At 64.0% G+C, this 95,813-nt stretch carries 84 protein-coding genes and 1 tRNA gene (1 of these 85 running past the window's edge); 45 read left to right on the forward strand and 40 right to left on the reverse strand.

The annotated features are described in order from the left end of the window. The 6 genes from BM193_RS02925 to BM193_RS02950 all read right to left on the reverse strand — a co-directional run. On the reverse strand, positions 1-95 hold the 5' end (the start) of the coding sequence (locus BM193_RS02925) for an FAD assembly factor SdhE (protein ID WP_034752073.1). The gene continues 187 nt to the left of window position 1, outside the view; the window shows 95 of its 282 coding nt (coding positions 1-95); the start codon lies at positions 93-95; its stop codon lies off the left edge, out of view. A 118-nt stretch (positions 96-213) separates the two neighbouring features. After that, complete coding sequence (locus BM193_RS02930; RefSeq protein ID WP_071322675.1) at positions 214-924, reverse strand: succinate dehydrogenase iron-sulfur subunit; 711 nt, start codon at positions 922-924, stop codon at positions 214-216. 10 nt (positions 925-934) lie between these two features. Further along, positions 935-2,716, reverse strand: coding sequence for a succinate dehydrogenase flavoprotein subunit (gene sdhA / locus BM193_RS02935; RefSeq protein ID WP_092832211.1), 1,782 nt, complete (start codon positions 2,714-2,716; stop codon positions 935-937). Positions 2,717-2,718: 2 nt separating this feature from the next. Then, the gene (gene sdhD / locus BM193_RS02940; RefSeq protein WP_046685731.1) at positions 2,719-3,084 is read right to left on the reverse strand and encodes a succinate dehydrogenase, hydrophobic membrane anchor protein; all 366 of its coding nucleotides are present in this window, start codon (positions 3,082-3,084) and stop codon (positions 2,719-2,721) included. After that, positions 3,084-3,506, reverse strand: coding sequence for a succinate dehydrogenase, cytochrome b556 subunit (sdhC, locus tag BM193_RS02945; RefSeq protein ID WP_034789105.1), 423 nt, complete (start codon positions 3,504-3,506; stop codon positions 3,084-3,086). The genes sdhD and sdhC overlap by 1 nt, the downstream gene beginning before the upstream one ends. A gap of 304 nt (positions 3,507-3,810) precedes the next feature. Further along, positions 3,811-4,713, reverse strand: a complete 903-nt coding sequence (locus BM193_RS02950) for a GntR family transcriptional regulator (RefSeq protein WP_092795235.1) — start codon at positions 4,711-4,713, stop codon at positions 3,811-3,813. A gap of 305 nt (positions 4,714-5,018) precedes the next feature. Between BM193_RS02950 and BM193_RS02955 the strand changes: the two genes are divergently transcribed. The 5 genes from BM193_RS02955 to BM193_RS02975 all read left to right on the forward strand — a co-directional run bounded on the left by BM193_RS02955 (position 5,019) and on the right by BM193_RS02975 (position 11,970). Beyond that, the gene (locus tag BM193_RS02955; protein ID WP_034752084.1) at positions 5,019-6,008 is read left to right on the forward strand and encodes a malate dehydrogenase; all 990 of its coding nucleotides are present in this window, start codon (positions 5,019-5,021) and stop codon (positions 6,006-6,008) included. 113 nt (positions 6,009-6,121) lie between these two features. Beyond that, positions 6,122-7,120 (forward strand): HpcH/HpaI aldolase/citrate lyase family protein, encoded by a 999-nt coding sequence (locus BM193_RS02960; protein ID WP_092795237.1) that lies wholly within the window; start codon positions 6,122-6,124, stop codon positions 7,118-7,120. Between the two features lie 13 nt (positions 7,121-7,133). After that, positions 7,134-7,694 carry a hypothetical protein gene (locus tag BM193_RS02965; protein ID WP_092795239.1) on the forward strand — a complete coding sequence of 187 codons (561 nt, stop codon included), beginning with the start codon at positions 7,134-7,136 and terminating at the stop codon, positions 7,692-7,694. Between the two features lie 88 nt (positions 7,695-7,782). Beyond that, positions 7,783-10,503, forward strand: coding sequence for an aconitate hydratase AcnA (acnA, locus tag BM193_RS02970; protein ID WP_092795241.1), 2,721 nt, complete (start codon positions 7,783-7,785; stop codon positions 10,501-10,503). 213 nt (positions 10,504-10,716) lie between these two features. Next, on the forward strand, positions 10,717-11,970 hold the full coding sequence (locus BM193_RS02975) for a DUF2863 family protein (RefSeq protein ID WP_092795243.1): 1,254 nt from the start codon (positions 10,717-10,719) through the stop codon (positions 11,968-11,970). A gap of 180 nt (positions 11,971-12,150) precedes the next feature. Here the strand turns inward: BM193_RS02975 and BM193_RS02980 are convergent, their stop codons facing one another. Then, on the reverse strand, positions 12,151-12,615 hold the full coding sequence (locus BM193_RS02980; RefSeq protein ID WP_092796989.1) for a CYTH domain-containing protein: 465 nt from the start codon (positions 12,613-12,615) through the stop codon (positions 12,151-12,153). 12 nt (positions 12,616-12,627) lie between these two features. Then, positions 12,628-13,749 carry a M14 family metallopeptidase gene (locus BM193_RS02985; protein ID WP_092795245.1) on the reverse strand — a complete coding sequence of 374 codons (1,122 nt, stop codon included), beginning with the start codon at positions 13,747-13,749 and terminating at the stop codon, positions 12,628-12,630. A gap of 313 nt (positions 13,750-14,062) precedes the next feature. Here BM193_RS02985 and BM193_RS02990 point away from each other — a divergent pair, with 313 nt between their 5' ends. Together BM193_RS02990 and BM193_RS02995 are read left to right on the forward strand one after the other, a co-directional pair. Beyond that, on the forward strand, positions 14,063-14,713 hold the full coding sequence (locus BM193_RS02990) for a TetR/AcrR family transcriptional regulator (RefSeq protein ID WP_254785804.1): 651 nt from the start codon (positions 14,063-14,065) through the stop codon (positions 14,711-14,713). Between the two features lie 96 nt (positions 14,714-14,809). After that, positions 14,810-15,181 (forward strand): hypothetical protein, encoded by a 372-nt coding sequence (locus BM193_RS02995; protein WP_092795249.1) that lies wholly within the window; start codon positions 14,810-14,812, stop codon positions 15,179-15,181. Between the two features lie 59 nt (positions 15,182-15,240). Here BM193_RS02995 and BM193_RS03000 read toward each other — a convergent pair whose 3' ends face one another. After that, positions 15,241-16,737: an acetyl-CoA hydrolase/transferase family protein gene (locus BM193_RS03000; protein ID WP_092796991.1), complete on the reverse strand. Its 1,497-nt coding sequence runs from the start codon at positions 16,735-16,737 to the stop codon at positions 15,241-15,243. A gap of 160 nt (positions 16,738-16,897) precedes the next feature. On the opposite strand from BM193_RS03000, the gene BM193_RS03005 reads away from it, so the two are divergent. After that, complete coding sequence (locus BM193_RS03005) at positions 16,898-17,791, forward strand: LysR substrate-binding domain-containing protein (RefSeq protein ID WP_092795251.1); 894 nt, start codon at positions 16,898-16,900, stop codon at positions 17,789-17,791. Between the two features lie 61 nt (positions 17,792-17,852). On the opposite strand, the gene fucP is transcribed toward BM193_RS03005, so the two are convergent. Continuing rightward, positions 17,853-19,154, reverse strand: a complete 1,302-nt coding sequence (gene fucP / locus BM193_RS03010) for an L-fucose:H+ symporter permease (protein WP_092795253.1) — start codon at positions 19,152-19,154, stop codon at positions 17,853-17,855. Between the two features lie 41 nt (positions 19,155-19,195). Here fucP and BM193_RS28170 point away from each other — a divergent pair, with 41 nt between their 5' ends. The 3 genes from BM193_RS28170 (at position 19,196) to BM193_RS03020 (ending at position 20,465) form a co-directional block, all read left to right on the forward strand. Then, positions 19,196-19,414 carry a hypothetical protein gene (locus BM193_RS28170; protein ID WP_139176002.1) on the forward strand — a complete coding sequence of 73 codons (219 nt, stop codon included), beginning with the start codon at positions 19,196-19,198 and terminating at the stop codon, positions 19,412-19,414. A gap of 232 nt (positions 19,415-19,646) precedes the next feature. Next, complete coding sequence (locus BM193_RS03015) at positions 19,647-19,826, forward strand: DUF3563 family protein (protein ID WP_254785880.1); 180 nt, start codon at positions 19,647-19,649, stop codon at positions 19,824-19,826. Between the two features lie 111 nt (positions 19,827-19,937). Next, complete coding sequence (locus BM193_RS03020; protein ID WP_092795257.1) at positions 19,938-20,465, forward strand: NADPH-dependent FMN reductase; 528 nt, start codon at positions 19,938-19,940, stop codon at positions 20,463-20,465. 58 nt (positions 20,466-20,523) lie between these two features. Here the strand turns inward: BM193_RS03020 and BM193_RS03025 are convergent, their stop codons facing one another. The 4 genes from BM193_RS03025 to BM193_RS03040 all read right to left on the reverse strand — a co-directional run bounded on the left by BM193_RS03025 (position 20,524) and on the right by BM193_RS03040 (position 25,324). Next, positions 20,524-22,230, reverse strand: coding sequence for a lactate permease LctP family transporter (locus BM193_RS03025; protein WP_092795258.1), 1,707 nt, complete (start codon positions 22,228-22,230; stop codon positions 20,524-20,526). 93 nt (positions 22,231-22,323) lie between these two features. Continuing rightward, on the reverse strand, positions 22,324-23,769 hold the full coding sequence (locus BM193_RS03030) for a LutB/LldF family L-lactate oxidation iron-sulfur protein (RefSeq protein ID WP_092795259.1): 1,446 nt from the start codon (positions 23,767-23,769) through the stop codon (positions 22,324-22,326). Further along, positions 23,766-24,482, reverse strand: a complete 717-nt coding sequence (locus BM193_RS03035; RefSeq protein WP_092795261.1) for a LutC/YkgG family protein — start codon at positions 24,480-24,482, stop codon at positions 23,766-23,768. Before BM193_RS03035 ends, BM193_RS03030 begins: the two co-directional genes overlap by 4 nt. Then, positions 24,479-25,324: a (Fe-S)-binding protein gene (locus BM193_RS03040; protein WP_092795263.1), complete on the reverse strand. Its 846-nt coding sequence runs from the start codon at positions 25,322-25,324 to the stop codon at positions 24,479-24,481. The genes BM193_RS03035 and BM193_RS03040 overlap by 4 nt, the downstream gene beginning before the upstream one ends. A gap of 151 nt (positions 25,325-25,475) precedes the next feature. Between BM193_RS03040 and BM193_RS03045 the strand changes: the two genes are divergently transcribed. The 9 genes from BM193_RS03045 to BM193_RS03085 all read left to right on the forward strand — a co-directional run bounded on the left by BM193_RS03045 (position 25,476) and on the right by BM193_RS03085 (position 34,101). Beyond that, positions 25,476-26,177: a FadR/GntR family transcriptional regulator gene (locus BM193_RS03045; protein WP_092795265.1), complete on the forward strand. Its 702-nt coding sequence runs from the start codon at positions 25,476-25,478 to the stop codon at positions 26,175-26,177. An 81-nt stretch (positions 26,178-26,258) separates the two neighbouring features. Next, entirely contained in the window at positions 26,259-26,672 is a 414-nt protein-coding gene (locus tag BM193_RS03050; RefSeq protein ID WP_092795267.1) for a hypothetical protein, read from the forward strand. A 274-nt stretch (positions 26,673-26,946) separates the two neighbouring features. After that, positions 26,947-27,741 (forward strand): TorF family putative porin, encoded by a 795-nt coding sequence (locus BM193_RS03055; RefSeq protein ID WP_092795269.1) that lies wholly within the window; start codon positions 26,947-26,949, stop codon positions 27,739-27,741. A gap of 32 nt (positions 27,742-27,773) precedes the next feature. Further along, on the forward strand, positions 27,774-29,858 hold the full coding sequence (locus tag BM193_RS03060; protein ID WP_092795270.1) for a methyl-accepting chemotaxis protein: 2,085 nt from the start codon (positions 27,774-27,776) through the stop codon (positions 29,856-29,858). A gap of 159 nt (positions 29,859-30,017) precedes the next feature. Further along, entirely contained in the window at positions 30,018-30,638 is a 621-nt protein-coding gene (locus BM193_RS03065) for a hypothetical protein (protein ID WP_139176003.1), read from the forward strand. Positions 30,639-30,925: 287 nt separating this feature from the next. Continuing rightward, the gene (locus tag BM193_RS03070; RefSeq protein ID WP_092795275.1) at positions 30,926-31,954 is read left to right on the forward strand and encodes an acyl-CoA dehydrogenase family protein; all 1,029 of its coding nucleotides are present in this window, start codon (positions 30,926-30,928) and stop codon (positions 31,952-31,954) included. Between the two features lies 1 nt (position 31,955). Further along, positions 31,956-32,726, forward strand: a complete 771-nt coding sequence (locus BM193_RS03075) for a PIG-L deacetylase family protein (protein WP_092795277.1) — start codon at positions 31,956-31,958, stop codon at positions 32,724-32,726. Further along, the gene (locus BM193_RS03080; protein WP_092795279.1) at positions 32,723-33,364 is read left to right on the forward strand and encodes a class I SAM-dependent methyltransferase; all 642 of its coding nucleotides are present in this window, start codon (positions 32,723-32,725) and stop codon (positions 33,362-33,364) included. The genes BM193_RS03075 and BM193_RS03080 overlap by 4 nt, the downstream gene beginning before the upstream one ends. Continuing rightward, the gene (locus BM193_RS03085; RefSeq protein WP_092795281.1) at positions 33,361-34,101 is read left to right on the forward strand and encodes a glycosyltransferase family 2 protein; all 741 of its coding nucleotides are present in this window, start codon (positions 33,361-33,363) and stop codon (positions 34,099-34,101) included. Before BM193_RS03080 ends, BM193_RS03085 begins: the two co-directional genes overlap by 4 nt. A gap of 96 nt (positions 34,102-34,197) precedes the next feature. Here BM193_RS03085 and BM193_RS03090 read toward each other — a convergent pair whose 3' ends face one another. The 8 genes from BM193_RS03090 to BM193_RS03125 form a co-directional block, all read right to left on the reverse strand. Next, positions 34,198-36,207: a S9 family peptidase gene (locus BM193_RS03090; RefSeq protein ID WP_092795283.1), complete on the reverse strand. Its 2,010-nt coding sequence runs from the start codon at positions 36,205-36,207 to the stop codon at positions 34,198-34,200. Positions 36,208-36,433: 226 nt separating this feature from the next. Next, positions 36,434-36,814 carry a hypothetical protein gene (locus tag BM193_RS03095; protein WP_092795284.1) on the reverse strand — a complete coding sequence of 127 codons (381 nt, stop codon included), beginning with the start codon at positions 36,812-36,814 and terminating at the stop codon, positions 36,434-36,436. After that, the gene (locus tag BM193_RS03100) at positions 36,811-37,323 is read right to left on the reverse strand and encodes a penicillin-insensitive murein endopeptidase (protein ID WP_175533133.1); all 513 of its coding nucleotides are present in this window, start codon (positions 37,321-37,323) and stop codon (positions 36,811-36,813) included. The genes BM193_RS03095 and BM193_RS03100 overlap by 4 nt, the downstream gene beginning before the upstream one ends. Positions 37,324-37,633: 310 nt before the next feature. Further along, positions 37,634-37,710: transfer RNA gene (locus tag BM193_RS03105), tRNA-Pro, on the reverse strand. A 101-nt stretch (positions 37,711-37,811) separates the two neighbouring features. After that, the gene (locus BM193_RS03110; RefSeq protein WP_092795288.1) at positions 37,812-38,426 is read right to left on the reverse strand and encodes a TetR/AcrR family transcriptional regulator; all 615 of its coding nucleotides are present in this window, start codon (positions 38,424-38,426) and stop codon (positions 37,812-37,814) included. A gap of 63 nt (positions 38,427-38,489) precedes the next feature. Further along, the gene (gene adeC, locus BM193_RS03115) at positions 38,490-39,938 is read right to left on the reverse strand and encodes an AdeC/AdeK/OprM family multidrug efflux complex outer membrane factor (protein ID WP_092795290.1); all 1,449 of its coding nucleotides are present in this window, start codon (positions 39,936-39,938) and stop codon (positions 38,490-38,492) included. A gap of 1 nt (position 39,939) precedes the next feature. Continuing rightward, positions 39,940-43,104, reverse strand: a complete 3,165-nt coding sequence (locus BM193_RS03120; protein WP_092795292.1) for an efflux RND transporter permease subunit — start codon at positions 43,102-43,104, stop codon at positions 39,940-39,942. A gap of 15 nt (positions 43,105-43,119) precedes the next feature. Further along, entirely contained in the window at positions 43,120-44,328 is a 1,209-nt protein-coding gene (locus BM193_RS03125) for an efflux RND transporter periplasmic adaptor subunit (protein ID WP_092795293.1), read from the reverse strand. Between the two features lie 465 nt (positions 44,329-44,793). On the opposite strand from BM193_RS03125, the gene BM193_RS03130 reads away from it, so the two are divergent. Both BM193_RS03130 and BM193_RS03135 read left to right on the forward strand, forming a co-directional pair. Then, a complete protein-coding gene (locus BM193_RS03130; RefSeq protein ID WP_092795294.1) occupies positions 44,794-46,269 on the forward strand; it encodes an ATPase domain-containing protein in 1,476 nt (491 codons plus the stop codon). An 8-nt stretch (positions 46,270-46,277) separates the two neighbouring features. Beyond that, positions 46,278-47,804: a hybrid sensor histidine kinase/response regulator gene (locus tag BM193_RS03135; RefSeq protein WP_092795296.1), complete on the forward strand. Its 1,527-nt coding sequence runs from the start codon at positions 46,278-46,280 to the stop codon at positions 47,802-47,804. 3 nt (positions 47,805-47,807) lie between these two features. Here BM193_RS03135 and BM193_RS03140 read toward each other — a convergent pair whose 3' ends face one another. Then, entirely contained in the window at positions 47,808-49,694 is a 1,887-nt protein-coding gene (locus BM193_RS03140) for an MFS transporter (protein WP_092795297.1), read from the reverse strand. Positions 49,695-49,927: 233 nt separating this feature from the next. Between BM193_RS03140 and BM193_RS03145 the strand changes: the two genes are divergently transcribed. After that, positions 49,928-53,170 carry a DUF2339 domain-containing protein gene (locus BM193_RS03145; protein ID WP_092795299.1) on the forward strand — a complete coding sequence of 1,081 codons (3,243 nt, stop codon included), beginning with the start codon at positions 49,928-49,930 and terminating at the stop codon, positions 53,168-53,170. Continuing rightward, positions 53,167-54,615: a DUF3999 family protein gene (locus tag BM193_RS03150; protein ID WP_092795300.1), complete on the forward strand. Its 1,449-nt coding sequence runs from the start codon at positions 53,167-53,169 to the stop codon at positions 54,613-54,615. Before BM193_RS03145 ends, BM193_RS03150 begins: the two co-directional genes overlap by 4 nt. 24 nt (positions 54,616-54,639) lie before the next feature. Here BM193_RS03150 and BM193_RS03155 read toward each other — a convergent pair whose 3' ends face one another. Further along, positions 54,640-55,383: a helix-turn-helix domain-containing protein gene (locus tag BM193_RS03155; RefSeq protein ID WP_092795302.1), complete on the reverse strand. Its 744-nt coding sequence runs from the start codon at positions 55,381-55,383 to the stop codon at positions 54,640-54,642. A gap of 160 nt (positions 55,384-55,543) precedes the next feature. Between BM193_RS03155 and BM193_RS03160 the strand changes: the two genes are divergently transcribed. From BM193_RS03160 to BM193_RS03170, 3 genes are read left to right on the forward strand one after another with little or no spacing between them, the layout of a single operon-like run. Further along, the gene (locus BM193_RS03160; RefSeq protein WP_092795303.1) at positions 55,544-55,963 is read left to right on the forward strand and encodes a hypothetical protein; all 420 of its coding nucleotides are present in this window, start codon (positions 55,544-55,546) and stop codon (positions 55,961-55,963) included. Between the two features lie 26 nt (positions 55,964-55,989). Continuing rightward, a complete protein-coding gene (locus tag BM193_RS03165) occupies positions 55,990-56,400 on the forward strand; it encodes a hypothetical protein (protein WP_092795304.1) in 411 nt (136 codons plus the stop codon). A gap of 4 nt (positions 56,401-56,404) precedes the next feature. After that, complete coding sequence (locus BM193_RS03170; protein ID WP_092795306.1) at positions 56,405-57,187, forward strand: DUF2145 domain-containing protein; 783 nt, start codon at positions 56,405-56,407, stop codon at positions 57,185-57,187. Between the two features lie 6 nt (positions 57,188-57,193). Here the strand turns inward: BM193_RS03170 and BM193_RS03175 are convergent, their stop codons facing one another. The 6 genes from BM193_RS03175 to BM193_RS03200 all read right to left on the reverse strand — a co-directional run bounded on the left by BM193_RS03175 (position 57,194) and on the right by BM193_RS03200 (position 64,403). Further along, complete coding sequence (locus BM193_RS03175) at positions 57,194-58,240, reverse strand: AbrB family transcriptional regulator (protein ID WP_092795308.1); 1,047 nt, start codon at positions 58,238-58,240, stop codon at positions 57,194-57,196. 2 nt (positions 58,241-58,242) lie between these two features. Further along, positions 58,243-59,316, reverse strand: a complete 1,074-nt coding sequence (locus BM193_RS03180) for an ABC transporter ATP-binding protein (RefSeq protein WP_092795309.1) — start codon at positions 59,314-59,316, stop codon at positions 58,243-58,245. 20 nt (positions 59,317-59,336) lie between these two features. Beyond that, on the reverse strand, positions 59,337-61,127 hold the full coding sequence (locus BM193_RS03185; protein WP_092795311.1) for an ABC transporter permease: 1,791 nt from the start codon (positions 61,125-61,127) through the stop codon (positions 59,337-59,339). Between the two features lie 78 nt (positions 61,128-61,205). Then, positions 61,206-62,303, reverse strand: coding sequence for an ABC transporter substrate-binding protein (locus tag BM193_RS03190; protein ID WP_092795312.1), 1,098 nt, complete (start codon positions 62,301-62,303; stop codon positions 61,206-61,208). Positions 62,304-62,351: 48 nt separating this feature from the next. After that, positions 62,352-63,338, reverse strand: coding sequence for a Bug family tripartite tricarboxylate transporter substrate binding protein (locus BM193_RS03195; protein WP_092795313.1), 987 nt, complete (start codon positions 63,336-63,338; stop codon positions 62,352-62,354). Between the two features lie 3 nt (positions 63,339-63,341). Next, positions 63,342-64,403, reverse strand: coding sequence for a porin (locus BM193_RS03200; RefSeq protein ID WP_092795315.1), 1,062 nt, complete (start codon positions 64,401-64,403; stop codon positions 63,342-63,344). Between the two features lie 202 nt (positions 64,404-64,605). Here BM193_RS03200 and BM193_RS03205 point away from each other — a divergent pair, with 202 nt between their 5' ends. Both BM193_RS03205 and BM193_RS03210 read left to right on the forward strand, forming a co-directional pair. Continuing rightward, a complete protein-coding gene (locus tag BM193_RS03205; RefSeq protein ID WP_092796993.1) occupies positions 64,606-65,328 on the forward strand; it encodes a response regulator in 723 nt (240 codons plus the stop codon). After that, the gene (locus BM193_RS03210; RefSeq protein WP_092795317.1) at positions 65,325-66,824 is read left to right on the forward strand and encodes a sensor histidine kinase; all 1,500 of its coding nucleotides are present in this window, start codon (positions 65,325-65,327) and stop codon (positions 66,822-66,824) included. The genes BM193_RS03205 and BM193_RS03210 overlap by 4 nt, the downstream gene beginning before the upstream one ends. Positions 66,825-66,866: 42 nt before the next feature. Here BM193_RS03210 and BM193_RS03215 read toward each other — a convergent pair whose 3' ends face one another. Beyond that, positions 66,867-67,844 carry an alpha/beta hydrolase gene (locus BM193_RS03215; RefSeq protein ID WP_092795318.1) on the reverse strand — a complete coding sequence of 326 codons (978 nt, stop codon included), beginning with the start codon at positions 67,842-67,844 and terminating at the stop codon, positions 66,867-66,869. 80 nt (positions 67,845-67,924) lie between these two features. On the opposite strand from BM193_RS03215, the gene BM193_RS03220 reads away from it, so the two are divergent. The 3 genes from BM193_RS03220 to BM193_RS03230 all read left to right on the forward strand — a co-directional run bounded on the left by BM193_RS03220 (position 67,925) and on the right by BM193_RS03230 (position 70,094). After that, positions 67,925-68,863 (forward strand): LysR family transcriptional regulator, encoded by a 939-nt coding sequence (locus BM193_RS03220; protein WP_092795320.1) that lies wholly within the window; start codon positions 67,925-67,927, stop codon positions 68,861-68,863. 170 nt (positions 68,864-69,033) lie between these two features. Then, positions 69,034-69,594 carry an outer membrane beta-barrel protein gene (locus BM193_RS03225; RefSeq protein ID WP_092795321.1) on the forward strand — a complete coding sequence of 187 codons (561 nt, stop codon included), beginning with the start codon at positions 69,034-69,036 and terminating at the stop codon, positions 69,592-69,594. A gap of 146 nt (positions 69,595-69,740) precedes the next feature. Beyond that, entirely contained in the window at positions 69,741-70,094 is a 354-nt protein-coding gene (locus tag BM193_RS03230; RefSeq protein WP_092795323.1) for a ribonuclease E inhibitor RraB, read from the forward strand. 92 nt (positions 70,095-70,186) lie between these two features. Here the strand turns inward: BM193_RS03230 and BM193_RS03235 are convergent, their stop codons facing one another. Next, complete coding sequence (locus tag BM193_RS03235) at positions 70,187-71,509, reverse strand: homoserine dehydrogenase (RefSeq protein ID WP_092795325.1); 1,323 nt, start codon at positions 71,507-71,509, stop codon at positions 70,187-70,189. Positions 71,510-71,583: 74 nt separating this feature from the next. Next, on the reverse strand, positions 71,584-72,813 hold the full coding sequence (locus BM193_RS03240) for a pyridoxal phosphate-dependent aminotransferase (RefSeq protein ID WP_092795327.1): 1,230 nt from the start codon (positions 72,811-72,813) through the stop codon (positions 71,584-71,586). A 409-nt stretch (positions 72,814-73,222) separates the two neighbouring features. Here BM193_RS03240 and BM193_RS03245 point away from each other — a divergent pair, with 409 nt between their 5' ends. From BM193_RS03245 to BM193_RS03290, 10 genes are all read left to right on the forward strand, one after another. Next, positions 73,223-73,615, forward strand: a complete 393-nt coding sequence (locus BM193_RS03245) for an Mth938-like domain-containing protein (protein ID WP_092795329.1) — start codon at positions 73,223-73,225, stop codon at positions 73,613-73,615. Continuing rightward, complete coding sequence (locus tag BM193_RS03250) at positions 73,612-75,285, forward strand: glycosyltransferase family 39 protein (protein ID WP_254785806.1); 1,674 nt, start codon at positions 73,612-73,614, stop codon at positions 75,283-75,285. The genes BM193_RS03245 and BM193_RS03250 overlap by 4 nt, the downstream gene beginning before the upstream one ends. 200 nt (positions 75,286-75,485) lie before the next feature. Beyond that, complete coding sequence (locus BM193_RS03255; protein ID WP_092795331.1) at positions 75,486-76,622, forward strand: DegT/DnrJ/EryC1/StrS family aminotransferase; 1,137 nt, start codon at positions 75,486-75,488, stop codon at positions 76,620-76,622. 11 nt (positions 76,623-76,633) lie between these two features. Continuing rightward, positions 76,634-77,629 (forward strand): glycosyltransferase, encoded by a 996-nt coding sequence (locus BM193_RS03260; protein ID WP_254785808.1) that lies wholly within the window; start codon positions 76,634-76,636, stop codon positions 77,627-77,629. After that, positions 77,629-78,546 (forward strand): formyltransferase, encoded by a 918-nt coding sequence (locus tag BM193_RS03265; RefSeq protein ID WP_092795335.1) that lies wholly within the window; start codon positions 77,629-77,631, stop codon positions 78,544-78,546. Before BM193_RS03260 ends, BM193_RS03265 begins: the two co-directional genes overlap by 1 nt. 21 nt (positions 78,547-78,567) lie before the next feature. Next, positions 78,568-79,620, forward strand: coding sequence for a bifunctional UDP-4-keto-pentose/UDP-xylose synthase (locus BM193_RS03270; RefSeq protein ID WP_092795337.1), 1,053 nt, complete (start codon positions 78,568-78,570; stop codon positions 79,618-79,620). Further along, complete coding sequence (locus BM193_RS03275) at positions 79,620-80,579, forward strand: polysaccharide deacetylase family protein (protein WP_092795339.1); 960 nt, start codon at positions 79,620-79,622, stop codon at positions 80,577-80,579. Before BM193_RS03270 ends, BM193_RS03275 begins: the two co-directional genes overlap by 1 nt. Positions 80,580-80,653: 74 nt before the next feature. Beyond that, positions 80,654-81,124 (forward strand): peroxiredoxin, encoded by a 471-nt coding sequence (locus BM193_RS03280; RefSeq protein ID WP_092795342.1) that lies wholly within the window; start codon positions 80,654-80,656, stop codon positions 81,122-81,124. Between the two features lie 289 nt (positions 81,125-81,413). Continuing rightward, positions 81,414-83,156: a PhoH family protein gene (locus tag BM193_RS03285; RefSeq protein ID WP_092795344.1), complete on the forward strand. Its 1,743-nt coding sequence runs from the start codon at positions 81,414-81,416 to the stop codon at positions 83,154-83,156. Between the two features lie 138 nt (positions 83,157-83,294). After that, complete coding sequence (locus BM193_RS03290) at positions 83,295-83,969, forward strand: site-2 protease family protein (protein WP_092795347.1); 675 nt, start codon at positions 83,295-83,297, stop codon at positions 83,967-83,969. Positions 83,970-83,992: 23 nt separating this feature from the next. Here BM193_RS03290 and BM193_RS03295 read toward each other — a convergent pair whose 3' ends face one another. Beyond that, positions 83,993-85,360, reverse strand: coding sequence for an NAD-dependent succinate-semialdehyde dehydrogenase (locus BM193_RS03295; RefSeq protein ID WP_092795349.1), 1,368 nt, complete (start codon positions 85,358-85,360; stop codon positions 83,993-83,995). A 156-nt stretch (positions 85,361-85,516) separates the two neighbouring features. Beyond that, entirely contained in the window at positions 85,517-87,199 is a 1,683-nt protein-coding gene (locus tag BM193_RS03300; RefSeq protein ID WP_092795351.1) for a serine hydrolase, read from the reverse strand. A gap of 32 nt (positions 87,200-87,231) precedes the next feature. Between BM193_RS03300 and yidD the strand changes: the two genes are divergently transcribed. The 3 genes from yidD (at position 87,232) to BM193_RS03315 (ending at position 89,354) form a co-directional block, all read left to right on the forward strand. After that, positions 87,232-87,846, forward strand: coding sequence for a membrane protein insertion efficiency factor YidD (gene yidD, locus BM193_RS03305; RefSeq protein ID WP_254785812.1), 615 nt, complete (start codon positions 87,232-87,234; stop codon positions 87,844-87,846). A gap of 281 nt (positions 87,847-88,127) precedes the next feature. Next, entirely contained in the window at positions 88,128-89,069 is a 942-nt protein-coding gene (locus BM193_RS03310; protein ID WP_092795355.1) for a bestrophin family protein, read from the forward strand. Positions 89,070-89,153: 84 nt separating this feature from the next. Next, positions 89,154-89,354, forward strand: coding sequence for a heavy-metal-associated domain-containing protein (locus tag BM193_RS03315; RefSeq protein WP_092795357.1), 201 nt, complete (start codon positions 89,154-89,156; stop codon positions 89,352-89,354). A gap of 49 nt (positions 89,355-89,403) precedes the next feature. Here the strand turns inward: BM193_RS03315 and BM193_RS03320 are convergent, their stop codons facing one another. The 5 genes from BM193_RS03320 to BM193_RS28665 all read right to left on the reverse strand — a co-directional run. After that, entirely contained in the window at positions 89,404-90,132 is a 729-nt protein-coding gene (locus tag BM193_RS03320; protein ID WP_092795359.1) for a glutathione S-transferase, read from the reverse strand. Positions 90,133-90,152: 20 nt separating this feature from the next. Continuing rightward, the gene (gene cueR, locus BM193_RS03325; protein WP_092795361.1) at positions 90,153-90,572 is read right to left on the reverse strand and encodes a Cu(I)-responsive transcriptional regulator; all 420 of its coding nucleotides are present in this window, start codon (positions 90,570-90,572) and stop codon (positions 90,153-90,155) included. A 1-nt stretch (position 90,573) separates the two neighbouring features. Continuing rightward, positions 90,574-93,006: a heavy metal translocating P-type ATPase gene (locus BM193_RS03330; protein WP_092795363.1), complete on the reverse strand. Its 2,433-nt coding sequence runs from the start codon at positions 93,004-93,006 to the stop codon at positions 90,574-90,576. A 106-nt stretch (positions 93,007-93,112) separates the two neighbouring features. Beyond that, entirely contained in the window at positions 93,113-93,868 is a 756-nt protein-coding gene (locus BM193_RS03335; protein WP_254785814.1) for a FecR family protein, read from the reverse strand. Beyond that, positions 93,837-95,813: YDG domain-containing protein (locus tag BM193_RS28665; RefSeq protein ID WP_254785815.1), on the reverse strand; the 1,977-nt coding region annotated here is incomplete at its 5' end. The genes BM193_RS28665 and BM193_RS03335, both read right to left, overlap by 32 nt.

Raw genomic sequence — 95,813 nt, forward strand, 5'->3', positions numbered from 1 at the left:
ATGTCGTTTTCCAGCAGGCCACGGCGTGAACGCCAGCGCAGGCGGGCGCGGTTGGCCGGGTCGGCCTGATGCGAGGACAAAATTGATTCTGTCATTTGGTTTACCACTTTACGTGTGCCTTGCGGCACGGTGCTGCTTTGCAGGCGCCGCCCGGCAGGAAGGGAGCATACTCCCTTCCCGGAAACGGCGCCCGGCGGACGCGATTCTGACGAATCAGATCGCGCGGCGGACCATCAATTCCTTGATCTTGCCAATCGCCTTGTTCGGGTTCAACCCTTTCGGGCAGACGTCGACACAGTTCATGATCGAGTGGCAGCGGAACAGACGGTACGGATCTTCCAGGTTGTCCAGACGCGCGCCCGTGGCTTCGTCGCGCGAATCGGCGATGAAGCGGTAGGCTTGCAGCAGGCCGGCAGGACCGACGAATTTGTCCGGATTCCACCAGAACGACGGGCACGACGTGGAGCAGCATGCGCACAGGATGCACTCGTACAGGCCATCGAGTTCTTCGCGCTGTTCCGGCGTTTGCAGGCGCTCTTTTTCAGGCGGGATCGAATCGTTGATCAGGAACGGCTTGATCGAATCGTACTGCTTGAAAAATTGCGTCATGTCGACGATCAGGTCGCGGATGACCGGCAAGCCTGGCAACGGGCGCAGCACGATAGGCTCCGTCAGTTCGTTCAGGTTGGTGGTGCAGGCCAGGCCGTTCTTGCCGTTGATGTTCATCGCGTCCGAACCGCACACGCCTTCGCGGCACGAGCGGCGCAGGGCCAGCGAGTCATCGACGTCCGACTTGATGCGCTGCAGTGCGTCGAGCAGCATCTTGTCGGTGTCTTTCAGTTCGACCGTCAGGTCTTGCATGTAAGGCTTGGCATCCTGGTCAGGATCGTAGCGGTAGATTTTGAATTTGAGAGTGCGTGCCATGTTCTGACCTTTAGAAAGTACGTGGTTTTGGCTTGAAGGTATCGACCGTCAGCGGTTTGGTCACGACTGGCTTGTATTCCAGGCGGTTGCCTTCCGAGTACCACAGCGTGTGCTTCATCCAGTTGTCGTCGTCGCGGGTCGGGTGATCATCCTGGGCGTGCGCGCCGCGCGATTCCTTGCGGGCCGCTGCCGAGACGATGGTCGCTTTCGCCGTTTCGATCAGGTTGTCCAGCTCCAGCGCTTCCACGCGGGCCGTGTTGAAGACCATCGACTTGTCCTTGAACGAAACGTGCTTGCGACGCTCGTCGAGCTTCATGATTTCCTCGACGCCCTTGCTCAGCATCTCGTCGGTACGGAACACGCCACAGTACTTCTGCATCGTGGCGCGGATGTCGTTCGCCACGCCCTGCACGGTTTCCGTGCCGGTCGAGTTTTCCAGGCGCTGCAGGCGGCCCATGGCGAAATCAGCGGCGTCGGCTGGCAAAGGCTTGTTTTCCTTGCCTTTCAGGCCGCTGTTGACGATGTGGTTGCCGGCCGCGCGGCCGAAGACCACCAGATCGAGCAGCGAGTTCGTGCCCAGGCGGTTGGCGCCGTGCACCGAAACGCAGGCGCATTCGCCGATCGCGTACAGGCCGTTGACGACTTTCGCCGAATTGTCCGGGCCGGTCGGGGTGACGACCTGGCCGTGGATGTTGGTCGGGATGCCGCCCATCTGGTAGTGAATCGTCGGCACGACAGGAATCGGTTCCTTGGTGGCGTCGACGTTGGCGAACTTGTGGCCGATTTCCAGGATCGACGGCAGGCGCTTGGCGATGGTGTCGGCGCCGATATGGCGCAGGTCCAGCATCACGTGGTCCTTGTTCGGACCGCAGCCGCGGCCTTCCTTGATTTCCTGGTCCATCGAACGCGAGACGAAGTCGCGCGGCGCCAGATCCTTCAGGGTCGGCGCATAGCGCTCCATGAAGCGTTCGCCTTCGCTATTGATCAGGATGCCGCCTTCGCCGCGCACGCCTTCGGTGATCAACACGCCCGCGCCGGCCACGCCGGTCGGGTGGAACTGCCAGAATTCCATGTCCTGCAGCGGCAGGCCGGCGCGTGCCGCCATGCCCATGCCGTCGCCGGTATTGATGAACGCATTCGTCGACGCGGCGAAGATGCGGCCTGCGCCGCCCGTTGCCATGACCGTCGTTTTTGCTTCCAGGATCATGCATTCGCCGGTTTCCATTTCCAGCGCGACAACACCGATCACGTCGCCATCGGCGTCACGGATCAGGTCGAGTGCCATCCATTCGACGAAGAAGTGCGTACGTGCACGCACGTTGCGCTGGTACAGGGTGTGCAACAGGGCGTGACCGGTACGGTCGGCTGCCGCGCAAGCGCGCTGCACCGGCTTTTCGCCGAAGTGGGCCGTGTGGCCGCCGAACGGACGCTGATAAATGGTGCCGTCCGGGTTGCGGTCGAACGGCATGCCGAAGTGTTCCAGCTCGTACACGACCTTCGGTGCTTCGCGGCACATGAATTCGATGGCATCCTGGTCGCCCAGATAGTCGCCACCCTTGACAGTGTCGAACATGTGCCAGAACCAGTTGTCTTCGGCCATGTTGCCGAGCGACGCGCCGATACCGCCCTGCGCCGCCACGGTGTGCGAGCGGGTGGGGAAAACTTTCGAGAGGACGGCGACGTTCAGGCCGGCTTCAGCCAGTTGCAACGACGCGCGCATGCCGGAACCGCCGGCGCCAACGATCACCGCATCAAAGCGGCGGGTAGGGATTGCAGATTTATATGCTGCCACGATTACACACTCCAGAGTATCTGTACCGTCCAGCCGGCACAAGCGATCAACCACAGCATGGTGGCAATTTGCAGGGTCAGGCGGAGGCCAACGCTTTTCACGTAGTCCATCCAGATATTGCGTACGCCGACCCATGCGTGGTAGAACAAGGCGACAAATGTCACCAGGCTGATTAATTTGAACCATTGCTGTGCGAACAAGCCAGCCCAGCCTTCATAGCTGAAGTTGCTGCCGGTCAGGAAGGCGATCAGCAGGATGGCGACATAGGCCACCATGACCAGGGCGGTGACGCGTTGCGCCAGCCAGTCGCGCAAGCCGTAATGGGCGCCGACGACGAGGCGTTTCGGTCCGATGTTATTGTTTGCCATTAAAATACTCCAAACAGTTTCAAAGCGACCAGAGCGGTCAGTACCAGGCTGATCACCAGCACGAACTTGGCCGTATTGCGCGCGGGTTCTTTCTCGGCGGCGACGTGCACGTCCATGAGCAGGTGGCGGATGCCGGCGCAGAAGTGGTGCAGGAAGGCCCAGACCAAGCCCAGCGTGATCAGCTTGACGAACCAGTGCGAGGCGATGCCCTGGAAGTAGGCGTAGGACATTTCGGAACGCAGGCTCAGTTCCAGCATGTACAGGATGCACGGCAGCAGGGCGAAAATGATGATGCCGCTGATACGATGCAGGATCGAGACGATGGCGCCGATCGCCATGCGGTAGTTCGACAATTCGGTAACATGGATGTTACGGAATTGCGGCCGTTCTTTTTTTGGTACTTCTCTTACGGCTTCAGACATAACAAAAACCTCCCCTTTGAATTTCAACTAAATATTGAAGCCGCGATTTTCGCCGATTTTCGCAACCCATACCAATATCTATTGTTACATATAACCAAAATGGTTTTTTACTACAAAATACCGCGCTACTTTCCGTAGTTCACGTAATTTAATTACAGAATCGCCGGCAAAACACGGCCCGCCGGGGCCGGCCATGCTTTACCTGCGCGCTCTGTTGTCTCCATGCCTGCCTCGCGGCGGACATTTTCAAACGATGCACTTCAACCTTGCCGCTTGTGCGGGCACCCGCGAGCACCCCGCCGCTTCAGCTGAGTTCATTCTGATAATGATGGCGACTGGTCAGGTACAAGCCCCGGCGCAGTTCGACCGGCTTGTCGCCGTAGGTAAACGACACGCGCTCGGAACTGAGCAAGGGCGTGCCGAGCTCGATATTGAGCAATTGCGCGGCGCCGGCGTCGGCGCACACGGCGCGGATCTGTTCAGACGCGCGGATCATGCGCGTGCCAAATTCCGTCTCGAACAGGCCGTACATCGGCCCCTTGTATTCCACCAGGCGCTCGGCCGTCAGGCCCTTGAAGATCAGCCCGGGCAGCCACAGCTCCTCGACGATGGTGGGGATGCCATCGAAATACTGCACGCGCTTGATGAAGATGACGGCGTCGCCGGATTTCAGGTCCATCAGGCGCGCGACATCGGCCGGCGCGCGCACGCGCTTGACCTCGATGAATTTGCTTTCGGGATAGTGCGGCACGCCCTCGTCCGGCACCAGGCGCAGGAAGCGGAAGTGCGCGCGCGCCTCATGGTGGGTGGACACGAAGGTGCCCTTGCCCTGGCGACGCATGACGAGATTCTCGGCGGCCAGCTCATCGATCGCCTTGCGCACCGTGCCCTGGCTGACCTTGAAACGGCCCGCCAGTTCGACTTCGCTAGGGATCAGTTCGCCAGGCTTCCATTCGCCCGATTGCAGGCTCTGCGTGATGAGCGCCTTGATCTGCTGGTACAGGGGACTGAAGGTGGGCGAGGCAGCGACAATGGGGGCAGCGACCGGCGCGGCCGGCGTGCCTGCAGCAGTGGTATTGGCGCCGGCCGCTGGCGCGGCGGCAGTGCTGGCCGCGGCTGCGGGCGTGGCCGGTGTGCCCGCGGTCGGACTGACCGCCCCGCTTGCAGCAGTGGCATTGTTGGTCAGATTGGACGAGGCGGAATTCATAGTCCGACATTTCAACACAAATCACTGCCCGCGTCCAGTAAAAGACACGTAGTTATCTGTCTTATATAAGACATAAGATATGATTGACAGATGCAGATCAGAGGCCTAAACTGCCCTCGATAAAACTTGTGAGCCAGCGTTTTATGTTGTCGGCCAGCCACTCTGGTCTCGTGCAGCACAAGCGTCGCGGCGGCGTACACCAGCAATTCGGTGGCGCGGGCCGGTTTTGGTATCATTATAGTTTTTCCGGATAAGCGTAAGCCCAGCTTCAAGCCCGTTTTCTTTCCCATTTTTGGAGATTCATCATGGCTAAAACCCCAATGCGTGTTGCAGTGACCGGCGCCGCCGGCCAGATCGGCTACGCCCTGTTGTTCCGCATCGCCAATGGCGACATGCTCGGCAAAGACCAGCCTGTCATCTTGCAACTGCTTGAAATCCCGGACGAAAAAGCCCAGAAGGCGCTCAAGGGCGTGATGATGGAAATCGACGACTGCGCCTTCCCGCTGCTGACGGAAATGACCGCCCACTCCGACCCGCTGACCGCATTCAAGGATGTCGACGTCGCCGTGCTGGTGGGCGCGCGTCCACGCGGCCCGGGCATGGAACGCAAGGACCTGCTGGAAGCGAATGCGCAGATCTTCACGGTGCAAGGCAAGGCGCTCGACGCCGTCGCTTCGCGCAACGTCAAAGTGCTGGTGGTCGGCAACCCTGCCAACACCAACGCCTACATCGCCATGAAATCGGCACCATCGCTGCCAGCGAAGAACTTCACCGCCATGCTGCGCCTGGACCACAACCGCGCGCTGTCGCAAGTCGCTGCCAAGACCGGCACCGCCGTCAAGGATATCGAGAAGCTGACCGTGTGGGGCAACCACTCGCCAACCATGTACGCCGACTACCGCTTCGCCACCGTCAACGGCAAGGCTGTCAAGGACCTGATCAACGACCAGGAATGGAACGCCAACGTATTCCTGCCGACCGTCGGCAAGCGCGGCGCGGCCATCATCGAAGCGCGCGGCCTGTCGTCGGCAGCGTCGGCAGCGAACGCCGCCATCGACCACATCCATGACTGGATGCTGGGCACCGCCGGCAAGTGGACCACCATGGGCGTGCCTTCCGATGGCTCGTATGGCATTCCTGAAGGCACCGTGTTCGGCTTCCCTGTCACCACCGACAACGGCGAATACACCATCGTTCAAGGCCTGGAAATCGATGCATTCTCGCAAGAGCGCATCAACCTGACCCTGAAAGAACTGACCGAAGAGCGCGAAGGCGTGAAACACCTGCTGGCTTAATACCAGTCCAGTGGCGGCGCGGCCTGAGCGCCGCCCGCCATGCAGGCCGCTCCGCGCACGTCGCGGCGCGGCCGTTTTATCAAGTAGTTTTTACCTGCAGAAATGCCTTAAGCATGCACCCTTCCGAGGTTTTATTCCAAGGCAAACGCCAGCCGCTGTTGCTCGCCGCTTGCGACCACTACGCCGGCTCTGAAAAGCTGATGCGTAAATCGATTGCTTTGCAACAAGAGCTTGGCCCCCTGTTCGACATCACGTTCGACTGCGAAGACGGCGCCAGCGCCGGCAATGAAGAAGCCCACGCCCACATGATCGCCGGCCTGCTGGCCAGCGACGACAACCAGTTCAACCGCATCGGCGTGCGCGTGCACGACGTCGACAGCCCGTTTTTCACGCGCGACGTGGAAATCATCTGCGCCGCCGCCGGCCGCCTGGCCTATATCGCCGTGCCCAAGGTGGGCGGCGTGCAGGATGCCATGCTGGCCATCGACCTGATCAACCTGCACGCGCGCCGCGCCGGCCGCGACAACCTGCCCGTGCACATCCTGATTGAAACGCATGGCGCGCTGCGCGATGCCTACGCCATCGCCGCCCTGCCGCAGGTCGAATGCCTGTCGTTCGGCATCATGGATTTCGTCTCGGCCCATTACGGCGCCATTCCCGCCGCCGCCATGCGCACGCCGGGCCAGTTCACGCACCCGCTGGTGGTGCGCGCCAAGCTGGAAGTGGCCGCCGCCTGCCACGCGCATGGCAAGGTGCCGTCGCATAACGTGACGACCGACGTGCGCGATTCGGCCGTGGTGGCCAACGACGCCCAGCGCGCAACAGCCGAGTTCGGCTACACGCGCATGTGGAGCATCCACCCGGACCAGATCAAGCCCATCATCAAGGCCTTCACGCCGCGCCTGTCCGAGGTCAACGAGGCCAGCAATATCCTGAATGAGGCGCTGCGCGCCAACTGGGGCCCGATCGCCCAAAATGGCCGCTTGCACGACCGCGCCAGCTACCGATATTATTGGACCGTTTTGCAACGCGCCAAACTGGCGGGCCTGGGCCTGCCCGAGGCGGCCGCTGCATTATTGAATCCCCCCTCTTCCAGCACCACTGAAAACTGACAGGAATTACACGATGTCCATCTCCAAATTAGCAATTGCCTGCAGCGTCGCGCTGGGCGCCCTGACCCTGACACTGGCACCGGCCAGCTTCGCCGCCACGGACACCAAGGCGGAGGCGAACGCCAAGGCGGTCAAGGCCAAGGCCAAGCCAAAAGCCAAGACCACCAAGGCCAAGGCCGCCGCCAAGGAAGCGCATCCGCTGGCCATGTCGGTCGTCGACAAGGAAGAAGCGGACGAACCGGATACGGCCGGCTCGGCCTCCACGGATTTCAATTGCGAACTTGGTAATAAAATTACCATCTATACCAATGCGACCGACGACAAACACATCGCCCTGCGCTGGAAGAAGCGCCTGCACCGCCTGAGCCGCGTTGGCACCACCACCGGCGCCAACCGCTTCGAGAACCGCTTGTATGGCCTGGTCTGGATCGGTATCCCGGCCAAAGGCATGCTGCTCGATTCCAAGCAGGGCCGCCAGCTGGCCAATGAATGCAAGGATGCGGAGCAAGCCAAGCCGGCAGCACTGGTGGAAGCGCCGCCATCGCTGGGCGTGCTGCCAGTCACCGGCGGCTGATGTGCGTAGCAAGGGCCTCTTCGGGGGCTCAACCATGTTTTGTAATTTGAATAATCAATAAATAGACGATACCCAACAAGGAGAGGTCATGTCCCGCAACACTCTGAACACGCTCAAGGACTTTAATATTTCGGACAGCAAGAAGGGCAAGCTGTATTCCCTGCCTGCGCTGGAAAAAAGCCTGGGCATCAATGTCTCCCGCCTGCCAGTGTCGATTCGTATCGTGCTCGAATCGGTATTGCGCAACTGCGACGGCAAAAAAGTCACCGAAGAACACGTCAAGCAATTGGCGAGCTGGGGCCCGACCGCCGAGCGCACCGACGAGATCCCGTTCGTAGTGGCGCGCGTCGTGCTGCAAGACTTCACCGGCGTACCATTGCTGGCCGACCTGGCCGCGATGCGCAACGTGGCCGCCAAGATGGGCATCAACGCCAAGAAGATCGAACCTTTGGTGCCGGTCGACCTGGTGGTCGACCACTCGGTGACCATCGATCACTACCGCGAAAAGAAAGCCCTGGACCTGAACATGAAACTGGAATTCTCGCGCAACAACGAGCGCTACCAGTTCATGAAATGGGGCATGCAGGCATTCGACACCTTCGGCGTCGTGCCGCCGGGCTTCGGCATCGTCCACCAGGTCAACCTGGAATACCTGGCGCGCGGCGTGCACCACGCAGGCAAGAAAGCCGGCGACGTGTACTACCCTGACACCCTGGTCGGCACCGACTCGCACACCACCATGATCAACGGCATCGGCGTGGTCGGCTGGGGCGTGGGCGGCATTGAGGCGGAAGCCGGCATGCTGGGCCAGCCGGTCTACTTCCTGACGCCGGACGTCATCGGCGTGAACCTGTCGGGCGCGCTGCGTGAAGGCTGCACCGCCACCGACCTGGTCCTGACCATCACCGAATTGCTGCGCAAAGAGAAAGTCGTCGGCAAGTTCGTCGAATTCTTCGGCGAAGGCACCGAATCGCTGACCCTGACGGACCGCGCGACGATCGCCAACATGGCACCGGAATACGGCGCGACCATGGGCTTCTTCCCCGTCGACGAAGCCACCATCGATTACTTCAAGGGCACCGGCCGCAGCAAGGCTGAAATCGCCGCGTTCGAAGGCTACTTCAAGGCGCAGAACCTGTTCGGCGTGCCGAAAGCGGGCGAGATCGACTACACCCGCGTGGTGGAACTGGACCTGGCATCGGTCGCTCCGTCGCTGGCCGGCCCGAAACGCCCGCAAGACCGTATCGAAATCGGCAACGTCAAGGCCAACTTCGCCGAGCTGTTCGCCAAGCCGACGACCGAAAACGGCTTCAACAAGAACCCGGCCGACCTGGCCGCCGTGTACGAAACGACGAACGGCGTGAAAGTGTCGAACGGCGACGTGCTGATCGCCGCGATCACCTCGTGCACCAACACCTCGAACCCGAGCGTGATGCTGGCCGCCGGCCTGCTGGCCAAGAAAGCCGTGGAAGCGGGACTGAAGGTCGCCCCGCACATCAAGACCTCGCTGGCCCCTGGCTCGCGCGTCGTGACCGAGTACCTGACCGCCGCCGGCCTGCTGCCTTACCTGGAAAAGCTGGGCTTCGGCGTGACCGCCTACGGCTGCACCACCTGTATCGGCAATGCGGGCGACCTGACGCCGGAACTGAACGCCGCCATCGCCACGCACGACATCGTCGCATCGGCCGTACTGTCGGGCAACCGCAACTTCGAAGCGCGCATTCACCCGAACATCCGCTCGAACTTCCTGGCCTCGCCACCGCTGGTCGTCGCTTACGCCATCGCCGGCAACATGACGCGCGACCTGATGACGGAACCAGTCGGCAAGGGCAAGGGCGGCAAGGACATCTACCTGGGCGACATCTGGCCAAGCTCGGCTGAAGTGTCGGCCATGATGAAATTCGCCATGAACGCCAAGGTGTTCAAGGACAACTACGCGGACGTCAAGGGCGCGCCAGGCAAGCTGTGGGAAAAAGTCACCACCGTGTCGGGTCAAGTCTACAACTGGCCGAAATCGACCTACATCGCGGAACCACCGTTCTTCGACAACTTCTCGATGACGCCAGCGGCCGTCGCCACCGGCATCGAAGGCGCGCGCGCACTGGGCGTGTTCGGCGATTCCATCACCACCGACCACATCTCGCCAGCCGGCTCGATCCAGGAAAACGGTCCTGCAGGCAAATGGCTGAAGGAAAACGGCGTCCTGAAAGCGGACTTCAACTCCTACGGCTCGCGTCGCGGCAACCATGAAATCATGATGCGCGGCACCTTTGCCAACGTGCGCATCAAGAACCGCATGATCCCTGCCAAGGCGGACGGTTCGGCGGTCGAAGGCGGCATCACGATCCACCAGCCTTCCGGCGAACAAATGTCGATCTACGACGCAGCGATGAAGTATGTTGCTGAAGGCACGCCAACCATGGTCTTCGGCGGCGAAGAGTACGGCACGGGCTCGTCGCGCGACTGGGCGGCAAAAGGTACGCAACTGCTGGGCGTGAAAGCCGTGATCACCCGTTCGTTCGAGCGCATCCACCGCTCGAACCTGGTGGGCATGGGCGTGTTGCCGCTGCAATTCATCGGCGACGACAGCGTGCAAACCCTGGGCATCACCGGCAATGAAACCTTCGACCTGAAAGGCCTCGAAGGCGACATCAAGCCACAGCAACTGGCGACGCTGGTGATCCACCGCGCCGATGGCAGCAGCCAGGAAGTCAAAGTCCTGCTGCGCATCGATACGCCGATCGAAGTCGACTACTACAAGCATGGCGGTATCCTGCCATTCGTGCTGCGTCAACTGCTGGCCGAGTAATCCGTCAGCTGTAATGGAAAGTCAAAGCGCCGGTTTCGACCGGCGCTTTTTTTTCGTCCCTGCCGCCCGTTGTTACTTGAAATATCGACTATCGGCATGATCTACAGCCAGCTTACGTATTGCGTGCGGCCGAATCCTCTACAATACGGTTATAAGGGTTTATCATTGTTTGACTGATCCATTTTTTCCACTTTCCGAGACTCTTATCCCGCTATGCGTCGTCCTTCCAAAGATTCATCCCATAAACTGACTGCCGACAGCCAGCGCCTGGTCACCTTTGCCCAGGCGATCGTACAGGCAGCCAGCCGTCTCGAAGAGCGGTCCTGGGAACACAGCCTGGATACGCAGCTCCAGAAATTACTCAAAACCGGCCACCAGGACACCATCGACAACACCCTGGGCAGCCTGTTCAAGGAAGACTTGAACGCCTACGACGTGCTGATGGACTGCGTTGAAGCCGTCAGCGAATCGACCGTCATCACGCATGAAGACGTGCGCTACGACGCCCTGCTCGTCGCCGTGCCCATCCTCGCGTGGACGCGCTTTTCCATCGCCTCCGGCCCCATGGCCGGCGACGCGCACGGCGTCTTGTCCGCCCACTTTGCCGCCCACCTGCTGGCCGACGGCACGAAGATGGCCATGGCGCCGACCCTGTATTCGATCGACCAGTTGCCGCGCAGCCACGTCGAGACCTATGCCAAGACGCAGAAGCTGGCGCAAGCCGCGCTGAAGGGCACGGCCGTCAAGCCGTCCGCCAAGGAGGCGGAAACGGCGCCCTTCCTGGCCGACACGCGCTACCTGCTGGTGGCCGTGGTGGCGCCCGCCGGCGCGCCGCTGTTCCGCTGGCAGACGCCGGCCAGCCAGCTCGACTTCATCGCCGAGCGCAGCGCCGCCCTGGAACAATGGCGCACGCAGGCGACACCGACCATCGCCCGCCTGCTGCCCGGCTGCGGCCTGGAACTGCTGCTGCCGGAAGCATATTATGTGGCGTGCCGCGAAGCCGATAAGCTGATCCGCCCCGTCTCCGTGCGCGCCGCCGTGCACTACCTGACGCACACCCTGGCCATCGAGCCATCGGAACTGCGCGCCGTGATCGCCGGCTTCGGCGAGGAAGCGGCCGACGGCCAGGTCGATGAATACCGCATCGCCTTCACCCTGCGCCAGGCGCCGGACGTCATCTACGGCATCGTCTGGCCCCTGTACGGCCAGGAAGACGAAGATGGCACGCCGATCGAAGGCCTGATCCAGGTGGGCATCGCCGCGCTGGACAAGCAAAAGACGCCCGTCGATGAAATCGTCGAGCATTTGAACGCCGCCGGTGTGACGCAGATCAAGCGCCACGCGGAACGTTTTGTCGGTGAATACTGCGACGATTGCGGCGCGCCCCTGTTCGCCGACCCCGTGGGCGAGCTGGCGCATGCGGAAATGCCGGAAGATACGCCGCAAGGCACCGAGCACTTCCATTGATCTGATGACACGCTCTTCAAACCTGCTGCGCAGCCCGCTACGGTTTGAAGAGGTGTCGATGCAATGCTTGAACGGCAGTCGGATTAGCCGGAACGGCGTCATCCGGCAACAGCGTTAGCGCACAAAAAAGGCGGAACCCCGGTTCCGCCTTTTTTTATTTCAACGTCATTTAAACCACTATCACCACTGCGAGAACGGGTGGCGGATCAGATTCGCGTTGTAATAGCGCGCATCGCCCGACACTTCCGCGCCGATCCAGTCCGGCTTCTCGAAGGCCTGGTCTTCCGACGCCAGTTCGATCTCGGCCACCACCAGGCCGGCATTGGCGCCGAGAAATTCGTCGACTTCCCACACCATGCCCGCGTGTTCGATGCGGTGGCGGTATTTTTCGATCAGCGGCTGCTCGCACAGCCCGTCGAGCAGTTCGGTGGCGTCGGCCAGCGGAATCGGATACTCCCACTCGCCGCGCGAGGCGCCCACGTTGGCGCCCTTGATGGTCAGCATCGCCTGCCCGCCTTCGATGCGCACGCGCACCACGCGCTCGCGCGCGGACGAGAGATAACCCTGGCGCAGCAGCACCGGCTGGCCCAGGCCGCGCCAGGCATCGCCAGCCAGCAGGAATTTACGCTCGATCTCGATACCCATGAACAACGCCGATCAGTCCAGCGACAGCAGGATAGGCTGCAGCATGGCCGCGCCCAGGGCCGCGCTGCGCGCGCCATTCCAGCCGACGGCCGGATCCGGCAGATCCGCGTTTTCCTTGAACGGCATTTCCAGCGTCAAGGCCAGGCAGCCGAAGTGGTGGCCGACGTACTTCGACGCCAGGGTCAGCATGTCCGACTTGTACTTGCTGGCCGCGTAGCCGAACTTGTCCTGGAAGTCGGGGCTGGCCTGCTTGTAGCGCTCGATGAAGGCCTTCTGGTGCGCCGCCTGGGCCGGCGTGAAGTTTTCCAGCATTTCGTTGCCAGCCACAAAGTTGTACGGCAGCGCTTCATCGCCGTGGATGTCGAAGAACATGTCGACGCCCGTTTCGTGGATCTTGTTTTTCACGCACAGCACTTCCGGGCTGGACGCCAGCGATGGCGTCATCCATTCGCGGTTCAGGTTGGCGCCGGCCGCGTTCGTGCGCAGGTTGCCGCGGATGGAGCCGTCCGGATTCATGTTCGGCACGATATGGAACACGGCGCGCTGCAGCAGTTTGCGCGCGATCGGGTTGGCATCATCGAGCAGCGAGTCGATGAGGCCTTCGACGAACCATTCGGCCATCGATTCGCCCGGATGCTGGCGCGCGATGACCCAGATTTTCTTTTCCGCCTGCGGATTGCCGATGGTGACCATGTTCATGTCGCGGCCGTCGACGGTGCTGCCCAGGTCGGAGACGCGCGCCAGCGGATGCTCGGCCACTTCGCCCAGCAGGCGCAGATGGCGCTCCCACGAATACGGCTCGAAGTAGGCGTAGTACACGCTGTCGAGTTCCGGCGTATGCGAAATCGTCATGACCTGGCCATCGAACGACGTCGGCACGCGGAACCAGTTTTCGCTGTCGTAGCTGGCCACGGCCTGGTAGTCTTCATAGCCGGCCGGATAGGTGGCCTGGCCCGCGTTCAGGAAACGCATGGTGCATGCCTGGCCGCGCGCGCCCTGCAGGCGGAAGTGGAACCACTGGTGGATGTCGGCGTGGCTATCCTTGCGCAGGTTCAGGTCGATGGCGCCGGCACTGCTGGCGCTCACCACGTCGATGGCGCCAGAGTCGAAGTTCTGGCTGATTTTAATGGTCATGGAATGGTCCGTCCTCATGTAAGTGTTCCGGCGCTGCCTCGTGGGCATGCGCCGTCGCGCGAAAAAACGCAGTGTAAGCTATCCCGCTATTTTCCGCCCTTTGGCCCCGTTCGCAAAGCCCGACAGGCCGATTCCTGCATCAATCCGGGGCATCGATGGCAAAGCGCCGGGCTAAAACGCGAAAAGTCGGCCAACTGTCGCATCTACCGGACAAAAATCTGATTTGTAACAATGCCAGACACATTGGCAACGCACGGCCGCCCTATAATTCTTTCTTTCATAGAGTCGCCAGGAAAGAGTCGTGGACAAGAAGTTGACTAATATTCAGGAAAGAAAGTTACGCGAGGCTCAGGCGCGGCGCGAGCACATCATCGACGTCGTCAAGGATCTCATCAAAAAGGGTGGCGCGCGCGCCGTTTCCATCCGCAAAGTGGCCGAAGCGGCCGGATTTTCCACCACCGTCGTGTACGCGCTGTTCCGCGACAAGGCCACCCTGATCGCCCAGGCCATGGACAAGGACTTGCTGGAACTGGTACGCGCCATGCGCACCGCCTGCGACACCAGCATGGACCCGTGGGAACGCATCGGCCTCGTCGGCCGCGCCTACATCGAGTACGGCTTCCAGCATCCCGACGAGTATTCTCTGATCTTCATGGAGCTGCGTCCGCACGCGGAAGTCGACGCCGTCGAAGTGGAACACGGCAATATCGAGCAAGACCCGTATGCCTACGCGCTGCACCTGTTCGGCGATCTGGCGCAGGCCGGCCTGGTGCGCCAGGACGAGGCTGCCCTGCACGCCATGACGCAGATCTTCTGGCAGTCGCTGCACGGCCTGGTGTCGCTGCGCATCGTCATGGATGCGGGCGACCCATGGACGCCGCACCCGGAAATGAACGCGCATATCGAAGACTTGCTCGCTGTCGTCACGGCAGGCATCCGGCTGCGCTTTGCACCGTCCTCGTGACGTTTGATCCAGCACAAACCGCCCCGACGGAAAAGGCGGACAGTGGGGTGACGCCGCCTGCGCTGGTGCAGCGCGGCTCGCGCGAAGGAGTGCGAGATGAACGAAGCCTATGCCACGGACCGGCTTGACAAACAGCAAAGCGCGAACAATGCTGTACGCATGGAAGCGCGCCTGACAAAACTGGAAACGGACCGGGAACATGACCGGCTATGGTTCAAGACCCTGGAACAGCGTCTTGGCGAAGGCCTGGACAACGTGCGTACGGAATTGCGCGACGAATCGCAGTTGCTGCGGGCCGACCTGACGCAATTTCGCGGCGACCTGCGCGGCGACTGCCACGCCTTGCGCACGGAACTGGGCGACATCCGCAAGCACATGCATACCCACTTCCTGTGGTTCATGGGCATCCAGGCCACCACCACGTTTGCCTTGCTGGGCCTGGGCGCCAAGGCCCTGCATATGTACTGAACAGTGAAAAAGGCAGGTGCGGTGCTGCACCGCCCTGCCTGCCTTGATGCTGGCAAAGCTTACTGTGCTGCCAGCATGCTCTGCGTTTCCTGGTAGCGCGTATGCCACGCCAGCGCCTGTTCCAGGATGTGCGGCGTGTGGCCGCCGCGCTGGCATGCCGCGTCGTAATACGCGCGCAATTGGTCCCGGTAATCGGGATGCGTGCAGCGCTCGATGATCAAGGGCGCCCGTTCACGCGGCGCCAGTCCGCGCAAGTCGGCAAAGCCCCACTCCGTCACCAGCACGTCGACGTCGTGCTCCGTATGGTCCACGTGCGAGACCATCGGCACGACGCTGGAAATGCGTCCGCCCTTGGCCGCCGATTTCGACACGAACATCGACACTTGCCCATTGCGCGCAAAGTCGCCCGACCCGCCGATGCCGTTCATCATGTGCGTGCCGCACACGTGCGTGGAATTGACGTTGCCGTAAATATCGAACTCGAGCGCCGTGTTCAGCGCGATGATGCCCAGGCGGCGCACGATTTCCGGATGGTTGCTGATCTCTTGCGGGCGCAGCACGATCTTCGAGCGGTAATGGTCGATGTTGTCCATCAGCTTCTGGTGCACGGGCGCCGACAGGGTGATCGACGAGGCCGAGGCGAACGCCAGCTGGCCCGAGTCGAGCAGCTCGATGGCACTGTCCTGCAGCACTTCCGAATACATGGTCATGTTGCGGAAAGGAGAACCGATCAGGCCATGCAGCACGGCATTGGCGATGGTGCCGATCCCCGCCTGCAGGGGCAGCAGTTCCGGCCCCATGCGCCCGGCCGCCACTTCGCCTTCCAGGAAGGCGATCACGTGGCCGGCGATCGCCTGCGTTTCCGCGTCGGGCGGCAAGGCGTTCGACGGGCTGTCGGGGCTGTCCGTGATGACGATGGCGGCGATGCGCGCCGGGTCGATGGCAATGGCCGTGCTGCCCAGGCGCTGATCCACGCGCGTGAGCGGGATCGGTTCGCGGCCCGGCAGCGATTGTGGGATATAAATATCGTGCAAGCCTTCCAGCGCCAGCGGCGTGGACAGGTTGATTTCGATGATGACTTGCGTTGCCTGCTGGGCGAACGCGGCGGAGTTGCCTACCGACATGGTCGGGATGATGGCGCCGGCCGCCGTGATGGCCGTCGCTTCGATGACGGCGATGTCGACGGCGGCCAGGTTGCCCGAGCGCAGCTGCTCGGCCGTTTCCGACAGGTGCTGGTCGATGAACATGACGTCGCCGTTGTTGATCTTGCCGCGCAGAACCGGGTCGACCTGGAACGGCATGCGGCGCGCCAGCACGCCCGCCTCGGCCATCAGGCCGTCGCTGCCATTGCCCAGCGAGGCGCCCGTGATCAGGGTCAGGCTCAGGGGGTCTTGCAGGGCGCGCTCGGCCAGGGCGCGCGGCAGGGCCTTGGCGTCGCCGGCACGGGTGAACCCGCTCATGCCGACACGCATGCCGTTGTGGAACAATTTGGCTGCCTCATCGGCGCTCATGATTTTACTCAGCAGGCCTGGGTGGCGGATACGGTCCTCGTACATCGTGATGCTCCTGATCTTCTTCATATTCTCAAACTGGATGGCTGTCATACACCAGCCCCATAAGTGGATTCAGTATAAAATCCCGCTTACATGCATGGCATGAATTAATTTCGCCACATCCAGTCGATATTTTCATGCCCTGACACTCCCGAGCCCCCTCTTGGATATCCGTTCCCTGCGCTATTTCGTGGAAACCGTGCGCCTGTCGAGCTTTACGCAGGCGGCCGAATCGCTGCACCTGACCCAGTCGACCATCAGCAAAATGGTGCGCCAGCTGGAAGACGAGGTGGGCGCTCAGCTGCTGGTGCGCGATGGGCGCAAGCTGACCCTGACGGACACGGGCCGCATCGTCTACCAGCACGGCCAGGAAATGCTGGCCAATATGCGCCAGCTGACCCTGGAAGTGCGCGACACGCAGGCCTTGCAGCGCGGCAGCCTGACGGTCGGCATCCCGCCCATGATCAATGTGCTGTTCACCTCGGTGCTGAAAGCATTCCGCGCGCGCCATCCGCACATCAGCCTGACCCTGCAGGAAGACACGGGCCAGCAGATCGAGCGCAAGGTGGCGGCCGGCGAGCTGGAAATCGGCATGACGGTGCTGCCGGCCGATCCTGAACTCGACCTCGTCGCCGTGCCTGTCGCCAGCTACCCGATCTGGGCCCTGGCCGAGCCGGGCACCTTCCAGAAGAACCGCACGACCCTGCCGTTCAAGGCGCTGGCCGACCTGCCGCTGGTGCTCCTCAAGGATGATTTCGCCCTCACGCGCAGCCTGCGCCAGCATTTCGCGCAGGCGGGTTTCGCGCCGACGATCACCGCGCAGAGCGGACAATGGGACTGGCTGGTGGCGATGGCCTCCGCGGGCCTGGGCGTGGCCCTGCTGCCGCAGCCGTTCATCCACCGCCTGGCGGGTGAACCGCTGGAAACGGTACGCATCGTCGAGCCGGAAGTGGCGTGGCAGGTGGCGCACGTGTGGAGCGGACGCTATCTGTCGCACGCGGCGCGCGCCTGGCTGGAAGTGTGTCAGGACGTGCTGGGCACGACATTCGAACACTGAGGAGTCGACGCAAAAAAGGGTGGCCGAGGCCACCCTTTTGATTTACCGCAGGCTGCTGCGCTTATTTGCCGTCGTCCTGGTACATGCCGGCGTACTTCCAGCCGAAGTACAGAATGAAGGTGTAGCACAGGGCCGGCACGAGGAAGGACAGCTGCAGGTTGATGTGGTCAGCCAGGAAACCCTGGATGAACGGCACGATGGCGCCGCCGACGATGGCCATGCACAGGATGCCGGAACCCTGGCCCGTTTGCGCGCCCAGCTTGTTCAAGGCCATGCTGAAGATGGTCGGGAACATGATGGAGTTGAACAGGCCCACGGCGATCAGCGCCCACATGGCGGTGTGGCCACTGGAGAACACGGCGACGAGGATCAGCGCGATGACGACGGCGGCGTTGAAGGCCAGGGTCTTGCCCGGGCTGACATAGCGCATCACGGCAAAGCCGACGAAGCGGCCCAGCATGGCGCCACCCCAGTAATAGCTGACGAAATAGGCGGCGTCGGCGTGGCTGAGGCCCGCGATATGGCTCTCGCCCAGGAAGTTGATCAGGAAGCTGCCGATGCTCACTTCGCCGCCCACGTACAGGAAGATGGCCAGCGCGCCCAGCACCAGGTGGCGGTGCGACCAGATCGAGACCTTGTTGCCGTCCTGCGCCAGGGCGGCCGCGTCGTCCGCGTGCGAAATCTTCGGCAGCTTGGCCAGCGCGAACAGCACGGCCAGAATCACCAGGGTGGCGGCCAGCACCAGGTACGGGCCCTGCACGGCGGCCGCTTCCTTGGCGCGGTAGGCCAGCTGCTCGGCGGCCGGCAGCAGGTCGAACTGCTGCACCGTCAGCACGGTGCCGGACAAGATCAGCATGCCGCCCAGGGCTGGCGCCACGGTGGTGCCCAGCGCATTGAACGCCTGTGTCAGGGTCAATCGGCTCGATGCCGTCTGCGGGTCGCCCAGCTCCGTCACGTACGGGTTGGCCGCCACTTGCAGCACGGTGATGCCGGCCGCCAGGATGAAGAAGGACAGCAGGAACAGTGCGTAGCTGCCGGTGGAGGCGGGATAGAACATGGCGCAGCCGGCGGCGGCGATCAGCAGGCCCGCGACGACGCCGCGCTGGTAGCCGATGCGCTTGATCAGCATGCCGGCCGGCAGCGAAACGATGGCATAGGCCCCGAAGAAACAGAACTGCACCAGCATCGCCTGCACATAAGTCAAGGTGTAGATCGAGCGCAGATGGGGGATGAGCACATCATTGAGCGAGGTCAGCAAACCCCACATGAAAAACAGCACCGTGACAATGATCAGGGCGCCCGTATTGTTTTGCGTGCCGGCCCGTGCGGACGATGCGTCCAGGCCTTGCTTTACGTATTCCATACCTTCTCCATTTTTCAAATCCAAGTTTTGTCTTGCCAGGCATGGAAGCGATTCCATCAAGGCAACACCAGGACGCGCCAGAAAAGTCGCCAGACATCAGCGCAGGCTATGACTGCCATCAGGAATACGGGGCAAGCATGGCGCAATTCTCGCGCGGCGGGCGCACGGCCGGGCATTTCTCGCCAGAACAGTGTTTTATGTGTGCAGCAGGCCTGCTGGCTGCGTCTGAAAACAACATCCTGGCAAAAACAGTCTTGTAGTAAAACTACGATACTGCGCCCGCATTATGCCCGAAAGCCCCGCAATGCGCAGCTTTCCCGCCTGTTATTTCAAAAATGAATAGCCGACATTTGAAATCAAAAGTAGCCTTATATCTTGGGATTGGTATACTTATGTTGCAGTGCAGCACACCGCGGCACGCCACTCAAGGAGTCTGCCATGTCTACCGCCTTTACCTATCACACCACGCAAAACAACAATATCGTCGCCACCCTGGCGCACGCCGCCAAACGCCTGGGCGCCTGGCTGAGCCAAAGCAGCGACCACCGCGAACGCGCTTACGAAGAAGCGTATCTGGCCGAATCGACGGACCGTTACGATCTGGAATACCGCATGCGCGAACTGGCCCGTGCCAACCCGCAGCCGAGCTGGATGAGCGGCCTGAGTCGTTAAGAGTGCCGCCATACCCAGCCACTCATCGCAGACCATTATTGGCTGTTGCAACATCGATAGCACCATCCTGCTCGCCTTGCGCTTGAGCACAGGATGGGCTATACAGGCGGGATGCAAACGCCCATTACCATCGTCACCATCGCCGGCAGCCTGCGCGCCGCCTCGCTGAACAGCGCTCTGCTGCGCGCCATCGCCCGGCTTGCCCCGCCGCCATTCGACGTCCGCATCTATCCGGGACTCGGTGAACTGCCGCTGTTCAATCCTGACCTCGACGCCGGCAGCCTGCCCGCCGTGACGGGTCTGCGCGACGCCATCCTGGCGGCCGACGTGCTGATGCTGGCCAGCCCCGAGTATGCGCACGGCGTGAGCGGGCCCATGAAGAATGCGCTGGACTGGATGGTGGGAAATGAATCGTTCATCGACAAGCCGCTGGTGCTGCTGAACGCCTCGCCGCGCGCCACGCACGCGCAGGCGGCCCTGCGCGAAACGGTGCGCACCATGTCGGCGCGCCTGATCGACGAGGCCTGCATCAGCCTGCCCCTGCTGGGGTCGGGACTCGATGCGGACGGCATCGCCGCAGACCCGGCATTGCGCCGGGCCATCCTCGATATGTTGCAACGCATCAGGGCATTTTCATGACCGTCTGCACGTTTCACTGTCAAATCATCTAGTTTTACTACGTACTTCTACGCACCGCTCAATGCGGGATCATGCCGGTGAACACGTACGCCTGCAGCATGGTGATGATGCCGATGATGACGGCAAACAGCAGGCTGTGCTTCAGGGTGAAGCGGAACAGGTCCGACTCCTTGCCCACCAGGCCCGTTGCCGCACAGGCGACGGCGATCGACTGGGGCGAGATCATCTTCGCCGTCACGCCACCCGTCGTGTTGGCCGCCACCAGCAAGGTATCGGACACGCCGATCTGGTGCGCCGTCGTGTTTTGCAGGGAGCAGAACAAGGCGTTCGAGGACGTGTCCGACCCTGTCAGGAAGACGCCCAGCCAGCCGAGGAAGGGCGAAAAGAACGGGAAGGCGGCGCCGCTGCCGGCCAGCAGCAGGGCCAGGGTGGATGACATGCCCGAATAATTGGCAACGAAGGCAAACGCCAGCACCAGGCCGATCGACAGCACGGGACGGCGCAATTCCACCATGGTTTCCACGAACGCCTTCCAGCCATCGCTCGGCTTCATGCGCAGCATCAGCATCGACAGCACGGCCGTCAGCAGGATCGCCGTGCCCACGGCCGACAGCAGATCGAGCTTGAACACGGCCTCATACGCCTTCGGCGCGGCCACGATGGGCATCGTTTTGATCACCAGCTGGTCCAGGTAGGGCACGTGGATCTTGATGACCAGGCCGGACAAGGCGCCGCCGGCGGCAAACAGGGCCTTGAAGCCGGGCAGGCTCCACACGGTGACGATGGCCGTCAACAGGCCGAACGGCGCCCAGGCGCGCATGGTCTGCGCCGTCGTGTAGGGCGAGGCGGCGCGGTTGCCGCCGCCGCGCACGGCCGAGGCACCGCCCGTGCCGCCAAAACCGGACAGCGCGGCCGTGCCGCCGCCGACGGCATGGGCCACTTTCGCGTTCTTCGGCTGCCACACTTTCAGGAACAGGGTCAGCGACACCAGGCTGACGAGGGCCGAGGTGATGTCCGGCAGTTCAGGGCCGATATGGTTCGACGTGAAGTACTGGGTCACGGCAAAGCTGAACCCCGTCACCAGCGCGGCCGGCCACACTTCGCGCACGCCGCGCACGCCATCCATCATGAACACCAGCCAGAACGGCACCAGCAGCGACAGCAGCGGTAGCTGGCGGCCCGCCATGGCGCCGATCAGGAAGGGGTCGATGCCCGTCACCTGGCCCGCCACGATGATGGGGATGCCCATGGCGCCGAAGGCCACGGGCGCCGTATTGGCGATCAGGCACAGTCCCGCAGCGTACAGCGGATTGAAGCCCAGGCCCACCAGCAGCGCCGAGGTGATGGCCACGGGCGCGCCGAAACCGGCCGCCCCTTCCAGGAAGGCGCCGAAGGCAAAGCCGATCAGCAGCACCTGCAGGCGCTGGTCGTCCGTGACCGACAGCACCGAGGCGCGGATGATGTCGATCTGCCCCGTCTTCACGACGATCTTGTACAGGAAGACGGCCGTGACGATGATCCAGGCGATGGGCCACAGGCCATACGCAAAACCGTAGCCGGCCGCCGCCAGCGCCTGCGGCACGGGCATGCCGTAGGCGAAGATGGCCACCGCCAGCGCCAGCGCCAGGGTGACGGCGGCCGCCACGTGGCCCTTGATGCGCAGCGCCGCCAGGGCGATGAAGAAGAAAATGATGGGAACGGCTGCCGCCAGCGACGACAGCCACAGGCTGCCGAGCGGTGTGTAAAGTTGGGTCCAGGTGTGCATGTCGGGTCTCCTCCGGTGGATGCGGGTTGAATGAAAAAACGGCTTTTGATGTAATTGTGTGCAGCGTGTTTTTTGCGGTATGGCGCGGTGTCGCTATTCTTCCTGCCCCCGTGCGTTGAGCAGGTCGGCCAGGCTGCGCGGCGCCGGTGTTAAAGGCTTGCGGTGCTGGGTCCAGCCCAGTTGCGCGCGCGGCGTCAGCATCCGCAGGCGTGTGGCGGCCCAGCGGAACAAACGGTAGCTGGCGGGACGCGCGAAGGCGCCGCTCCAGAAGCGCCAGATCAGGCTTTCGCCGCGGCTGAATGTGGCGCCCTGGCCGCGCAGCGGATGGCTGACTTCCTCGTTCGGATTGCGGTTCGCCTCCGTGCGCAGGCGCACCAGCAATTGCGGAATCGGGATGCGCACGGGGCACACTTCGCCGCAGGCGCCGCACAGGCTCGACGCCGTGGCCAGGTCGGCCGTCGCAGCGAGCCCCAGCAGATGGGGCGAAATGATCTTGCCGATCGGTCCCGGATACGTGGTGCCGTAGGCGTGGCCACCGATGCGCGTGTAGACGGGGCAGTGGTTCATGCAGGCGCCGCAGCGGATGCATTGCAGGGTGGCGCGCAGCTGCTCGTCGGCGTAGGCCTGGCTGCGGCCGTTGTCGAGCAGGACCAGGTGCACCTCGCGCGGGCCGTCCTTTTCGCCGGCGCGGCGCGGGCCGGAAATCAGGTTGAAATACGTGGTGGTGGCCTGCCCCGTCGCCGAGCGCGTCAGCAGGCTCGCCAGCGGCACGATATGTTCCAGCTTGGCGACCACTTTTTCCATGCCCATGATGGCGATGTGGACCTCCGGCACGGAGGTCGTCAGCCGGCCATTGCCCTCGTTTTCCACCAGCCACAGGGTGCCCGTGTCGGCCGCCGCGAAATTCACGCCCGACAGGCCGATGTCCGCCTCGACGAAGGCCTGGCGCAGGGCGCGCCGCCCCGTCTGGATCAGGCTGTCGACGTCTTCCGTGTAGGGCGCGTCGGGAATGTGCTCGGCGAACAGGCCGGCGATGTCGGCCTTGGTCTTGTGAATGGCCGGCATGACGATGTGCGACGGCTTTTCGCCCGCCAGCTGGACGATGTATTCGCCCATGTCCGACTCCAGGCACGTCATGCCGCGCGCTTCCAGGTAGTGATTGAGTTCGATTTCCTCGCTGGCCATCGACTTGCCCTTGATGCAGCGCGTCGCCTGATTGCGCTGCGCGATGGCGTGGATGATGGCGTTGGCCTGCGCGCCATCCTCGGCCCAGTGCACCTGCACGCCGGCCGCCGTCAGCCTGTCTTCCAGCTGCACCAGCAGATCGGGCAGGCGCGCCAGCGCGTGCCGGCGCACGGCTTCGCCGATGTCGCGCAGGCGTTCCAGCTCGTCGCCGTCGGGGAACTGAGCGCTGCGCTTGTCCTGTAAAAAATCCATGGCGCCGCGAAAGCTCTGGCGCAGTTTCGGGTCGTCCAGCGCGGCGCGGGCGCGCGCATGGAAATCGGCCGGCGTGACGAATTGCAGGGGCTTGGCGTTCATGGCCGGCCTCCTTCCGGGGCGGTCAAATCATCGATGATCAGCACCCACAGCCAGCGCGGGCCGTGCGCGCCATACGCCAGCGTTTGCTGGATATCCGACGTTTTCGAGGGGCCCGACACCAGCACCAGATTCGATGGCATGCCATCCATCCAGCGCTCGGCGCGCGCCGCCGCGTGCAAGTCCACGTGCAGGGTGCTCGCATACACGAGGCAGACATGCAGGGGCGGCGCCAGGGACACCGTGCGCGGCGTGGCCGCGTCGGGCGCGATGACCAGGGTGCCCGTGGCGGCGATGCCGGAACGCGCGACGGTCAATCCCGCATCGACGGTATCGAACAATTCGCCCTTCCATTGCGCCAGCGGACGCTCGAACGGCAGCGCTTCGAGGCCCTGCGGCAAGGCGGCGCGCAAGGCCCGCCCTTCGGCGCTGCCCGTATCGAGCAGCAACCGGCGCACGCCGTGTTCACCGAGGCGCTGCGCCAGCAGGGCGGGCCAGGCGTCCGCGCTCACGCAGTCGACCTGCGCGTGCGCGGCGCGCAAGGCTGCCTGCATGGCCGCTATCCGGTGGTGCGGCGCCAAGGGCGCGGCGGCGCGGCGCGCCTCGTAATGCTTGTCGATGGCCGTATCGATGATGTCCACCGCCTCGGGCGCGGCGGGAGCGGCGGCGCGCAGGCGTCCCAGCATGCGTTCGCGGGCAGTCAATGCCGTACTCATGGCGCACCTCCCGTGCGGCGCCACAGGAAGCTGGCCAGGTGTTCGACGGGCAGCGGCGCGCCCTGGTGCTGCGCGGCGTGGCCGATATTGAGCAGGCAGCCGCAGTCGGCCGAAACGAGCCGGTCGCAGCCCGTGGCGCAGGCCGAGGCGATCTTGTCGCTGACCATGGCGCCGGAAATATCGGGGTGCTTCAGTGAAAACGTGCCGCCGAAACCGCAGCATTCCGATTCGCGCTGGTGTTCGATGCGCGTCACGCCGGGCAAGGCGTCGACCAGGGCCACCCCGTGGGTGCGCGTGCCCATTTCGCGGCGCGCGCCGCACGAGGTATGCAGCACCACGTTTTCATCGGCCTGCCCGGGGCTGGCCAGGGCCAGACCGGCCAGGTCGAGCTGCAGCACGCAGACGAGAAATTCGCTCAGTTCATACACGCGTCCGGCCAGTTCGACCGCCTTGGGACCGGCCACGGGATCGTCCTGGAACAGCTGCGGCCAGTGGTGGCGCATCATGCCGGCGCAGGAACCGGACGGCACGATCACGGGCCACGGCTGCGCAAACAAGTCGAGCTGGGCGCGGGCCACGGCGCGTGCCTGTTCCGGGTTGCCGCTGCTGTAGGCGGGCTGGCCGCAGCAGCTCTGGCCGCGCGGATAATGCACCAGCAAGCCCTCGCGCTCCAGCAGGCGCACCGCGTCGAGCCCCGCCTGCGGCACAAACAGGTCGACCAGGCAGGTGGCGAACAGGTACACCTGGAGCGGCGCGGGCGGGTAGTGGCGTGGTGCGCGGCTTGCCACGTGACGTGGCTGGCGCGGGTCTGGCTGCGGGTCTGGCTGCGGGTCTGGCTGCATGAGTGTGTCTCCCGGCGCTCCGTGTGTTGCTGCGGCGCCGCTGTGTGTTGTTAAGAATGACCGGTTCACGCATAATTCCAGCTTCCGCAAGCCACTTCAAATTGCTCGGACCACTTTAAAACAACAGCGGAAGACATCGATGGCGACAGGCATGCAAACGCGGGGCAGGGTCGAGACGGTGATGCGCAGGCTGGAAACAGCCCTGCTCGATGGCAGCTTGCCGGCGGGCGCGCAATTGCCGGCCGAACGCCTGCTGGCGCAGCAATATGGGGTCTCGCGCAATACCGTGCGCGAAGCGGTGCAGCGGCTGGCGGCGCGGGGCCTCGTGCGCAGCCGGCGCGGCGCCGGCGTGTTCGTGACGGATCAATTGCGCACCGGCATGGCGTCGCCGTGGAGCCAGCTGGTGGCCGACCACCCCGCCCTGCGCGACGACATCCTGGAATTTCGCCGCGTGCTGGAAGGGGCGACGGCTTATTTCGCGGCGCAGCGGGCCAGCGGCGACGAGCGCGCGCAGATCATGGCGCTGCTGGCCGAGCTGGAGCAGGCGCGCGCCAGCGACGACAAGCACGGCGAGGCGCAGGCCGATGCGCGGCTGCATGAAAGCATCGCGCAAGCGTCGCACAACACCATGTTCCTGCACCTGCACACGAGCATCATCGGCATGCTGCGCGAACACATCACCATCAATGGCACGGGCTTGCGCCAGCAGGATGAGACAACCTCGCTGCACTTGCTGGCGCAGCACCGCACCCTGTGCGAAGCCATCTGCGCCAGCCGGCCCGAGGAAGCGCGCACGGCCATGCAAAGCCACATCGATTTCGTGCGCACGCGCGTCACCGGCGATGACGACTGAGGCCACTGGTCGGACCAGTCGACGGCCACAGCGGCGGCGAAAACTGCTACCATCGCGCGCCGCCACTCCTTTCGTCCTGCCATGACCGTCCTCGTCCATACCCATCCGCTGGTGCGCCAGCTGGAAAACGACTTGCTGCCCCTGTTCCGCGCCGCCCTGCCCGCGCTCGCGGCCGCCGCGCCACGCGCGCTCGCCTCCGTGTTCGCCTTTTCCAGCGGCACGGCCAGCGCTTTCCACGATTACCACTTCGGCATTTCCTGCCTGCTCGAGGAGGTGCCCGACGATGCTCCGGAAGAGGTCGCGCTGCTGGTCAGCGTCACGGGCCTCGACACCGGAGCCCGGCTCAGCGCCCAGGTCGTCTGGGGCCAGCCATCGGGCCAGGTGGAAACGCAGGCCGAACTGGCGGCGAGCGACCTGCCCGCCTTGCATGCGGCCCTGCCCGGCTTGCTGGCCAGCCTGCAAGAGGCAGCCAGCCGAGGCGGACCCAGAATGTAACAAACGCATGTGACAGGCGCATGAAAAAGTGCCACTAAACAACAACTTACGATTTCCGTATCGCAACATTATTGACTTGCACTAGTCATACCCCCTATCCTTTCAGTTACGTTTGGTGAGAATATGTGCATGCCCGCGCGGCCGTCTGCTGGCCGCCTGGCGCGCAGGATGGCATCACCTTTCCTTCTCCGACCTAGTCTTTTCCGCATTTTTTTGCAACCACCAGGACAGCGCGCGCCAACAGCCGCTGCCAGCAAATACGGAGCCGACTGCCATGCGACCGACCCTGCAATCCCTGATTACCGCCCTGCTGGGCAGCACCCTGCTTGCGCTGGCAGCGCCTGCCGCGTGCGCCGATGACAGCGCGCCCGCCGGCGCCAGCGTCAGCGCCAATGCCAGCCTCGTTTCACAATACATTTCGCGCGGCTTCCGCCAGACGTGGGGCAAGCCCGCGCTGCAGGCGGGCGCCGACTACGCGCACCCGAGCGGCTGGTCGCTGGGTACCTGGGCCTCCACCGTCAGCGACCGCTACATCCAGGATGCCACCGTCGAATGGGACCTGTACGGCGGCTACGGCGGCACCGTGGGAGACCTGGGCTACAGCGTGCTGGCCTACTATTACAAATATCCGGGCGCCGTCTACCGCGCCACGGGCGTCAAATACGACTATGGCGAACTGTCGCTGGGCCTCAGCTACAAGATGCTGTATGCCAAGTACAACCGCACCGTCACGCCGGACTTTTTCGGCATCACGCATGCGCGCGGCACGGGCTACCTGGACGTGGGCGCGAATGTCGACCTGGGCCATGCCTGGACCTTGAACCTGCACGCCGGCGATGGCCGCGTGGCCGGCGCCGGCAATGCGATGTGGAACTGGCGCGACGCCAAGATGGGCGTCACCAAAGCCTTCGACGGCGGCTGGAGCGCGAGCGGCGCCATCACGCGCGCCTGGGGCGCCACCGATGCCTATGACCATTACACGCTGGGCGTGCCGGATGCGGCGGGCCAGGTCGACGCCTCGAACCCGGCCGCCACCACGGTCGTGCTGGCCGTCAGCAAAACGTTCTGAACCGATATATCTCCCTACCAAGGAACAGCATCATGCAACTTTCACTCAACAGCAAAATCTGCGTCGCCGCCACCGCGCTGGCCGTCCTCAGCCTGGGCGTCACGGCGGCCGTGATCGGCTACAAGAGCAGCGCCAGCGCCGAGGCGGCGGCCCTGGAACTGGCCCGCACCTCGGCGCGCGAAGTGGCCGGCGCGCTGCAGGCGCGCATCGCCAGCAACCTGTCGAGCGTCTCCAGCCTGGCCGGCGCCATGCGCGGCACCAAGAGCGCGAACTTGCCCATGCAGCGCGAGCAGATCAATGAACTGACCAAGGCTACCCTGACCAGCTCGGAAGACTTGCTGGGCGCGGCCGTGACGTGGGAGCCGAACGCGCTTGACGGCAAGGATGCGGAGTTCGCCAACCAGAAGCCGCACTACGACGCCAGCGGCCGCTTCATGCCCTACTGGACGCGCGGCGCCGGCGGCAAGCTGCAGGTCGAACCCATCGTCTTCGACCCGAAAGCGGGCGCCAACGACTGGTACGACGTGCCCAAGCGCACGGGCAAGACCTACTTCACGGAACCGTACATCTACCCCGTCGATGGCAAGAATGTGCTGATGGCCTCGCTGGTGGCGCCCATCATGATCGACGGCAGCTTCAAGGGCACGGCCAGCGCCGACTTCATGCTCACGCGCCTGGCGAAAATCCTGGCCGACCTGAAAGTCATCGAAGGCGGCAAGCTGGCGCTGATCTCGAACGGCGGCCTGTACGCCAGCCATCCCATGCCTGAGCGCCTGGGCAAGAAAGCGGACGACGTGCCGGCCGCCGGCCTGGAAAAAGTGCGCCAGGGCCAGCCATACGAGTATGAAGACGGCCAGGGCTACATCCATTTGCTGCAGCCGTTGCAGATTCACCCCGACATCGCGCCGTGGAGCGTGGAGCTGAACTTCCCGAAAAGCGTGGCCACCGCCTCGGCGCGCGAGCTGATGACCTACACGTTGATCGTCGCCCTGCTGTGCGCGGCAGCCACGGCCGGCATCCTGATCCTCGTCGTGAATCAGCTGACGCGTCCGCTGCGCACCCTGGGCCGCACCATGACGGACCTGTCCAGCGGCGACGCCGACCTGCGCGTCAAGCTGGAAGTCAAGGGCACCGACGAGCTGGCCGTCATCGGCAAGGGCTTCAACGCCTTCGTGGAAAAAATCCACGCCGTGCTGCTGCAGGTGCAGGCCAGCGCCGACAACGTGGCGCGCGCCAGCGCGGAAATTGCGCAAGGCAATAACGACCTGTCGGCCCGCACGGAACAGCAAGCCAGTTCGCTGGAAGAAACGGCCGCCTCGGTGGAAGAGCTGACCGGCACCGTGAAGGAAAACGCCGACCATGCGCGCCAGGCCAATCAGCTGGCCGCGTCCGCCTCGGATGTGGCGCAAAAGAGCGGCGAAGTGGTGGGCAAGGTCATCGAGACCATGACCTCGATCAATGACTCGTCGAACAAGATCGTCGACATCATTTCCGTCATCGATGGCATCGCCTTCCAGACGAATATCCTGGCCCTGAACGCGGCCGTGGAAGCGGCGCGCGCGGGCGAACAGGGCCGCGGTTTCGCCGTCGTCGCCACGGAAGTGCGCAACCTGGCACAACGCTCGGCCGCCGCCGCCAAGGAAATCAAGCTGCTGATCGACGATTCCGTCGGCAAGGTGGCGGCGGGAAGCAAGCTCGTCGATGAAGCGGGCGCCACCATGGAACAAGTGGTCGACAGCGTGCGCAAGGTCACCGCCATCATGGCCGACATCAGCGTCGCCACCACCGAGCAAAGCGACGGCATCGCGCAAGTCAACCAGGCGCTGGCGCAGATGGATGGCGTGACGCAGCAAAACGCGGCCCTCGTCGAGGAAGCGGCGGCCGCCGCCGAAAGCCTGCAAGACCAGGCCAGCCACCTGGCCGAGGTGGTCAGCGTGTTCAAGCTGGGCGAGCAGGTGCGCGCGGCCGCGCCGGCGCAAGCGGTAAAGAAAGTCACGGCGACAGCAGCGCCAGCCAAGGCGGCGCTGCCTGGCAAGCGCCTGGCCGCCGCCAAGCCGGCGCCTGCCGAACGGGCACCCGCCAAGGCGCCGGCCGGTGATGACTGGGAAGAGTTTTAAGGGCGCAGCGTGCGTCATCGGGAGCATCGCTGCGACGGCAAGAAATATTGATTTAAATCAACTTGCAAAGACAATCGGTGAGAATTGCGCCCCATCCATTCTCCTATACTGTTTGCCGCGCCTACGGCACGCACGCTTGCCGAAATCAAAGGATGGGGCATGAAAAAGACAGTAGCAATCTTCTTGGCATCAAGTAGCGCACTGCTGGCCGGCTGCGGGGGCGGCGGGGGCGATTCGGGCAGTTCCAATGCGGGCGCATCGGGCAACACGCCGGCCCTGGCCGCCTACGTTGGCACCTGGCAAGCCCCATGTGACGACCATGAGCGCGACACCATGGTCGTGACGCTCAAGGGCGATGGCAGCGGCGCGCTCGAATTCACGCCAACGACCGAGACTTATTTCAAGGCGGACTGCAGCGGCGCCTTGCTGGGCACGGAAACCATGAGCGCGAAGATCAGCGCGGCACCGGATGGCACGGCCGATATCCAGATCAAACTGACGATCAATGGCGCCGCCACCAGCGTGCGCATCGACAAGCTCACTCTGTCCATTCCCGCCTACAGCTTCAGCGTCACGGGCCCCGGCGTGCAATACGTCAAGAAAGAAGGCCAGCAGCAATGGTGCATCGACTATGAAGGCGGTTCGACCTGCCTCATCGACGAGGGCATGCGGCCAGCGCAAACCATCGCCGGCGGTGTCTTCTTGCGCGATAACAACCTTTACACCGTCGTCAAGGACGGCGGCGCCTACGTGCCCGACATGCTGTATGTAAAAAAATAGGCCATGTCGCCGTTTCCAGCCGGCTGGCCGCCTGATCTGCTGCCGCCTGGCGAGTATGCGGAGTCGGGCAGCACAGCCAGGGGAGGATTTTCTCCCCCCCCCTATCTACCGATGACAGAGCCAAACAAGAAGCGCCAGGCCGGCTGCGGGGCTCCCGGCCTGGCCGCACCCCGGCCGCCACCCGCTTCCCGCTTTCATGCACTTGTGTCCGTTAGCGCGCGAATGTGCAGGATCGAACATACATTGTAAAAATAGAAAGCTAAGCTCTTGAAAAACAGGAGCTTGCCATGTCACCCACCGCCTTTCCCCTGCCGTCCCCCGCTGCGCTGACCGCCTTGCTGCGGCCACAGGACAGCGATTTCTCCCCCATCGAAGGCTTGCGCCGCCTGCGCGACGCGGGACTGGACCAGCTGCCGCTGCCCGGCCATGGCGCCACCCTGGAGCGCTGGCGCATGCTGGCCGCCGTCGCCGCCATCGACCTTTCCCTGCTCAAGCTGTATGAAGGCCATACCGATGCGCTGGCCATCCTGGCGGAAATCGACGGCCCCGGCGCGCCAGCCGGCAGCAGCTGGGGTGTCTGGTGCGCGGAAATGCCGGGCGCGCGCGTCAGGCTGCAGCAGACGGCGGACGGCCGCTACGTGCTCGACGGGCGCAAGGCCTGGTGTTCCGGCGCGAGCGGATTGAGCCATGCATTGGTCAGCTGCTGGAACGACGATGGCCAGGCCTGCCTCGCTTCCGTCGCGCTGGCGCAAGCGGGCGTGCATGTCACGGACGAAGGCTGGCACGCGGTCGGCATGCAGGCCTGCGCCAGCGTCGACGTGACGTTTTCCGGCGCGCGCGCCTTCCCCGTGGGCGCGCCGGGCGCCTACCTGGAACGTCCGGGCTTCTGGCACGGCGGGGCCGGCATCGCCGCCGCCTGGTATGGCGCCGCCTGCGCCATCGCCAGCCATCTTCACGCGCGCGCGCAGCACGCCGCGCCCGATCCCATCCGCCTGGCGCAATTGGGCCAGATCGACTGCGCCCTGCGCGCGGCCGGCGCCCTGCTGCGCGAAGGCGCGGCGGAGCTGGACCAGCACCCGCAGCGCGACGCCATGGCACTGGCGCTGCGCCTGCGCCTGGCAGTGGAAGACGCCGCTACCCTGGTGCTGCACCTGGCCACGCGCGCGCTGGGCGCCGGCCCCCTGTGCCGCGATGCGCGCTTTGCGCGCCTGGCCGCCGACCTGCCCGTGTTCCTGCGCCAGAGCCACGCGGAGCGCGACCAGGCCGTGCTGGGCGGCATCGTCGCCGGCGCCGAAGACCATCCTTGGGGACTCTGACATGTTCGCCCATCTCGACACGCATGCGCGCCGCATCGAAGGCGGCGGCACGCCGGACCACGTGTGGCAATCCTGGCCCGGACTGAGCGAGCTGCCCGTCATCGACGCGGCCGAGCTGGTGCCGCCGGGCGCGCGCGCCGTCATCGTCGCGCCCCATCCCGACGATGAAATCCTCGCCTGCGGCGGCTTGCTGCAACTGCTGGCGGCGCAAGGCAGCGCGCTGCTGCTGGTGGCCGCCACCGATGGCGACGCCAGCCATCCGGGTTCGCCGCTCTGGCCGCCCGAGCGCCTGCGCCAGGTACGGCCGCAGGAATCCGCGCAGGCGCTGCACGCCCTGGGCCTGGCCCCGCCCGACTGGCTGCGCCTGCACCTGCCCGATGGCGGCGTGGCTGGCATGACGCCGGAGCTGAGCGCCGCCCTGGCCGCGCAGCTGCGGCCCGGCGACCGGGTGTTTACCACCTGGCGCCTGGACGGCCATCCGGACCATGAAGCATGCGGCTGGGCCTGCGCTTCGGCGTGTTCGGCCAGCGGCGCCACCCTGGTGGAAATGCCCGTCTGGGGCTGGCACTGGGCCACGCCCGGCGACACGCGCCTGCCCTGGCACCGCGCGCGCCGCCTGTGCTTGTCGGCAGCCCAATTGCAGCGCAAGCGCGACGCCCTGCGCTGCTTCGCCAGCCAGATGCAGGGCGACCCGTCGACGGGCCAGCCGCCCATCGTCGCCGGCGACGCCTTGCAACGGCTGCTGCATGCCTGGGAGGTGTATTTTCTATGAACTCCGCCAAACCGGATGATCAGCGCGGCGCGTATTTCGAGAATCTGTACCGCCAGGACGCCGACCCGTGGCGGGTGCGCCAGCGCTGGTACGAGGAACGCAAGCGCGCCTTGCTGCTGGCCAGCCTGCCGCAGCGGCGCTACCGCCACGCGTATGAACCGGGTTGCGGCAATGGCGAGCTGACGCTGGAACTGGCGCGCCGCTGCGACCGCGTGCAGGCGGCCGACCTGTCGGCCGAAGCGCTGCGCCTGACGCGACAGCGCCTGCTGGATGCGGGACAAGATGCGCATGTCAGCCTGGCGCGGCACAAGCTGCCGCAGGACTGGCCGCGCATCCTGCCGGGCGCCGATAAATTCGACCTGATCGTCCTCAGCGAGATTGCCTATTACCTGACGCCGGAAGAACTGGCGCGCGTGGTCGAACACAGCGTCGCCAGCCTGGCGCCAGGCGGCAGCCTCGTGCTGTGCCACTGGCGCGCGCCATTCGCACAACGCATCGTCTCGACCGTGCGCGTGCATGCGGCCTTCCACGATGCCCCCGGCCTGTACCGCGTGCTGCGCCATGAAGAAACCGATTTTCTGCTGGGGATCTGGTCGAATGATGCGCGCTCGGTGGCGCAGCGCGAGGGCTTCGCATGATCGGCATCGTGGTCCCCGTGCATGACGAAGAAGCCTGCCTCGGCGCCTGCCTGGAGGCGCTGTGCGCCGCCGCCACCTGCCCCCGGCTGCACGGTGAAACGGTCAGCATCGTCATCGTGCTCGACGCCTGCAGCGACGATTCGCGGCGCATCGTGCTGGCGCACGCCATGCATGCCGACCCGCGCTGGCACCTCGATTGCATCGCCGTCGAGGCCCGCAACGTGGGCTTTGCCCGCGCGGCCGGGGCGGAAGTGCTGCTGCGGCGCGGCGCGCGCTGGCTGGCCTTTACCGATGCCGACACGCGCGTCTCGCCGGCCTGGCTGAGCACCCAGCTGGCGCTGGACGCCGATGCCGTCTGCGGCACGGTGGCCGTCGACGACTGGTCGCCGCACGGTCTCAATGCCGATGCGCTGCGCCAGCACTTCGCCGACACCTACACGGACGCCGACGGCCACCGCCACATCCACGGCGCCAACTTCGGCGTGCGCGCCAGCGCCTACCTGCGCGCCGGCGGCTTCGCCCCGCTGGCCTGCAGCGAAGACGTGGCGCTGGTGGCTGCCCTGCAGGCCAGCGGCGCGCACATCGCCTGGAGCGCCGCGCCGCGCGTGGCCACCAGCGCGCGCCGCCAGGCGAAGGCCCGGGGCGGTTTCGGCGATACTTTGCTGCAGGTGGTCGAGGCCATGGCAGGGCAAGTGGCAACGTGCAATTTCGCCCTGTCGCCAGAGCATCCAGGGTAGGCGATCATGCGCTTGCCTGCTCCGCGCGCCGGGCCTCTTGCTCCAGCGCTTGCCGCCGCGCCTCCTGCGCCGCCTTTGCCGCTGGACCAGCGCGCGTTACAGCGCTTCCTTCAGCCCCGGCGCGAACTCGGCGCCGTGCTTGACCTGCGCGGTGGACGCCTTCAGCGTGGCGCCGATCGGCTCGGCGCGGCCGTCGAGGCATTTGCCGAGGAAGTTTTCCGTCACCGCGTTGAAGGCGATGTTGTTGACGGGGCGCGCAAAACCGTGCCCTTCGTCAGGGAACAGCACATAGGTGACGGGGATATTCTTCGCCGCCATGGCCGCGACGATCTGGTCCGACTCGGCCACGTTGACGCGCGGGTCATTCGCGCCCTGGCCGATCAGCAGCGGGCGCTGGATATTCTGCGCGAAATTCAGCGGCGAGCGCTCCTTGAGCAGCGCGCGGCCCTCTTCCGTGGTCGGATCGCCCATGCGCTTGTAGAACTGCTGCTTGCCCGCCTCCCAGTACGGCGGAATGGTTTGCAGCAGGGTAAACAGGTTCGACGGGCCGACGATATCGACGCCGCAGGCGAACGTGGTGGGCGTGAAGGCCATGCCGGCCAGGGTGGCGTAGCCGCCGTACGAGCCGCCCATGATGGCCACCTTGTCGGCCGTCGTCACGCCGCTCTTCACGGCCCATTGCACCGCGTCGAGCAGGTCGTCATGCATCTTGCGGCCCCATTGCAGGTCGCCGGCGGAGATGAACTGCTTGCCGAAACCCGTCGAGCCACGGTAATTCACCGACAGCACGGCGTAGCCGCGGTTGGCCAGCCATTGATGGTAGCCGTTGTAGCCGTAGGTATCGCGCGCCCACGGGCCGCCGTGCACCAGCAGCACCATCGGCACCGCCTGCGTGGCCTTGCCGCCGGCGCCAGCCTTCGATGCCTGCGGCAAGGTCAGGTAGGACACGAGGGTCAGGCCGTCGCGGGCCTTGATTTCCTGCGGATACATGGGCACCAGCGGCGCGCCTTCCAGTTCCGGACGCGTGACGTACAGCTGCGTCAGCTTCTTGCTCTTGCGGTCATACAACCAGCTCGATGCGGGCGCCGTCACGGCATCGACGCCCACCAGCCACTTGTCGTCGGCTTCCGTGCGCGACGTCACGTTGAACTGTCCTTTGGTATGCTTTTTCAGGAAGGCCAGGTCGGCCTTCAGGTCATCCGTCAGCGGCAGGTATTCCTGCTGCAGGTAATCGACGGAATAGGCCTGCACCCGGCCCGTGCGCGTATCGTACAGCGCGTCCGAAATGTCGGCGCGCGGGTCTTGCGCCACCACCGTCGTCTTGCCGCTGGCCACGTCCTGCGCCAGCAGCGCCGACGTATTGCGGCCGCGCGAATCGGTCCAGTACAAGGTCTTGCCATCGACCGTAAACGCCAGCGGCGCCGTGGTCTGCGAGTCTTCCAGGCCCACTTCGGCCAGCGGCGCGTTCTCGACCTTGCCGTCCGTCATGCGGAAGTACTGCATGCCGCCATCGGCGCGCGCCTTGCTGGCGATGCGCAGCTTGAGCTGCTCGTCGGCCAGGTAGCCGCCATAGCCGTCGTTCTGCTGCACCAGGGTCAGCTTGCCGCTGGCCAGGTCCAGGCTGTACACGTCATGCCAGCGCGCATCGCGGTTGTTGATGCCCACCAGGATGCGGTCCTTGATCTTGCTGCTGATCTGGACGATGCGCACGCGCGTCTTCTCGAACGGCGTGTAATTGATTTGCTTGCCGGTGGCCACGTTCACGCCGTACAGCAGGAAATTCTCGTCGCCACCCTTGTCCTGGATGAACAGCAGGGTCGTCGAATCGGGCGACCAGAAGCTGCTGCGAATGGGGCGTACTTTCTCTTCCGTCAGCGGGCGCGCCTGCGCCAGGTCGCTGGCCGGCGCCACCCACACATTGAGCACGCCATCGCGCGGCGCGATCCAGGACAGCCACTTGCCATCGGGGCTGATGCGCCCGCCGGACTTGCTGGGATTGCCGAAAATCTTCGCCCGCTCGATCAGCGGCGTGTCATTGGCGGGGGCTTGGGCATGGGCCGGCAGTGCGGCAGCGAACAACAGGACAGGCAGGGCATAGCGAATCATGGACACCTCATGGTTGATGAATGAAGGAAAAACATCACACGTGCATGTGCCAGCAAATCATAGGCCAAAATAGTATTGCCAGGTTGACTACGCGACAGGGGACGGAAATCGGGGGATGGAATGGCGAAAATGGGGGCTAGCTTGCGGAGCAGCCATGCTGCCGCAGCTTGCAGCGATGTCCGGCCTGCGGCTGGCAAGCCAGTCAAGTCGCTCAATGCGAGCACGACTAGCAAATGCCGCCAGCCTCGCTCCTGCCTGTACGCAGGTCAAGCCCAAGCAGGCACGTGTAGCCGCTTTCCTTGCTGTAGACACACAGAAGATGCCCTCTGCGCCGCTCGCGGTCGTCGGGGTCGCCGCTGCAGGCATGTTCGCGCCGCATGTCAGGCCCGATACCATTGAACAAATCCCGGGCAGCCTGCCCCTTGAACCGGAATGCAACATGGCGGTCGTCCGGTGTCGGTGGCAGCATCTCGGCAAGGCTGCCGCCATACATCTGATAACGGCCACTGAGGGCCTTGGCTTCAGCCGTTTCCACGCGTCTCTCGGCAGACTGTGCCAACGACATCAAGGCGCATGCGCCAAGAATGCCGATTCTGCGCAAGCTCACGCATACCTCCTGATCGCGACGTGAAAGTGATCGTCATGCCGCATCGCCGACCGAACTCTTCCGCCCCCGATCACCTTCTGCACGTCCGTGTCATTAAAGTAAATGACGCGAACCATCATGTGCCGCGCGAATAGCCGGATCAAGCGGGTTGTTGCTTCACGATCATAAGCAGGATCAAAACGCGTCAACCGCGCCTCCTGCCCTGTCAGCTTGTCCTTCCGAACCGGCCGAATATCCATTTCAAGCCCCTTCTGGTGCGTGGCATGGCCATCATATTCTGCGCCGCCAGCGACACTGATATTACCGATGCCAAACTTGCGTTCGTCAATAGCTTGCCACTCGCGTTCAATGCACAAAATAAGCGTCATCAGGTTGGGATGGGCATACTGGGCCAGGTGGCCGGTATTGAGCCTGCCGCCCACATTTCCATAAACGTAATAGCCCGCCCCCTCAGGCGCCTGGGGCAACATAAAGTAACCGCGCGTATCTTTCGCTTGAAGCTCCAGCATGATGCTCTCCATCAAACGACGATACGCATTGACACGCCGAGGATATTTTGAATAACGACGCTGACCTAGGACATGCACACAACAAGCTGTGACCAGACATGTGATTGTTGCCGGCTTGCCAGTCCAATGACTTGGCATACATCAATTTTGCATCGATGACAGCGCGCAGAGGCAGTCCTGCAGGGCGTCTGCGGCGCGATAAGATAAACATTGCACTTATTCCAGTGCCGGAATATCGCCGGCCTGCAGGAAATGGCCCGCAGAAAAGAAAAAGGCCACTCCGAAGAGTGGCCTAAGTCCTTGAATCTAATGGTCGGGGCGAGAAGATTCGAACTTCCGACCCCATGCACCCCATGCATGTACGCTACCAGGCTGCGCTACGCCCCGACGAGGTGGGAATTATAGCAGACGCTTTTAGGTTTTTGCCATGCTTTCCGCGTGATTCTGTCGAACTGCGCAAAGTTTTTTTTCTCCCGGATACCAGCGGCTTAGTCGTTCAGCAACAGCGCCGTCAGGACGGTGCGAAAACCGGCGATCAAGGGTTCGACCTTCATGTCGGGATTGTGCACCAGGCGCACGGGCAAGCCCTGGTACATGGCGATCAGGGCATTCAGCCGCCCTTCCAGCATGGCCTCGTCGGCCGGCAGGCCGCGCTTGATGCGCGCTTCCTTGATAATCGACAGGAACAGGGAACGCGAACGCACGTCCGCGCAGTGCAGCATTTCGGCGATGGCCGGATTGCGCGACGCTTCGGCGAAGATCTCCAGCGGCATCACCCAGGTTTTCGGGTCCAGGCTTTCCAGCACGTGCTCGCCAGCATTGTCGATCACGGCCTGCAGCGGGTCTTCGCGTTGCGCCAGATCCTGCATCAGGTTGGTGACCCGCTCCATGTTCTGCATGACGAAGGCGGCGATGATCGCATCCTTGCTGTCAAAATAATTATAGATGTGGCCCGCGCTCATGCCGGCCGCCTTCGAGATCTCGGCCATGCTGGCGCCGTGGAAGCCGCGGCGGCTGAAGCAGCTTTCGGCCGCATCGAGGACCTGCTTGCGCCGCGTGTTGGCGCGTTCGGGATCCGGATGCTTCTTTTCAACTTGGTTCATGACTTTTCCAGTAGCGCGCCGGCCCCGCCCTCGCGGGCAAGGCCGGCGTCGGCGTCCCCGTGATTATTGGACGCCGCCAGCCGCCGCGACGGCTGTCTGCTCAGGCTGCCAACCGCCGCCCAGCACCTTGTACAAGGTGACCAGGTTGGTCGATTTGGCCAGGCGCGCCGTGATCAGGCTTTGCTGCGCCGTGTACAGCGCGCGCTGGGCCACCAGGGCGTTCAGGTAAGACTCGGCGCCCTGCTTGTAGCGCGCGTCGTGGATGGTGTAGCTCTTCGTCGACGCCTCGACCAGCGATTCCTGCGACTGCAGGCGCTCGTCGATGGTGCCGCGCTGGGCCAGCGCATCGGACACTTCACGGAAGGCGACCTGGATCGCCTTTTCGTATTGCGCCACGGAGATTTCACGCTGCACCTTGGCGATATCGAGGTTGGCGCGGTTCACGCCGCCATCGAAGATCGGCAAGCTGATCTGCGGAATGAAGCTCCACGTGCCGCTGCCCGCCTTGAACAGGCCCGACAGGTTGTCGCTCAGCGAACCGGCCGTGGCCGTCAGCGAGATGCGCGGGAAGAAAGCCGCGCGCGCCGCGCCGATATTCGCATTCGCCGCGCGCAGGGTGCGCTCGGCCGCCAGCACGTCGGGACGGCGTTGCAGCACGTCCGACGGCACGCCGGCCGGAATGTCCGCCAGCGCCGTCACGCTACCGAACTCGGCTTGCGGCAGCAGCTCGGCCGGCACGGGGCCGCCCACCAGCAGCACCAGCGCGTTCTGGTCCAGCGCCACCTGGCTGGTGTAGACGGCCACGTCGGAACGGGCCGACTCGACGCTGGTCTGCGCATCGTACTTGTCCAGGCCCGACGTGGCGCCGGCACTGAAGCGGCGCACGGCCAGGTCATACGACGACTGCTGGCTCTTCAGGGTGTCCTGCGCCACGCGCAGGCGCTGCTGGTCGGCCACCAGGTTCAGATAGGTGCTGGCCACTTCGGCCACCAGGCTGATCTGCTGTGCGCGGCGTGCTTCTTCCGTGCCCAGGTATTGCTCCAGCGCGCTGTCGGACAGGCTGCGCACGCGGCCGAAAAAGTCCAGCTCGTACGCCGACACGCCCAGGTTCGCCGTGTACTGGCGGTTGATGGACGCTTCGCCGGTGGCGCTGGCGTTCTTCGGAATGCGCGTGGCCGTCTGGCCGCCCGAGGCCGACAGGGTCGGGATCAGGGCGGCGCGTTCGATGCCGTACGTGGCGCGCGCCTTCTCGATGTTGAGGATCGAGACGCGCAAGTCGCGGTTGTTGGCCAGCGCCAGTTCCAGTACCTGGCGCAGGCGCGCATCGGCAAAGAACTCGCGCCAGGCGATGTCCGACACCGGCTTGGCGTCGGCGGCGGCCGTGTCGGCCTTGTAGGACGGGCCCGTCGGCCACGCCGTGGGCGCCGGCGCTGCCGGACGCTCGTACGTGGGAGCCAGGCTGCAACCGGCCAACAAGGCCAGTGCCGCCATGGAGAGTAGCGATTTTTTCATATTAATGTGCATCCTTGGAAAGCGTGACGGCTGGCGAGCCAGGCGTCGCCGGCGTGGCGGGCGCGTCCGGCTTCGAGAAGAAGCCGCGCACCAGCACGAAGAACACCGGCACGAAGAAGATACCGAGGAACGTGGCCGTCAGCATGCCGCCCAGCACGCCGATACCGATGGCGTTCTGACTGCCCGAACCGGCGCCGCTGGAAATAGCCAGTGGCAACACGCCCAGGCCGAAGGCGATCGAGGTCATCAGGATCGGACGCAGACGCAGACGCACGGCGTGCAAGGTCGCGTCCAGCAGCGACATGCCCGATTCCTGCATTTCCTTGGCAAATTCGACGATCAGAATCGCGTTCTTCGCCGACAGGCCCACCACCGTGAGCAAGCCCACCTGGAAGTACACGTCGTTCGACAGACCGAACAGCCACGTGCCCAGCACGGCACCGATCACGCCCAGCGGCACGACCAGCAGCACGGAGAACGGGATCGACCAGCTTTCATACAGCGCGGCCAGGCACAGGAACACGATCAGCAGCGACAGCGCGTACAGCTGCGGCGTCTGCGAACCGGATTCGCGCTCTTCCAGCGACACGCCGGTCCAGCTCATGCCGATGCCGGCTGGCAGCTTGGCGACCATTTCTTCCATCGCGTTCATGGCGGCGCCCGTGCTTTGGCCCGGCGCCGGCGTACCCAGGATCTCTACCGACGGCAAGCCGTTGTAGCGTTCCAGGCGTGGCGACGCGTAGATCCACTTGCCGGTGGCAAAGGCCGAGAACGGCACCATTTCGCCGGCGGTGTTGCGCACGAACCACTTGTTCAAGTCTTCCGGCAGCATGCGCGAACTGGCATCGCCCTGGATGAACACTTTCTTCACGCGGCCGCGGTCGAGGAAGTCGTTGACATAGGAACTACCCCAGCCGACGCTCAGCACGCGGTTGATTTCCGCAATCTGCAAGCCCAGCGCGGTGGCTTTCTGCTGATCGATGTCGATCTTGTACTGCGGCGTATCTTCCTGGCCGTTCGGGCGCACGCCCACCATCACCGGGTTTTGCGACGCCATGCCCAGCAACTGGTTACGCGCCGCCATCAGGGCGTCGTGGCCGACACCGCCGATATCCTGCAGCTGCATGTCGAAACCGGTGGCGTTACCCAGTTCCAGCACGGCAGGCGGGGCAAACGTAAACACCATCGCGTCCTTGATCTGCAGCAGCTTGCCCATGGCGCGGCCGGCCACGGCCGGCGCTTTCTGCGCCACGTCCTTGCGCAGCGCCCAGTCTTTCAGGCGCACGAAGGCGATACCCGTGTTCTGGCCGTTACCGCCGAAGCTGAAACCGGCGACGGCGAACACGGACGCGACGTTGTCTTTCTCGCTGTTCATGAAGTGGTCTTCGACCTGTTCGATCACTTTCAGGGTGCGCTCTTGCGTGGCGCCCGTCGGCAATTGAATCTGCGTAAACAAGATGCCCTGGTCTTCTTCCGGCAGGAACGAAGTTGGCAGGCGCATGAAGATGAACACCAGGCCGGCCAGCAGCAGCACGTACAGCAGCATCGAGCGGAAACGGTGCGTGATCATGGCGCCGACCCAGCCCTGGTACTTGTTGCTGCTGCTGTCGAAGCTGCGGTTGAACCAGCCGAAGAAACCCTTGTTGGTGGCGTGATGGCCCTTCTCGACCGGTTTGAGCAGCGTGGCGCACAGCGCCGGCGTAAACACCAGCGCGACGACGACGGACAGCACCATCGACGACACGATCGTGATCGAGAACTGGCGGTAAATCACGCCCGTCGAACCGCCGAAGAAGGCCATCGGCACGAACACGGCCGACAGCACCATGGCGATACCCACCAGCGCGCCCGTGATCTGCGTCATGGACTTGCGCGTCGCTTCCAGCGGCGACAAGCCCTCTTCGCTCATCACGCGCTCGACGTTTTCCACCACCACGATGGCATCATCGACCAGCAGGCCAATGGCCAGCACCATGGCGAACATGGTGAGCGTATTGATCGAATAGCCGAACGCATTCAGGATACCGAAGGTACCCAGCAGCACGACCGGCACGGCCATGGTCGGGATCAGGGTGGCGCGGAAGTTCTGCAGGAACAGATACATCACCAGGAACACCAGGATGACCGCTTCAACGAGGGTTTTGACCACTTCTTCGATGGACAGTTTCACGAACGGGGTCGTGTCGAACGCCACCTGGTAGCTCATGCCTTCAGGGAATTGCTTGCTCAGGTTGCTGAGCATGGCTTTCGCGGCGTTGGCCGTATCGAGCGCGTTGGCGCCCGTTGCCAGCTTGATCGCCACACCCGTTGCCGCATGGCCATTGTAGCGGGCCACGGTGTTGTAGTTCTCGCGGCCCAGTTCCATGCTGGCCACGTCCTTCAGGTGCACCATGGCGCCGTCGGTGGTGGTTTTCAGCAAGATGGCGCCGAACTGCTCCACCGTTTGCAATCGGCTTTGCGCCGACACGGTCGCGTTCAGCTGCTGGCCCTTGACGGACGGCGTGCCGCCCAGTTCACCGGCCGACACTTCCGCGTTCTGCGCCTGCACGGCCGTGATCACGTCGGCCGGGGTCAGGTTAAAACTTTGCAGCTTGGCCGGGTCGAGCCAGATACGCATGGCGTACTGCGAACCGAACAGGGTCACATCGCCCACGCCGGCCACGCGGCTGAGCGGATCGACGACGTTGGCGGCCACATAGTCGCTCAAGTCGGTCTGGTCCATCTTGCCGTTTTCGGAAATGAAGCCGAACACCATCAGGAAGTTCTTGGTGGCTTTCGACACGACCAGGCCCTGCTGCGTGACAGCCGTCGGCAGCAGTGGCGTGGCCAGCTGCAGCTTGTTCTGTACCTGCACCTGGGCGATGTCAGGATTGGTGCCGCTGGTAAACGTCAAGGTGATGCTGATGCCGCCAGTCGCATCGCTCGACGAGGCCATGTAGCGCAAGCCGTCGATACCCTTCATCTTTTGTTCGATGACCTGGGTCACCGCATCTTCCACGGTCTTGGCGGAGGCGCCAGGGTAGGAGCCGCTGATCGAAATCGACGGCGGAGCAATGCTCGGGTACTGCGCGATCGGCAGGCTGAGGATCGAAATCACGCCGGCAAGCATGATGACGATCGCGACCACCCAGGCAAAAATCGGGCGGTCAATGAAAAAACGGGCCATTAATATTCTCCTGGATTAGTGGGCGCTGGCAGCCGATGCTGCGGCAGAGGCTGCAGCGGCAGGCGCGTCAGCCGCCTTGGCCGGCACGGCAACGGCAGGGGCGCCTGGCTTGACTTTTTGCAAGCCTTCCACGATCACGCGGTCGCCTGCGGCCAGGCCGGAGGTCACCAGCCAGTCGGTGCCGATGGTGCCGCTGGTGGTCAGGATGCGTTGCTCGACCTTGTTTTCCTTGTTCAGGATCAAGGCCGTGGCCTGGCCTTTCTGGTTACGCGTCACGCCCACTTGCGGCACGGTGATGGCTTTTTCGTCCACGCCCGTTTCCAGCTGCGCACGCACGTACATACCCGGCAGCAATTCGCCTTTCGGGTTCGGGAACAGCGCGCGCAAGACCACGTTGCCGGTGGTCGGATCGACCGACACGCCGGCGAACTGCAACTTGCCCGATACGCCGTACTTGCTGCCGTCCGGCAAGATCAGGTCAACCTTGGCCTGGCCTTCGCCGACTTTCTTCAGGGAACCGTCCGCCATCTGGCGCTTCAGGCGCAGCAGGTCGGTGCTCGACTGGGTCACGTCGACATACATCGGATCGAGCTGCTGCACGGTCGTCAGGGCATCGGCCTGGCCTGCCGTGACCAGTGCGCCGGCCGTCACGGTCGAGCGGCTGGTGCGGCCGCTGATCGGCGCCGTCACGGTGCTGTATTTCAAGTTGATGTTCGCCGATTCCAGCGCCGCAGTGGCGGACTCGACGTCTGCCTTGGCTTGCTCGAACGCGGCGACGGCGTCATCGTATTCCTGGCGGCTCACGCCTTCGATGGCAACCAGTTCCTTGTAACGGGCCGCTTTCGGGCCGGCCGTCAGCAGGTTCGCCTTGGCTTTCGACAGGGCGGCCTTGGCCGAATTGTAGGCAGCCTGGTAGGTCGCCGGATCGATCTGATACAGGGCCGTGCCCGCTTTCACATCGCTACCCTCGACGAACAGGCGTTTCTGGATCAAACCGCCCACTTGCGGGCGCACATCGGCCACCTGGTAGGCATTCGTACGGCCGGGCAATTCGGCGCTCATCGGCAACGCGGCCGGATTAACAGTAAACACGACCACCTGCGGCGCTTGCTGCGCGTGCGGTGCTTCCTGTTTTTTACTGCAGCCGGCCATGATTACAGTGGCGCACAGAACGGCAATAGCGCCGCTCGTACGCGGCGACGTCAAGGAAAAAGTTGGTTGCATCTTGGACTTTCTGAAAAAGAAGCTGGCTAGTGTCGTTAGAAATGAATAAATTTATTAACGCAGATCAAAGAATGAACGATCATTCTAAAATCGTCAAGCATCGTTACAATTGAAACATAGTAACTTTTAAGCGTATTTTGTTATTTATGATGCAATAAATTGACGGCAACAACGGAAGGGCGCATCGGCAGGCACAGTGAAAAACCTGACAGATGGTAATAAAAAGGCAATGCGGGAAAGTTGGATTGAGTGAATACTTTAGCAGGGTCAAGATTTCTTTGCTGAAGCTGTCAACACGTGCGCAACACTGTGCCGCCGGCGCGCGGACCAGGCATAATTATTTACCAATGGTATCGAAAAGACATGGCATCACAGGTGCGCTAATATGCATATCCACAGCGAGCCAGAACAGGGGGCGCAGCGATGATGGCACCGGCGCAGGACATAACGCAGACAGGGACCGGCATGGTCGCATCGTCGCTGGCATCGTCGCTGCTGTCGACGGGCGTGCCCGGCCTCGACACGGTGCTCGCTGGCGGCTTGCTGGCCGAGCGCCTGTACCTGATCGAAGGCGAACCGGGCACGGGCAAGACCACCCTGGCGCTGCAGTTTCTCGCCGAAGGGGCGCGCATGGGCGAGCGCGTGCTGTATCTCGCGCTGGCCGAATCGGAAATCGAATTGCGTGGCGCGGCCCTGTCGCACGACTGGAACCTGGACGGCATCGCCATCGAGGAAGTCACGCCCAGCGATGACATCCTCGACCCCGAGCGCCAGTACACCATCTTCCACCCGTCGGAAATCGAGCTGGCCTCGACCAACCAGCGCATCGTGGCCGCCATCGAAAAGCACCGCCCTGCCCGCCTGGTGCTCGATTCGCTGTCCGAACTGCAACTGCTGGCGGAAAATCCGCTGCGCTACCGGCGCCAGGTCGTGGCATTGAAGCAGTATCTTGCCAACCGGCACTGCACCACCCTGCTGATCGATGACCGTTCCGCGCTCGACGATGGCTTGCAAGTGCGTAGCGTGGCCCATTGCGTCATCTCGCTGGAGCTGCAAAACCAGGCTTACGGCAACGACCGGCGCCGCGTGCGCGTGGTGAAGTACCGGGGCGTGGCGTTTCGCGGCGGCACGCACGACTACAAGATCGCCCACAGCGGCCTGGTGGTCTACCCGCGCCTGGTGGCGGCCGACACGCGGCGCGATGGCGATCACCGCCGCCTGTCCAGCGGCTTGAGCGAGCTCGACACCATGATAGGCGGCGGCCTGGAAGAAGGCATGAGCACGCTCATTTCCGGCCCCGCCGGCAGCGGCAAGTCCACCCTGGCCGCGCAATTCGTGCATGCCGCCACGGCGCGCGGCGAACGGTGCGCCATGTTCCTGTTCGAGGAAGCGCGCAGCAAGCTCGTGAACCGGGCCGACAGCGTGGGCATGCGCCTGCAGGCGGCGCTCGATACGGGCTTGCTCAGCGTGCAGCAAATCGATCCGGCCGAGCTGACCCCGGGCGAATTCGCCCAGGCCGTGGTCGACGCGGCCGAACGCGGTGCCAGGGTGATCGCCGTCGACAGCCTGAACGGCTACATGCATGCGGTGCCCGACGAGCGCTTCCAGAGCACCTATCTGCACGAACTGCTCAACTACCTGAGCCAGCGCGGCGTGGCCACCCTGCTCGTCGGCGTGCAGCAGAACATGCTGGGCACGGCGATGACCACCTCGGCCGATGCCAGCTACCTGGCCGACAACGTCGTCATGCTGCGCTACTACGAAACGGAAGGCGAGGTGCGGCAGGCGATCTCCGTCTTCAAGAAGCGCGGCAGCGCACATGAACGCAGCATCCGCCGCTTCGAAATCGGCCCGCAGGGCATCCGCATCGGCCCGGCCCTGGCCGGCTTCCACGGCATCCTGTCGGGCATGCCCACCGTCGGCGGTACGCCATTCCCCTAGGCCCGGCCATGGAACAGCGCATCCTGATCTACGCGCCGGCCGGCCAGGACGCCAGCCTGACAGCCAAGGTGCTGGGCAGCAGCGCCATCGACAGCCATGCCTGCCGCTCGGCCGCCGAACTGGCCGACCAGCTGGCGCTGGGCGCGGGCGGCGTGCTGACGGTGGAAGAGGCGCTGCACGCGGGCGCCTACCAGGTGCTCGACGACTACGCGCGCCAGCAGCCCGACTGGTCCGACCTGCCCATCATCCTGCTCACGCATGCGGGACTCGATTCCCTGCCCCTGCGGCAAGCCATCGCGACCCTGGGCAATTTGACCCTGCTGGAACGCCCCGTGCACGTGCTGACCCTGATCACGTCGGCGCATGCCATGCTGCGCGCGCGCCAGCGCCAGTACCAGGTGCGCGAGACGCAGCGGCGCAAGGATGAATTCCTTGCCAGCCTGGGCCATGAATTGCGCAATCCGCTGGCGCCCATCAAGACCTCGGTGGCCCTGCTCAGCCATCTGTATCCGGAGTCGGAGCAGGTGTCGAAAGTAAAAGGCGTGATCGAGCGCCAGGTCACGCACCTGACGCGCCTCGTCGACGACTTGCTCGACGTGGCGCGCATCACCAGCGGCAAGGTGCAACTGCAGCGCAAGGACATCGCACTGCAGCAGGTACTGGGCCATGTGATCGAACTGTGCCAGCCTGTCGCCAGCAGCCGCCACATCAGCATCGGCCTGGACTTGCCGGCGCACACAGTGGTGTTGCATGCCGACTATGCGCGCGTGGTGCAGATCTTTGCGAATATCGTCTCGAACGCCGTGAAGTTCACGCCGGACGACGGCCACATCCACATCACGGCCCGCATGGCCGAAGGCCAGCTGCACGTGGCCATCGAAGACAATGGCATCGGCATCGAGCCGGAAGCGATGCCGCGCATCTTTTCCATGTTCGAGCAGGGGCGCACGGTGACGGGCCAGATGGCCAGCGGCCTCGGTATCGGCCTGAGCCTGGCCCGCCAGTTTGCCGAAATGCATGGCGGCGGCATCGAAGCGCACAGCGAAGGCCCCGGCCGCGGCAGCCGTTTCATCGTCCACCTGCCGGCCAGCATTGTCGAAGGGCCGGCCGCGATGCCGGCGGATGCGGCGCCCACCGGCGCCAGCCACGCCGTGCAGGTGCTGGTGGTGGACGACAACCGCGACGCGGCCGATTCGCTGCAGACGCTGTTCCAGCTGGAAGGCTATGCCGTGCGTGTCGCCTACGATGGGGCGCAGGCGCTGGCCGCCATCGACGCCATATGGCCGCAGCTGATCGTCATGGACCTGGGCATGCCCGGCATGGATGGCTATGAGGCGGCGCGCCAGATCCGCCAGAAGGCGCAGGGACGCGACGTGCTGATGCTGGCGCTGACGGGCTGGGGCCAGGGCGACGCGCGCCAGCGCACGGCGCAAGCGGGTTTCGACCACCACCTGACGAAACCGGTCGACTTCGCCGCCATCGCCGCCCTGCTGGGCCAGCATCTGGCGCAGCGGGCCGCGACGCGGACACCATGAGGGTTATTTCCACTTGCCGCGCAGTTCCTGCACTTTTTGCTGCAGCAGTTCCGGCGTGGCAGCCTCGGGCGGCACGGGCATGCCGACGGCCAGCGACAAACGCGAGCGCAAGCCCGCCTTGAAGGCCCGTTCGAACAAGTGGCCGTTGCGGTGACTGAGCAAATGGCCCCACAGGCCGCGCAGCGCCAGCGGAATCACGGGCACCTTGCTGCGCTCGACGATCTTGGCGATGCCGCCCTTGAACTCGCTGATCTGTCCCGTGCGCGTCAGCTTGCCTTCAGGGAAGATGCACACGAGTTCGCCTTCATGCAGCGCCTGCGCGATGTCGATGAAGGCCTTTTCCATGAGGAACGGGTCTTCCTTGGCCGGCGCGATGGGAATCGCCTTGGCCGTGCGGAAAATCCAGCCCATCAGCGGCATCTTGAAGATGCGGTGGTCCATGACGAAACGGATGGGGCGGGGACTGGCCGCCATGATGACGATGGCATCGACGTAACTGACGTGGTTACATACCAGCACGGCCGCGCCTTCCGTGGGAATGCGTTCGCCATCGACCACTTTCACGCGGTGCACCGTCTGGATCAGGATCCACGCCAGGAAACGCATGAGGAATTCCGGCACCAGCGAGAAGATATACGCCGCCACCAGCGCATTCAAAATGGCCGTGACGAGGAACAACTGGGGAATGGTGAAGCCTTGGCCCAGCAGCACGATGGCCACGCCGGCGGCCGCCACCATGAACAGCGCGTTGAGGATATTCATGCCGGCGATCGTGCGCGAAATGTGCTTCGGATCGCAGCGCGTCTGGATCAGCGCGAACAGGGGCACGATGAAAAAGCCGCCGAACACGCCGATCATGACGATGTCGAGCAAAATGCGCGGCACGCCCGCCTGGCTGACAAACGCCAGCGCGTCGACCACTTGCGTGTTGACATACGCATTGCTGGCGAAATACAGGTCGATACCGAACAGCGACAGGCCGATGGAGCCGAAGGGCACCAGGCCGATCTCGATCTTGTGGCCGGACAACCTTTCACACAGCAAGGAACCCGTGCCGATGCCGACGGAAAACACGGTCAGCAGCAGCACGAACACGCTGTGGTCGCCATGCAGGAAATCCTTCGAATACACGGGGAACTGCGCCAGGATCAGGGCGCCGTAGAACCAGAACCAGGAGTTGCCCAGCATGGCGAGGAAGACGGGACGGTTCTTGCGCGAAAAATTCAGGTTGCGGAACGATTCGGCGACAAAATTCAGACTTACCTTCAAGTCCGGCTCGGGCGCCGGCGTGCGCGGCACGCGGTAGCTGGCGATCAGGCCGAACACGGCCACGGCAATCGTCGCGCCGGCCACCAGTTCCACGCCCAGCGGCTTGTGCACGATCAGCACGGCGCCGAGAATCTCTCCCAGTAAAATGCCGACAAAAGTGCCCATCTCGATCAGGCCATTGCCGCCCACCAATTCCTCGGGTTTCAGCTGCTGCGGCAGGTAGGCATACTTGACGGGGCCAAACAGGGTCGAATGCACGCCCATGCCCACCACGGCGGCCACCAGCAGCCACAAGGTATGCGTCATCCAGCCGGCGGCGGCCACGGCCATGATGGCCAGTTCCATCCATTTGACGAAACGCGCCAGGCCCGCCTTTTCAAACTTGTCGGCCAGCTGGCCCGCCGTTGCCGAGAACACGACGTAGGGCAGGATGAACAGGCCGGGGATCAGGTTGGTGATGGTGGACGGATCGAGCGTGGTCCAGCTCAGCGCATCGTAGGCGAGGATCACCATCAGCGCCGTCTTGAACAGATTGTCGTTGAAGGCGCCAAAGAACTGGGTCCAGAAGAAGGGCCCGAAACGGCGCTGCGACAATAAGGAAAACTGGCTGCTTTGACTCATGGCATGGGGGACGGGCAATTAAGGAATTGCTAAAATACAGCACTATCTTGCGCACGACAATCTTAATGTCCCGGTATTGCTTACCGTCAATACGCACATCGCCCCGCCGCGCCATGCTGGCCCCGCGCCTGGAGTCTTGCCCTGGCACCACAAAAATCGCCTGTTTCTTGATAATAAGGTAATGTGCGCATACCGTGGGCGGCTCCGCCCCGCTCTACCAGGAAGGTTGCCCCATGTTTGGATTGATCACCCTGTTCATCCTTGGCTTGCTGATTACCGGCTTCGTGCTGGCGCTGCAGTACCGCAGAAAGGTGGCCGACCTGGAGCTGCTGACGGCGCGCCTGCGCAAGGAAGTCGACAGCATCCAGCAGCGCCTGCACGCGCTGGAAGGCCAGGACGTCACGCCATCGGCCGCGCCCGCCGCGGAGCGCGCGGCAGCCGTGCCGGCGCCGACACCAGTGCCAGTGCCAGTGCCGGTGCCGGTTGCTGCGCCTGTGCCGGTGCCGCCCGCCGTGCCCGTGCCGCAGCCAGCCGTGATCGCGCCGGCCGGCGTGGCAAAGGCCGCGCCCGCCGCCGCATCCATCGCCGCACCGGCAACGGCGCCGGCGCCGGCATCCGCGCCATCGGCGCAGCCACTGCCAGCCGGACCAGCGCGCGCCGCCACCACGCCAACGTGGATCGCGCGCCCGGACGGCCTCGTCGCCAAGGCCAGGAACTGGCTGTTTACGGGCAACCTGGTCGCCAAGCTGGGCTTGCTGATCCTCTTCCTCGGCGTCAGTTTCCTGCTCAAATACGTGGCGGCGCAGGTGACGGTGCCCATCGAGCTGCGCCTGGCCGGCATCGCGCTGGCCGACATCGCCCTGCTGGCCTGGGCCTGGCGCATCCGCGTCAAGCGTCCCGGCATCAGCCTGCCGCTGCAGGGCACGGCGCTGGCGATCTTGATGCTGGTGACGTTTGGCGCCTTCCGCCTGTATGAACTGATCCCGGCGGGCCTGGCGTTTGCCGTGCTGTTCGTGCTGACGGCGTTCACGTGTTTGCTGGCCGTGCTGCAAAACGCCGTCTGGCTGGCCGTCTTCGGCATCGTCGGCGGCTTTGCCGTGCCCTTGCTCGTGTCGACGGGCAGCGGCAACCATATCGGCCTGTTCAGCTATTACGCGCTGCTCAATGCGGGCGTCTTCGCCATCGCCCTGAAACGCGCCTGGCGCGTGCTGAATGTGCTGAGCTTTGGCTTCACCTTCGTTGTCGCCACCACCTGGGGCCTGCTGCGCTACACGCCGGACAACTACCTGTCGAGCCAGCTGTTCCTGATCCTGTTCGTGCTGTTCTATATCGGCATCACCATCGCCTACTGCGCGCGCCAGGCGCCGCGCCTCAAGCATTACGTGGATGGCACGCTGGTGTTCGGCACGCCGCTGGCGGCCATGGGCCTGCAATACGGCCTGGTGCGGCATTTTGAATTTGGCCTGGCGTTTTCCGCCCTGGTCGCCGGTTTGACCTACACGGGGCTGGCCGTGGCCCTGTGGCGCAGGAACGGTTTCAAGCTGCTGGCCGAGGCCTTCCTCGCGCTGGGCATCGTCTTCGGCACGCTGGCCATCCCGTTCGCCCTCGATGGCCGCTGGACGTCGGCCGCCTGGGCGCTGGAAGGGGCCGGCATCGTCTGGGTCGGCCTGCGCCAGCGCCAGACCCTGGCCTGGGCCTTCGGCCTGCTGGTGCAGGCGGGCGCCTGGATTTCCTTCCTGTTCGCCATGCTGGAACTCGATGCGGCAACGGCGCTGCACGCCAACATCTGGCTCGGCTGCCTGCTGCTGGCCGCCGCCGCGCTGGTGATGGCCTTCAATTTCCGCCGCCACGGCAGCCACCTGTATCCGGAATTCATGGCCAGCCTGGCCGTGCTGTTCCTCACGGCCGCCACGGCCTGGCTGCTGGGCGGCATCTGGAATGAAATCCTGCTGCGCACAGATGCCGCCACGCAACTGAACCTGCTGACGATCAGCGCCCTGGGCGTGGCCGCCCTGCTGGCGGCGCTGGCGCGGCGCGAAGACTGGCATGCGCCGCGCGCCCTGCTGCTGGCCGTGCAGATACTGGCCGGCATGGTCATTCTCAGCCACGCCAGCTGGGCGTGGGACCAGCACCCGGCCAGCCTGTTCGGCGGTTCCTTCCTCAGCGCCCTGCTGCTGGGCGCCGCCGCGTTTGCCAGCGCCCGTTTCCTTGCGCTGCGCGCGCGCGGCGGTGACGCGCTGCTGGCCCTGGTAGCGCGCCCGCTGCTGGTCTGGAGCAGCTTGCTGTGGTTTGCCGCCATCCTCGTGCCACTCACGAGCTGGCTGCTGCAACTGGTTGGTGGCGATGTAAGCATGCAGCCGCACGCGGGCGAGCACTGGCTGGCGCTGTACCTGATCGCCGTGTGCATCACGACGCCCGTGTTCGCCATCGTGGCGCGGCGCCTGGATTGGCCGCAACTGCGCTGGTTGACCGTGGCCGTCTGGCTCGGCCTGGGCCTGTGGAGCGCCAACCTGCTGCTGGCGCTGTATCTGCGCGATTACCTGCCGACGGGCTTGAGCTGGCTGGCGCTGGCCTGCGCGCTGGCGGCAGGCGAATACCTGCTGCGGGCCTGGCCACAGGCCAGCTGGTCACTCGACGTGCGGGCGCAGCGTCTGCTGCACACGCTGCGCACGGCGGCGCCCTGGCTGATGCTGTGGCCCGTGGGCGCCATGCACGTCAGCGCCTGGCTGGCGCGCCACGAAGACAGTGTCAGCCCCGCCTGGGCCCGCTACTTGCCTGCCTGGGCCATGATGCTGGCGCTGGCCTGGCTGATCCGCCGCTGCCGCGCGGGCGCCTGGCCGGTGGCGCCGATTGCACAGTGGTATCAGCACACCCTGATCCCGCTGGGCGCGCTGTGGTCGCTGCTCCTGATCGCCGCGTGGAATATCGTCGACGACGGCGCCATGGCACCGCTGCCCTATTTGCCGCTGCTCAATCCGTTGGACCTGAGCACGGGCTTTGCCGTGCTGCTGGCCATCGCCAGCTACCGCTTGTTCCCCGCCGGCCAGGTGCCGCTGCCGGCCCTGTGGCAAGCGCGCCTGCCCGTCGTGGCCGCCTGCTTGCTGTATGGCTGGTTCAACCTGATGCTGCTGCGCACCGTCTCGCACTATGTTGGCGTGCCGTATACCTTCGACGCCATGCTGGCCTCGCAATTCGTGCAAGCCATGCTGTCGCTGGTGTGGAGCATCACGGCCCTGCTGCTGATGCGCCACGCGGCCCGCCAGCAGCGGCGCCAGCAGTGGAGTCTCGGTGCCGTGCTGCTGGGCCTGGTCGTTCTGAAACTGTTCCTGATCGACCTGTCCAACGTGGGCGGCATCGAGCGCATCGTGTCCTTCGTGGGTGTGGGCTTGCTGATGGTCTTGATCGGCTACCTGGCGCCCTTCCCCAAGGCTGCCGCGCCAGCGCCGGCCGAACCGAACCCGAGAGCCGCCGCATGAAACCCTTATTGATCTGTTGCAGCCTGCTGGTGGCCGGCGCAGCGCTGGCCGCGCCTGGCCAGGATCGGCCGCAGGACTATCGCTGGAGCATCGCGTTGACGCCGCAGCCCGGTGCCGGCCTGAGCCGCTTAAGCGTCCCCACCGACGTGTACCTGCATGCGCGCTCGGCCAGCCTGGCCGACGTGCGCCTGTTCGACAGTACCGGCAAGCCGCTGGCCTTCGCCCTGACGGCCCCGCCCGCGCAATCGCGCACGCAACGCGACACGCTTGCCATGCGCATCTTTCCCGTCACCGGCAAAAATATCGGCTACTACGAACTGGACAACGTGGATATCCGTACCGGCAATGACGGCCGCCTGCTGTCCGTCACGACGCGTGGCGGCGGAACACCCGACGCGGCGCCGGGCTTACTGATCCTCGATGCGGGCCCGCCCGCCAAAGATAGCCGTATCGGCGCCCTGCATTTTACCTTGCCGCCAGGAACCGATAACTATAATGCGCAAGTACTACTGGAAGTAAGCGACGACCTGAAGCAATGGGATGCCATCGCCACCACCACCCTGAATTGGCTGCGCAATAGCGACACGCAAACCCTGGCCAACGACCGCATTGAATTCGCGCCGCGTGCCTTCCGTTATGCGCGGCTAAGCTGGCAGTACGGTGATCCCATCACTTTCGCCGGCATCGCCGCGCAGCAGGTCAGTGTCACGGCCGTTGCCTCGCCGCGCGCCACCATCACATTGAAAGGGACGGCGGGCAAGGACGTCGACGAGCGCCTGTATGCCACGCCGATCGCCATTCCTGCCGACAGCATCGGCTTGCAGCTGGCCGAAGGCAACACGTCCATGCCCGTCACCCTGGGCGTATATCATCCGGCAAGCGAGGCGCCGCGCCAGCGCCTGCATCTGGGCCCGCGAGCACGCGCCACGCAGGCCGCCGATTTCGAACCACTGCTCAACACGACGTTCTATCGTATCAACATGGATGGTAAGGAACGTGTCTCCGGCGACTTGGCCATGCCAGTCGTGCAAACGGCGCAATGGGTGCTGCGGCCGCAATATCACAGCGGCACGAACCCAAACCTCAACTCCGTCTTGCGCCTTGGCTGGACACCAGCAAGCCTGGTGTTCCTGGCCAGCGGCAAGGGGCCGTATCAACTGGTCTTCGGCAGGAATGGCGCAACGCCAGCAGCGCTGCCGCTGTCGCAGGTCGCGCCCGGCTTCACACAGGAGGAATTGCTGGCGCTGCCTGTCGCCACGGCGGCCAGGGTGGTGGCGCTGACCAGCGAGGCCCCCATCGAGAAGACGCCCGACGGCGCAGGCTTGCGCCTGGCCGCACTGTGGGCCGCACTGCTGCTGGGCGTGGGCGTGCTGGGCTTTTTTGCCTGGCGCTTGCTGGCGCAGATGAAAGAGGAGCAAGGCAGTACGGACAAGCAGGAACATTAGCCGCTTGGCCGCGACATTGCTGCCTCACTGCCGCAGCAACGCCTTGAACGTCTGCGGCATCCATGGCCGGGCCGCCAGCATGAAACTGATGGCCAGGCGCTCGTCGCCAGGCAAGCGCGCGTCTTCCTGGTGCTGCTGGGAAAATTCCACGGCCACTTGCTTCAGGCGTTCCAGCAAGGCCGCCGTGGATTTTTTCGACAGCATCACGTTCACCAGGCGCAGCAATTCCGTCTCGCCATCGAACTGGGAATTCAAATAGTCACCATAGGCTTCCTGTTTGAAATAGGTGTGGATCGGGCCATTCGGTATCCAGGCAAAAGTCCGCGCCACCAGCAGTTTGACCCGGTTATTCGGCAGCAGTTCCAGAAAACCGATCTTATCGAGGCGCAGCAGGTATTTCACGGCCTCCGCCTCGCTGATGTCATAGATGGCGACGATCTGTTCCAGCGGCAGCAGGTTCAGGGCCGACACGGCCACGACGAACAGCTTGGTGTCCTCGATGATTTCCTTCTCTTGCGCAAACGTCAGCCCCGTGATCAGGGTCGGCGTGGCCTGCGCCGACTGCACGGCCAGCGCCAGTTGCTGGAAGTCGCTGCCGATGGCCACCAGGATCTGGTCCAGCCGCTGCAAGGTAAATTGCTTCTGCGAGAACATGCGCTTGACGCTGGCTTCGGACACGCCGATGCGCTGCGCCAGTTCCGCATACGTGACGGCGCGCGCTTTCAGCAAGCGCTTCAAGGCCTCGATCAGGGCGTGGGTTTGCGGCATGCACTTCCTTTATAAAAATAATATCGCTGTAGCCCACTCAAAAGTAGCGCATAACGCTACCTGCGGTATGCCCGCCCGCTACGAGTAGCGTTTTCATTGACCTATTGCCCACAGTCTACAATGATGGCGTTGCCACTTGGCACACTTGAAGGAGAAACACATGAAACGCCTGCTGCCCCTCTGCCTGTCCCTGTCGCTGTTGTTCGCTAGTGCCGCGCCCGGCCTAGTGCACGCCGCCGCCTCGGAGAATCTGTCAAAAGGCTCGCAAAACCTCAGCGACGGCTCCGCTGTCGTGGTCGGCGGTTCGCTGTCGATGCTGGTCGCCTCCGGCCAGGTCGTCGTTGCCAGCGTGGAAACGGTGGGCGAAGGCATCGTCATCGTGTTGAAAGGCGCGTCCGAAGCGGGCGGCGCCTCCGTCCAGATGAGCACGCAAGCGGCCAAGGGCCTGTCGCTGGCCGCCGGCACCGTGGTCAACGTGGTGGCGCTGTCCACCGGCCACATGCTGGTCCTGTCGGGCAAGGCCATCGCCTTCATTCCGAACGAACTGGGCAAGGCGCTGCTGCACCACTCCAAAGTGTAATCTCCATCAGGAAGAACAGGACATCCATGAAACACGTCATCGCCATTACCCTGCTGTGCGCCGCGACCCTGACATCGCAGGCGGCCAATTCCGATACCACCAACGCCTCCGACAATGCCAGCATGGCATCGGCCATCGTGCTCGTCGGCTCCATGTCGCTGCTGGCGCAGGCCGGCACCGTCGTCATCGACAGCGTGGAAGACATGGCCGACGGCAGCGTGCTGGTACTCAAAAGCACGGCCAGGGGCGCCTCGCAGGCGGCCACGGCGTCCATCAAGCTGAGCAAGCAGGCCACGCAGGGATTGTCGCTGGCGGCTGGCACTGTGGTCGAGGTGGTCGCCGTCTCGACGGGCCACATGCTGGTGCTGTCGGGCAAGGCCATCGCCTACCTGCCGAATGCGGCCGGCAACGCCATCCTCCACCATTCGAAAGCGTGACGCCATGAAACGCCTGACTGTCATCGTCCTCAGCTTGCTCCTGGCCGGCGCCGCCCATGCGGGGCGCTCGTGCGAGGAAAAACCCACCGATGCCGCCACGCTCGTCAAGTCGATGGACCTGGCGCAAAAAACCCTGCAGGCGCTCGACAAGTCGGGCGCGCAAGTGGCGCTGGTGGCGCGCGCCGGCCAGGATTTGTCGAAATACAATGTGCGCTATTCGCACATGGCGCTGGCCTGGCGCGACCATCCGAAGGGCCGCTGGCTGGTGGTGCATGAGCTCAATGAATGCGGCACGGCGCAATCATCGCTGTACAACGAAGGCTTGGGCAATTTCTTCATGGATGATGTGTTCATGTATGAGACGCTGATCCTGATTCCCGGCCAGGATACGCAGCAGCAACTGGTACGCCTGCTGGCCAGCAACACGCCCAAGCGCCTGCATGACGCGCGCTACAATATGCTGGCCTATCCGTTTTCCACCAAGTACCAGAATTCGAACCAGTGGGTGCTGGAAACGCTGGCCGCCGCCAGCGTCGAGCCGGGCAAGATCGAGACGCGCGCCGAAGCGCAAAGCTGGCTGCGCAGCGTCGACTTCCTCCCGCAAACCTTGAACATTCCCGCCACGACGCGCCTGGGCGCGCGCATGTTCCGCGCCAACATCGCCTTCGACGACCATCCGTTCGACCGGCGCATGGCGGGCAAGATCGACGCCGTCACGGTCGATGCCGTGGCGCGCTTCGTGCGCCAGCGCGAACCGCAGGCGCAGGAAATCGTCGTGCGCAACTAAGCTCCATCAAGGCCGCTGCAGCGCGCGGAACAGCGGCCCGATCGCCAGCACCAGCACCACCATGCGCGCCACGTGAAAGGCCGTGACGACGGGCACGCCCAGGTGCAGGGTCTTGGCCGTCAGCGACATTTCCGCGATGCCGCCCGGCGAAGTAGCCAGGATGGCCGTGCCGGGATGGATGTCCAGCCAATGCGCCAGGCCCAGGCCGAAGGCGGCCGCCAGCAGCAGCATCACGACGCTGCACAGGGCCACGCCGGCCAGGTAGCGGGGCGCCGCATGCAAGAAGGCGGGACTGAAGCGCGTGCCCAGGGCGATGCCGATGAACAGCTGGCCCGCGCGTATCATCCACTCGGGCAGGCGTGACAGGTGGATGCCGCACGCCGTCAGCAGCAGCGCCGCCAGCAGCGGGCCGATGACCCAGGCGTTCGGCAGCCGCCCTCTTTTGAACGCCAGGGCGGCCAGCACGGTCACGCCAACGAGCAGCGCCAGCCCGCCATAGTCGACCAGCGCGGCGCCGGGCACGAAAGTTTCATGCCCTTCGGCCAGCCCATGGCTGCCCCAGTAGCGCACGCCGAACGGGATGGTCGCCACCACCAGCATCATGCGCAGGCTGTGCGCGGCCGCCACCTTGCCCACGTCGGCGCCATGGCGTTCGCTCTGCACGGCCATTTCCGACGCGCCGCCCACCGCCATGGCGAAGAAGGCGGTGGCGCTGTCGACGCCCGACAGGCGCCGCAGCAGCACGGCGCCAAGGCCGCCCAGCGCCAGCGCGAACAGCACGGCGGCGGCGATCCACGGCGTCAAGTCGAGCAGCACGGCCAGCACGGGCGCCGTGAAATACAGCCCCAGCGCCGTGCCGATGGCCCACTGTCCCGCTTCGCGCACGCGCACGGGACAAGCCAGCTCGCGCCCGGCCAGCCGCAGCGCGGCCGTGGCGAACAGGGGACCGATCATCCACGGCAGCGGCGTATGCAGCCACAGGCAGAGGGCGGCGCCCGCCAGGCCGGTGGCCAGTGCCGCGCCGAAGGCGCGCCAGCGGGGCCACCACGGCACGCTTAAAACACCCAGAGCTTATCGGCCGGCATGTGCAGCCAGTACTTGCCCGCTTCGAGCTTGTGGCGCGAGTAGGCGCGCAGGCTGATATTGTCGGCGCCGCCGCGCTGGAACAAACACTCCCAGCGGTCGCCCAGATACATGCAGGTCAGGAGCGGCAGCTCGATGGCGTTGTCCACCTGCGTGGCGCTGATTTTCACCTCCTCGACGCGGATCATGGTCGTCACTTCCGCACCCGCGTTGGTGCCGCGCGCCACGCCCTGCATGGTGGCGCCATCGACCTGCAGGCGCACGGCGCTGCCATCGCGCTGCAGCACCTTGCCGGGCAGGCGGTTGTTACTGCCCATGAATTCGGCCGTGAACAGGGTGTCCGGCGTTTCATACATGCTTTGCGGCGTGCCCTGCTGCTCGATCTTGCCGTTATTGAGCAGCAGGATGCGGTCCGAGATGGCCATCGCCTCGCCCTGGTCATGCGTCACCATCAGGGCCGACAGGCCCAGGCGCACGATCAGTTCGCGCAGGAAGGCGCGCGCTTCCTCGCGCAGCTTGGCATCGAGGTTCGACAGCGGTTCGTCGAGCAGAATCACGGGCGGGTTGTACACCAGCGCGCGGGCGATCGCCACGCGCTGCTGCTGGCCGCCGGACAATTGGTGCGGATAGCGCTCGCCCAGGTGCCCCAGGCCCAGCTGCGTCAATACTTCCTTCACGCGCCCGGCGATATCGGACGCGCCCATCTTGCGCAATTTGAGGCCGTAGGCGACGTTGTCGAAGACGGTCTTGTGCGGCCACAGCGCGTAGGACTGGAATACCAGGCCCAGGTTGCGCTGCTCGGCCGGCATCTCGAAGTGTTTCGCGCCATCGTAGACATTGCGCTCGCCGATCTGGATGGTGCCCGCCTTCGGGCTTTCCAGCCCGGCGACGGCGCGCAGCAAGGTGGTCTTGCCGCTGCCCGAAGGCCCCAGCAGGGCGACCACTTCGCCTTTTTGCAGGTGCATCGACACCCCTTTCAGGATCGGATTGGCGGAGGCGCCGCTGCCGTAGTCCAGGTGCAGCTCATTGACGGTCAGTTCATTCATGATGTGGTCTCAGTCTTCTATTAATTATGGAGTTTCACGCCGAAACGCAAGGCGATGCCCAGGCCGATGGCCACCAGGGTGATGTTGATGAACGACAGCGCCGCCACCAGGTCGGTCGAACCGCCGGCCCACAGCGACACCAGCATGGCGCCGATCACTTCCGTGCCCGGCGACAGCAGGTACACGCCCGTCGAATATTCGCGCTCGAAGATCAGGAAGACCATCAGCCAGGCGCCCAGCAAGCCGTACTTGATCAGTGGCAGGGTCACGTCGCGCGTCACCTGGCCGCGGCTGGCGCCGACGGCGCGCGCCGCCTCTTCCAGTTCCGGCCCCACCTGCAGCAGCGCGGTGGAAATCAGGCGCATGCCGTAGGCCATCCACACCACCGAATACGCGAGCCACAGGGCGAAGATGGTCGAGCGCAGTTCGCGCAGCACGGGGATCACGTGGCCGCTGAGCCACAGGGCCACGCCGTTGTCCATGCCCTTCAATATGCCGTCGAGCCAGGCCGGCACGAACAGGAACACCCACAAAAAGGAGAGGCCGGCCAGCAGGCCAGGCACGGCGCGCGGGACCAGCACGCTGTAGTCGAGCAGGCGCGTGATGCCGTCCTGCTTGCGGTGCATGGCCAGCGCGATAAAGCTGTAGCAGCCCACGGCCAGGGCGCCGCCGACGACGCCGATCAGGATGGTGTTGACGATGCCGCGCACCAGCGACGGCTGGTCGAAGATGTCGCGGAAATGCTGCAGGGTCAGCACGTCGGCCAGGTGCACGCCCTCGCCCCAGTACTGCACGAAGGAGCGCAGCACGATGCCCGTCAACGGCAGGATGATGGTGAAGACCAGCCAGCCCGCCAGCAGGGCGAATGCCAGCCACTTCCAGCGGCCCAGCGGCATGGCCTTGCTGCGCGCGCCCTTGCCCTTGATCGACACATATTTGTTGGCTGATTTCAGCAGCCAGCGCTGTATCATCACCAGCGGCATCGTCACCATCACCAGGCAGACGGCGACGGCGGCCATCAGGTGGTAGGACGGCGTGCCCAGTTTGTTCGTCAGCTTGTACAGATAGGTCGGCAGCACCAGGTGGCCTTCCGGGTCGCCCAGCACCAGCACCAGGCCGAACACCTCGAAACCGAGGAAGAACACCAGCACGCCCGCATACGCCAGCGCCGGCATGATCATCGGCAGCGACACATTGAGCATCACCTGGACCGGCGAGGCACCGGCCACGCGGGCCGCTTCCTCCACGTCCGAACCCAGGCTTTTCAGCGCCGACGAGGCATACAGGTAGACGTGCGGCACGTGGGTCAGGCCGGCGATGATGACGATGCTGGTGAACGAATAGATATTCCAGGGCACGAAGCCGATCAGCTCCTTGGCCCAGATCGAGTAAAAGCCCACGGGCCCCATCGAGACGACGTAGCCAAAGCCCATCACCATCGGCGACACAAAGATCGGCACCAGCAGCATGGGCGCCACCCAGCCGCGGCCGGGCAAATCGGTGCGCACCATCAGGAAGGCCAGCATGCCGCCCAGCGGCACGGCGATGACGGTCAGGCCGAAGGCCAGCATCAGGCCATTCTTGAAGGCCATCGAGAAATCGGGATCATCGAAGATGAAACGGTAGGAGTCAAAGCCGAATTCGCGCACCGGCATGAAGAAGGGCGCGTTCAGGAAGCTCTGGTAAAAAATCAGGAACAGCGGCAGGAAAATGGCGACCAGCGTGATCGCCACGACCACGCCGCGCGGCCAGTTCAGGCGCGACAAGGGAGAGCGCGACCGTGCAGGCAGCGGCAAGATGGCAGTTTGCATGATGAATCCAATGAATGAAGGGTGCGGCGTGCGCCCGCAAGCCAGGCTCGCGGGCGGCCAAGACGGCATTGGCGATGTTTACTTCTTGCCGGCGGTCTCTTTCCACTGCTTCAGGAAGGCCATGCGCTTGGCCGGTCCCAGGAATTGCAGGATGATCGGATGCACGGGAATCGGCTTGACGTTGGCCGCGCCGATTTCCTTGATCAGGTCAGCCGACGTGGTTTCGCCCGTGACGTCGGCGCGGATAGCGAACAGCTTGGCGCCGTTTGCAATGACGGTCTGGCCACGGTGCGACAGCACGTAATCGAGCCACAGCTTGCTGGCATTGACGTTCTTCGCATTCTTGTTGATGAACTGCACGCGCGACAGGATCAGCGTGTAGTCCTTCGGCAGCACCACGCCGATCGACGGATCGGTCTTCGCGCGCACCAGGGCGTAGGAACCCAGCACGTTGTAACCGATCAGGTTTTCGCCGGACGAGATGCGCTCCATCATGGTGCCCGTCGACGACTGCACGCGCACCTTGGCCGCGCCAAACGCGTTTTCCAGCGCCAGGAACTGCGGATATTCCTTCGCGTCCTGCGCCATGAACATGAAGCCGACGCCCGATTTTTCGATATCGTAGGTGGTGACCTTGTCCTTGAATTTCGGCGTGGCGATCAGCTTGACGAAGTCGTCGTGGTTCTTCGGCACTTCCTTCGGATCGAGCAGGCGCTTGTTGTAGACAATGGCGGCCGGCTCGAACGTGGTGCCGTAGGCCTGGTCATCCCACATGGCCCAGCCAGGGATCTTCGACGCTTCCACGGATTTGTACTTCAGCGCGTAGCCGTCGGAGGCCAGGCGCATCTGCAGGTCCATCGCCGAGGACCACATCACGTCGGCCGTGTTGCCGCCGGCCGCCACTTCGGAGATGAAGCGGTTGTACACTTCGGTGGAATTCATGTCGTTGTATTCGACGGAGATGCCGGGATACAGGGCGCTGAAATCCTTGATCAGCGGCGCGGCGGCCTTGCTGTCGGTGGCGCTGTAGATCACCACCTTGCCTTCCTTCTTGGCCGCGTCGATGATCTTCTGGTAGTCGGCCGGATAGCCGGGCGGCACTTGCGCGAAGGCGGCGCCGGCGAGGGTGGCAAAAGTGCCGGCCAGGGCGACTTGAAGCAGGGTCTTGGTTTGCATGGGGTTGTCTCCGTCTGTGAAATAGATATTTTTTAAATGTGACGCCGTTCAGCGCATCAATCCGAGCTCGGTGGCCTGTCGCGCATACTCGTCGACCGCCTTCCTGACATACGCCGTCAGCTTCGGTCCCGTCAGGGCGAATGGGTACAGGCCAGCCTGGGCGCGCCATTCGGCGAACTGCGGCGTGGCCATGGCGCGGTCAAAGGTGGCCACCCAGCGCTGATAGTCCGCCTCCGGTACCTGCGGCCCCATCCACACGCCGCGGATGATGGGCCAGACCACGTCGATGCCCTGCTCGCGCGCCGTCGGCACGCCGGCCAGCACGCCCGGCAGGCGTTTTTCCGCCAGCACCGCCAGCACGCGCGCATGGTTGGCGCTGGCGTTCAGCGTGGCTTCGGACGTATCGCCCGAGACCACCTGCACGTAGTCGGCCTGCATCGCCGTGAAGACTTCGCCACCGCCTTCGAGCGCGACGAAGCGCAGCACCTTCGGGTCGATGCCGGCGTGGCGCGCCACCAGCGCCATCTTCAGCCAGTCCTGGCTGCCGATGGTGCCGGAGACGCCGATCAGCACCTTGTCCGGATGCTGGCGCAAGGCGGCGATCAGGTCCGCCAGCGTCTTGTACGGCGAATCGCTGCGCACGGCGATCATGCCGTAGTCGGCGCCCAGCGCCGCCACCCAGCGCACGTCGCCCGCCTTGGCGTTGCCGAACTTGCCCTGCGCCAGATTGAGCAGCGAGCCGCCCGAAAACGCCACCAGCGTGTTCGCCTCGGCGCGGCGGCGTTGCGACGCCATCGAATGCCAGGCCACGGCACCGATGCCGCCGGGCAGATAGCTGATGCGCATCGGCGCCGCGACGCCCGCCGCGCCCTCCTGCGCCAGGCCTTTTTTCGCCAGCTTGCACGTCAGGTCCATGGCGCCGCCCGGCTTGGACGGCACCACGCATTCGACGGGCGCGGGCGCGTTGGCCTGCGCCCCCGCGATGGCGGGCAGCAGGCAGCACAGGGACAGGAACAGGGAGCGCAGCATGGCCATGGCTTAGAAGCGGTGCTGGATGCCGGCGATCAGGCCGCGCTGCGTGTCGCCGAAACCGGCATCGTCGCGCGACAGGCTGACCAGCTGATTGTGCTTGGCCTTGGCATACGCGCCGGCCACATACAGGTCGGTGCGCTTGGACAGGGCATAGCGCAGGCGCGCCACGTACATGATCGGATCGGCATCGAGATTGGCGGCCACGTTTTTCACGTCCTGGTAGTAGATCACGCCCGTCAGGGTGATCACCGGCGTGGTCTTGTAGCTGACGCCGCCCCAGTACAGGGTGCCGCGCACGTCAGGCTTGCCGGCCGCTGCCGGATCGAGCTTGTAGTCGCGCGCCGCCGCCTGCACTTTCCACGGGCCGTCGTCATACATGGCGCCCAGGTGGTAGACGACGTTCTTGTCGCGCGCGCCGCCGGCGATGGCGTTGCCGTTGACGCGCTCATACGTGGCCAGCAGGCTGACGGGACCGGCTTTATAGGTGACGGCCGTGGACAGCTTGGCGCTGTCCGAGGTACCCGTCGACTGTTCGCCGAAGCCGTACGACGCGCCGTAGCTGAAGTCGCCCGTCTTGCCCGAATACTTGACCATGTTGTCGAAAGCGGTGGTCATGCCGTACTTGCTGGGGCCCGTCGCATTGCCCGAGGTGGCCCACGAATAGAATGGCGCATACGCCATCGGGTCGAACGGCAGCACGAAGTCGTACACGGTGGTGAACGAGCGGCCCAGCACGACGCGGCCGAAGGCGCCTTCCAGGCCCACGTTGGCCTGGCGCTTGAACAGCGCGCCATCGGCGGCGCCCGTGTCGACGAGGATGCCGCCTTCCAGGTTGAAGACGGCTTTCAGGCCGCCACCCAGGTCTTCGCTGCCCAGGATGCCCCAGCGCGAGGTATTCATGCCGCCCGAGCTGACTTGCGTCACCGAGCTTTTGTTCGGACCGGCGTTGCTGGTGGTGCTGACGCCCGCGTCGAGACGGCCGTACAGGGTGACGTTCGACTGCGCCTGGGCGCTGCCGGCGGCGGCCAGGACTGCCATGGCGGCCAGCGAGAATGCGGATTTCTTCATGTAGCGTGTCTCCCTAAGATATAGTTATTAGTGATATGCCTGATCAATTTCATGAATCAGGATCACACTATATGAGCGCCATCCTTTCAATTCGCTTTCAGACTGACAGGTGTCGCCGGCCAGCCACAAGGGACATCAACATATTCCTCGCCTCCCCTGCGGCAGGCTTACACTGCATCCATTTCAACGAATGGCGGAGACCATGCGCATATTATTAGTGGAAGACCATCTGGAGCTGTCGCACTGGCTGGCAAAGGCCCTGCGCGACGCGCACCTGACGGTGGAGACCGCCCACAACGGCGCCGATGCCGACGCCCTGCTGCACACGCAGGAATACTCGCTGGTGCTGCTCGACCTGACCTTGCCGAAGATGGACGGCCTGGACGTGCTGCGACGCCTGCGCGCGCGCGGCGGCACGCGCGGCAAGACCCCCGTCATGATACTCACGGCGCGCGGCGGCCTGGATGAAAAAGTGCAGGGCCTGAACCTGGGCGCGGACGACTACATGGCCAAGCCGTTCGAACTGGCCGAACTGGAAGCGCGCGTGAAGGCCCTGCTGCGCCGCAGCCAGGGCAATGAAGCGCTCGTGCACAGCTGCGGCGCGCTCAGTTTCGACACCGTCACGCGCATGTTCAGCTATGCCGGCGCCCCTTTCCCCCTGACGCCGCGCGAACACGCCGTGCTCGAAGCCCTGATCACGCGCTCGGGACGCGCGGTGTCGAAGGAAAAGCTGTTCGACGAAGTCTTCGCGCTGGCCGACGACGCCAACCTGGACGCCATCGAACTGTACATCCACCGCGTGCGCAAGAAGCTGGAGAGTGGCGTGGAAAGCGATTCGCCCGACGGCGCCGTCATCACCACCCTGCGCGGCATCGGCTACCTGCTGCAGCCGCGCAGCGCCATGGCGCCGGCCGCGTCAAAATGAGCGGCGCCGCGCGGCCAGCGCGCCCGCCCCTGCCCGAGCGCCTGCGCCGGCGCTGGGCGCAAGGCCGGCCGCTGGGCAGCCTGCGCAGCCAGCTGCTGCGCTGGCTGCTCATCCCGCTGGTGATGCTGGTGCTGCTCGACGCCGTTTTTGTGTACCGCAACGCGCTCGACGCGGCCGACATGGCATATGACCGCTCGCTGCTGGCGTCGACGCGCGCGCTGGCCGAACGGGTCTCCATCGTCGGCGGCAAGGTGGTGGCCGAAGTGCCCTACGTCGCCCTCGACAGCTTCGAGACGGACACCCTGGGCCGCATCTACTACAAGGTCACGGGCATCAACGGCGAGCTGGTGTCGGGCTACGGCGACCTGCCGCCCGTGCCGAAGAACGTGCCCCGCTCGCAGAATTATCCGGCCCTGGTGCGCTTCTACCACGCCGATTACCATGGCAAGCCGATACGCATCGCCGCCCTGCTGCAGCCCGTGTATGACGATTCGATGCGCGGCATCGCCCTGATCCAGGTGGCCGAAACGCTGGACGCGCGGCGCGGCCTGTCGAACCAGATCCTGTTCGATACCCTGAGCTGGCAGGCGGCGATGATACTGGTGATGGGCGCCCTCGTATGGTTCGCCGTGCGCCTGGTGCTGCAGCCGCTGATGCGATTGAAAACGGAGGTCGAGACGCGCACCCTGTCCGACCTGTCCGATGTCGATCCCACCCTGGTGCACAAGGAGATGCGCCCCCTGGTGAGCGCCATGAACGGCTCCATGTCGCGCCTGCAGCAGCTGATCGCCAGCCAGCGCCGCTTCATCGCCGACGCCTCGCACCAGCTGCGCACGCCGCTGACGGTGCTGAAAACCCAGGCCGAACTGGCCCTGCGCGAATGCGACCGCCAGGGCGCCTCGCAGCAGGACATGGCGGCGCTGCGCAACATCGTGCGCTCGATCGCCGCCACCACCGATTCCACCGTGCTGCTGGCCAATCGCCTGCTGACCCTGGCGCGCATCGAGCATGGCGGCGAGAACCTGGCAATGGAGACCGTGCCGCTGCGCGACGTGGCGCAGCAGGTGGGCCTGGAGATGGCGATGGCCGCCGTCGCCAAGAATATCGACCTCTCGCTGGAAGCGCCGGACGAAGCGCCCGTGCATGGCCAGGCCCTGCTGCTGCACGAACTGGTGGCCAACCTGGTCGACAATGCCCTGCGCTACACGCCGCCGGGCGGCAGCGTGGTCCTGCGCGTGCGCGCGGGCGGCCATGGCAACGACACGGTGCTGGAAGTGGCAGACAGCGGCGCCGGCATTCCGGCGGCCGAACGCGAACGCGTGTTCACGCCGTTTTACCGCGTCGGCGCGGCGCTCGAGAGCAATCCCGGCGGCGCCGGCCTGGGCCTGGCCATCGTGCGCGACATCGCCGCCCTGCATGGCGCGCGCCTGGAACTGGCGACGGCCGCCAATGGCCACGGCCTGCAGGTCAGCGTGCATTTCGGCGCCAGCGCATGAAGGCGCCGTCGCCTGGCCATGCCGGCGCGGCAATGGCGGGCGTCAGGCCCCGTGCGCGCGGAACCAGTCGGCGGCATGGCCGACGGTGCGGTCCACCACGTCCGGCTGCTCGTAGTACTGGAAGTGATGCGTGCCGTTTTCCCAGATCAGCTTTTTGTCCGGGGTGGGAATCGATTCGAAATGCCGCCGCGCCGACGCCGGGTTCATGCACGTGTCGGAGTGCACCACCAGCGCCGGCTTCCTGAGCCGGGCCACGCCGGGCACGGTGGTGTAGGCGAAATGATCGAGATCGCTCAGGATGGCGTAGCGGTTGTCCCAGCCCTTCAGCGTCCACGGCCCATACCAGCTCCACACGAGCGGCCCCGGCAAGCCCGCATGCGATCCGGCGACGCAATCGCCAAGATCGGGCGAGACCAGCGGCTGATACACGACCGTGCCGTTCGCCTCGTATTCCGCCTTCGCCGCGCGGGCACGCTCCAGGCGTGCCGCCAGCAACGCTTCCAGCTGGCCGGTCGTCGGTGCGCTGGCCGCGTCGAAGGGATTCTCGGTGACGCCGGCGGCGATCATGAACAGATCGGTTTCCCGGTCGCGGTAATAGCCCGTCACCGAGGCGACCGCCTTGACGCGCTCATCGTGCGCGGCGATGTCGAGCATCTCCGGCCCGCCCTGGCACACGCCGAGCAGGAACGCGCGCGACGCGTCCACGTCCTCGCGCGCCAGCAGGTAATCGAGCGCCGCCACCACATCCTCGTTTTTCATCGTCGGGTTTTCCAGCCGGCGCGGCATGCCGCCGCTTTCCCCCACGGTGCGCGGATCGAAGGCCAGCGCGGCAAAGCCCTCATCGGCCAGGCGCGTGGCGTACTGGGTCGGCGCCTGCTCCTTGGAAAACGAATACGGCCCCAGCAGCACGACGACGGGGAATGGCCCCTGGCCCTTGGGGCGGTAAAGCACGCCGACCACATCGTCGCCATGCGATGTGAACGTTACCTTCTCGGGCAGATAGTTGCCGTGTATGGACATGGGTTCCTCCAAAGTTGTCTGTTCATTCAGTATATGAGACACTGATTGACAAGACTATCTGCACATTTCTTTACACATCAATGAATAATGCTCATCAATTGGATGGCACGGACCTCTTCACCTTGAACGTCTTCCTGGCGGCGGCCCGGCACCGCAACTTCCGTGCGGCGGCGGTGGAACTCGACGTCACGCCATCGGCCATCAGCCACTCGGTGAAGACGCTGGAGCAGCGGCTGGGCATACGCCTGTTCAACCGCACCACCCGCAGCGTGTCGCTGACCGGCGCGGGCGAGCGCCTGGCGGCCAGGCTGCACCCGGCCCTGGCGTCGATCGCCGAGGCCATGGTGGAAGTGGACGAGCAGCGCGCCGCGCCCAGCGGCACGGTGCGCATCAATGCCAGCGAGGGTGCGGTGCGCATGCTGCTGCGGCCCGTGCTGGCGCGCTTCCTGCGCGCCTACCCGCAGGTGCACCTCGATATCGTCACCGATGGAAAGCTCAGCGACATCACCGCCGGCGGCTTCGACGCGGGCATACGTCTGGTCGAGGCAGTGCCGCAGGACATGGTCATGATACGGCTGACCGACACGGTGCGCTTCGCAGCGGTAGGAGCGCCCGGCTATTTCGCCGCGCGCGGCCGCCCGGGCGTGCCGCTCGACCTGCTGCGGCACGACTGCATCCGCTTCCGCTTCGACAGCGGGGCGATCTACCGCTGGGAATTCGCGCGGCGCGGTACGGCCGAGACGATCAACGTCACCGGCCCGCTCACCCTGACCGACCAGCCGCTGATGGTCGATGCGGCCATCGATGGCATCGGCATCGCCTTCGTGCCCGAGCACCTGGCGCTCGATGCGCTGGGCGACGGGCGGCTGGAACGGGTGCTCGACGACTGGTGTCCGGCCATGCCCGGCCTGGCGCTGTATTATCCGGGCCACCGCCATGTCCCGGCGGGCTTGCGTGCGCTGATCGCCATGATGCGCCAGCCGCCATCAGCCAGCCGCGCGGCAGGCTTATATGAATAAAAAAACATGCGCCACGGCCCAGGCAAATGATGTTGCTCAAAAACAACACATAATTTATTTTCAATATTTATTAAATAATTGCCTTACGTAAATACTATTCACCAGATAGAATCCGGTTCCCATTAATCGACGAAATCCTTTCGCCGTATTAATTATCAACAGGATTAAAAATGAAAAAGCAATTGTTCGCAGTAGTAGTTGGCGCCGCACTGGCATTCCCTTTGTTTGCACAAGCTGAAAACATGTACGTCGGCGCGAATGTCGGCCGTTCGGAATTGAAATTGTCGGGCGATGAAGTTTCGGGCAAAGAAAACAAAACCGGCTTTAAAGTTTACGCTGGCTACGACTTCACGCCTAACTTCGGCGCAGAAGCCGGCTACGTCAATTTCGGCAAACTGAAAGAAAGCGAAGGCAAAGAATCGCTGAGCCTGGAAACCAGCGCTTTCTACGTAGCGGCCACGGGCACGCTGCCACTGAACGAACAGTTCTCGCTGTTTGCAAAAGCTGGCGTCACGCAAAACCACACCAAAGCGAAATTGAACCTGATCGGTTTCAATGCCAGCGAATCGAAAAACAAAACCGCCGCCCTGTTTGGCATCGGCGCTGCATACAACATCAATAAAAACCTGTCGGCCGTTGCTGAATATGAAAATTTCGGCAAAACGATGAGCCAGGATGGCATGAAACTGAAAGCCGACCTGCTGTCGATCGGCCTGCGTTACAAGTTCTAATTCCCGCGCGCGCGAATCAGAATCAAGCCGTTATCCACGGCTGATAGAAAAACCGGCTGCAAGGCCGGTTTTTTTATGGGCGAATGGCGTGCAGGCGGCATGGATGCTAAGATCGCGCCCTGAGATTTTAAGGAAGGCACCTTGCCATGATGACCAAAGAAGATGTAAGCGAACTGTTCGCCAATATCGCCGAGAACGCGCCGTGGGATCTGTCCCAGCCGCTGCTGTGGGGCTATTACTTCACCAACCCGACATCGGCGCCGCTGGAGCAGGCCGCCGCCCTGCTGGCGCTCCAGGGCTACCGTCCGGTGGAACTGTACCAGCCCGAGCTCGATGACCCGGCCGCACCGCCCGTGTGGGTGCTGCACGTGGAAAAGGCCGAAGTGCACGGCGTCGACAGCCTGCACGCGCGCAATGGCGAACTGATGGCCTTCGCGCAGGAAAACCAGCTGGCCAGCTATGACGGCATGGACGTGGGCCCCGTCGGTACCGCGGCGTAGGCCGGCTGCGGCGCAAGGCGCCGCCATCGGACAACATGACGCATAAAAAACGGCGCCCGCGGGCGCCGTTGTGCATGGCTCGCCGACAACGATCAGCTGAGGTTTTCCAGGCGAATCTTGGTGACGGTGCCCACCACGCTGTTCAAGGCTTCCATCTTCTCGATGGCGGCCGTGACGTTCTTTTCCTGCGTCTGGTGCGTCAGCATGATGATGTCCGTATGCGTCTCGCCCTCGGCCGGCTCTTTTTGCAGCATGGCGTCGATCGAGATGCCACGTTCGGCCAGGATGCGCGTCAGGTCGGCCAGCACGCCCGGCTGGTCGGCCACGTGCATGCGCAGATAATAACTGGTGGTGATTTCCGACATCGGCAAGATGTCGATGTTGGTCATGGCGTTCGGCTGGAAGGCCAGGTGCGGCACGCGGTGTTCCGGATCGGCCGTCGCCAGGCGCGTGATGTCGACCAGGTCGGCGATCACCGACGAGGCGGTCGGCTCGGCGCCCGCGCCGCGGCCCGAGTACAGGCTGGCGCCGACGGCGTCGCCATGCACCAGCACCGCGTTCATGGCGCCTTCGACGTTGGCGATCAGGCGCTTGGCCGGGATCAGGGTCGGATGCACGCGCAGCTCGATGCCTTCCACGCCATTGACGGTGGCGCGCTTGGTAATGCCCAGCAGCTTGATGCGGTAGCCCAGCTGCTCGGCATAGCGGATGTCGACGGCATTGAGGTTGCTGATGCCTTCCACATAGGCCTTGTCGAACTGCACCGGGATGCCGAAGGCGATGGCCGACATGATGGTGGCCTTGTGCGCGGCATCGACGCCTTCGATGTCGAAGGTGGGGTCGGCTTCCGCGTAGCCCAGTTCCTGCGCCTGTTTCAGCACCGTGGCAAAGTCCAGGCCCTTGTCGCGCATCTCGGACAGGATGAAATTGGTGGTGCCGTTGATGATGCCGGCGATCCATTCGATGCGGTTGGCCGTCAAGCCTTCGCGCAGCGCCTTGATGATGGGGATGCCGCCGGCGACGGCCGCCTCGAAGGCCACCATCACGCCCTTGTCCTGCGCGGCGGCGAAGATCTCGTTGCCGTGCACGGCCAGCAGGGCCTTGTTGGCCGTGACCACGTGCTTGCCGTTGGCGATCGCCTGCATGACCAGGGTTTTCGACAGGTCGTAGCCGCCGATCAGTTCGACGACGATGTCGATCTCGGGATCGTTGACGATGATGGCGGGGTCGTTGACGACCTTGCAGGCGCCGGCGACGAGCGCCTCGGCGCGCGCCACGTCGCGCACGGCGACGGCGACGACTTCAATGCCGCGGCCCGCGCGGCGCTTGATTTCTTCCTGGTTGCGTTGCAGGACGCTGAACGTGCCGAAGCCGACGTTGCCCAGGCCCAGCAGGCCGATCTTGATGGATTTCATAGTTATGCTTGACTGCTCATTAAGTGGCGCCGCCACAGGCGGCGCCAGGTTGATCGAGATTGCTGCTGGCCGGCTCAGCCCCGGCTGTGGCGCTTGCGGTAGCCTTCGAGGAAGCGCGCGATGCGGCCCATGGCCTCGGTCAGGTCATCGGAATTGGGCAGGAAGACGACGCGAAAGTGATCGGGCGCGATCCAGTTGAAGCCCGTGCCCTGCACGATCAGGACTTTCGCTTCGGCCAGTAATTCATAGGCAAACTGCTGGTCGTCGGCAATCGGGTAGATGGCCGGATCCAGGCGCGGGAACATGTACAGCGCGGCCTTCGGCTTGACACAGGTGACGCCCGGAATATCGGTCAGCAGCTTGTGCGCCAGGTCGCGCTGTTTCAACAGGCGCCCGCCAGGCCCCACCAGGTCTTGTATGCTCTGGTAGCCGCCAAGCGCCGTCTGGATGGCAAACTGCCCCGGCGCGTTGGCGCATAGCCGCATCGAGGCCAGCATGTTGAGGCCCTCGATGTAATCTTTTGCGTGGCGTTTTTCGCCCGAGACCACCATCCAGCCGGAACGGTAGCCGCAGGAGCGGTAATTCTTCGACAGGCCGTTCATGGTGATGAACAGCACGTCGTCGGCCAGCGAGGCGATCGACACGTGCTCGGCTTCGTCGTACAGCACCTTGTCGTAGATTTCGTCGGCGAAAATGATCAATTGATGCTGGCGCGCCAGTTCGACGATCTGCAGCAGCACTTCCACCGGATACAGCGCGCCGGTGGGATTGTTCGGGTTGATGACGACGATGGCCTTCGTTTGCGGCGTGATCTTGCGGCGCATGTCGTCGATGTCGGGATACCACTCGTTCTGCTCGTCGCACACATAATGCACGGGGTTGCCGCCGGACAGGCTGACGGCGGCCGTCCACAGCGGATAGTCGGGCGCCGGCACCAGCACTTCGTCGCCGCTGTTGAGCAGCGCATTCATCGACATGACGATCAGCTCCGAGGCGCCATTGCCCAGGTAGATGTCATCGATGGTGACGCCGGCGATGTTCTTGCCCTGCGTGTAGTGCATGACGGCCTTGCGCGGCGCGAACATGCCCTTCGAATCCGTATAGCCGGCGGCATTTTGCAGGTTGAGCATCATGTCGCGCACGATCTCGTCGGGCGGATCGAAGCCGAATACGGCCAGGTTGCCGATATTGAGCTTGGTGATCTTGTGGCCTTCTTCTTCCATTTGCCTGGATTTTTCCAGGACCGGGCCGCGGATGTCGTAGCAGACATCCGCCAATTTATTCGATTTCTGAATCGGTCGCAAAATAAATCCCTGTCGTGATGCGGCGCGGCCGGCCTACGCTTGCAGCATGAAAGCCGCGCCAGAACTGTGAACCCGTGAGACTGCAATGCGAAAACAACCATTCTCGCCGAAAGCAGGCCATTTTATCAAATTAAACATGGCAAATTGCAGCATTTCGCGCCGATTCTGCCACGCATGGCGGCGCGCGCAGACGTTTCCCGCCTGCCGCCTCTTCATCTTCTCTTAATCTTCGCCTACTACTATGGCAAGCGCTGTCTGCCAACGTTGCGCCGAAGATTGCAAATTGGAAAGGATGTTGCTTTTCAGTCGCTCTTTTCTGTCATTTATGGCATGCTGACGCCCTTGGCCGCAGCGCATATCCGCACCGCGCGCGCACCGATCAACCGACACGACCAGCCCTCACATCGCCATGAAACTCCATGCCAGCAGCACCCAACAATACCAAACCGTCACAGGCTACGATGAAAATGGCGTGGAGATCAATGCCCAGCCCTACCACTATAGCCTGATCGTCATGCCGGAAGCGCCGCCGCGCGCGTGGGACGTGGCCAGTTTCGAGCAGTTGAGCGAGGCACATTTCGCGCAAATCCTCGAAGATGCGCCCGACGTGGTCATCCTCGGCACGGGCGAGCGCCAGCGTTTCGTGCATCCGAAGCTGACGGCCGCGCTGACCATGCGCCGCATCGGCGTCGAATGCATGGACAGCCAGGCCGCCTGCCGCACCTACAATATCCTCATGGGCGAAGGCCGCAAAGTCACCTTGGCATTAATTCTGGCACCGGGCGCAGGCCAGGCCAAATGAAAATCAATGTGAACGAGCTGCACGCCTCGCGCGTGCTGATGTGGTCCCTGCTGGGCATCTTCATCGTCGTGACCCTGTATGCGCTGGGCATCCGCACCCTGGTGCCGCCCGACGAGGGGCGCTACGCCGAGATGGCGCGCGAGATGTTCGTCACGGGCGACTGGATCACCACGCGCCTGAACGGCATCAAGTACTTTGAAAAGCCGCCGCTGCAAACCTGGATGAACGCGCTGACCTTCGCCGCCTTCGGCCTGGGCGAATGGCAGGCGCGGCTGTGGACGGGCCTGTGCGGCATCATCGGCGTGTGCATGACGGCGTATGCCGGCAAGCGCGTCTTCGGTCCGCGCGTGGGCCTGTACGCGGGCCTGGTGCTGGCGTCGAGCCTGTTCTGGCTCGCTTCCGGCCAGATCAATTCGCTGGACATGGGCCTGTCGGGCATGATGACCATTACCCTGGCCAGCCTGCTGATCGCCCAGCGCGACGAGGCGACCCAGGCCGAGCGGCGCAACTGGATGCTGGCGTGCTGGGCAGGCATGGCGCTGGCCGTGCTGGCCAAGGGCCTGATCGGCATCGTGCTGCCGGGCGCCGTGCTGGTGCTGTATTCGCTGCTGGCGCGCGACTGGCGCATCTGGACGCGCTTGCACCTGGTCAAGGGCTTGCTCGTATTCTTCGCCATCGCCGCGCCCTGGTTCGTGCTGGTGGCCCTGCGCAATCCCGAGCAGCCGTACTTCTTCTTCGTTCACGAGCATTTCCAGCGCTTCCTGATGAAGGGCCACAAGCGCGAAGGCGCCTGGTACTACTTCCTGGTGCTGTTGATTCCCGGCATCCTGCCATGGATAGGCGTGCTGCCGCAAAGCATCGCCGCCGCTTTCCAGCGCCAGGACGGCGCCTTCCAGCCCCGTTTGATGCTGCTGATCTGGGCCGCGTTCATTTTCTTTTTCTTCAGCTATTCGACGTCGAAACTGCCCGGCTACATCGTGCCCATCTTCCCGGCCCTGGCGCTGCTGATCGCGCTGTTCCTGGAATCGGCCTCGCGCCGCCAGCGCATGCTGGCCGCCAGCCTGCTGTGCTTGCTTGGCGCGGCCATCCTGATCGGCGGACCGATCGCGTTCAGCAAGGCCAGCGCGCGCGATCCCGCAGCCCTGATCGCCCTGAAAGGCTATCAGCCATGGCTGATGGCGGCCGGTTTCTTCGCCCTGGCCGGCGGCGCGCTGGCCCTGCTGCATGCGCGCCAGTTGCGCCGCGACATGACCGTGCTGACCATCGCCGGCGCCGGCTTCCTGGCCACGCACTGCATCCTGGCAGGCTCCGAACTGTACGGCCAGAACCGCGCGGGCACCGACATGCTGCCGCAGATCCAGGCCGAACTGACAGCCGACACCAAGATTTACTCGGTGGGCATCTATGAACAGTCCCTGACCTATTATTTGCAGCGGCCCGTGATCCTCGTCGATTACTGGGATGAGTTCACGTTCGGCCTGAAACAGCAGCCGGAACTGTCCATCCCCAGCATCGAGCCTTTTATCACGCAATGGACCAGCGATGCCACTGCCGGCGTGCGCGACGTGGCCATCATCAGCCTGGACCGTTACAAGGAACTGCAGCAGCGTGGCGTCCCCATGCGGATAGTCGCCCAGGATGCGCGCCGCATGGCCATCGCCAATCGATAAACCATGAACAGGGGCGCGGCAAAATCCGTCGCGCCTTCGGCCAGCTTGCCCCGCCCCCGCATCAGCAGGATTTTTCCCGCTGAACCGGCTGTGCCACCCTATTAACGCTATAGAATAGCCATGCCTGCCTGCGCAAGTTGATCGCGCCGGCGGCCTGTGCGACGCCGAACCACACTTATTCAAGAACAGAACGAGCGCCCATGACCTCTACCCTGCCCTTTTTGCCTTTTTCCAAACCCACCATCGATGAAGCGACCATCGCCGCCGTCAGCGAGGTGCTGCGTTCCGGCTGGATCACCAGCGGCCCGAAAGTACAAGCGTTCGAAGCCCAGCTGTCCGAATACTTCGGCGGGCGCCCCGTGCGCACCTTCAACTCGGGCACCTGCACCATGGAAATCGCGCTGCGCATCGCCGGCATTGGCCCTGGTGACGAAGTCATCACCACGCCCGTGTCGTGGGTCGCGACGGCCAACGTCATCCTCGAAGTGGGCGCCACGCCCGTCTTTGCCGATATCGACCCCGTCACGCGCAATATCGACCTCGACAAGCTGGAAGCGGCCATCACGCCACGCACCAAGGCCATCATCCCCGTCTACCTGTCGGGCTTGCCTGTCGACATGGACCGCCTGTACGCGATTGCTGAAAAGCACAAATTACGGGTCGTGGAAGACGCGGCGCAAGCCTTCGGTTCCGAATGGAAGGGCAAACGCATCGGTTCGTTTGGCGATTTCGTCTCGTTCAGCTTCCAGGCCAACAAGAACATCACCACGGGCGAAGGCGGCGCGCTGGTCCTGAACAACCTGGAAGAGGCAAAGCTGGCCGACAAGTACCGGCTGCAGGGCGTCACGCGCAGCGGCGTCGACGGCATCGACGTCGACGTGCTGGGCGGCAAATACAACATGAGCGACATCATGGCCGCCATCGGCCTGGGGCAGTTCGCCAACATCGACGCCATCACGGCCCACCGCCGCGCCCTGGCGCGCCACTATTTCGCGCAGTTCGGCAGCGATTTCGAAGCGGCCAGCGGCGCCCAGCTGCCCGTGCAGGACTTTGAGAACAGCAACTGGCATTTGTTCCAGATCATCCTGCCCGACAATGGCCCCGGCACGCGCGCCGCGTTCATGCAAGCCATGGCGCAGCAAAACGTGGGGACGGGCTATCATTACGCACCGATCCACCTGTTTACCATGTACCGCGAACGCGGCTTTACCGAAGGCATGTTCCCCGTCTCGGAAAAGATCGGCCGCCTGACCGTGACCTTGCCCATGTTTTACGCCATGACGACACAGGACGTGGAGCGCGCCGTCGCCACCGTCAAATCCATCCTCATCAAGTGAGCAGCGTGCCGATGAAACCTGAACTGTCGATTATCATTCCAATCTATAACGAACAGGATGGCCTGGCCAGCCTGTTCGCCCGCCTGTATCCGGCCCTCGATGCCCTGCAGACGAGCTACGAGATCCTTTTCATCAACGACGGCAGCCGCGACAACTCGGTAGCCCTCCTGGCCGAGCAGTTCCGCCAGCGCCCCGACGTCACGCGCGTGATTTTGTTCAACGGTAATTATGGCCAGCACATGGCCATCCTGGCCGGTTTTGAAGCGTCGCGCGGGCAGATCATGATCACGCTCGACGCCGACCTGCAAAACCCGCCCGAGGAAATCGGCAACCTGGTGGCGAAGATGCGCGAAGGCTACGATTACGTGGGTTCGATCCGGCGCAAGCGGCAAGATTCCGCCTGGCGCACGCTGGCCTCGAAAATGATGAACCGCCTGCGCGAACGCATCACCAACATCAAGATCACCGACCAGGGCAACATGCTGCGCGCCTATGGCCGCAATGTGATCGACCTGGTCAACCAGTGCGCGGAGGTCAACACCTTCGTGCCCGCGCTGGCCTACACCTTCGCCCGCAAGCCCACGGAAATTACCGTCGAGCATGAGGAGCGGGCGGCCGGGGAATCGAAATACTCGCTGTACAGCCTGATCCGCCTGAATTTCGACCTGGTCACGGGCTTTTCGCTGATTCCCCTGCAAATCTTTTCCATGCTGGGCATGCTGCTGTCGGCCAGTTCCGCCTTGCTGGTGGTGTACCTGCTGGTGCGCCGCTTCCTGCTGGGGGCGGAAGCCGAAGGCGTTTTCACGCTGTTTGCCATCGCCTTCTTCTTCATGGGCGTGATCCTGTTCGGCATCGGCCTGGTGGGCGAATACGTGGGACGCATCTTCCAGCAAGTGCGCGCCCGCCCCCGCTACGTGGTGCAGACCATCTTGCAGGATGGCATGGCCCAGGCGGAAGCGGAGGCCGCGCCGCACGTGCGCCTGGAAAAACGCCAGGTGGCCCGCTGATGGCCGCGCCACGCGCCGTCGTCTTCGGCTACCACAATGTCGGCGTGCGCTGCATCAAGGTGCTGCTGGCGGGCGGCGTCGATATCGCCCTGGTCGTCACGCACGAGGACAGTCCCACGGAAAACCTGTGGTTCGAATCCGTCGCCAGCCTGTGCCGGGAAGAAGGCATTGCGTACATCACGCCCGGCGACGCCCGCGCGCCGGAACTGCTGGCGCAGGTCCAGGCCGCCCAGCCGGACATGCTGTTCAGTTTTTACTACCGCCACATGCTGCCGGCTAGCATCCTGGAAGTCGCTCCCGCCTACAATATGCACGGCTCGCTGCTGCCGCAGTTCCGCGGCCGCGCGCCCGTCAACTGGGCCGTGCTGCATGGCGCCACGCAGACGGGCGCCAGCCTGCATGAAATGACCGTCAAGCCGGACGCCGGCGCCATCGTCGCGCAGACGGCCGTGCCCATCCTGCCCGACGACACGGCCTTCGAAGTCTTCGGCAAGGTGACGGTTGCCGCGGAACAAACCCTGTGGGGCGTGCTCCCGGGCTTGCTCGATGGCACGGCGCCGCGCCAGCCGAACGATCTGCGCCAGGGCGGCTACTTCGGCGGGCGCACGCCGGAAGACGGCCGCATCGACTGGAAATTACCGGCGCAACAGGTCTACAACCTGCACCGGGCAGTCGCGCCCCCGTATCCTGGCGCCTTTACAGAAGTCAACAATGTCGTTTACATCATCGAAAAAGCCCGTTTAAGCAAACAGCCTGCGGGAAGTTTGCCACCGGGCTTGGCGGTAGTGGATAATTGCATCTTTGGCGTCTGCGGAGACGGCCGCATGCTGGCCATTTCCGCGCTGAGGGCTGCCGGGGAGCCGATTTCGGCTCAGCAATTGCAAGCAAGTCTGACCACCCACGTCAGCACACACTGATATCACACAAGAGAATCTCACATGAAAAAAGTCCTCATCTTAGGCGTCAACGGCTTCATCGGCCACCACCTGTCCAAACGCATCCTGGAAACCACCGACTGGCATGTCTACGGCATGGACATGAACACGGACCGCATCACGGAATTGCTGGACGACGACAACTACAAGTCGCGCATGCACTTCTTTGAAGGCGACATCACGATCAACAAGGAATGGGTCGAGTACCACATCAAGAAATGCGACGTGATCCTGCCCCTGGTGGCCATCGCCACGCCATCGACCTACGTCAAGCAGCCGCTGCGCGTGTTCGAACTGGACTTCGAAGCCAACCTGCCCATCGTGCGCTCGGCCGCCAAGTACGGCAAGCACCTGGTCTTCCCGTCGACCTCGGAAGTGTATGGCATGTGCCACGACGAAGAGTTCGATCCGGAAAACTCGGAACTGATCTGCGGCCCGATCAACAAGCCGCGCTGGATCTATTCGAACGCCAAGCAGCTGATGGACCGCGTGATCTGGGGCTACGGCATGGAAGGCCTGAACTTCACCCTGTTCCGTCCCTTCAACTGGATCGGCGCCGGCCTGGACTCGATCCACACGCCGAAAGAAGGCTCCTCGCGCGTGGTGACGCAATTCTTTGGCCACATCGTGCGCGGCGAGAACATCTCGCTGGTCGACGGCGGCGCGCAAAAACGCGCGTTCACGTATATCGATGACGGCATCGATGCGCTGATCCGCATCATCGCCAACAAGAACGGCATCGCCAGCGGCAAGATCTACAACATTGGCAATCCGGTCAACAATTACTCGATCCGCGACCTGGCCGGCATGATGCTGACCCTGGCCGCCGAATATCCGGAATACGCCGAAGGCGCGAAACACGTGAAAATCGTGGAAACGACGTCGGGTGCCTATTACGGCGCCGGCTACCAGGACGTGCAGAACCGCGTGCCGAAAATCACGAATACCTGCGAAGAACTGGGCTGGGCGCCAAGCACCTCCATGGCCGATTCCCTGCGCAATATTTTCGATGCCTACCGCAGCCAGGTAGCCCAAGCCAAAGCACTGATGGATTAATGTTGAGCAAGCCGTTCCTGACCCTGAAGATCGACGTCGATACCTATCGCGGCACCCGCGAAGGCATGGGCAACCTGGTGCGCATGCTGCTGGCTCACCAGGCCAACGCCACCTTTTTGTTCTCGCTGGGCCCCGACCACACGGGCTGGGCCTTGCGACGCGCCTTGCGGCCCGGTTTTTTCAGCAAGGTGTCGCGCACTTCGGTGGTCGAACACTATGGCTTGAAAACATTGATGTATGGCACTTTGCTGCCGGGGCCCGATATCGGCAAGCAATGCGCGGCGCAACTGCGCGCCGTGCGCGATGCCGGCTTCGAGTGCGGCATCCACACCTGGGATCACACCCTGTGGCAAGACAACGTGGCCAAGCGCAACGCCGCCTGGACCATCAACATGATGCGCAAGGCCGCCAGCCGCTACGAACAGGTGTTCGGCACGAGGCCGCACACGCACGGCGCGGCCGGCTGGCAAATGAATGTCAGCGCCTTTGTCGAGCACGACACGGCCGGCTACCGCTACGCCTCGGATGGCCGCGCCATGCTCGACGAGCGGGGCGCCATGGCGCAGCCGGCGCAAGGTCCGCACCGCGTGCGCAATGGCAACACCATCCTGCAATGCGTGCAATTGCCGACCACCCTGCCGACCCTGGATGAATTGCTGGGCTGTGAAATCGACGGCAAGTTGATTACAACGAGCAATGTCGCCGCGCACATCCTGTCGCTGACGGCGGACACCCCCCGCGATCACGTGTATACCTTGCACGCGGAACTTGAAGGACAGAAACTCGCCCCCATTTTCGAGCAACTGCTGGCTGGCTGGAAAGCCCAGGGCTACCAGTTCGCGTCGATGGGCGATTATCATGACAAGATAAAAAACACGGACCTGCCCGTTTGCCCCATCACCTGGGATGAATTGCCAGGGCGTTCGGGACGCCTGATTGTGCAGGGCAAAGCGGCCTGAATGCTGTATTGTTGCACCTGGATGCGTTGCCAGGTTAAAAACAGCGCTGATGATCACCGTTCAGGAGAGAACCTGTGGCTGATAGCCAATCCCTCGTTAGCATTCCCGACTTTACCGCTGCCATGACCAGCGGCAAGACCTTCCAGTTGCTGGGCCGTCCGGCCAAGGCGACGGTATTGTTTTTTTATCCGAAGGACAATACTCCAGGCTGCACCACTGAAAACATCGCCTTCCGCGATGCTTATCCGCAGTTCGTCGCCGCCGGCGTGGAAATCTACGGCGTCAGCCGCGATTCCCTGCGCTCGCATGAAAGCTTCAAGGCCAAGCTGGACCTGCCGTTCGAACTGATTTCCGACCCGGACGAAGCCGTTTGCCAGCTGTTTAACGTCATGAAGATGAAACAGATGTATGGCAAGACGGTCCGCGGCGTCGAGCGCAGCACGTTTGTGATTGACGCCCAGGGCCGATTAATGAAAGAATGGAGAGGCGTGAAGGTCGCAACTCACGTGGAAGAAGTGCTGGAATTCGTAGCGCATCTGAAATGATCATCTGTCCTGGTCACATGCGCGTTGCCGGCTTCCAGCGAGCTTAGTTCAACCGCAGTTCAGTTCACGCTACCTATCGCCATTTTGAGTCAACGAAGCGCCTCCACCCACTGCGCCAGGCGGGCCACCAGCCCGTCGATAGCGTCCACGACCGGCCTTGCTGCCGGCCTTCCGGCAGTTATTCGTCCTGTAGCATTGTTGTTCCCCCGCATCCACCCCATGAGAAACGCCGCCGGAAGCTGGCTGCCCATGGGCGATTCATTCCAGAAATTTTTTGATTGAGATCCTGATGCCACTGCCAAAATTACCGAGCAAGCCAGCCACCATCCTGGCCACCCAAGATTACCCAACCGCAGGCGCAGCGCGCCCGGCCACGAAAACCCCGGCAGCCAAGAAAGTGGCTGCACCTGTCATGGAAGCGGCGATCGCCGAAGTTGCCAAGCCGATCCGCAATGCGGCCACGAAGATCAAGCAAGTGGCGGCCCTGATGGTCGCCAAGCCGGCGGCGAAGGGCAAGGTCACGCCGCTCAAGTCCGTCAAGCAAGCCGAGCAGCCGCATCCGGCCAAGCACAAGGCCGTCGAAGTGCAGCTCAAGTCGTCCGTCAGCCGCGCCGCCGACCAGCGCGGCCTGTCGAAGCTGTTTGTGCTCGACACCAACGTGCTGATGCACGATCCATCGTCGCTGTTCCGCTTCGAGGAACACGATGTGTACCTGCCGATGATGACCCTGGAAGAGCTGGACAACCACAAGAAGGGCATGACGGAAGTGGCGCGCAATGCCCGCCAGGTCTCGCGCACCCTCGACGCCCTGATCAGCAACACGGACGACGACGCCATCGAACACGGCATCCCCCTGTCCAAGCTGGGCAACAAGGATGCCAAGGGCCGTCTGTTCTTCCAGACGCGCCTGCAAAGCGCCGACTTGCCGGCTGGCTTGCCAGTAGGCAAGGCCGACAACCAGATCCTGGCCGTCGTGCGCTCGCTCGAGTCGGAGCAGGATGGCCGTCCCGTCGTGCTGGTGTCGAAGGACATCAACATGCGCATCAAGGCGCGCGCCCTGGGCTTGCCGGCCGAAGACTACTTCAATGACCATGTGCTGGAAGACACGGACTTGCTGTATTCGGGCATCGTGCAATTGCCGGACGACTTCTGGAACAAGCATGGCAAGGACATGGAATCGTGGCAGGAAAGCAAGAACGGCTACAGCTCCACGTTCTACCGCGTGACGGGCCCGTTCGTGCCGTCGCTGCTGGTCAACCAGTTCATCTACCTGGAACCGAAAAATGGCGAAGCGCCGTTCTACGGCCAGGTAAAGCAGATCAACGGCAAGACGGCCGTGCTGCAAACCCTGCGCGACTTCAGCCACACGAAGAACAATGTGTGGGGCGTGACGGCGCGCAACCGCGAGCAGAACTTCGCGCTGAACCTGCTGATGAACCCGGAATGCGACTTCGTCACCCTGCTGGGCCAGGCCGGTACCGGCAAGACCCTGCTGGCCCTGGCCGCCGGCCTGGCGCAAGTGCTGGAAACCAAGCTCTACAACGAAATCATCGTCACCCGCGTGACGGTGCCGGTGGGCGAAGACATCGGTTTCCTGCCGGGCACGGAAGAAGAAAAGATGTCGCCATGGATGGGCGCCTTCGACGACAACCTGGAAGTGCTGAACAAGTCCGACTCGGATGGCGGCGAATGGGGCCGCGCGGCAACGCAAGACCTGATCCGCTCGCGCATCAAGATCAAGTCGCTCAACTTCATGCGCGGCCGCACCTTCGTCAACAAGTTCCTGATCATCGATGAAGCGCAAAACCTGACGCCGAAACAGGTCAAGACCCTGGTCACGCGCGCCGGCCCCGGCACGAAGATCCTGTGCCTGGGCAACATCGCACAGATCGACACGCCTTACCTGACGGAAGGCTCGAGCGGCCTGACCTACGTGGTCGACCGCTTCAAGGGCTGGTCGCACAGCGGCCACGTCACCCTGGCGCGCGGCGAGCGTTCGCGCCTGGCCGACCACGCCAGCGAAGTGCTGTAAGTTGACGGGGCGGCGCCAGCCGCCTCAGTCATTGAAAAGCCCCGGCCGCAGCGATGCGGACGGGGCTTTTTTCATGTGCGCAGGTTTTCTTGGCGGCATGTTCTAATACCGCTCCTTTCCTCCAAGACACCTTTCCCGATGCATCCCGCCTTCCAGTTGCTGCTCTGCCTGATCCTCTTCATGTTCCTGCACATTTCCGTCATGGCCATCTGCGCCCGCGCGTTTGGCATAACGCTGCGCCAGGTCAGCTATGGCGTGGGTCCCACCCTGCTGCGCCTGGGAACAGTCCACGTCAAGCTGCTGCCGCTGGCGGGCAATGTGGCATTGAAAGATACGCGCGAGGAAACCTTGTATGACGACGATCCCTGCCGCGATGCGTACAACTTCCAGCCGCTGTGGAAGCAGGTGCTGCTGCCCCTGAGCGGCGTGGCCGTGCTGCTGGTCTTGTCGCTGGGCATCATGGGAGCTTCGGGCTGGGAGCGCTTTGTCGCCGCCTTCGGGCAAATCGCCGATGGCGCGCTGGCGCCGTTGTCGAGGGCGCAGGACTTGCTGGGTGACGGGGAACAATTTGCCCGTACACACGGCTTTGCGCAGGTGTTCGCCCTGTTCTCGTTGAAACTGTGCGCGTTCAACCTGCTGCCGTTTGCCAGCCTGAATGGCGGCCAGGCGCTGCTGACCATCATCCGCGGCGGCAAGCCGTATGTGGCGTGGGAAGAGCCGCTGGCGAAATGGCTGCTGCTGCCGGGGCTGGCAATCTTGCTGGCGTGGGCGGCGGCGTTCGGCTGCTATGGCTGGAAGGCGCTCGGGGCGTAAGGAAACGCCCCCAAGGCGCCCGGTCAGCCCACCAGCACCAGCTTGCGGTTGACGAATTCCATGATGCCCAGGTCCGACAACTCGCGGCCATAGCCCGAGTGCTTCACGCCGCCGAACGGCAGGTCGGGCGCCGTGATGGCCGGCGAGTTGATGAAGACCATGCCCGTCTCGATCCGGCTGGCCAAGCGCTTGCCGCGCGCCACGTCGGCCGTGATGATGGTGCCGCCCAGGCCGAATGGCGAATCGTTGGCCAGGGTGATCGCCGCGTTTTCATCCTCGACGCGGAAAATCATGGCGACAGGCGCAAAGAATTCCTGGTAATACACGGGATTCGATGGCGCCACCTCGGTCAGGATGGTGGGCTGCAGGAAATAGCCCTGGCGCGCGATGCGCTTGCCCCCCAACAGCACCTTGGCGCCGCCTTCCACGGCCTGGCCGATTTGCTTGACGGCCAGTTCCAGCGCGCCCTCGCTGGACAGGGGCGCCAGGGTGGTGTCAGCGTCCATCGGATCGCCTGGCTGCAATTTTTCCAGTTCCGCCTGGAAGCGTTGCAGGAAGACGTCGGCGACGCTGTCGAGCAAAATGAAGCGCTTCGAGCCATCGCAGACCTGGCCCGCGTTCTGGATGCGGCCGATGACGGCCAGCTTGACGGCCAGGTCCATGTCGGCGTCGTCGAGCACGATGAAGGCGTCGCTGCCGCCCAGTTCCATCGTGGTTTTCTTCAGGGCCTTGCCGGCCGTGGCCGCCACGGAGGCGCCGGCCCGCTCGCTGCCCGTCAGCGCCACGCCCTGCACGCGGGGGTCGGCAATGGCGGTGGCCACTTGCTCACTGGAAAAGAATGCATTCGTATACGCGCCCGCCGGCGCGCCCGCGTCGAGGAACAGCTTTTCAAACGCCAGCGCGCACTGGGGCACGTTGGACGCATGTTTCACCACCAAGGTATTGCCTGCCATCAGGTTCGGCCCGGCGACCCTGGCCAGCTGGTAATACGGGAAATTCCACGGTTCGACGCAGAAGATGACGCCCAGCGGCGCGATTTCCACCGTCGCCTCGCCGCGCTTGACGTCGAGCGGCTTGGGCGCCAGGAACTGCTCGGCATTGTCGGCGTAGTAATCGAGAATCTTCACGCACAGCGACACTTCCTGCTGCGCTTCCTTGAACAGCTTGCCCATTTCCAGCGTGATCAATTTGGCAAAGGCGTCACGCTGCTCTTTCAGCAGGGCCGCCGCCTGTTTCACCACGGCCTTGCGCTCGGCAAAGCTGCGCGTGCGCCAGTCGTTTTCATAGGTCGTGGCCGCCTTGGCCAGGATGCTTTCCATCTGCGCGTCGCTGTGCGGCGTGAAAGTCTGTTCGATCTGTTCGCTGTAGGGATTCGTGGTCTGGTAGCTCATCTGATTTCCTTGGTCGTGGCGCCCCGGGAGTGCGTGGGGTAGCTGGACAGTATGCAGGCGGGCGGCCAGCGCGACAGTACGCACGCGAACATAGCGGCCAATGAACACAGGCGCCGCGCGGCGCCTGTGGATGAATCGCTAGCCAGCCGGAACGGCTCAGTTCACCCGTTTGGCCGGCATGTCCTGCCCTTCCTGGCGCAGCACCAGTTGCTGCGTCTTGCCATCGGCATCCTTGCTGAAGCGCACTTCCGCATCGACTTCGTTGGAGAAGAACGCCGTGTCGCTCATCGGCAGCATGGCCAGCTTGCGGAAGCCCGTCACCTGGGCAAAGAATTTGTCGCCTTCGCGCGTGACTTCCAGGTAAACCTCGGGCGCCAGCGCATACTTGCCCACGTAGCCGTCGAATTGCGCGTGGCTCATGGCGACCACGGCGCGTGCCGGCTTGGCGGCGCTGGCGCGCTCATGCACCGATGTCGATTCGCCGCCATCGTTGAGGATCAGCTGGGCTTCGCCCTTCGGTCCCCGTTCGAATTCGGCGGTGGTGAGGGTATTTTCAATCAGGAAGCCATTCGGCGAATATGCCAGCAGGCGCTGCGCGGGACGGCCCGTGCGTTGCAGCAGCAGCTTGCCTTCGAAATTGCGGATCGTGTAGCCGGCCTTGTCATTGATCGCGTACACGCCCGCGTACGCGTCGAGGATGGCGGGCTTGAGGGTGATGACCTTGATCTCGGGATACGGCCGGCCCACGGCGACAGCGGCCGCCTTGCGCGCCACCACGTCCGGGTCGACCAGGCCCGTGTCCGCATTTTCCAGCACGGCCACGTAGACTTTTTCCTTGGGCAGGCGCATCGCATACGTGGCGTAGCCATTGATGCCGCCGCCATGGTGGATGACGGGGGTGTCTTGCCAGGTGCCCAGCATCCAGCCATAGCCGTAGCGGGTAGCCTTGCCATCGTTCAGTTTTACCGGCGTGAACGCCTGCTGCCAGGTGGCGGCCTTGAGCAGCTTGCCCTCGGAGATGGCGGCATCCCAGCGCGCCAGGTCGTCCACCGTGGAGACCAGCGCCCCGGCCGCATACGGCTGCGTCATGCTTAATGGCAGGCTGGGCGCATAGGCCTCGCCAGAACGGATGTGTCCGGCCGCGCGCTTGCCAGGCTGGCGCTCGTGGCCTTCGTAGGCCGTGTCGTTCATGCCCAGCGGCACGAAAATCTGCTGTTCCACGAAGGTGGCATACGGCTGGCCCGAGGCTTTTTCAATGATGGCGCCCAGCAGGACATAGCCGGAGCTGCTGTAGCGCCACTGCGCGCCCGGCTCGAAATCGGGCGGATCGCTCTTGAAGAAATCGATCATCTGCGCCACGCTCAGGTCTTTCGTGCTGTTGGGTACGAACTCAGGCTTGAGCGTGTAGTCGTGGATGCCGGACGTGTGCGCAAGCAGCTGCGCGACCGTGATCCGCTTGCCGTGGGTCGGGTAGTCGGGCAGGAATTTGCTGATGTCATCGGTGACGGCCAGCTTGCCCTGGTCGGCCAGCAGCAGGATGGCGACGGCCGTGAACTGCTTGGAAATCGACCCCAGGCGCAGCGACATGTCCGGCGTCAGCGGGCTGCCATCCTGCACGCTGGCCAGGCCATACGCCTTGCGCAGCAGGGGCTGGCCATCCTTGACGACGATGACGACGGCGCCCGGCTCGGTGGACTTGTAATACGGCGCGATGCTGGCGTCGATCTGCGCGGCCAGCGCTTGCTGCCGCTGGCTCAATGGGGCGGGTTCGCCGGCCCAGCCGGCAGGCGCTTGCAACAGGATCAGGGTGGCGAGGCAGATGCTGGAAACTTTAAACATGCAGATCACTTTCACAGGAAGGATAAACAAGCATGGCCATGCCCCTGGCGGCGGCTATCGGGATGACGTGTTCGCCTTGGAAAACAGGTCCAAGTCGCCCACTCAGCGTAACAGAGCCGCCGCGCGCAATTCTCCCCATTTGTCACATTGATAATTCCTGGCCGCTTGACGCTATGCTTTTGCGCATAGCTGTCGTATGCTCGAAGCACTGGCTTACGGCCATTCGCAAAGGACCGATTATTTTCACGCTCGACACCTGTGGCAAGCACCTGGCGCTGTGGACCATCCGCGCCTACCAGCGGTATTTATCACCATGGAAAGGCTTTTCCTGCGCCTACCGCGTGCTGACGGGACGCGACAGCTGCTCCGCGTATGGTTACAAGGTCATCGCCCGACATGGCTTGCGCGCGGGACTGCCCTTGTTGCAGCGCCGCCTGCGCGCCTGCGGCGAGCGGCACCGCCAGCACCTCGCGCGGCAGCCCCAGGCACGGCACAGGGCGCGTCGCCAGGCGCAGGCGGGCTATTGTGACTGCGACCTGCCGTGCGATCTGCCGTCGATGGACTGCCTGGACAAGGCATGCGGCGCAGCCGATATTGTCGACTGCTGCGACTGGCCGTGGCAAAAAAAGAAGGATCATCGCCATTAACAGCAAGAGCCGCACGCAGGGGAGTTAATTACAAATGAAATATTCATTCATGAAATGAATAACGCCTATCCTCACTGTGAATTGGCCGGCAGCAAAGCTGCGGCCTATACTCATGCCGTCTCCTCTACACTGCTCCCCATGCACACCCAGCTCGGCCCGCACACACTGCGGGCTTTTTGTTCCCGGCATTTGCCACTCTGCCATTCCACGCAATGGTTTTTCCATCACAAGAACAGGTCACGGCTTGCATCGTCAGCCCGATACCCGACAGGGAGCACGTCATGATCGTGCGCGAGCGTCCTTCGGCGCTACGGCTGTTCCTGGTGGTGCGCGGCTCCGTCCTGCCCCGCATCCGCACCACCCTCATCGTCAATACCCTGATCGCCACCATCGTCACCTGGTGCCATGGCACGCTGTTCGATCATAAAGTCATCCTCACCACCATCCCGTTTACCCTGATCGGCCTGCCGCTGGCCATCTTCCTGGGTTTCCGCAACACGGCCGCCTACGACCGCTACTGGGAAGCGCGCAAATTGTGGGGCGAGCTCGTTTTGCGTAGCCGCAATTTCTCGCGCCAGTGCCAGACCATGATCCGCAGCGACACGCTGGCGCACGCCAAGCTGGGCCTCGATGACGTGCGCGTGCGCATGATCTACCGCACCATCGCCTTTTGCCATGCGCTGCGCCACCAGTTGCGCGACACGCGCGGCCCGGCCGACCTGCAGCCGCTGCTGCGCCCGGACGAGTGGGCCATGGCCTGCAAGGCGACGAATCCGTCCGACTACCTGATGCTGCAAATGGGCCACGACCTGGCCGACTGCGTTCGGCAAGGCCGCATCGACAGCATGCTTGCCGCGCAGATCGATAACACGGTCTCGGCCATGGTGGGCGCGGGCGCCTCGTGCGAACGCATCCGCAGCACGCCGATTCCGTTCTCGTATTCGCTGCTGCTGCACCGCACTGCCTACCTGTACTGTTTCCTGCTGCCCTTCGGCCTCGTCGATTCGCTCGGCTTCATGACGCCGTTCGTCGTCGCCATCGTCGCCTACACCTTCTTCGGCCTCGATGCGCTCGGCGACGAGATCGAGGAACCGTTCGGCGAGGATGCCAACGATTTGCCCCTGTCGGCCATGTGCCGCGCCATCGAAATCAGCCTGCGCGAATCCTTGCAGGACGACAATGTGCCGCCGCCCATGCAAGCCAACGATTATTTGCTGCATTAACAGCCGCGGCCACGCTTCCGCTTGACCTTACCACCGGGGCAAGGATTACAGTGGAAGCACTTAATCATTCAAGGAGTGCTTGCCATGTATCAGTTACAAGTTGAAAACATGAGCTGCGGCCATTGCGTCGGCTCGGTCACGAAAGCGGTGCAGGGCATCGACCCCGCCGCCCAGGTGCAGATCGACCTGGCCAGCAAGAGCGTCAAGGTGGAATCGGCCGCCGACCTGGGCGCCATCAGCGCCGCCATCGTGGAAGCGGGCTACCCCGTCACCAGCGCGCAATAAGCGCACCAGCAGCAAGCAGACAGCCGGCCTTTGCGCCGGCTGTCGTCGTTTACCCGTCCAGTTCAGGGTAATGGCGGAAGATGCCGTCCTGGTTGAACGCGATCCGGCGCTTCGACTGCAGGTAGCGGGCGATATTCGGCCGCGCCGCCACTGCATCGTGCAGCGCGAACAGGGCGGGATACCGGGGCGCCAGGCGCGCCATGGCTTGCGGAAACGCGTAGCGCAGGCCTGCCAGCATCTGGAACAGCGACAGGTCGCCGTAGGTGAGCCTTGCACCGACGAGGAAATGGCCCCGGCTGCGATTATTCAGCAGCACGTGCGTGAAGTAATCGAGGAACTTGGGCAGGCGCGTGGCGCGGAAATCCGCGCTGCGCAGCAGGGCCGCCTGTTTTTGCTCCTCGTAATATTGATTCATCGACAGCGGGTGGTGCGTGTCATGCACTTCCGTCAGCCAGTCGGCCATGGTCAGTTGCAGCTGGTTCAGCCACAGGCGCCCGCTGTCCGCCCTCGGCGCCAGGCCCAGGCGCCGGCCCAGGTAGAACAGGATGTTCGGCGTCTGGCCGATCAGCAACTCGCCATCGCGCAGCACGGGCGGCGCATACGCCGCGTGGGGCGTGCTGTCGCCATCGAGGCAGGCCAGCATGGCGGACACGCCCTGCCCCTTGCGTTCGGGCAAACGGGCGATGTCGCGGTAGTCGGCGCCCGCCTCTTCCAGCGCCAGCCGGATGAATTCGCCACGTCCCTGTATCGTGGGCCAGTAATACAGTTCATACGCCATGCCGTCCCCCTTGTTTCAGTTTAATGGCAACACGCTTTCGCCTCCGTGTCGCTGGCCAGGCCCAGGCTTTGCAGGATGGGGCAATCGGGCTTGTCGTCGCCATGGCACGATTGCGCCAGGTGGGCCAGGGTGTCGCGCATCTCCGTCAGCTCCGCGATGCGCTGGTTCAAGTCCGCCACATGCGCCAGGGCGATGCCTTTCACGTCCGCGCTGGCGCGCTGGTCGTTTTGCCATAGCGACAGCAGCTCGCGGATCTGCTCCAGCGAGAAGCCCAGCCCCCGCGCGCGCTTGATGAAGCGCAGCGCGTGCAAGTCGTTGGGCGTGTAGATGCGGTAGCCCGCGTCGCTGCGCGCGCTGGGTTTTAACAGGGAAATGCTCTCGTAGTAGCGTATCATTTTTGCCGACACGCCCGTTTCACTGGCTGCCTGTCCGATATTCATCCTATGACTCCTTGGTATGCGCACTGGCCGCATCACTGCTGGCTGTCCAGCGGCGCAGCAGCAGGGCATTGCTGATCACGCTGACGGAACTGAAGGCCATCGCCGCGCCCGCCACCATGGGGTTGAGCAAGCCGAAGGCGGCCAGCGGAATGCCGATCATATTGTAAATAAATGCCCAGAACAGATTCTGCCGTATCTTGCTGTAGGTGCGGCGCGAGATATCGATGGCGTCCGCCACCAGGGCCGGATCGCCGCGCATCAGGGTAATGCCGGCCGCATGCATGGCCACGTCCGTGCCCGTCGACATGGCGATGCCCACGTCGGCCGCCGCCAGCGCGGGCGCATCGTTGATGCCGTCGCCCACCATGGCCACCTTCGCGCCCTCGCCTTTCAGCGCGACAATTTTAGCGGTTTTATCGCCAGGCAGCATTTTCGCCACCACCGTGTCGATACCCAGCAGCTTGCCGACGGCGTCGGCGCTGCCCTGGTTGTCGCCCGTCAGCATCACCGTGCGGATGCCCAGGGTATGCAGATGGGCAATCGCGGCTTGCGCGTTGGGCTTGACCTGATCGGAAAAGGCGAACAGTCCCAGCAATTGGGTGCCCGAGGCCAGCCAGGAAATCGTGTTGCCCGTGTTTTCCAAGGACAAGGCCTGGGCCGCCAAAGGCGCCATGTCCACGCCCTCTTCCTGCATCAAGCGCGTGCTGCCCAGTTTCAACGCCAGCCCGTCGACGCGGGCTGCCAGGCCGCGCCCCGGCAAGGCCGACAGGGCCGTGGCGGGCAAGGCCTCGATGTGGCGCGCGCTGGCCGCGTCCAGCACGGCCGTGGCCAGGCTGTGTTCGCTGCCGCGCTGGATGCTGGCCGCCAGCTGCAACAGCCGGGCTTCATCGATGCCATGCGCATGCAGGGCCGCCAGGGCAGGCTTGCCCACCGTCAGGGTGCCCGTCTTGTCGAACACGACGGTGGTGACGGCGTGCGCCACTTCCAGCGCTTCCGCATCCTTGATCAAAATGCCGTAGCGGGCGGCCACGCCCGTGCCGGCCATGATGGCCGTCGGCGTGGCCAGGCCCAGCGCGCAGGGGCAGGCGATGACCAGCACGGCGACGGCATTGATGATGGCGTTCTCCAGCTCGCCCGTGGCGAACCACCAGCCCAGCATGGTCAGCAGCGCCAGCACCAGCACCACGGGCACAAAGATGGCGCTGACCTTGTCGACCAGGTGCTGGATCGGCGCCTTGGCCGCCTGCGCATCTTCCACCAGGCGGATGATGCGCGACAGGGTCGTCTCGCCGCCCACGGCCTGCGTGCGCACCAGCAGCAAGCCATCGGCATTGATGGAGCCGCCCGTCACCTTGTCGCCCGGATGCTTGTCGACGGGCAGGCTTTCGCCCGTGATCAGCGATTCATTGATCTGGCTGGCGCCCTCCACCACCACGCCGTCGACGGCCACCCGCTCGCCGGGACGGATCACCACCAGGTCGCCCACTTTGACCTGTTCCACGGGCAAGTCGAGTTCCACGCCATCGCGGCGCACGCGGGCCGAATCCGGACGCAGCACCTGCAGCGCGCGGATGGCCGAGGCCGTCTGGCGCTTGGCGCGGCTTTCCAGCCATTTGCCCAGCAATACGAGGGTGATGACGACGGCCGACGCTTCGAAATACAGGTGCGGCAGGATTTCACCCGCCGTCAGCCACTGGTAGACGGACAGGCCATACGCGGCGCTCGTGCCCAGCGCCACCAGCAAATCCATATTGCCGCTGCCGGCGCGGGCCGCTTTCCAGCCCGCCTTGTAGAAGCGCGCGCCAAAATAGAATTGCACGGGCGTGGCCAGCGCGAACTGCAGCCAGCCGGGCAGCATCAGGTGGATGCCGGCCCATTCGAGCAGCATGGGCAGCATCAGGGGGAAGGCCAGCACGGCCGCCAATGCCACCTTCATGCCATCGCGGTTCGGCGCGGCCACGGGCGCGCGGGACTGGCTGGCGGCGGGCAGGCTGGCCGCATAGCCGGCCTTGTCGATGGCGGCGATCAGGGCAGCCGCATCGGCCTCGCCCGTCACCTTGACGCGCGCGCTCTCCGTGGCCAGGTTGACGCTGGCAGCGAGCACGCCCGGCACTTTCAGCACGGCCTTTTCCACCCGGCCCACGCAGGAGGCGCACGTCATGCCGGCGATGTTCAGGTCGATCTCGCGCTGGGCCACCGAGTAGCCGGCCTTTTCCACGGCCGCCTGCAAGGTGGCCAGGGGGATCGGCGAGCCGGACGTGACCCTGGCCATCTCGGTGGCCAGGTTGACCGTGGCCTGGCTGACGCCGGGTACGGCGGCCAGGGCTTTTTCCACGCGGCCCACGCACGAGGCGCAGCTCATGCCTTCGATGGCCAGGGCCTGCGCATGGGGCGCAGAGGTAGTAGTGTCGGGAGCGAGTGCGGTCTGGTGCATGGCAGATCCTGTGCGAAAGATTAACTGATGCAATCAGGATCTGCTATCCAACGATGGGAAGGTCAAGCCCTATTTGCAAGGTGCGGCGCTTGCCTGACCGGCATGCTCAGCGCACCACGCAATCGACGTTGGCCGCCTTGTTGCCGCCGCCCCCGCCCGATGGCGGCGTCGGCACCGAAAACGCGGGTGGCGGTGCGAACTGCAGGCCGGGATTGAGGGGCACGACCATGGGCGGCTGCCGGAAGTTGGGCGTGAAGCCGAACTGGCCGGCGGCAAAGTTTTGCGACCCGGCAGGATTGGCCACATGAATCAGGCCGTCGAGCACCTGCACATACAGCCCAGGCGGCAGCATCGTCGACGCGGGCGCCGCCGGCACGGACGGCCCGCCAGGCGGTGCCGGCGGCACGACGCTGGCAATGAAGGTGGTGCCGCGGATGCCGATGGTGGCGGCCGGCGTCTTCATCTCGAAGCGCTCCTTGTTGCGCTTGCCAAGCAAGCCCGTCACGGAACGCAAGCCGCCCTTGAGCAGGCTGAACACGGCATGGTCGCCATCGGGCTGCTCGGCCGTGTAGGCAAATTGTTCGATCACGAAACTGGTACTCGGCTTCAAGGTGATCTCGCTATTGTCGATCAGCTTGATCAAGGCGTAAGTCTCCTTTTCCGTCAGCAAGGTGTCGCCCTGCTCGACCTCGGACTTGATGGCCAGCAACTTCACCTTGCCATCCGCCTTCTTGACCATCAGCGGGCCGCTCAGCTGCATCACCGTGCCGGCCACCTGGCCAGCCCAGGCGTGCGCGCCCAGGCACGTCAGGGCCAGCCACAGCAGGGCCTTAGTTGCAATACATTTTTTTAACGACATCATCGAATTTGTATCCTGTTGGTTTATCTGTCGGGCCCGCGACATCGCTGTCACCCTTCTTCTTGTCATCGGCCTTCTTGTCAGCAAGCAAAACTGGCGTAGCCATGTCATTGGCCCGGTCCGCCTGCTTGATGATGCCCAGCGCGTTGTCGATGGCCGCGTTCACGCCGGGAGTGATGATGGGAGGATCGATGGTGGTGGCGGGCAGGAAGATGGCGTCCGCCATGCTCACCGTGCCATTCGGCGCCAGCAGGGTCACGCCGCTGCGCTGGCGGTTGATGCGCACGCCGGACGCGCCCGTGATGCTGCCCGTTTTCGCCAGCACGCTCATGCTGGCCGCCGCCGGCAGGGTAAAGCTGGCCGTATCCGCAAAGCGCACGTTGCCGCCCGCGCTGGCGCTCACATTGCCGCCGCTGACGACCCGCGCATTGCCGCCGGCACTGATGTCGCGCCCGGCCGTCAGGCTGACATCGCGCGCCGCCAGCAATTGCGCGCCGTCGCCGAGCACCACGTCCGTGCTGGCATTGAGGACGATATCGCTGCCCTCGATCTTGCCGTTCACGCTGACAGGGCTGTGCGCCGTCAAGGTGACATTGCCGCCATTCGCATTGATATCGCCGGCCGCGATGGCACCCGTGTTATCGATGGCGATATTGCCCGCGCCCGTGACAAGCGTACCCAGAGTCAACTGGCCTGGCGCCGAGATATTGTTCAGGACGATGCCGCCACCCGCGCTATTGCTGGCGGTAAAATTGCCCACCTGGTTGCCCGCGTTGCCCAGTACGATGCCATTGCGCGCCTGCGCCGTCAGGCTGCCGGCGACCACGGCGCCATCCTGGCCGATGGCGCCGTTCAGGGCGTTCAGCTGTATAGCGTTCGCCGACAGGCTGGCAAAACGCAGGTCGCCGTTCGCTTGCGTGATGGCCAGCTGGCCCGCCAGGCGGATGGCGCCGGCAAGCTGGTTGAAGCTATTGGCGACCAGCAAATTGCCATTGCCGCTCAACATGCCGCCGCCTTGCGCATAACGGTCGGCCGACAAGCTGCCATTCAACAGCAAGTTGCCGCCATTAATTTCCAGCCCGGCCAGGCCGCCCAGCACGGAGCGGTCCAGCACGCTTTCGCCCAGGGTCAGGCTGCCCCCCGTCAACAGCAGGCCCGAGGCCGAATTCAGGTTTTTCAGGCTGGTATTGCCGGCCGCCGCGCTGTAGGTCACGACGCCGCTGCTGTGTGAAAAATCGACGGCCACCACGTTGGCGCCCTCCGGCACCACGCCACCATCCCAGTTGGCGGCATCGCTCCACAAGCCATTGCCGCTGCCTATCCAGGTGGACAGCTGCTTTTGCGCGATGCTCGCCTGGGTCGTGCCGCCCGTCGTATCCAAGGTGTAGTTCCCCGCGTCGGCGCCCGCCAGGCGGAAGCCGCTGGCCGTCACCAGCTTGCCCGCGCCCGCGTTCTTGTCGGCAAAGCTGCCGCTGCCGCCCACCACGCTGACCACGTCCTGGCCCAGCACGCCATTTGCCGTGGCGCTCACCGTGGCGCTGGTGGTGCCGTCATACACTTTGTTGCCTGCATTTAAGCCGCCCAGGGTCAGGCTGGCGGGCGTGATGCTGGCCAGCAAACCCGTCGGCAAGACGATGAAGTAATTGCCCGCATCCTGGCCGGCCAGTTCCACGCCACGCAAGGTCACGGCCTTGCCGCTGCCCACGTTCTTGTCGGTGAAGCTGGCGGACGCCAGCACATTGACACGGTCGCCCGCGATACGGTCATCACCCAGGATCACCGTGGCGCCCGTCGTGCCATCGTAGACTTTGTTGCCGGCAGCACCGGACAGGTTCAAGGCGCGCGCGGCGATGTCGGCCGTGGTGCTGCCGCTGTTCGCGTTGAGCACATAGTTGCCCGCATCAATCCCGTTCAAACCCACGTTCGTCACGCTGACAGTTTTACCCGT

This window comes from Janthinobacterium sp. 344 (assembly GCF_900112025.1).
Classification (GTDB): Bacteria; Pseudomonadota; Gammaproteobacteria; order Burkholderiales; family Burkholderiaceae_D; genus Janthinobacterium.

What these genes read in the sequence shown, in the direction of transcription:
- sdhD (WP_046685731.1), bottom strand. Translation starts at nt 3,084, where the DNA reads ATGGCAAACAATAACATCGGACCGAAACGCCTCGTCGTCGGCGCCCAT.
- BM193_RS03300 (WP_092795351.1), bottom strand. Translation starts at nt 87,199, where the DNA reads ATGTTTAAAGTTTCCAGCATCTGCCTCGCCACCCTGATCCTGTTGCAA.
- BM193_RS03035 (WP_092795261.1), bottom strand. Translation starts at nt 24,482, where the DNA reads ATGAGTACGGCATTGACTGCCCGCGAACGCATGCTGGGACGCCTGCGC.
- BM193_RS03225 (WP_092795321.1), top strand. Translation starts at nt 69,034, where the DNA reads ATGAAAAAGCAATTGTTCGCAGTAGTAGTTGGCGCCGCACTGGCATTC.
- BM193_RS03220 (WP_092795320.1), top strand. Translation starts at nt 67,925, where the DNA reads ATGAATAATGCTCATCAATTGGATGGCACGGACCTCTTCACCTTGAAC.
- fucP (WP_092795253.1), bottom strand. Translation starts at nt 19,154, where the DNA reads ATGGAATACGTAAAGCAAGGCCTGGACGCATCGTCCGCACGGGCCGGC.
- BM193_RS03205 (WP_092796993.1), top strand. Translation starts at nt 64,606, where the DNA reads ATGCGCATATTATTAGTGGAAGACCATCTGGAGCTGTCGCACTGGCTG.
- BM193_RS03180 (WP_092795309.1), bottom strand. Translation starts at nt 59,316, where the DNA reads ATGAATGAACTGACCGTCAATGAGCTGCACCTGGACTACGGCAGCGGC.
- BM193_RS03335 (WP_254785814.1), bottom strand. Translation starts at nt 93,868, where the DNA reads ATGATGTCGTTAAAAAAATGTATTGCAACTAAGGCCCTGCTGTGGCTG.
- BM193_RS03250 (WP_254785806.1), top strand. Translation starts at nt 73,612, where the DNA reads ATGAAAATCAATGTGAACGAGCTGCACGCCTCGCGCGTGCTGATGTGG.
- BM193_RS03285 (WP_092795344.1), top strand. Translation starts at nt 81,414, where the DNA reads ATGCCACTGCCAAAATTACCGAGCAAGCCAGCCACCATCCTGGCCACC.
- BM193_RS03190 (WP_092795312.1), bottom strand. Translation starts at nt 62,303, where the DNA reads ATGCAAACCAAGACCCTGCTTCAAGTCGCCCTGGCCGGCACTTTTGCC.
- BM193_RS03075 (WP_092795277.1), top strand. Translation starts at nt 31,956, where the DNA reads ATGTTCGCCCATCTCGACACGCATGCGCGCCGCATCGAAGGCGGCGGC.
- BM193_RS03050 (WP_092795267.1), top strand. Translation starts at nt 26,259, where the DNA reads ATGACCGTCCTCGTCCATACCCATCCGCTGGTGCGCCAGCTGGAAAAC.
- BM193_RS02965 (WP_092795239.1), top strand. Translation starts at nt 7,134, where the DNA reads ATGTCCATCTCCAAATTAGCAATTGCCTGCAGCGTCGCGCTGGGCGCC.
- BM193_RS02980 (WP_092796989.1), bottom strand. Translation starts at nt 12,615, where the DNA reads ATGGGTATCGAGATCGAGCGTAAATTCCTGCTGGCTGGCGATGCCTGG.
- BM193_RS03030 (WP_092795259.1), bottom strand. Translation starts at nt 23,769, where the DNA reads ATGAACGCCAAGCCCCTGCAATTCGTCACGCCGGCCGATTTCCATGCG.
- BM193_RS03330 (WP_092795363.1), bottom strand. Translation starts at nt 93,006, where the DNA reads ATGCACCAGACCGCACTCGCTCCCGACACTACTACCTCTGCGCCCCAT.
- BM193_RS03090 (WP_092795283.1), bottom strand. Translation starts at nt 36,207, where the DNA reads ATGATTCGCTATGCCCTGCCTGTCCTGTTGTTCGCTGCCGCACTGCCG.
- BM193_RS03235 (WP_092795325.1), bottom strand. Translation starts at nt 71,509, where the DNA reads ATGAAATCCATCAAGATCGGCCTGCTGGGCCTGGGCAACGTCGGCTTC.
- BM193_RS03275 (WP_092795339.1), top strand. Translation starts at nt 79,620, where the DNA reads ATGTTGAGCAAGCCGTTCCTGACCCTGAAGATCGACGTCGATACCTAT.
- BM193_RS03065 (WP_139176003.1), top strand. Translation starts at nt 30,018, where the DNA reads ATGAAAAAGACAGTAGCAATCTTCTTGGCATCAAGTAGCGCACTGCTG.
- BM193_RS03070 (WP_092795275.1), top strand. Translation starts at nt 30,926, where the DNA reads ATGTCACCCACCGCCTTTCCCCTGCCGTCCCCCGCTGCGCTGACCGCC.
- BM193_RS03000 (WP_092796991.1), bottom strand. Translation starts at nt 16,737, where the DNA reads ATGTACGAGGACCGTATCCGCCACCCAGGCCTGCTGAGTAAAATCATG.
- BM193_RS03200 (WP_092795315.1), bottom strand. Translation starts at nt 64,403, where the DNA reads ATGAAGAAATCCGCATTCTCGCTGGCCGCCATGGCAGTCCTGGCCGCC.
- cueR (WP_092795361.1), bottom strand. Translation starts at nt 90,572, where the DNA reads ATGAATATCGGACAGGCAGCCAGTGAAACGGGCGTGTCGGCAAAAATG.
- BM193_RS03055 (WP_092795269.1), top strand. Translation starts at nt 26,947, where the DNA reads ATGCGACCGACCCTGCAATCCCTGATTACCGCCCTGCTGGGCAGCACC.
- BM193_RS03085 (WP_092795281.1), top strand. Translation starts at nt 33,361, where the DNA reads ATGATCGGCATCGTGGTCCCCGTGCATGACGAAGAAGCCTGCCTCGGC.
- yidD (WP_254785812.1), top strand. Translation starts at nt 87,232, where the DNA reads ATGGCCATGCCCCTGGCGGCGGCTATCGGGATGACGTGTTCGCCTTGG.
- BM193_RS03080 (WP_092795279.1), top strand. Translation starts at nt 32,723, where the DNA reads ATGAACTCCGCCAAACCGGATGATCAGCGCGGCGCGTATTTCGAGAAT.
- BM193_RS03165 (WP_092795304.1), top strand. Translation starts at nt 55,990, where the DNA reads ATGAAACACGTCATCGCCATTACCCTGCTGTGCGCCGCGACCCTGACA.
- BM193_RS02955 (WP_034752084.1), top strand. Translation starts at nt 5,019, where the DNA reads ATGGCTAAAACCCCAATGCGTGTTGCAGTGACCGGCGCCGCCGGCCAG.
- BM193_RS03315 (WP_092795357.1), top strand. Translation starts at nt 89,154, where the DNA reads ATGTATCAGTTACAAGTTGAAAACATGAGCTGCGGCCATTGCGTCGGC.
- BM193_RS03290 (WP_092795347.1), top strand. Translation starts at nt 83,295, where the DNA reads ATGCATCCCGCCTTCCAGTTGCTGCTCTGCCTGATCCTCTTCATGTTC.
- BM193_RS03210 (WP_092795317.1), top strand. Translation starts at nt 65,325, where the DNA reads ATGAGCGGCGCCGCGCGGCCAGCGCGCCCGCCCCTGCCCGAGCGCCTG.
- BM193_RS03060 (WP_092795270.1), top strand. Translation starts at nt 27,774, where the DNA reads ATGCAACTTTCACTCAACAGCAAAATCTGCGTCGCCGCCACCGCGCTG.
- BM193_RS03125 (WP_092795293.1), bottom strand. Translation starts at nt 44,328, where the DNA reads ATGCAACCAACTTTTTCCTTGACGTCGCCGCGTACGAGCGGCGCTATT.
- BM193_RS03195 (WP_092795313.1), bottom strand. Translation starts at nt 63,338, where the DNA reads ATGGCCATGCTGCGCTCCCTGTTCCTGTCCCTGTGCTGCCTGCTGCCC.
- BM193_RS03120 (WP_092795292.1), bottom strand. Translation starts at nt 43,104, where the DNA reads ATGGCCCGTTTTTTCATTGACCGCCCGATTTTTGCCTGGGTGGTCGCG.
- BM193_RS03265 (WP_092795335.1), top strand. Translation starts at nt 77,629, where the DNA reads ATGGCCGCGCCACGCGCCGTCGTCTTCGGCTACCACAATGTCGGCGTG.
- BM193_RS02950 (WP_092795235.1), bottom strand. Translation starts at nt 4,713, where the DNA reads ATGAATTCCGCCTCGTCCAATCTGACCAACAATGCCACTGCTGCAAGC.
- BM193_RS03110 (WP_092795288.1), bottom strand. Translation starts at nt 38,426, where the DNA reads ATGAACCAAGTTGAAAAGAAGCATCCGGATCCCGAACGCGCCAACACG.
- BM193_RS03135 (WP_092795296.1), top strand. Translation starts at nt 46,278, where the DNA reads ATGGAACAGCGCATCCTGATCTACGCGCCGGCCGGCCAGGACGCCAGC.
- BM193_RS02975 (WP_092795243.1), top strand. Translation starts at nt 10,717, where the DNA reads ATGCGTCGTCCTTCCAAAGATTCATCCCATAAACTGACTGCCGACAGC.
- BM193_RS03040 (WP_092795263.1), bottom strand. Translation starts at nt 25,324, where the DNA reads ATGCAGCCAGACCCGCAGCCAGACCCGCAGCCAGACCCGCGCCAGCCA.
- BM193_RS03215 (WP_092795318.1), bottom strand. Translation starts at nt 67,844, where the DNA reads ATGTCCATACACGGCAACTATCTGCCCGAGAAGGTAACGTTCACATCG.
- BM193_RS03025 (WP_092795258.1), bottom strand. Translation starts at nt 22,230, where the DNA reads ATGCACACCTGGACCCAACTTTACACACCGCTCGGCAGCCTGTGGCTG.
- BM193_RS03230 (WP_092795323.1), top strand. Translation starts at nt 69,741, where the DNA reads ATGATGACCAAAGAAGATGTAAGCGAACTGTTCGCCAATATCGCCGAG.
- BM193_RS03295 (WP_092795349.1), bottom strand. Translation starts at nt 85,360, where the DNA reads ATGAGCTACCAGACCACGAATCCCTACAGCGAACAGATCGAACAGACT.
- BM193_RS03155 (WP_092795302.1), bottom strand. Translation starts at nt 55,383, where the DNA reads ATGCCGCAAACCCACGCCCTGATCGAGGCCTTGAAGCGCTTGCTGAAA.
- adeC (WP_092795290.1), bottom strand. Translation starts at nt 39,938, where the DNA reads ATGAAAAAATCGCTACTCTCCATGGCGGCACTGGCCTTGTTGGCCGGT.
- BM193_RS03310 (WP_092795355.1), top strand. Translation starts at nt 88,128, where the DNA reads ATGATCGTGCGCGAGCGTCCTTCGGCGCTACGGCTGTTCCTGGTGGTG.
- BM193_RS03140 (WP_092795297.1), bottom strand. Translation starts at nt 49,694, where the DNA reads ATGAGTCAAAGCAGCCAGTTTTCCTTATTGTCGCAGCGCCGTTTCGGG.
- BM193_RS28170 (WP_139176002.1), top strand. Translation starts at nt 19,196, where the DNA reads ATGGAAGCGATTCCATCAAGGCAACACCAGGACGCGCCAGAAAAGTCG.
- BM193_RS03130 (WP_092795294.1), top strand. Translation starts at nt 44,794, where the DNA reads ATGGTCGCATCGTCGCTGGCATCGTCGCTGCTGTCGACGGGCGTGCCC.
- acnA (WP_092795241.1), top strand. Translation starts at nt 7,783, where the DNA reads ATGTCCCGCAACACTCTGAACACGCTCAAGGACTTTAATATTTCGGAC.
- sdhC (WP_034789105.1), bottom strand. Translation starts at nt 3,506, where the DNA reads ATGTCTGAAGCCGTAAGAGAAGTACCAAAAAAAGAACGGCCGCAATTC.
- BM193_RS03320 (WP_092795359.1), bottom strand. Translation starts at nt 90,132, where the DNA reads ATGGCGTATGAACTGTATTACTGGCCCACGATACAGGGACGTGGCGAA.
- BM193_RS03255 (WP_092795331.1), top strand. Translation starts at nt 75,486, where the DNA reads ATGACCTCTACCCTGCCCTTTTTGCCTTTTTCCAAACCCACCATCGAT.
- BM193_RS03245 (WP_092795329.1), top strand. Translation starts at nt 73,223, where the DNA reads ATGAAACTCCATGCCAGCAGCACCCAACAATACCAAACCGTCACAGGC.
- BM193_RS03045 (WP_092795265.1), top strand. Translation starts at nt 25,476, where the DNA reads ATGCAAACGCGGGGCAGGGTCGAGACGGTGATGCGCAGGCTGGAAACA.
- BM193_RS03020 (WP_092795257.1), top strand. Translation starts at nt 19,938, where the DNA reads ATGCAAACGCCCATTACCATCGTCACCATCGCCGGCAGCCTGCGCGCC.
- BM193_RS03145 (WP_092795299.1), top strand. Translation starts at nt 49,928, where the DNA reads ATGTTTGGATTGATCACCCTGTTCATCCTTGGCTTGCTGATTACCGGC.
- BM193_RS02985 (WP_092795245.1), bottom strand. Translation starts at nt 13,749, where the DNA reads ATGACCATTAAAATCAGCCAGAACTTCGACTCTGGCGCCATCGACGTG.
- BM193_RS02995 (WP_092795249.1), top strand. Translation starts at nt 14,810, where the DNA reads ATGAACGAAGCCTATGCCACGGACCGGCTTGACAAACAGCAAAGCGCG.
- BM193_RS03170 (WP_092795306.1), top strand. Translation starts at nt 56,405, where the DNA reads ATGAAACGCCTGACTGTCATCGTCCTCAGCTTGCTCCTGGCCGGCGCC.
- BM193_RS03160 (WP_092795303.1), top strand. Translation starts at nt 55,544, where the DNA reads ATGAAACGCCTGCTGCCCCTCTGCCTGTCCCTGTCGCTGTTGTTCGCT.
- BM193_RS03270 (WP_092795337.1), top strand. Translation starts at nt 78,568, where the DNA reads ATGAAAAAAGTCCTCATCTTAGGCGTCAACGGCTTCATCGGCCACCAC.
- BM193_RS03100 (WP_175533133.1), bottom strand. Translation starts at nt 37,323, where the DNA reads ATGCTGGAGCTTCAAGCGAAAGATACGCGCGGTTACTTTATGTTGCCC.
- BM193_RS03260 (WP_254785808.1), top strand. Translation starts at nt 76,634, where the DNA reads ATGAAACCTGAACTGTCGATTATCATTCCAATCTATAACGAACAGGAT.
- BM193_RS02960 (WP_092795237.1), top strand. Translation starts at nt 6,122, where the DNA reads ATGCACCCTTCCGAGGTTTTATTCCAAGGCAAACGCCAGCCGCTGTTG.
- BM193_RS03150 (WP_092795300.1), top strand. Translation starts at nt 53,167, where the DNA reads ATGAAACCCTTATTGATCTGTTGCAGCCTGCTGGTGGCCGGCGCAGCG.
- BM193_RS02930 (WP_071322675.1), bottom strand. Translation starts at nt 924, where the DNA reads ATGGCACGCACTCTCAAATTCAAAATCTACCGCTACGATCCTGACCAG.
- BM193_RS03185 (WP_092795311.1), bottom strand. Translation starts at nt 61,127, where the DNA reads ATGCAAACTGCCATCTTGCCGCTGCCTGCACGGTCGCGCTCTCCCTTG.